At 70.2% G+C, this 110159-nt stretch carries 116 protein-coding genes and 2 tRNA genes (1 of these 118 only partly in view); 74 read left to right on the top strand and 44 right to left on the bottom strand.

The features are described 5' to 3' along the window. Window positions 1-902, bottom strand: partial view of an acyltransferase family protein gene (locus Psi01_RS22910; RefSeq protein WP_204066119.1) — the 5' portion only. 136 nt of this gene lie to the left of the window's left edge; 902 of the gene's 1038 nt are visible here — the first part of the coding sequence; its start codon is at window positions 900-902; its stop codon lies beyond the left edge, outside the window. Window positions 903-1151: 249 nt separating this feature from the next. Between Psi01_RS22910 and Psi01_RS22905 the strand changes: the two genes are divergently transcribed. The 4 genes from Psi01_RS22905 to Psi01_RS22890 all read left to right on the top strand — a co-directional run bounded on the left by Psi01_RS22905 (window position 1152) and on the right by Psi01_RS22890 (window position 5034). Continuing rightward, window positions 1152-3659, top strand: a complete 2508-nt coding sequence (locus tag Psi01_RS22905; RefSeq protein ID WP_204066118.1) for a nitrate- and nitrite sensing domain-containing protein — start codon at window positions 1152-1154, stop codon at window positions 3657-3659. Window positions 3660-3720: 61 nt separating this feature from the next. After that, the gene (locus Psi01_RS22900) at window positions 3721-4128 is read left to right on the top strand and encodes a roadblock/LC7 domain-containing protein (protein WP_204066117.1); all 408 of its coding nucleotides are present in this window, start codon (window positions 3721-3723) and stop codon (window positions 4126-4128) included. A gap of 8 nt (window positions 4129-4136) precedes the next feature. Continuing rightward, on the top strand, window positions 4137-4472 hold the full coding sequence (locus Psi01_RS22895) for a DUF742 domain-containing protein (RefSeq protein ID WP_373872509.1): 336 nt from the start codon (window positions 4137-4139) through the stop codon (window positions 4470-4472). Next, a complete protein-coding gene (locus Psi01_RS22890) occupies window positions 4453-5034 on the top strand; it encodes a GTP-binding protein (protein ID WP_204066116.1) in 582 nt (193 codons plus the stop codon). Before Psi01_RS22895 ends, Psi01_RS22890 begins: the two co-directional genes overlap by 20 nt. A gap of 63 nt (window positions 5035-5097) precedes the next feature. Here the strand turns inward: Psi01_RS22890 and Psi01_RS22885 are convergent, their stop codons facing one another. The 6 genes from Psi01_RS22885 to xylA form a co-directional block, all read right to left on the bottom strand. Continuing rightward, on the bottom strand, window positions 5098-5469 hold the full coding sequence (locus Psi01_RS22885) for a DUF742 domain-containing protein (protein WP_204066115.1): 372 nt from the start codon (window positions 5467-5469) through the stop codon (window positions 5098-5100). Continuing rightward, window positions 5466-5876, bottom strand: coding sequence for a roadblock/LC7 domain-containing protein (locus tag Psi01_RS22880; protein WP_373872508.1), 411 nt, complete (start codon window positions 5874-5876; stop codon window positions 5466-5468). Before Psi01_RS22880 ends, Psi01_RS22885 begins: the two co-directional genes overlap by 4 nt. After that, entirely contained in the window at window positions 5860-8118 is a 2259-nt protein-coding gene (locus Psi01_RS22875) for a sensor histidine kinase (protein ID WP_204066114.1), read from the bottom strand. Before Psi01_RS22875 ends, Psi01_RS22880 begins: the two co-directional genes overlap by 17 nt. 145 nt (window positions 8119-8263) lie before the next feature. After that, a complete protein-coding gene (locus Psi01_RS22870; protein ID WP_204066113.1) occupies window positions 8264-8911 on the bottom strand; it encodes a DUF998 domain-containing protein in 648 nt (215 codons plus the stop codon). Window positions 8912-9084: 173 nt separating this feature from the next. Continuing rightward, window positions 9085-10473 (bottom strand): xylulokinase, encoded by a 1389-nt coding sequence (xylB, locus tag Psi01_RS22865; RefSeq protein WP_204066112.1) that lies wholly within the window; start codon window positions 10471-10473, stop codon window positions 9085-9087. After that, window positions 10470-11621: a xylose isomerase gene (gene xylA / locus Psi01_RS22860; RefSeq protein ID WP_204066161.1), complete on the bottom strand. Its 1152-nt coding sequence runs from the start codon at window positions 11619-11621 to the stop codon at window positions 10470-10472. Before xylA ends, xylB begins: the two co-directional genes overlap by 4 nt. A gap of 78 nt (window positions 11622-11699) precedes the next feature. On the opposite strand from xylA, the gene Psi01_RS22855 reads away from it, so the two are divergent. Next, window positions 11700-13058 carry an ROK family transcriptional regulator gene (locus Psi01_RS22855; protein WP_204066111.1) on the top strand — a complete coding sequence of 453 codons (1359 nt, stop codon included), beginning with the start codon at window positions 11700-11702 and terminating at the stop codon, window positions 13056-13058. 42 nt (window positions 13059-13100) lie between these two features. Here Psi01_RS22855 and Psi01_RS22850 read toward each other — a convergent pair whose 3' ends face one another. Continuing rightward, window positions 13101-13580: a MarR family winged helix-turn-helix transcriptional regulator gene (locus Psi01_RS22850; protein ID WP_204066110.1), complete on the bottom strand. Its 480-nt coding sequence runs from the start codon at window positions 13578-13580 to the stop codon at window positions 13101-13103. A gap of 78 nt (window positions 13581-13658) precedes the next feature. Here Psi01_RS22850 and Psi01_RS22845 point away from each other — a divergent pair, with 78 nt between their 5' ends. Beyond that, window positions 13659-14168, top strand: coding sequence for a VOC family protein (locus tag Psi01_RS22845; RefSeq protein ID WP_204066109.1), 510 nt, complete (start codon window positions 13659-13661; stop codon window positions 14166-14168). Between the two features lie 45 nt (window positions 14169-14213). Here the strand turns inward: Psi01_RS22845 and Psi01_RS22840 are convergent, their stop codons facing one another. Both Psi01_RS22840 and Psi01_RS44155 read right to left on the bottom strand, forming a co-directional pair. Beyond that, the gene (locus Psi01_RS22840; RefSeq protein ID WP_204066108.1) at window positions 14214-14864 is read right to left on the bottom strand and encodes a response regulator transcription factor; all 651 of its coding nucleotides are present in this window, start codon (window positions 14862-14864) and stop codon (window positions 14214-14216) included. 1 nt (window position 14865) lies between these two features. Beyond that, window positions 14866-16164 carry a sensor histidine kinase gene (locus tag Psi01_RS44155; RefSeq protein ID WP_204066107.1) on the bottom strand — a complete coding sequence of 433 codons (1299 nt, stop codon included), beginning with the start codon at window positions 16162-16164 and terminating at the stop codon, window positions 14866-14868. Between the two features lie 103 nt (window positions 16165-16267). On the opposite strand from Psi01_RS44155, the gene Psi01_RS22830 reads away from it, so the two are divergent. From Psi01_RS22830 to Psi01_RS22820, 3 genes are all read left to right on the top strand, one after another. After that, window positions 16268-17245: an ABC transporter ATP-binding protein gene (locus Psi01_RS22830; protein WP_204066106.1), complete on the top strand. Its 978-nt coding sequence runs from the start codon at window positions 16268-16270 to the stop codon at window positions 17243-17245. Then, on the top strand, window positions 17245-18045 hold the full coding sequence (locus tag Psi01_RS22825) for an ABC transporter permease (protein ID WP_204066105.1): 801 nt from the start codon (window positions 17245-17247) through the stop codon (window positions 18043-18045). Before Psi01_RS22830 ends, Psi01_RS22825 begins: the two co-directional genes overlap by 1 nt. Window positions 18046-18148: 103 nt before the next feature. Next, entirely contained in the window at window positions 18149-18448 is a 300-nt protein-coding gene (locus Psi01_RS22820) for a hypothetical protein (protein ID WP_204066104.1), read from the top strand. Here the strand turns inward: Psi01_RS22820 and Psi01_RS22815 are convergent. Next, a complete protein-coding gene (locus tag Psi01_RS22815) occupies window positions 18433-19539 on the bottom strand; it encodes an NADH:flavin oxidoreductase/NADH oxidase (protein WP_204066103.1) in 1107 nt (368 codons plus the stop codon). The genes Psi01_RS22820 and Psi01_RS22815 overlap by 16 nt on opposite strands. A gap of 151 nt (window positions 19540-19690) precedes the next feature. Here Psi01_RS22815 and Psi01_RS22810 point away from each other — a divergent pair, with 151 nt between their 5' ends. Further along, a complete protein-coding gene (locus Psi01_RS22810; RefSeq protein WP_239127931.1) occupies window positions 19691-20038 on the top strand; it encodes an ArsR/SmtB family transcription factor in 348 nt (115 codons plus the stop codon). Between the two features lie 64 nt (window positions 20039-20102). Here Psi01_RS22810 and Psi01_RS22805 read toward each other — a convergent pair whose 3' ends face one another. Next, on the bottom strand, window positions 20103-20717 hold the full coding sequence (locus Psi01_RS22805; protein ID WP_204066101.1) for a TetR/AcrR family transcriptional regulator: 615 nt from the start codon (window positions 20715-20717) through the stop codon (window positions 20103-20105). A 159-nt stretch (window positions 20718-20876) separates the two neighbouring features. Here Psi01_RS22805 and Psi01_RS22800 point away from each other — a divergent pair, with 159 nt between their 5' ends. After that, window positions 20877-21905 carry a saccharopine dehydrogenase NADP-binding domain-containing protein gene (locus Psi01_RS22800; RefSeq protein ID WP_204066100.1) on the top strand — a complete coding sequence of 343 codons (1029 nt, stop codon included), beginning with the start codon at window positions 20877-20879 and terminating at the stop codon, window positions 21903-21905. Here the strand turns inward: Psi01_RS22800 and Psi01_RS22795 are convergent. Beyond that, window positions 21895-22362, bottom strand: coding sequence for a MarR family winged helix-turn-helix transcriptional regulator (locus Psi01_RS22795; RefSeq protein ID WP_204066099.1), 468 nt, complete (start codon window positions 22360-22362; stop codon window positions 21895-21897). The two genes, Psi01_RS22800 and Psi01_RS22795, sit on opposite strands and share 11 nt — an antisense overlap. Window positions 22363-22407: 45 nt before the next feature. Between Psi01_RS22795 and Psi01_RS22790 the strand changes: the two genes are divergently transcribed. The 3 genes from Psi01_RS22790 to Psi01_RS22780 all read left to right on the top strand — a co-directional run bounded on the left by Psi01_RS22790 (window position 22408) and on the right by Psi01_RS22780 (window position 25454). After that, window positions 22408-23403: an NADP-dependent oxidoreductase gene (locus Psi01_RS22790; protein ID WP_204066098.1), complete on the top strand. Its 996-nt coding sequence runs from the start codon at window positions 22408-22410 to the stop codon at window positions 23401-23403. Between the two features lie 117 nt (window positions 23404-23520). Further along, window positions 23521-24540 carry an alpha/beta hydrolase gene (locus Psi01_RS22785; RefSeq protein WP_204066097.1) on the top strand — a complete coding sequence of 340 codons (1020 nt, stop codon included), beginning with the start codon at window positions 23521-23523 and terminating at the stop codon, window positions 24538-24540. Window positions 24541-24584: 44 nt separating this feature from the next. Continuing rightward, complete coding sequence (locus Psi01_RS22780; protein ID WP_204066096.1) at window positions 24585-25454, top strand: alpha/beta hydrolase; 870 nt, start codon at window positions 24585-24587, stop codon at window positions 25452-25454. Window positions 25455-25539: 85 nt separating this feature from the next. On the opposite strand, the gene Psi01_RS22775 is transcribed toward Psi01_RS22780, so the two are convergent. Continuing rightward, complete coding sequence (locus Psi01_RS22775; RefSeq protein WP_204066095.1) at window positions 25540-26013, bottom strand: MarR family winged helix-turn-helix transcriptional regulator; 474 nt, start codon at window positions 26011-26013, stop codon at window positions 25540-25542. A 97-nt stretch (window positions 26014-26110) separates the two neighbouring features. Between Psi01_RS22775 and Psi01_RS22770 the strand changes: the two genes are divergently transcribed. Next, window positions 26111-27025 carry a nitroreductase/quinone reductase family protein gene (locus Psi01_RS22770; RefSeq protein WP_239127930.1) on the top strand — a complete coding sequence of 305 codons (915 nt, stop codon included), beginning with the start codon at window positions 26111-26113 and terminating at the stop codon, window positions 27023-27025. A 122-nt stretch (window positions 27026-27147) separates the two neighbouring features. Further along, window positions 27148-28461 (top strand): preprotein translocase subunit SecY, encoded by a 1314-nt coding sequence (gene secY, locus Psi01_RS22765; RefSeq protein ID WP_204066094.1) that lies wholly within the window; start codon window positions 27148-27150, stop codon window positions 28459-28461. On the opposite strand, the gene Psi01_RS22760 is transcribed toward secY, so the two are convergent. The 3 genes from Psi01_RS22760 to Psi01_RS22750 all read right to left on the bottom strand — a co-directional run bounded on the left by Psi01_RS22760 (window position 28436) and on the right by Psi01_RS22750 (window position 31617). Next, window positions 28436-29101: a response regulator gene (locus tag Psi01_RS22760; RefSeq protein WP_275424589.1), complete on the bottom strand. Its 666-nt coding sequence runs from the start codon at window positions 29099-29101 to the stop codon at window positions 28436-28438. The two genes, secY and Psi01_RS22760, sit on opposite strands and share 26 nt — an antisense overlap. 88 nt (window positions 29102-29189) lie before the next feature. Then, window positions 29190-30302 carry a sensor histidine kinase gene (locus tag Psi01_RS22755; protein ID WP_204066093.1) on the bottom strand — a complete coding sequence of 371 codons (1113 nt, stop codon included), beginning with the start codon at window positions 30300-30302 and terminating at the stop codon, window positions 29190-29192. Between the two features lie 70 nt (window positions 30303-30372). After that, the gene (locus Psi01_RS22750; RefSeq protein WP_204066092.1) at window positions 30373-31617 is read right to left on the bottom strand and encodes an acyltransferase family protein; all 1245 of its coding nucleotides are present in this window, start codon (window positions 31615-31617) and stop codon (window positions 30373-30375) included. 240 nt (window positions 31618-31857) lie between these two features. Here Psi01_RS22750 and Psi01_RS22745 point away from each other — a divergent pair, with 240 nt between their 5' ends. Beyond that, window positions 31858-32847 (top strand): LLM class flavin-dependent oxidoreductase, encoded by a 990-nt coding sequence (locus Psi01_RS22745; RefSeq protein ID WP_204066091.1) that lies wholly within the window; start codon window positions 31858-31860, stop codon window positions 32845-32847. Window positions 32848-32902: 55 nt separating this feature from the next. Here Psi01_RS22745 and Psi01_RS22740 read toward each other — a convergent pair whose 3' ends face one another. Both Psi01_RS22740 and Psi01_RS22735 read right to left on the bottom strand, forming a co-directional pair. Further along, a complete protein-coding gene (locus Psi01_RS22740; protein WP_239127929.1) occupies window positions 32903-33436 on the bottom strand; it encodes a DUF8820 family protein in 534 nt (177 codons plus the stop codon). A 10-nt stretch (window positions 33437-33446) separates the two neighbouring features. Further along, window positions 33447-34529: a DUF6745 domain-containing protein gene (locus Psi01_RS22735; RefSeq protein WP_204066090.1), complete on the bottom strand. Its 1083-nt coding sequence runs from the start codon at window positions 34527-34529 to the stop codon at window positions 33447-33449. Between the two features lie 151 nt (window positions 34530-34680). On the opposite strand from Psi01_RS22735, the gene Psi01_RS22730 reads away from it, so the two are divergent. Together Psi01_RS22730 and Psi01_RS22725 are read left to right on the top strand one after the other, a co-directional pair. Continuing rightward, on the top strand, window positions 34681-35169 hold the full coding sequence (locus Psi01_RS22730; RefSeq protein ID WP_204066089.1) for a MarR family winged helix-turn-helix transcriptional regulator: 489 nt from the start codon (window positions 34681-34683) through the stop codon (window positions 35167-35169). Window positions 35170-35242: 73 nt separating this feature from the next. Further along, window positions 35243-36673: an MFS transporter gene (locus tag Psi01_RS22725; protein WP_239127928.1), complete on the top strand. Its 1431-nt coding sequence runs from the start codon at window positions 35243-35245 to the stop codon at window positions 36671-36673. 32 nt (window positions 36674-36705) lie between these two features. Here Psi01_RS22725 and Psi01_RS22720 read toward each other — a convergent pair whose 3' ends face one another. Then, window positions 36706-37620 (bottom strand): LysR family transcriptional regulator, encoded by a 915-nt coding sequence (locus Psi01_RS22720; RefSeq protein ID WP_204066088.1) that lies wholly within the window; start codon window positions 37618-37620, stop codon window positions 36706-36708. Between the two features lie 249 nt (window positions 37621-37869). On the opposite strand from Psi01_RS22720, the gene Psi01_RS22715 reads away from it, so the two are divergent. Both Psi01_RS22715 and Psi01_RS22710 read left to right on the top strand, forming a co-directional pair. Continuing rightward, window positions 37870-38790: a zinc-binding dehydrogenase gene (locus Psi01_RS22715; RefSeq protein WP_204066087.1), complete on the top strand. Its 921-nt coding sequence runs from the start codon at window positions 37870-37872 to the stop codon at window positions 38788-38790. A 271-nt stretch (window positions 38791-39061) separates the two neighbouring features. Next, entirely contained in the window at window positions 39062-39547 is a 486-nt protein-coding gene (locus Psi01_RS22710; protein ID WP_204066086.1) for a hypothetical protein, read from the top strand. Here Psi01_RS22710 and Psi01_RS22705 read toward each other — a convergent pair. Then, a complete protein-coding gene (locus Psi01_RS22705) occupies window positions 39522-40094 on the bottom strand; it encodes a dihydrofolate reductase family protein (protein WP_204066085.1) in 573 nt (190 codons plus the stop codon). The two genes, Psi01_RS22710 and Psi01_RS22705, sit on opposite strands and share 26 nt — an antisense overlap. Before the next feature lie 163 nt (window positions 40095-40257). Between Psi01_RS22705 and Psi01_RS22700 the strand changes: the two genes are divergently transcribed. The 3 genes from Psi01_RS22700 to Psi01_RS22690 all read left to right on the top strand — a co-directional run bounded on the left by Psi01_RS22700 (window position 40258) and on the right by Psi01_RS22690 (window position 44494). Further along, window positions 40258-41220 carry an NAD(P)-dependent alcohol dehydrogenase gene (locus Psi01_RS22700; RefSeq protein WP_204066084.1) on the top strand — a complete coding sequence of 321 codons (963 nt, stop codon included), beginning with the start codon at window positions 40258-40260 and terminating at the stop codon, window positions 41218-41220. Between the two features lie 159 nt (window positions 41221-41379). Continuing rightward, on the top strand, window positions 41380-42288 hold the full coding sequence (locus Psi01_RS22695) for a C2 domain-containing protein (protein WP_204066083.1): 909 nt from the start codon (window positions 41380-41382) through the stop codon (window positions 42286-42288). Between the two features lie 157 nt (window positions 42289-42445). After that, entirely contained in the window at window positions 42446-44494 is a 2049-nt protein-coding gene (locus Psi01_RS22690; protein ID WP_204066082.1) for a cellulose binding domain-containing protein, read from the top strand. Between the two features lie 175 nt (window positions 44495-44669). On the opposite strand, the gene Psi01_RS22685 is transcribed toward Psi01_RS22690, so the two are convergent. Then, a complete protein-coding gene (locus Psi01_RS22685) occupies window positions 44670-47477 on the bottom strand; it encodes an AfsR/SARP family transcriptional regulator (protein WP_204066081.1) in 2808 nt (935 codons plus the stop codon). A 161-nt stretch (window positions 47478-47638) separates the two neighbouring features. Here Psi01_RS22685 and Psi01_RS22680 point away from each other — a divergent pair, with 161 nt between their 5' ends. The 3 genes from Psi01_RS22680 to Psi01_RS22670 all read left to right on the top strand — a co-directional run bounded on the left by Psi01_RS22680 (window position 47639) and on the right by Psi01_RS22670 (window position 49290). After that, entirely contained in the window at window positions 47639-48091 is a 453-nt protein-coding gene (locus Psi01_RS22680; protein ID WP_204066080.1) for a carboxymuconolactone decarboxylase family protein, read from the top strand. A gap of 16 nt (window positions 48092-48107) precedes the next feature. Then, entirely contained in the window at window positions 48108-48398 is a 291-nt protein-coding gene (locus tag Psi01_RS22675) for a hypothetical protein (RefSeq protein ID WP_204066079.1), read from the top strand. A gap of 238 nt (window positions 48399-48636) precedes the next feature. Beyond that, the gene (locus Psi01_RS22670) at window positions 48637-49290 is read left to right on the top strand and encodes a maltokinase N-terminal cap-like domain-containing protein (protein ID WP_204066078.1); all 654 of its coding nucleotides are present in this window, start codon (window positions 48637-48639) and stop codon (window positions 49288-49290) included. A gap of 48 nt (window positions 49291-49338) precedes the next feature. On the opposite strand, the gene Psi01_RS22665 is transcribed toward Psi01_RS22670, so the two are convergent. Next, window positions 49339-49713, bottom strand: coding sequence for a peptidase inhibitor family I36 protein (locus Psi01_RS22665; RefSeq protein ID WP_204066077.1), 375 nt, complete (start codon window positions 49711-49713; stop codon window positions 49339-49341). Window positions 49714-49978: 265 nt separating this feature from the next. Beyond that, window positions 49979-50200 (bottom strand): hypothetical protein, encoded by a 222-nt coding sequence (locus tag Psi01_RS22660; protein ID WP_204066076.1) that lies wholly within the window; start codon window positions 50198-50200, stop codon window positions 49979-49981. 353 nt (window positions 50201-50553) lie between these two features. On the opposite strand from Psi01_RS22660, the gene Psi01_RS22655 reads away from it, so the two are divergent. The 9 genes from Psi01_RS22655 (at window position 50554) to Psi01_RS22615 (ending at window position 60671) form a co-directional block, all read left to right on the top strand. Next, on the top strand, window positions 50554-51183 hold the full coding sequence (locus tag Psi01_RS22655) for a CDP-alcohol phosphatidyltransferase family protein (protein WP_307819255.1): 630 nt from the start codon (window positions 50554-50556) through the stop codon (window positions 51181-51183). Then, the gene (locus Psi01_RS22650; RefSeq protein WP_204066074.1) at window positions 51176-51784 is read left to right on the top strand and encodes a lysophospholipid acyltransferase family protein; all 609 of its coding nucleotides are present in this window, start codon (window positions 51176-51178) and stop codon (window positions 51782-51784) included. The genes Psi01_RS22655 and Psi01_RS22650 overlap by 8 nt, the downstream gene beginning before the upstream one ends. Before the next feature lies 1 nt (window position 51785). Then, window positions 51786-52718, top strand: coding sequence for a phosphatidate cytidylyltransferase (locus tag Psi01_RS22645; protein ID WP_204066073.1), 933 nt, complete (start codon window positions 51786-51788; stop codon window positions 52716-52718). Between the two features lie 347 nt (window positions 52719-53065). Further along, window positions 53066-54298, top strand: coding sequence for a hypothetical protein (locus tag Psi01_RS22640; protein ID WP_204066072.1), 1233 nt, complete (start codon window positions 53066-53068; stop codon window positions 54296-54298). 125 nt (window positions 54299-54423) lie between these two features. Beyond that, window positions 54424-54831, top strand: coding sequence for a DUF4189 domain-containing protein (locus Psi01_RS22635; RefSeq protein ID WP_204066071.1), 408 nt, complete (start codon window positions 54424-54426; stop codon window positions 54829-54831). An 821-nt stretch (window positions 54832-55652) separates the two neighbouring features. Beyond that, window positions 55653-56609, top strand: a complete 957-nt coding sequence (locus Psi01_RS22630; protein ID WP_204066070.1) for an SRA domain-containing endonuclease — start codon at window positions 55653-55655, stop codon at window positions 56607-56609. A gap of 185 nt (window positions 56610-56794) precedes the next feature. After that, window positions 56795-58096, top strand: a complete 1302-nt coding sequence (locus Psi01_RS22625) for a hypothetical protein (RefSeq protein ID WP_204066069.1) — start codon at window positions 56795-56797, stop codon at window positions 58094-58096. Window positions 58097-58492: 396 nt separating this feature from the next. Beyond that, entirely contained in the window at window positions 58493-59542 is a 1050-nt protein-coding gene (locus tag Psi01_RS22620; RefSeq protein WP_204066068.1) for a hypothetical protein, read from the top strand. A gap of 385 nt (window positions 59543-59927) precedes the next feature. Next, entirely contained in the window at window positions 59928-60671 is a 744-nt protein-coding gene (locus tag Psi01_RS22615; RefSeq protein WP_204066067.1) for a hypothetical protein, read from the top strand. A 54-nt stretch (window positions 60672-60725) separates the two neighbouring features. On the opposite strand, the gene Psi01_RS22610 is transcribed toward Psi01_RS22615, so the two are convergent. Then, the gene (locus Psi01_RS22610) at window positions 60726-61391 is read right to left on the bottom strand and encodes a GntR family transcriptional regulator (RefSeq protein ID WP_204066066.1); all 666 of its coding nucleotides are present in this window, start codon (window positions 61389-61391) and stop codon (window positions 60726-60728) included. Between the two features lie 226 nt (window positions 61392-61617). Between Psi01_RS22610 and Psi01_RS22605 the strand changes: the two genes are divergently transcribed. From Psi01_RS22605 to Psi01_RS22520, 18 genes are all read left to right on the top strand, one after another. After that, window positions 61618-61791, top strand: a complete 174-nt coding sequence (locus Psi01_RS22605; RefSeq protein ID WP_204066065.1) for a hypothetical protein — start codon at window positions 61618-61620, stop codon at window positions 61789-61791. Between the two features lie 29 nt (window positions 61792-61820). Further along, window positions 61821-62177 carry a WhiB family transcriptional regulator gene (locus Psi01_RS22600; protein ID WP_204066064.1) on the top strand — a complete coding sequence of 119 codons (357 nt, stop codon included), beginning with the start codon at window positions 61821-61823 and terminating at the stop codon, window positions 62175-62177. 184 nt (window positions 62178-62361) lie between these two features. After that, window positions 62362-62820: a DUF3307 domain-containing protein gene (locus tag Psi01_RS22595; RefSeq protein WP_239127927.1), complete on the top strand. Its 459-nt coding sequence runs from the start codon at window positions 62362-62364 to the stop codon at window positions 62818-62820. A 23-nt stretch (window positions 62821-62843) separates the two neighbouring features. Continuing rightward, entirely contained in the window at window positions 62844-63911 is a 1068-nt protein-coding gene (locus Psi01_RS22590) for a RapZ C-terminal domain-containing protein (RefSeq protein ID WP_204066063.1), read from the top strand. Beyond that, a complete protein-coding gene (locus Psi01_RS22585; protein WP_204066062.1) occupies window positions 63908-64414 on the top strand; it encodes a hypothetical protein in 507 nt (168 codons plus the stop codon). The genes Psi01_RS22590 and Psi01_RS22585 overlap by 4 nt, the downstream gene beginning before the upstream one ends. Beyond that, window positions 64411-64608 (top strand): hypothetical protein, encoded by a 198-nt coding sequence (locus Psi01_RS22580; protein WP_204066061.1) that lies wholly within the window; start codon window positions 64411-64413, stop codon window positions 64606-64608. Before Psi01_RS22585 ends, Psi01_RS22580 begins: the two co-directional genes overlap by 4 nt. Further along, complete coding sequence (locus Psi01_RS22575; RefSeq protein WP_204066060.1) at window positions 64605-65222, top strand: M48 family metalloprotease; 618 nt, start codon at window positions 64605-64607, stop codon at window positions 65220-65222. The genes Psi01_RS22580 and Psi01_RS22575 overlap by 4 nt, the downstream gene beginning before the upstream one ends. After that, on the top strand, window positions 65219-66151 hold the full coding sequence (locus Psi01_RS22570) for a hypothetical protein (RefSeq protein WP_204066059.1): 933 nt from the start codon (window positions 65219-65221) through the stop codon (window positions 66149-66151). Before Psi01_RS22575 ends, Psi01_RS22570 begins: the two co-directional genes overlap by 4 nt. Beyond that, on the top strand, window positions 66148-66495 hold the full coding sequence (locus tag Psi01_RS22565) for a hypothetical protein (protein ID WP_204066058.1): 348 nt from the start codon (window positions 66148-66150) through the stop codon (window positions 66493-66495). Before Psi01_RS22570 ends, Psi01_RS22565 begins: the two co-directional genes overlap by 4 nt. Continuing rightward, on the top strand, window positions 66492-68780 hold the full coding sequence (locus Psi01_RS22560) for an ATP-binding protein (protein WP_204066057.1): 2289 nt from the start codon (window positions 66492-66494) through the stop codon (window positions 68778-68780). The genes Psi01_RS22565 and Psi01_RS22560 overlap by 4 nt, the downstream gene beginning before the upstream one ends. Window positions 68781-68920: 140 nt before the next feature. Then, window positions 68921-69139 (top strand): hypothetical protein, encoded by a 219-nt coding sequence (locus Psi01_RS22555; protein WP_204066056.1) that lies wholly within the window; start codon window positions 68921-68923, stop codon window positions 69137-69139. Window positions 69140-69165: 26 nt separating this feature from the next. Next, a complete protein-coding gene (locus Psi01_RS22550; protein WP_204066055.1) occupies window positions 69166-69843 on the top strand; it encodes a hypothetical protein in 678 nt (225 codons plus the stop codon). 21 nt (window positions 69844-69864) lie between these two features. Next, window positions 69865-70713, top strand: coding sequence for a phosphoadenosine phosphosulfate reductase (locus Psi01_RS22545; protein ID WP_204066054.1), 849 nt, complete (start codon window positions 69865-69867; stop codon window positions 70711-70713). After that, the gene (locus Psi01_RS22540; protein WP_204066053.1) at window positions 70710-70997 is read left to right on the top strand and encodes a hypothetical protein; all 288 of its coding nucleotides are present in this window, start codon (window positions 70710-70712) and stop codon (window positions 70995-70997) included. The genes Psi01_RS22545 and Psi01_RS22540 overlap by 4 nt, the downstream gene beginning before the upstream one ends. An 11-nt stretch (window positions 70998-71008) precedes the next feature. Then, window positions 71009-71905 (top strand): bifunctional DNA primase/polymerase, encoded by an 897-nt coding sequence (locus tag Psi01_RS22535; protein ID WP_204066052.1) that lies wholly within the window; start codon window positions 71009-71011, stop codon window positions 71903-71905. Beyond that, the gene (locus tag Psi01_RS22530; protein ID WP_204066051.1) at window positions 71902-73464 is read left to right on the top strand and encodes a hypothetical protein; all 1563 of its coding nucleotides are present in this window, start codon (window positions 71902-71904) and stop codon (window positions 73462-73464) included. Before Psi01_RS22535 ends, Psi01_RS22530 begins: the two co-directional genes overlap by 4 nt. A gap of 316 nt (window positions 73465-73780) precedes the next feature. Further along, window positions 73781-73975: a helix-turn-helix transcriptional regulator gene (locus Psi01_RS22525; protein ID WP_204066050.1), complete on the top strand. Its 195-nt coding sequence runs from the start codon at window positions 73781-73783 to the stop codon at window positions 73973-73975. Further along, window positions 73975-75399 carry a tyrosine-type recombinase/integrase gene (locus Psi01_RS22520; protein ID WP_204066049.1) on the top strand — a complete coding sequence of 475 codons (1425 nt, stop codon included), beginning with the start codon at window positions 73975-73977 and terminating at the stop codon, window positions 75397-75399. The genes Psi01_RS22525 and Psi01_RS22520 overlap by 1 nt, the downstream gene beginning before the upstream one ends. A 730-nt stretch (window positions 75400-76129) precedes the next feature. On the opposite strand, the gene Psi01_RS22515 is transcribed toward Psi01_RS22520, so the two are convergent. The 3 genes from Psi01_RS22515 to Psi01_RS22505 all read right to left on the bottom strand — a co-directional run bounded on the left by Psi01_RS22515 (window position 76130) and on the right by Psi01_RS22505 (window position 77939). Next, window positions 76130-76462 carry a hypothetical protein gene (locus Psi01_RS22515; protein WP_204066048.1) on the bottom strand — a complete coding sequence of 111 codons (333 nt, stop codon included), beginning with the start codon at window positions 76460-76462 and terminating at the stop codon, window positions 76130-76132. Window positions 76463-77126: 664 nt separating this feature from the next. After that, a tRNA-Arg gene (locus Psi01_RS22510) sits at window positions 77127-77202 on the bottom strand. Between the two features lie 137 nt (window positions 77203-77339). Next, entirely contained in the window at window positions 77340-77939 is a 600-nt protein-coding gene (locus Psi01_RS22505) for a hypothetical protein (protein ID WP_204066047.1), read from the bottom strand. A 131-nt stretch (window positions 77940-78070) separates the two neighbouring features. Here Psi01_RS22505 and Psi01_RS22500 point away from each other — a divergent pair, with 131 nt between their 5' ends. Beyond that, window positions 78071-79447 carry a sensor histidine kinase gene (locus Psi01_RS22500; protein WP_204066046.1) on the top strand — a complete coding sequence of 459 codons (1377 nt, stop codon included), beginning with the start codon at window positions 78071-78073 and terminating at the stop codon, window positions 79445-79447. A gap of 16 nt (window positions 79448-79463) precedes the next feature. Next, window positions 79464-80099 carry a response regulator gene (locus Psi01_RS22495; RefSeq protein ID WP_204066045.1) on the top strand — a complete coding sequence of 212 codons (636 nt, stop codon included), beginning with the start codon at window positions 79464-79466 and terminating at the stop codon, window positions 80097-80099. On the opposite strand, the gene Psi01_RS22490 is transcribed toward Psi01_RS22495, so the two are convergent. From Psi01_RS22490 to Psi01_RS22480, 3 genes are all read right to left on the bottom strand, one after another. Then, window positions 80075-80539, bottom strand: coding sequence for a MaoC family dehydratase (locus Psi01_RS22490; RefSeq protein WP_204066044.1), 465 nt, complete (start codon window positions 80537-80539; stop codon window positions 80075-80077). The genes Psi01_RS22495 and Psi01_RS22490 overlap by 25 nt on opposite strands. 10 nt (window positions 80540-80549) lie before the next feature. Then, window positions 80550-82070, bottom strand: a complete 1521-nt coding sequence (locus Psi01_RS22485; protein ID WP_204066043.1) for a TolB-like translocation protein — start codon at window positions 82068-82070, stop codon at window positions 80550-80552. An 86-nt stretch (window positions 82071-82156) separates the two neighbouring features. Further along, a complete protein-coding gene (locus Psi01_RS22480) occupies window positions 82157-82636 on the bottom strand; it encodes a SigE family RNA polymerase sigma factor (RefSeq protein ID WP_239127926.1) in 480 nt (159 codons plus the stop codon). A 112-nt stretch (window positions 82637-82748) separates the two neighbouring features. Between Psi01_RS22480 and Psi01_RS22475 the strand changes: the two genes are divergently transcribed. From Psi01_RS22475 to Psi01_RS22435, 9 genes are all read left to right on the top strand, one after another. Continuing rightward, complete coding sequence (locus tag Psi01_RS22475; RefSeq protein ID WP_204066041.1) at window positions 82749-83987, top strand: esterase-like activity of phytase family protein; 1239 nt, start codon at window positions 82749-82751, stop codon at window positions 83985-83987. Window positions 83988-84162: 175 nt separating this feature from the next. Continuing rightward, on the top strand, window positions 84163-85080 hold the full coding sequence (locus Psi01_RS22470) for a hypothetical protein (protein ID WP_204066040.1): 918 nt from the start codon (window positions 84163-84165) through the stop codon (window positions 85078-85080). Window positions 85081-85124: 44 nt separating this feature from the next. Further along, on the top strand, window positions 85125-85532 hold the full coding sequence (locus Psi01_RS22465; RefSeq protein ID WP_204066039.1) for a MarR family winged helix-turn-helix transcriptional regulator: 408 nt from the start codon (window positions 85125-85127) through the stop codon (window positions 85530-85532). Window positions 85533-85595: 63 nt separating this feature from the next. Then, window positions 85596-86342, top strand: a complete 747-nt coding sequence (locus Psi01_RS22460; protein ID WP_204066038.1) for an SDR family NAD(P)-dependent oxidoreductase — start codon at window positions 85596-85598, stop codon at window positions 86340-86342. 73 nt (window positions 86343-86415) lie between these two features. Further along, complete coding sequence (locus tag Psi01_RS22455) at window positions 86416-86766, top strand: sigma-70 family RNA polymerase sigma factor (RefSeq protein WP_204066037.1); 351 nt, start codon at window positions 86416-86418, stop codon at window positions 86764-86766. A gap of 147 nt (window positions 86767-86913) precedes the next feature. Next, window positions 86914-87120 (top strand): hypothetical protein, encoded by a 207-nt coding sequence (locus Psi01_RS22450; RefSeq protein ID WP_204066036.1) that lies wholly within the window; start codon window positions 86914-86916, stop codon window positions 87118-87120. A 36-nt stretch (window positions 87121-87156) separates the two neighbouring features. Then, window positions 87157-87993 carry a protein phosphatase 2C domain-containing protein gene (locus tag Psi01_RS22445; protein ID WP_204066035.1) on the top strand — a complete coding sequence of 279 codons (837 nt, stop codon included), beginning with the start codon at window positions 87157-87159 and terminating at the stop codon, window positions 87991-87993. Window positions 87994-88073: 80 nt separating this feature from the next. Next, the gene (locus Psi01_RS22440) at window positions 88074-88907 is read left to right on the top strand and encodes an alpha/beta fold hydrolase (protein WP_204066034.1); all 834 of its coding nucleotides are present in this window, start codon (window positions 88074-88076) and stop codon (window positions 88905-88907) included. A gap of 30 nt (window positions 88908-88937) precedes the next feature. Further along, the gene (locus Psi01_RS22435) at window positions 88938-89507 is read left to right on the top strand and encodes a TetR/AcrR family transcriptional regulator (protein ID WP_204066033.1); all 570 of its coding nucleotides are present in this window, start codon (window positions 88938-88940) and stop codon (window positions 89505-89507) included. Window positions 89508-89691: 184 nt separating this feature from the next. Here Psi01_RS22435 and Psi01_RS22430 read toward each other — a convergent pair. From Psi01_RS22430 to Psi01_RS22420, 3 genes are all read right to left on the bottom strand, one after another. Continuing rightward, window positions 89692-89781 (bottom strand) — tRNA-Ser (locus Psi01_RS22430). A gap of 133 nt (window positions 89782-89914) precedes the next feature. Then, window positions 89915-90247, bottom strand: a complete 333-nt coding sequence (locus Psi01_RS22425; protein ID WP_204066032.1) for a hypothetical protein — start codon at window positions 90245-90247, stop codon at window positions 89915-89917. A 581-nt stretch (window positions 90248-90828) separates the two neighbouring features. Next, on the bottom strand, window positions 90829-91389 hold the full coding sequence (locus Psi01_RS22420) for a YceI family protein (protein WP_204066031.1): 561 nt from the start codon (window positions 91387-91389) through the stop codon (window positions 90829-90831). Window positions 91390-91487: 98 nt separating this feature from the next. Between Psi01_RS22420 and Psi01_RS22415 the strand changes: the two genes are divergently transcribed. Next, window positions 91488-92003, top strand: coding sequence for a MarR family winged helix-turn-helix transcriptional regulator (locus Psi01_RS22415; protein WP_204066030.1), 516 nt, complete (start codon window positions 91488-91490; stop codon window positions 92001-92003). Here the strand turns inward: Psi01_RS22415 and Psi01_RS22410 are convergent. Continuing rightward, window positions 91994-92590 (bottom strand): SigE family RNA polymerase sigma factor, encoded by a 597-nt coding sequence (locus Psi01_RS22410; protein WP_373872510.1) that lies wholly within the window; start codon window positions 92588-92590, stop codon window positions 91994-91996. The genes Psi01_RS22415 and Psi01_RS22410 overlap by 10 nt on opposite strands. A gap of 300 nt (window positions 92591-92890) precedes the next feature. Here Psi01_RS22410 and Psi01_RS22405 point away from each other — a divergent pair, with 300 nt between their 5' ends. Both Psi01_RS22405 and Psi01_RS22400 read left to right on the top strand, forming a co-directional pair. Next, entirely contained in the window at window positions 92891-93841 is a 951-nt protein-coding gene (locus Psi01_RS22405) for a hypothetical protein (RefSeq protein WP_204066028.1), read from the top strand. 14 nt (window positions 93842-93855) lie between these two features. Next, window positions 93856-94818: a MauE/DoxX family redox-associated membrane protein gene (locus Psi01_RS22400; RefSeq protein ID WP_204066027.1), complete on the top strand. Its 963-nt coding sequence runs from the start codon at window positions 93856-93858 to the stop codon at window positions 94816-94818. Window positions 94819-94848: 30 nt separating this feature from the next. Here Psi01_RS22400 and Psi01_RS22395 read toward each other — a convergent pair whose 3' ends face one another. The 4 genes from Psi01_RS22395 to Psi01_RS22380 all read right to left on the bottom strand — a co-directional run bounded on the left by Psi01_RS22395 (window position 94849) and on the right by Psi01_RS22380 (window position 99242). Further along, window positions 94849-96030: an ATP-binding protein gene (locus Psi01_RS22395; protein WP_204066026.1), complete on the bottom strand. Its 1182-nt coding sequence runs from the start codon at window positions 96028-96030 to the stop codon at window positions 94849-94851. 268 nt (window positions 96031-96298) lie between these two features. Further along, window positions 96299-97957: a radical SAM protein gene (locus Psi01_RS22390; RefSeq protein WP_204066155.1), complete on the bottom strand. Its 1659-nt coding sequence runs from the start codon at window positions 97955-97957 to the stop codon at window positions 96299-96301. A 5-nt stretch (window positions 97958-97962) separates the two neighbouring features. Continuing rightward, window positions 97963-98457 (bottom strand): hypothetical protein, encoded by a 495-nt coding sequence (locus tag Psi01_RS22385; RefSeq protein ID WP_204066025.1) that lies wholly within the window; start codon window positions 98455-98457, stop codon window positions 97963-97965. Then, entirely contained in the window at window positions 98454-99242 is a 789-nt protein-coding gene (locus Psi01_RS22380; protein WP_204066024.1) for a prolipoprotein diacylglyceryl transferase, read from the bottom strand. The genes Psi01_RS22385 and Psi01_RS22380 overlap by 4 nt, the downstream gene beginning before the upstream one ends. A gap of 251 nt (window positions 99243-99493) precedes the next feature. Here Psi01_RS22380 and Psi01_RS22375 point away from each other — a divergent pair, with 251 nt between their 5' ends. Then, complete coding sequence (locus tag Psi01_RS22375) at window positions 99494-100348, top strand: M15 family metallopeptidase (protein ID WP_239127925.1); 855 nt, start codon at window positions 99494-99496, stop codon at window positions 100346-100348. Between the two features lie 21 nt (window positions 100349-100369). Here Psi01_RS22375 and Psi01_RS22370 read toward each other — a convergent pair whose 3' ends face one another. Continuing rightward, window positions 100370-101056 carry a hypothetical protein gene (locus Psi01_RS22370; protein WP_204066023.1) on the bottom strand — a complete coding sequence of 229 codons (687 nt, stop codon included), beginning with the start codon at window positions 101054-101056 and terminating at the stop codon, window positions 100370-100372. A gap of 567 nt (window positions 101057-101623) precedes the next feature. Here Psi01_RS22370 and Psi01_RS22365 point away from each other — a divergent pair. From Psi01_RS22365 to Psi01_RS22355, 3 genes are all read left to right on the top strand, one after another. After that, window positions 101624-102655 carry a TerC/Alx family metal homeostasis membrane protein gene (locus Psi01_RS22365; RefSeq protein ID WP_204066022.1) on the top strand — a complete coding sequence of 344 codons (1032 nt, stop codon included), beginning with the start codon at window positions 101624-101626 and terminating at the stop codon, window positions 102653-102655. Window positions 102656-102722: 67 nt separating this feature from the next. Then, entirely contained in the window at window positions 102723-103586 is an 864-nt protein-coding gene (locus Psi01_RS22360) for an NUDIX hydrolase (protein WP_204066021.1), read from the top strand. A 144-nt stretch (window positions 103587-103730) separates the two neighbouring features. Beyond that, window positions 103731-104462 carry a nuclear transport factor 2-like protein gene (locus Psi01_RS22355; RefSeq protein WP_204066020.1) on the top strand — a complete coding sequence of 244 codons (732 nt, stop codon included), beginning with the start codon at window positions 103731-103733 and terminating at the stop codon, window positions 104460-104462. 74 nt (window positions 104463-104536) lie between these two features. Here the strand turns inward: Psi01_RS22355 and Psi01_RS22350 are convergent, their stop codons facing one another. From Psi01_RS22350 to Psi01_RS22340, 3 genes are all read right to left on the bottom strand, one after another. Then, the gene (locus tag Psi01_RS22350; RefSeq protein WP_204066019.1) at window positions 104537-105148 is read right to left on the bottom strand and encodes a cadmium resistance transporter; all 612 of its coding nucleotides are present in this window, start codon (window positions 105146-105148) and stop codon (window positions 104537-104539) included. 191 nt (window positions 105149-105339) lie between these two features. After that, window positions 105340-105714: an STAS domain-containing protein gene (locus Psi01_RS22345; RefSeq protein ID WP_204066018.1), complete on the bottom strand. Its 375-nt coding sequence runs from the start codon at window positions 105712-105714 to the stop codon at window positions 105340-105342. After that, a complete protein-coding gene (locus tag Psi01_RS22340) occupies window positions 105714-107270 on the bottom strand; it encodes a PP2C family protein-serine/threonine phosphatase (protein WP_204066017.1) in 1557 nt (518 codons plus the stop codon). The genes Psi01_RS22345 and Psi01_RS22340 overlap by 1 nt, the downstream gene beginning before the upstream one ends. A gap of 269 nt (window positions 107271-107539) precedes the next feature. Between Psi01_RS22340 and Psi01_RS22335 the strand changes: the two genes are divergently transcribed. Further along, window positions 107540-108409 (top strand): 3-methyladenine DNA glycosylase, encoded by an 870-nt coding sequence (locus Psi01_RS22335; RefSeq protein WP_204066016.1) that lies wholly within the window; start codon window positions 107540-107542, stop codon window positions 108407-108409. A 44-nt stretch (window positions 108410-108453) separates the two neighbouring features. Here Psi01_RS22335 and Psi01_RS22330 read toward each other — a convergent pair whose 3' ends face one another. Beyond that, window positions 108454-109281, bottom strand: coding sequence for a helix-turn-helix transcriptional regulator (locus Psi01_RS22330; RefSeq protein WP_204066153.1), 828 nt, complete (start codon window positions 109279-109281; stop codon window positions 108454-108456). A 111-nt stretch (window positions 109282-109392) separates the two neighbouring features. Here Psi01_RS22330 and Psi01_RS22325 point away from each other — a divergent pair, with 111 nt between their 5' ends. After that, window positions 109393-110106: an SDR family oxidoreductase gene (locus tag Psi01_RS22325; protein ID WP_204066015.1), complete on the top strand. Its 714-nt coding sequence runs from the start codon at window positions 109393-109395 to the stop codon at window positions 110104-110106. The last annotated feature ends 53 nt before the right edge of the window (window positions 110107-110159 follow it).

Genomic DNA, 110159 nt, shown 5'->3' with positions numbered 1-110159 from the left:
GCCACTCCCCATGGGGTCTCCGCCCAGTCGCCGCGGAAGCGTTCGGCGACCTTCACCACGAAGCCGTGCAGCAGGTAGGCGTACATGGTCGCCGCGCCCAGTTCGGAGTACCACGTCCGGCGGGACGGGACGGCCGCGAGGAACGCGGCGACCAGGAGCGCGCCCGCGGCCAGCATCGCCAGCCGGATCAGGCTCCCGGTGAGGTCGTCCACCCCGATCGCCTGGTTGGCGTGCCGCCAGCGGATCCACTCGGTCGGCACCTCGGTGTGCACGGCCAGGGCGAGCACCGCCCCGGCCGCCAGCGTGACCGCCCCCGCGATCCGCACCGCCCGCTGCCTGAGCCGGGTGAAGTGCTCGGGCCGAAGCATCAGGCCGAGCACGTAGAAGGGGAGCAGCCCGAGTGTGCGGTTCATCGACAGCTCGTCCGGCAGGGCGCTCGTCCCCGACAGCAGCGACAGTCCCACCGCGACCGCCAGGGGCCACCTGAGCTGCTGCCAGACCGGGGTGGACAGCCGCCACAGGAACAGCGACATCAGGAACCAGGTCAGGTAGTACGGGTCCAGGAGGCTGATGTCGAGCTTGCCGTACATGATCAGCCGGGGGAGGGAGTAGGCCAGCTCGAAGATGACGTACGGCACGGCCAGCGTGCTGATCAGCTTGCGCGCCTTGCCCGAGGAGAAGGTGAAGTTCCGTGACAGATAGCCGCTGAGCACGATGAACAGCGGCATGTGGAACACGTAGACGTAGAAGTACGCGGCATGGGCGACCGCCACGTCCCGGAGGTCCTCGATCAGGTGGCCGGAGACCACCAGTGTGATCGCCAGGAACTTGGCGTTGTCGAAGAACGGGTCGCGGGCGGTCTCCCCGGGGGAGGGCGGCCGGACGGGGCTGGCGACGCTCACAGCCCCCGGACCCTAACGATGACGGCACTACCCTCCGGCCAACACGGGATGAAAGCCCGGAAAACTCATCAACACATGATGTGTCAGGAAAAACGGTGAGTCGTCTGTTCAATTACGGAACGGAGGAGATGTGAGGGCTTCACTGCGCCGGAAGCCCATCAATGCTAGTCTCTGTCCGATCTTCCGGAGGCATATTCCATCCCCTAACACCGCAAGCCTCCACACACTCAGAGGTTGGGACGAGTGGGCATGGGCTCTGGAAACCGCTCGATTCGGTTCAAGATCTTCTTGCTGCTGCTCCTGCCCCTGCTCACCCTGAGCGCCCTGTGGGGTTTCGTCCTCAACCTCACCGTCGGCGAGGGCGCGGCCCTGCTTCGGTCCGACCGGCTCTACGCCACGATCGGCGTCGCCTCCACCGAGCTGGGGACGCAGCTGCAGGCCGAGCGCGCCCAGTCGTCGGTGGTGATCACCTCGCGGGTCCGCACCAGCGGCTTCGGCGAGCAGCGCGAGCGCACCGACCAGGCGGTCGAGCGCTTCCGCGACGCCGTCGCCGGATACGAGCCGGCGACCCGGGAGCTCGACGCCTCCCTGAAGTGGACGCTCAGCCGGCTCGACGCCCTCAGCGAGGTCAGGGCCGGGATCGACGACGGGCAGAGCACCCGGCTGGCCGTGCTGACGCGCTACAACCAGATCCTGGACGCGGTCTTCCTCCTGTACGACCAGCTCGTCGCCATCCCCGACCTGACGATCTTCCAGCAGGCCACGGCGATGCAGTCGATGGGCCACGCCCGGGAGATGATGGCCAGGGAGAACGCGCTGATCAGCGGCGCGCTGCTCGACCTGCGCCTGACCGCCGAGGAGCGCGCCGCCTTCGCCGAGTACGCCGCCGCCCGCGACTTCCTGCACACGCGCGGCCTGTCCACGCTGGACGTCACGCTCGGCAAGCCCTACCGCGAGACCCTCGGCTCCACCGCCTTCGACAGGTTCACCGCCCTGGAGCGGGCCGTCATCGCGGGCGAGGGCGACCGCCTGCCCCCAGAGGCCGAGCGCTGGAAGGAGGTCGCGACCCCGCTGATGACCCGCCTCGACCAGCTCGGCGCCTCCTCCGGGACCGCCCTGGCCGAGCAGTCCGGGTCCCTGTCCACCGGGGTCGTGATCCGGATCGCCGTGGCCGGGGGCATCGGCCTGATCGCGGTGGCCGCGTCCATCGTGATCTCGGTCCGCTTCGGCCGCCGCCTGGCCGACGAGCTGGCCGGCCTGCGCTCCACCGCGCTCGAACTGGCCGACGTACGGCTGCCGCGCCTGGTGACGCGGCTGCGGCGCGGTGAAGAGGTGGATGTCAGCACCGACGCCCCGCTCATCGAGGTGAAGGGCTCGGCCGAGGTCCGCGACGTGGCCCAGGCGTTCGGCTCGGTGCAGCGCACCGCGGTCGAGGCGGCCGTCGGCCAGGCCGACCTGCGCCGCGGCGTCAGCCAGGTCTTCGTCAACCTGGCCCGCCGCAAGCAGAACCTGCTCCACCGCCAGCTCACGCTGCTGGACAGCATGCAGCGCCGGGCCACCGACCCCGACAGCCTCGACGACCTGTTCCAGCTCGACCACCTGACCACGCGCATGCGCCGCCACGCGGAAGGACTCATCATCCTGTCCGGCGCCGCGCCCGGCCGCGCCTGGAGCAGGCCCGTGCCGGTGGTCGACGTCGTGCGGGCCGCGATCGCCGAGGTCGAGGACTACAAGCGGGTCAACGTGGCGCCGCTGTCGGACGTCCTGCTCGACGGAGGGGCCGTCGCCGACATCACGCACCTGATCGCCGAGCTCATCGAGAACGCCACGATCTACTCGCCCCCGCAGACCATGGTGATGGTGCGCGGTGACGTGGTGGCCAACGGGTTCGCCGTCGAGATCGAGGACCGGGGCCTGGGCCTGGGCGCCGTGGACTACGCGGAGATCAACGCGCGGCTGGCGGAACCGCCCGAGTTCGACCTGGCCGACAGCGACCGGCTGGGCCTGTTCGTGGTGGGCCAGCTCGCCGCCCGGCACGGGATCAAGGTGGTCCTGCGCTCCTCGCCGTTCGGCGGCACCACGGCCATCGTGCTCATCCCGCGCAGCGTGATCACCGAGACCCCCTCGCCGCTGTCCATCATCGCCGAGCGTCTCGAGGAGCGGCCCGCGGAGCTCCGGCTGGAGCCGGCCCCGGTCGCCGCGCTCGCACCGGCCCCCTCCGCCGCCCCGGCCGGCGCCCACGCCCAGGGCTCCGCGGGCAACGGTTCTGCGGGCAACGGTTCTGCGGCCTCGCCGGGAGCCGGCCTGCCGCGCCGTACGAGGAAGGTCCCCCGCCCGGGAGGCGCATCCGGGAACGACGCCCCGGAGAACCAGGCCGCGCCGGCTCTCACCGTGGTGCCCGAGGTGACGGCTCAGAACGGGACCCCGGACGCGCAGGGCGAGCCCCCGGCCGGTGAGAGCATCGGCCCCCGTGCCCTGCCCCGCCGCGTACGGCAGGCGAACCTGGCCCCCCAGCTGCGCCAGGACCCCGCGGCTGAGCCGGAGAAGACCGCCGGACCGGAGGAGCAGACCGCCGGGCCGGAGCGGGGGCCGGAGGAGACCTCCGGACCGGAACGGGAGCCAAGGGCGGCGGCCGACCACCGTCCCGAGCAGGCCCGCGCGCTGTTCTCCGCTTTCCAGGAGGGCACACGCCGCGGACGCGCGGAGCACCCGAACGACTTCGCATCCCATCAGACAGGCGAAAAGGAGGACATGTGACCGGGCGCAGCGAGGGCGTCGAAAACGGCATCATGGTCATGAGTCCTACAGAGGAGGTCACATGGCCGGAAAAGTGAGCAACACCGGCGAACTCAACTGGCTCCTCGACGACCTGACCAGCCGGGTGGGCGCGGTACGGCAGGCGGTGATCCTGTCCACCGACGGGCTCGCCATGGGATTCTCCAAAGGCCTCAGCCGCGAGGACGCCGAGCACCTGTCCGCCGTCGCCGCGGGCTTCCAGAGCCTGGCGCGCGGCGCGGGACGCCACTTCGGCGGCGGCGACGTCCGCCAGACCATCGTGGAGATGGAATCGGCCTTCCTGTTCGTCACGGCCGCCGGGCAGGGAACCTGCCTGGCCGTGCTGAGCAGTTCCGACGCCGACGTCGGCCACATCGCCTACGAGATGGCGATGCTGGTCAAGCGGGTCGGGCAGCACCTCTCGACCAATCCACGCCAAGGCTCGTCATGACCCGCTGGATGGATGAGGAGGCCGGACCGGTCGTCCGGCCTTACGCGCTCATCGGAGGCCGGACCCGGTCCTCCGGCGACGCACTGGACCTGGTAGCCCTGGTCACCGCGACCGGGGCCGCGCCGTCCGGCGGCTTCGTCCCCGGACCGGAGCAGGAACGGATCCTCACCCTGGTCACCGGCGCGACCTCGGTCGCCGACGTCGCCTCGGAGCTGGACCTGCCGCTGGGCGTGGTCCGCGTCCTCCTCGGCGACCTGCAGGACCACGGCCTCATCTCCATCGGACGCGCCTCGGCGAGTGAGCGCATTCTCAAGGAAGTGATCAATGGACTTCGAGCCCTCTGACGAGCCCGTCGCGCTCAAGATTCTCATCGCGGGCGGCTTCGGTGTGGGCAAGACCACGCTCGTCGGTGCGATCAGCGAGATCCGCCCCCTGCGCACCGAGGAGGTGCTGTCCGACCGCGGCATCGGCATCGACGACGTCGAGGGCGTGGAGGGCAAGACCACGACCACGGTGGCGATGGACTTCGGCCGCATCACCATCCGTGAGGGCCTGGTCGTCTACCTGTTCGGCACGCCCGGCCAGGAGCGGTTCTGGTTCATGTGGGACGAGTTGTCGTACGGCGCGCTGGGCGCGGTCGTGCTGGCCGACACCCGGCGGCTGACCGACTGCTTCCCCTCGATCGACTATTTCGAGCAGCGCGGCACGCCGTTCATCGTGGCGGTCAACTGCTTCGACGGCGCCGACCGTTACGACACCGAGGACGTGCGCTCGGCTCTCGACCTCGACCCGGACGTACCGGTGCTGATGTGCGACGTACGGCGCCGCGCCTCGGCCAAGACCGTGCTGATCACGCTCGTCGAGCACTCGCTCAAGGTGCTGACGGCGAGCCAGTCCTCCTCCTGACGGACACCTGACGGAGCGGGCGGCGGCTTCCGATCCCCCCGGACGGGAGCCGCCCGCCGCGCCCTACAGGGCGCGCAGGCCGTTGATGACTTCCTGCAGGAGGCTCTGCGCGGGCGAGGAGGCGGCCGTCACCGGCTGCCTGACCAGGATCAGGCCCTGGTCCAGCAGGTCGCCCAGCAGCACTCTGATCACGCCGACCGGCAGCTCGACCTCGGAGGCGATCTCCACGATCGGGCGGGCCCGCCCGACCACACTGAGCAGCCGGCGGTGCTGCGAGCCCAGGTTCGCCCGGGGCGAGATGGTGGCGCCGGTGGCCACCACCATCGACAGCAGGTCGAAGGCCGCCGAGGACGGCCTGGTCCGGCCGCCGGTCATGGCGTAGGGGCGGACCACCGGGCCCGCCTCCTCGTCTATCCACTCGATTTCGTCGCTCATTGTCCCGCCGTCCGCGGTCCGGTGGCCAGGTGTTGCCCGACCCGGCTGACCAGGCGGGCCATCTCATATGCGATCAGGCCGACGTCGGCGGCCCCGCTCGTCATGACGCAGAGGCAGCTACCCTGACCGGCCGAGGTGACGAACAGGAAGGCGGAGTCCATCTCCACCATCGTCTGCCGTACGTTGCCGCCGCCGAACTGCAGGCTCGTGCCCTTGGCCAGGCTCTGGAAGCCCGAGGCCACGGCCGACAGATGGTCGGCGTCCTCCTTGCTGAGCCCGCGCGACGACGCCATCATCAGCCCGTCGTTGGACAGGATCAGCGCGTGCGAGACGTCCGCCACGCTCGTGACGAAGTCATCCAAAAGCCAATACAGCTCACCCGGCACGTGGTCAAGCCCCTTCCCCACCAGTGTCTTCGCTTTCCGACCGCCCACGCCGCCATCCCGACTGCAGCGAGCTCAGCAGCGCCCTCGCCTCTTCCGGCGACCTCTCCGCCTTCTGCGGGGTTGTTTCCGTGGTCTCGTCGGCCGGGACCCGCCCGGGCTCCTGGCGCAGGCTCGGCGCCAGGTTCGCCTGGCGCACCCGGCGGGGCAGCCCGCCGTTGCGCCGCTGCGGCGTCCTGCGCCCGTCCAGCTCGGAGTGCGCCCGGGCCGCCGGGATCTGCGCGGCCAGCCCGGACAGCCCGGACAGGTCGTCGGGGGCGACGCTCCGGACGGGCTCGGCGGCCGCACCCGATCCGAAGTGCCCGGCGTGGGGCTCGCCCGCTCCGGTCAGCACCGGCTCCGGCACTCCCAGCAGGGGCTCGGGGACCAGGATGACCACCCCGGTCCCGCCGTACGGCGAGGGGCGCAGCATGACCTTGACGCCGTGCCTGGCGGCCAGCAGGCCGACCACCGAGAAGCCCAGCCGGTCGGTCTCCGCCGGGTCGAACTCCGGCGGGCTGGCCAGCCGCGCGTTGATCGCGTCGCGCTTGTCCTGCGGCAGGCCCAGGCCCCGGTCCTCGATCTCGACCGCGAAGCCCCGGCCCACGCGCTCGCCGCGGACCGACACCTCGGCGCCGGGCGGGGAGAAGACCGTCGCGTTCTCGATGATCTCGGCGAACAGGTGCATCATGTCGGCCACCGCGCCGCCGACCAGCGTGCCGTCGGGCATCGGGTAGATCCGCACCCGGGCGTAGTCCTCGACCTGAGCGGCCGCGCCGCGCAGCACGTCCTCCATCGGGACCGCCGAACGCCACCGGCGGCCGACCGCGCCGCCGGACAGGATCACCAGGCCCTCGGCGTGGCGGCGCATGCGGGTCGTGAGGTGGTCGAGGACGAACAGGTTCTCCAGCGCCTGCGGGTCCTCGGTCTGCTTCTGCATGCCGTCCAGCAGCTTGAGCTGGCGTTGCAGCAGGCTCTGCTTGCGCCGGGCGAGGTTGCGGAAGGCGTGGGCGACGCCCTCGCGGAGCCGGGCCTGCTCCACGGCCGCGTCCACCGCGCGGCGTCCGACGCTGTCGAAGGCGGCGGCCACGGCGTGCACCTCGGAGGTGCTGCCCAGCCGCTCGATGCCGGGCACCTCCGCCTCCACGTCCACGTCCTGGCCGCGCCGCAGCCGCTCCATGATCCGGGGCAGGCGCGTCTCGGCCATCTCCACGGCCGCCTGCCGCACCCCGGCCAGCTCGCGGGTGAGCCCGCGGCCCACCCGGTAGGAGACGGCCAGCGACACGATCACCGCCACCAGTCCCAGGGCTCCGGCGGCCCCGGCCCTGACGAAGATGGTGACGGCCGGGGGCACCGCCCGGTCGGTCAGGATCACGGTCGCCTGGCTGATGTTCACCTGGATGGCGGCCTCCAGGTCGTCGGCGACGCTCCGCCAGGCCGCGTGCCGTACGGCCTCGCCCGCCAGCAGGCGCTCCTCCATGGCGATGAAACGGCTGTACACCGGCGAGCCCACCACCTCGGTGAAGGGGTCGCCCAGTTCCGCCTGCATGTCGGCCATGGCCTGGGTCAGCAGGAAGTTGCGGGTGGTGGAGAACTCCCTGAACAGCTGCAGCTCACGGGGCGACAGCGGCCGCTCCTGGGCCGTGGCCCCGGCGGCGATCGCGCGCTGGCGGGTCAGGAAGTCCTTGGCGTAGCCGACCTTGATCACGGCCTGCGTCTCGGGATCGTTGTCGATCGCCATGATGGAGACGAGACGCTGGAACACGTCGGGCATCGGCGCGAACTCCCGGGGGAGGTCGGCGATCTCGATGCGGCCTTCGTCGATCTTGGCCCGGGTCGCGTCGAGCTGACCGACGCGGGTCATCAGCGCGTCGAAGAGGACCTTCATCTCCGGGGTCAGGGCCGACTGCGTGGACTCGTCCGCCGAGTCCTCGCGGAGCCTCTCCATGGCCTGGTCGGTCGTCGTGCGCTGGCTGACGAGCGTGGAGCGGTCCGCGTCCGAGCGGCTGGCCAGATACTCGGCCGACATGAGGTGCTCGCGCTGCAGGGCGATGAGGAGCGCGTCACCGGGTTTGATGACGCCGTCGTGGAGCGCGCTGACGTTGAGCATGCCTACTGCGTCGCCCACGGTCGTGGTGGCCGCGAAGCCCCACAGCGCCACCAGGGAGGTGAGGGGGACGACCAGGAGCGCCGAGACCTTGAACCGGATGGACCTGCTCGATGCCATGTCACCTCGACGGCTCGGTCTGGGAGCGCCAGAGGAGAGGACCCCTCCGGGCGATCGCTAGATCGCCGACGAGAATAGCACTGACCTGCCCTGTTACTTTGTCCTATTTGTGATATGTCAGGAAATAGTCATGTACGGTGACAAGTCATCCCAGAGTGACCTGCGCGGCGCGTGTGCTGCGGACCCAGGTCAGCTGGAGGAGCCGTACGGCCAGCAGACCGACGAGCGCGACCTCGGCGCCCAGCAGCACCCGCTCGACCAGACCGATCAGCACCCGGTCCCCGGGCAGCGCCACATAGGTGATCGCCAGCACCCCGAACCCGCCGGCCAGCGACAGCCACTCCACCGGCCGCGCCACCGCCCGCCACCGCTCGTCCCCGGCGAAGCGCCCCACCATCAGCGCCCCCGCCACCGGCATCGCGACGAACGCCAGGACCGACACGTAACGGTGCACCTGCGCGCCCATGTCCAGCGCCAGCCCCGGCGCGGTGGTCGGCACGACCGCGATGAGCACCAGCGCCCCGCTCCACACCAGCATCAGCCGCTCCGCCGCCGTCCCCACCGGCGCCTTCGCCGTGCGCAACCCGGCGACCAGCGCGAAGGACGCGACGCCCAGCGAGAGCATGGCGAACTCGGTCGCGCCGCCGCGGTCCAGCACGGCGTACTCGCTGATCGTCAGGTTCAGCGGGTCGAGATAGGGGTCGGGGTCGATCTGCCCCACCACCGCCGCGACGGCCGCCATCAGGATGCCGACGCAGGCGATCAGGGGGTAGAACATCTTCAACCGGAGCATGTCCCCACACTGTCCCCGGAGCACCCCCGCGAACATCGGGAACGGCCCCTGGCCCGACCCTGACCCACCCCTGAGATCCCACCCCGAGACCCCGGCCCGAGGGGGAACGGCCGGACCCCGCACTCCCCCTCACACCGGTACGGCGGGTGCGGGATCCGGCACGGCCTCCGGGATCAGTCCAGGCCGCGGACCTCGGCGTAGCGGGCCCTCACCGAGGGGTCGGGGTCGGCCTCGTAGACCTCGGTCCCGCTCACCTGCCAGGCGGGCGGCTCCTCGCTCCCGGCCAGCAGCCAGGCGGCCTGGCGCGCGGCCCCGTCGGCGACGTACTCCCCGGGCGTGGGCACGACCACCGGCCGGCCGAAGACCGCCGGGGCGATCCGCCGTACGGCCCGCGACCTGGCCCCGCCGCCGATCAGCAGCACCCTGGCCGGGTCGAGCCCCAGCGCGTCGAAGGCGTCCGCCAGATGGCAGAGCATGCCCTCGACCGCCGCCCTGGCCAGATGGGCGGGAGTCGAGGTGCCCAGGGTCAGGCCGTGCAGCGACCCGGTGGCATCCGGCAGGTTGGGGGTCCGCTCCCCCTCCAGGTACGGCACGCAGACCAGGCCGCCCGCCCCCGGCGGCGCGGACAGGGCCAGCTCGTCCAGCTTGTCGAGGCCGACGCCGAGCATCCGCGCGGCGGCGTCGAGCACCCGGGCCGCGTTGAGCGTGCACACCAGCGGCAGGAACCGCCCGGTCGCGTCGGCGAACCCGGCCACGATCCCGGTGGGGTCCGCGCTCGGCGCCTGCGCGACCGCGAACGCCGTACCGGAGGTGCCGATCGAGACCACAACGTCCCCGGGCAGCGCCCCCACCCCGAGGGCCGCGGCCATGTTGTCCCCGGTGCCGGGCGCGAGCCGGGCGCCCGGACCGGGGCCGCGGGCGAGGCGGACCTCGCCCGCGCCGTCCCGGGGGCCCAGCACCCTGGGGAGCTGCGGGACGGAACCGAAGGCGGCCTGGAGCAGGTCGGTCCGGTACTCCCCGGTCGCGGGGGACCAGTAGCCGGTTCCGGACGCGTCACCGCGGTCGGTGACGAGCTCCCCGGCCGCGCCGCCCATCCGCCACGTCAGCCAGTCGTGCGGCAGGCACACCGAGGCGGTGCGGCGGGCGCTGTCCGGCTCGTGCTCGGCCAGCCAGCGCAGCTTGCTCACCGTGAACGACGCGACCGGCACGCTGCCGACCGCCTCGGCCCACTTCACCGGCCCGCCCAGCTCCTCCACCAGGTCCACGGCGGCGCGCGCGGACCGGGTGTCGTTCCAGAGCAGCGCCTTTCTCACGACATTTCCGGACTCGTCGAGGCAGACCATGCCGTGCTGCTGCGCCGCCACGCTCATCGCCGCGACGTCGTCCAGCCCGCCGGCCTGCTCGACCGCCTCCGTCAGCGCCGTCCACCAGGCCCCCGGATCGACCTCGGTGCCGTCCGGATGGGCCGCCCGGCCCTGGCGGACCAGGGCGCCGGTGCCGGCGTCCCTGATCACCACCTTGCAGCTCTGGGTGGAGGAGTCCACCCCGGCCACGAGTGTCATCCGCGCACTCCGAGCAGGTGCTCGAGGGCGAGCTGGTTCAGGCGCGTGAAGTGGAAGCCGCGCTCGGCGGCGGCGTCGAGGTCGAAGTCGTCGCGGGCCAGGTCCTCGACGGTCTCGCCGGGGGCCAGCGTGGGCTGGGCCAGCTCGTCGACCCGGCTGGCGGCCAGCGCCTGCTGCACCTCGGGGTCGGCGCGGAAGGCCTTCGACTTCTCCTTCAGGATCAGGTAGGTGCGCATGTTGGCGGCGGCCGACTCCCACACGTCGGCGGCGTCGTCGGTGCGCAGCGGCTTGTAGTCGAAGTGCCGGGGACCGTCGTAGCCCCCGTTCTCCAGCAGGTCGACCAGGAAGAAGGCGCTCTTGACGTCGCCGTGGCCGAAGATGAGGTCCTGGTCGTACTTGGGACCGTGCTGGCCGTTGAGGTCGATGTGGAAGAGCTTGCCGTGCCACAGGGCCTGGGCGATGCCGTGCACGAAGTTGAGCCCGGCCATCTGCTCGTGGCCCACCTCGGGGTTGAGGCCGACCCGCTCGGGGTGCTCCAGCTCGTTGATGAAGGCGAGCGCGTGGCCGACGGTCGGCAGCAGGATGTCGCCGCGCGGCTCGTTCGGCTTGGGCTCCAGGGCGAACCGGATGTCGTAGCCCTTGTCGATCACGTAGGAGGTCAGCAGGTCGAGCCCCTCCTTGTAGCGGTCGAGCGCGGCCTTGACGTCCTTGGCGGCGTCGGACTCGGCGCCCTCGCGCCCGCCCCAGCAGACGTAGGTGGTCGCGCCCAGCTCGGCGGCCAGGTCGATGTTGCGGATGACCTTGCGCAGCGCGTAGCGCCGGACGTCGCGGTCGTTGCTGGTGAACGCGCCGTCCTTGAAGACCGGGTGGGTGAACAGGTTGGTGGTGGCCATCGGGACCTTGAGCCCGGTCTCGGCCAGCGCCCCCTTGAACCGTTCGATCGCCTTGTCCCGGTCGTGCTCGACGGCCAGCAGGTCGTCGTCGTGGAAGGTCACGCCGTACGCGCCGAGCTCGGCGAGCCTGTGGACCGATTCCACCGGGTCGAGAGCGGCGCGGGTGGCGTCGCCGAACGGGTCGCGGGCCTGCCATCCGACCGTCCACAGGCCGAAGGTGAAGCGGTCCTGCGGGGTGGGCGTGTAGGCGTTCATGAGGCGGTCCTCCATTTAATCCACGTTATGGACTTAATATGAGTCCGGAGAGTGGGATCGTCAAGGGGTGGGTGTTCCATGACACAGGCCGTGCGCCACGACTCGATGCGCGCCCGCAATCTGGGCCTGGTCCTCAGCGAGGTCCGCAGGAGCGGCCCGGTCACCCGCGCCGCGCTGGCGGAGATCACCGGCCTGACCAAGACGACCGTCTCCAAGATGGTCGGCGACCTGATCGAGGCCGGGATGGTCACCGAGACGGGCACGCTCCGCGACGGCGAGCGCGGCCGGCCCGGCACGGCGGTCAGCCTGAGCGGTGAGCGGGTGGCGGCGCTCGGCCTGGAGATCAACGTCGACTACCTCTCCGCGTGCGTCGTGGACCTCACCCTCACCGTACGGCTGCGCTATACACAGGCTGTGGACAACAGGGTCGCGTCTCCTGTGGAAACCCTTGCCCGCCTGCAAAAACTTATCCACAGGGCTGTGGACGAAGCCCGGTCGGCCGGGCTCGTCATCGCCGGTTCCACCCTCGCGGTCCCCGGTCCCGTCAACGGCGGCCTGCTGCACAGCGCCCCCAACCTCGGCTGGCACGACGTCCGCGTCGGCGACCTGCTGGTCCCCGACGGCGGGCTGCCGGGCGTGGAGGTGGAGAACGAGGCCAACCTCGCCGCGCTGGGCGAGCTCTGGTTCGGCACCGGCCACGGCGACTTCCTGCACGTGTCCGGGGAGATCGGCATCGGCGCCGGCCTGGTGGTCGGCGGCGCCCTCTTCCGCGGCGCCCGCGGCCTGGCGGGCGAGCTGGGGCACGTGGTCGTCTCCCCCGACGGGCCCGCCTGCCGCTGCGGCAGCCGGGGATGCCTGGAGCAGTACGCCGGGCAGGAGGCCCTGCTGCGCGCCGCCGGCCTGCCGGCCCCGGCCCCGAGGACCGCCCCGGACGCGACCGCCCCAGACCTAACCGCCTCGGGCTTAACTGTCTCGGACGGTGCCACCCCGGACGGCGCCACCCCGGACGGCGCCGCCCCGGACGGCGCCGCCGCGATCTCGGGCGCCCCTGTGGCCCCGGGCGCTCCCGTGGCCCCGGGCGGCGTAGCGGAGCTGGTCGCCCGCCTGCGGGACGGCGACGGTCCCGCGCTGGAGGCCTGCGCCCGCGCCGGGCGGGCCCTGGGCATCGCGCTCACCTCGGCGACCCACCTGCTCGACCCCGGCACCATCGTGCTGGGCGGCGTCTTCGCGCCGCTGTTCCCCTGGATCTCCGGCCCGGTCCGCGACGCGATGACCGAGCGGCTGACCGCGATGCGCCACGCCGTACCCGAGATCACCGTCTCCCGGCTCGGCGCCGACGCGGCCACCCTCGGGGCGGCCGGGCAGGTCATCCACCGGGTCATCGCCGACCCGGGCCTCCACCTGGCCGCGGCCCGCACGGCACCCGCCCCGCGGTGAGGCCTGCGCCCGGGAGAACGGACGCCACGGTGGAGCGGGCCCTCAGGAAGCCGGGTCCCGCAGCACCGGGTCCTGCACCTCCACGCCCTTCAGGATCGCCATGCAGATCTCGGAGAGCTGCTCGACCTGTTCCGGGCCGAGCCGGTCGAACAGGGTCCGCCGTACCGCCTCGACATGACCGGGCGCGGCCGAGACCAGGATCGCGAGCCCTTCGTCGGTGAGCACCGCCCAGCTCACCCGCCTGTCGCTCTCGCACGGCTCGCGCCGTACCCAGCCGCGTTCCTCCAGCCGCGCCACCGCGTGCGAGAGCCTGCTCGGCGAGGAGCCGACGCTTCCCGCCAGTTCACTCATGCGCATCTTGCGCTTTTCCGCCTCGGACAGCCGCACCAGGATCGCGTAGTAGGTGTGCGGCATCCCGGAGTCCCGTTGCAGCTGGCGGTCCAGCTCCTCCTGAATGCGCTGTGAGGCGGCCAGGAACGCCCTCCAGGTGCGTTGCTCGCCGTCGTCCAGCCATCTCGTCATGGGTAAAGCCTAGTTGAGGCCTCAATCGTCGAAATGTACAATACTTGAGAGCTCAACTTTCCTATCGGGGAGGGACCCATGCCGGTCCAACGTCTCAACCACGCGGTCCTGTTCGTACGCGACGTCGAGCGCAGCGTCGCCTTCTATCGCGAGGCCCTCGGCTTCGAGGTCGTCATGGGGATGCCTGGCGCGGCGTTCCTGCAGGCCTCGGGCTCGACCAACGACCACGACCTCGGCCTGTTCGAGATCGGCGCGCAGGCGGGCCCCTCCGGCGCGGGACGCTCCACCGTCGGGCTCTATCACCTGGCCTGGGAGGTGGACACCCTGGAGGAGCTTGAGCGGATCGCCGTCAAGCTCTCGGAACTCGATGCCCTGGTCGGCGCCTCCGACCACTCCACCACCAAGGCGCTGTACGCCAAGGACCCCGACGGGCTGGAGTTCGAGGTCTCCTGGCTCGTCCCCGCCGACCTCATCACCCCGGAGGTCCTGGAGGGGCGCAAGGGCATCAAGCCCCTGGACATCGCCCGCGAGAAGGAGAGGTACGGCGCGCAGACCCGCGGCGGCCTGGGGATCTCCATCCCCGTCTGACGGTCGTGTCCACCGCCGTCGGCCGCGTCAGCCGTGTCAGCCGTGTCAGCCGCGGGAACCGGCGTCCCGGACGAGCAGGGCGGCCTGCACGCGGTTCGAGCAGCCGAGCTTGGCCAGGATCCGGCTCACGTACGTCTTGATGGTCGTCTCGCTCATGTTCAGCCGGCGGCCGATCTCGGCGTTGGACAGCCCTTCGGCCAGCAGACCCACCACCTCCGACTCCCGGGGGGCCAGCGCCGCCAGCCGGTCGGCCGCCTCCCTGCGGCGGCAGGCCTCGCCCGGCGGGACCATGTCCAGAACCGTCCGGGCCACTGCGGGGGACAGGTAGGCGTCCCCGCGGTGCGCCGCCCGCACCGCGCCGATCAGCTCGCCGGGCGTGCAGTTCTTGAGCACGAAACCGGCCACGCCGTTCTGCACGGCGCGCTGCACGTTCGGCTCCGTGCCGAAGGCCGTGAGCACCACGGTCCGCAGCCCCGGCATCCGGCGGCGCAGTTCCTCCGCCGCGCCCAGGCCGTCCAGCACCGGCATGTTGATGTCGACCAGCGCCACGTCGGCCCGGTGTCTGATCGCCCCCTCGACGGCCGCCCTGCCGTCCGCCGCCTCGGCGACCACCTCGATGTCGCCCGCCGACTCCAGAACGGTACGGATGCCGGCCGTGATCAGCGGCTCGTCGTCGGCGACCAGGACCCTGATCACCTCATCTCACCCCCACCGCGACGCCCGCGGACAGGATGCCGATCATCGCGATCGCCGTGACCAGTCCGAGCGCGATCGTCCGGGCGCGTTCCGCGCCGGAAGGCCCGCCGCCGGCGGCCCCTGCGGGGACCTCCCCCTCGGCCGGCTCCGACCCGGTGGCCGGCACCATCGCGAAGAGCCGGAACTCCCCGGCCGACCGGCGGTGGTCCAGGAACCCGCCGGCGAGCCGTACCCGCTCGCCCAGCCCGGCCAGGCCGTGCCCGGAACCGTCGGGGATCGCGGGAGCCGGGCGGTCCGGTGCGGGGCCGGAGACGTTGACCGGCGAGGCGGGGCGGTCCGGTGCGGGGTTGGACACGGTGACCAGCAGCGCGTCCGGCTCCCACTCGGCGCTCACCGTGACCGGCAGGCCCGGGGCGTGCTTGACCGCGTTGGTCAGTCCCTCCTCGACCACCCGGTACACCGCCTGCCCCGCCTCCGGGGACAGCGCCCGGGGTTCCCCCCGCCACCGCAGCTCCACCGCGACGCCGGCCGCCCGGAACTCCTCCAGCAGCGTCGCGAGGGCCTGCGCGCCGAACGACCGTACCGGCGGCGGCTCGTCCTGCGCCCGGAGCGCCCCGACCAGCTCGTACAGCTCGTCCATCGCGGCGCGCGCCGCTCCCGCCAGCTGCCGGACCGCCTGCCGCTCCCGGGCGGGCAGCGGCGACACCTCCAGCGCAGCCGCCTGGACCGACACGAGGCTGAGCCGGTGTCCGAGGGAGTCGTGCATGTCCCGGGCGATGCGCAACCGTTCGCGCAACCGCTCCCGCTCGGCGAGGAGCTCCCGCTCCTGCCGGAGCCGCCGGTTGTGCCGGTCGAGCGCCCCGACCAGCCGCTCGTGCTGGGCGAGGTAGCGGCCGACCAGCAGCGGCAGCGCGGCGAACACGAGATAGGCGTACACGAAGGAGGGCGCCTCCGCCACGGACGGGGGCAGGAGCACGAGCTGCACGGCGAGGCCGCCGGACGCCGCGCCGACGGCCACGGCCAGGCCCCGCCGCGAGGTGATCCCGCGCCCGGCGTGGTAGGCGGTCCACAGCAGCAGGAAATACGTGCCGCCGGTCAGCGAGGCGAGGGTCAGCGCGGCCGCGAACGCCCCCGCCGGGGACCGGCCGCACAGCCCGATCACCAGTCCCGCGGCCAGCGCGTATCCCGCCGTGCCCCACGAGAGCGGGGCGCCCTGTCCCGCGGCGACCACGAGCGCCGTGTCGGCCAGGACCACGAGGGCGGCGAGGAGGTGTCGGCCCGTGCTGCGGTGTCGGCCCATACTGCGCAGACTACGTCCCGGCCGCCGTGTCGACTTTCGTGGACGGCAATCGGGCACTTTCGGGGACTGCGCGGGACCGGCCCCGGTTCCTAGCGTGATCCGCGTGATCGACATACAGAACCTCAGCAAGAGGTACGGGGACACGGTCGCGGTCGACGGGCTCTCCTTCACCGTGCGACCGGGCCGGGTGACCGGGTTCCTCGGCCCGAACGGGGCCGGAAAATCCACCACGATGCGGATGGCGCTGGGTCTGGACCACCCCACCGGGGGCCGGGTCCTCATCGACGGCCGGTTCTACCGGGAGCTGTCCTGCCCCCTGCGGCGGGTCGGGGCCATGCTGGAGGCCCGGGACGTCCATCCCGGCCGCAGCGCGTACGGCCACCTGCTCTGGCTGGCACGGAGCAACCGGATCCCCGCCGCCCGCGTCCGGGAGGTGCTGGAGCTGGTCGGGCTGGAGAAGGCCGCCCGCCGGCGGGTCCGGGGCTTCTCGCTCGGAATGACCCAGCGCCTCGGCATCGCCGCGGCGCTGCTGGGAGACCCGCCGGTGCTCCTGCTCGACGAGCCGGTCAACGGGCTGGACCCCGAGGGGGTCCGGTGGATCCGGAACCTCATGAGGGGGCTGGCCGCCGAGGGCCGGACGGTGTTCGTCTCCAGCCACCTGATGGGCGAGATGGCGCTCACCGCGGACCACCTCGTCGTGATCGGCCGCGGCCGGCTCCTCGCCGACACCTCCACGCGGGAGTTCGTCGAGGCCAACTCCCGTTCGCACGTCCGGATCCGCACGCCAGAGCCCGAGCGGATGCGCCGGGCGCTGGCCGCGGCCGGTGTCCGGGTACGGCAGGCGGCGGACGGGACGCTGGAGGCGCACGGGACGGAGGCCGCGAGGGTCGGCGAGCTGGCCGCGGCGGGCGGCCTGACGGTGCACGAGATCGGCACGGAGACGGCGTCGCTGGAGGAGGCGTTCATGCGGCTCACCGGGGAGAGCGCGGAGCACCGGGCGGCGGCGCCGGACACCGGGGACGGCACGGACCGTCGGGCGGCGCGGCCGCGTTCCGGGGAGCGCCGGGCCGGGAGGCGGTGATGGACGCGGTGATGGACGCTGTCTCCGTGCGCGCGGCCCTCGCCGCCGAATGGGTCAAGATCAGGACCCTGCGGTCGACGGCCGTGGCCCTGCTGCTGGGCGTCGTCCTCAGCGCCGGTCTCGCCTATCTGCTGGGGCTGAGCTTCAGCGCCAACCTCTCCAGCATGGCCCGGGAGCAGACCGAGCCCGCCGACCTGCTCTTCGCCACCTTCTACAGCCTCACCCTCGGCCAGCTCCCCCTGGTGGTGTTCGCGGTCCTGGCCGTGGGCGGCGAGTACGCCTCCGGGACGATCCACGCCTCGCTGACGGCGATGCCCCGGCGCGGCGCGTTCTACGGCGGCAAGATGCTCGCCGTGGCGCTGACGGTGCTGGGCGTCGCGGTGGTCACGGTCCCGGCCGTCTTCTTCGCGGCGCAGGCGGGCCTCGGCCGGTACGGCATGTCCCCGGACGCGGACGGGGTGCCGCAGGCCCTCATCGGCTCCTGCCTCTATCTGACCCTCATCTGCGTCTTCGCCGCCGGAGTGACGGCGATGCTGCGCGGTCCGGCGCTCTCGCTCGGCATCCTGCTCCCGGTGTTCTTCCTCGGCTCGCAGGGGCTCGGCAACGTTCCGCAGGTGAAGGCCGTCGCGCAGTACCTGCCGGACCAGGCGGGCATGGTGATCATGCATCTCACCGGCCCGCCCGGGGATCCGCACTTCGGCCGTCCGTACGGTCCGTGGGCCGGGATGGGCATTCTCGCCCTGTGGGCCGCCGCCGCCCTCATCGGCGGTTATCTTACGCTGCGCCGCCGTGACGCCTGAGGCGTGACGTCCGGGGTGGGGGCGAAGGGCGGCGAGGGGCCCAATTCTCGCTTTGTGACTCCAGGTAATGGAGAATTAGCTCTGAGTGAGAGATAGTGGAGGGATGGCAGAGGCCGAATCCCTGGAAAGGCTCCGCGCCCACCTTGCAGAGCGCGGAGTCCCCGCCGATCTGCGCGGGGAAGCCCTGGTCGTCCACCTCCGGACATCGCCCATGCCCGTCTGGGTGTTCGTCGGCTACGACGGCCGGTTCTTCTCCTGGCAGTGCGCCGAGAAGCGCCACCCCGTGACCGACGTCGCCGGCGCGGCCGACGCGCTGGCCTCCTACGTCTCCTCGCCCCCCTCCCTGTTCAGGGAGGGGACGAGGTTCAGGGACGGGATGAGGCGCGGTCAGACCGCGCGGTGATACTGGTCGGGCCAGCGCGCCGCGGCCCCGAGCTCCGCGAGTTCGCGCGCGGCCAGGTTCGGCCAGTACGGGTTGCGCAGCAGCTCCCGGCCGAGCAGCACCGCGTCCGCCTGCCCTGAGGCGACGATCTCCTCCGCCTGGCGGGCCTCGGTGATCAGGCCGACGGCGGCCACCGGCATGTCCGTCTCGGCCTTCACCCGGGCGGCGAACGGGACCTGATAACCGGGACCGGCGGGGATGCGGGCCTTCGGCGCGTTGCCGCCGGTGGAGGTGTCCAGCAGGTCGACGCCGTGGGCGAGCAGGTCCTTGGCGAAGCGCACCGTGTCGTCCGCGGTCCAGCCCTCCCGCCCGTCCTCCGGATTCTCCGTCAGCCAGTCGGTGGCCGAGATCCGGAAGAAGACCGGCAGTTCGTCCGGCCAGACCGCGCGGACGGCGTCCACCACCTCGATCGCGAACCTGGTGCGGTTCTCGTAGGAACCGCCGTAGGCGTCGGTGCGCCGGTTGGTGTGCGGGGACAGGAACTCGTTGATGAGATAGCCGTGCGCGCCGTGCACCTCGGCCACCTGGAAACCGGCGGCCAGCGCCCGCCGCGCCGCGGCGGCGAACCCTTCGACGATCCGCCGGATCTCCTCCACGCTCAGCTCGGCCGGCACGGGATAGCCGTCGGCGAAGGCGAGCGGGCTCGGGCCGACCGGCTGCCAGCCGTGCTGGTCGGGGCCGAGCGGGGCGCCGCCGCGCCAGGTGCGGTCGGTGGAGGCCTTGCGGCCGGCGTGCGCGAGCTGGATGCCGGGCACGGCGCCCTGCTCCCGCAGGAACGCGGTGATGCGGGCGAAGCCCTCCTGCTGGCGGTCGTTCCACAGGCCGAGGTCGGCCGGGCTGATCCGGCCCTCGGGGGAGACCGCGGTCGCCTCGGTGATGATCAGACCGGCCCCGCCCACCGCCCTGGCGCCCAGGTGGGTCAGGTGCCAGTCGGTCGGCACTCCCTGCTCCGGCCCCTCGACGGCCGCGCAGTACTGGCACATCGGGGCCATCCAGACCCGGTTGGGGATGGTCAGGTCCCGCACCGTCAACGGCTCGAACAACGCACTCACGACATGCTCCTTGGTCGGGGGTCACCGGACTCGGTCGGGGATCGCCCACCGCGGGCTCCCGCCGTACGTTGATACGATAGGCATCGTACTACGACGAATGTCAAATTACGATAGTCGTCGTACAATGAACGCTCCGACGGGAGGAGCCACCGTGTCGACCCCAACCGCCAGGGCCCTGGAGCACCCCCCGCTCGAGGAGATCCGCCTGGAGGCCGTGCTGCACGCCCTGTCCGACCCGATGCGTCTGCAGGTGGTGCGCTTCCTCGCCGACCTCGGCCAGGGGCAGGAGGCGGCGTGCTCGGCGATCGAGCTGGCGGTCAGCAAGTCGACCACCACCCACCACTTCCGGGTGCTGCGCGAGGCCGGCGTGATCAACCAGGTCTACCGGGGCACGGCGAAGATGAACGCGCTGCGCCGCCACGACCTCGACGCCCTGTTCCCCGGCCTGCTCGACACCGTCCTGGAGGCCGAGGCGGCCCAGCGGCGGCGCACCGGCTGACCTCGCCGACCGCCCCACCGCCGAACCCCTCACCCGCGGCGGCCCCCGGCCCCCGCCGGGCCCGTCACCCGCGGACGAGCGCGCCCAGGAGTCGTTCGGCCTCCCCGGCCACCGCGGGGAACACGCCCTCCGGATCGGGGGACCTGGCCAGCATCATGCCCGCCTCGCAGAGCGCGCCGAAGACCAGCTGCGAGCGGACGTCGAGGTCCCCGCCGGCGATCCACCCCTCCGCCGCGGCCGCGCGCATGCCGTCCCGCAGAACCCGCAGCAGGTGCTCGTACTCGATCTCGCGGACCGCGTCCCAGCCGAGCACGGCCGGCCCGTCCAGCAGCACGATCTGCCGGAACCCCGGGTCCGTGCAGCACTCCAGGAAGGTACGGCACCCCTCGCGCAGGGCGGACCAGGGATCGGGGGCGTGCACGGCCACGCGCTCCAGCGCGGCGGCGGCCCACCGCAGCCTGCGCACGAACACCTCGCGGAACAGCCCCGCCTTGCCGGGGAAGTGGTGGTAGGCCGCGCCCTTGGTCATCCCGGCCGCCGCGGCGACGGCGGCTAGCGAGGTGGCGGCGTAGCCGTCCCGGCCGAACATCTCCTCCGCGGTCGCGAGCAACCGGGAGGAGGTCGCGCTCGAACGCTCGGCCTGGGTCCGCCGGGCCACGGCGCCGTCCTTGGCGGGCATCGGTCCGCACTCCCTTCTCCGCAGGCCGGCCTGCGGAACGTTTCCTTCCCCGGCTCCCTCCCGGCGGAACGGTGAGGCGGCGGTCCTTGACGGGACACGTCGTGGAACATACGTTCGATTCGAACAGTTACATACCCTGGGTATGAAAGCGAGCCGGTCATGAACGCACCGCCCATCGCAATCTACGGCGCCAACGGGCACACGGGCCGTCTGGTCGCCGCCGAGCTGCTCTCCCGGGAGCAGGACATCGTGCTGTCCGGCCGTGACGCCGGGGCGTTGCGGTCCCTCGCCGAGGAGCTGGACCGTCCGCAGCGCGTGCGGGTCCACCTCGCGCCCCTGGACGATCGGGCCGCCCTGCGCGAGCTCGCCGAGAACGCCTCCGCCCTGATCCACTGCGCCGGCCCCTACGCCCGGACCGGTGAGCCGGTCGCCGCCGCCGCGGCGGCGGCCGGCTGCCACTACGTCGACCACGCCATCGAGCCGCGCCACGTCAAGCACCTGTTCGAGAACCTGCAGGCGCAGGCCCAGCGCACCGGCGCCGTGATGATCCCCCAGATGAGCTTCTACGGCGCGCTCGCCGACCTGCTGGCCGCGGTCGCGACCGAGGGCATGTCCGAGGTCGACCGGATCACGGTGGGCTACCGGGTCACCGGCTGGCGCATGACGAAGGCGGCGGTCAAGACGGCGGAGCTGCTGATCGGCGAGATCGACAGGGTGACCTACACCGACGGGGTCCTGCGCACGGGACCGGTCGAGATCCGCAACACCGTCTTCCCCTTCCCCCCGCCCATCGGCCCCCGAACGATGATCGCGCCCTTCCCCTCCGGGGAGATGGTCACCATCCCCAGGCACGTCCCCGTGCGCACCGTGGAGTCGCAGCTGACCTCCAGCACCTTCGAGGAGGAGCAGGTCTTCACCAGCGTGGACGCCGACGCGGCCGAACGGGCGCGCACGGAGTTCATGGTCGCCCTCCAGGCCGTCGCGGCCGGGGGCGGCGGCCGCAACGCGCACATCAGGGGCAGCGACATCTGGTGGGTCGGCGCGGTGGCCTCGGTCGAGGCGGCCCTGCTGCTGGCCGAGGGCAGGGAGACGGCCAAGGCCGGCGTCCTCAGCGCCGCCGAGGCCTTCCACGCCCTGCCCTTCCTGCGCCGGATGGAGGAGCTCGGCGCGTTCACGCTCACCGTGTGAGCGGTCCGGCCCCCTCCACGGCTTCCCCGGTGGCGTCATCCGCGGTCTCGTCGGCGGCCAGCACCTTCTTCAGGAGGTCCCGGAGCTGGATCCGCTCCGACTCCTCCAGCGCGCTCAGCGGCGCGGCCGCGAAGCCGAGGGAGCGGCGCAGTTCGGCGACGGCCCGCCGGCCGTCGGGGGTGAGCGTGATGTTCTTCACCCTCCGGTCGGCGGGATCGGGCTCGCGCCGCAGGAGCCCGCGGCCCTCCAGACGGTCCACGATGCCGGTGACGTTGGACGGGTCGCAGTTGAACAGGCGGGCGATACGCCGCATGGGCAGGGACTCGGCGGCGACCAGCACGAGCATCTTGGCCTGCAGGGCGGTCAGCCGGTGCCGCGCGGCGGCCTCCTCGTATCTCCTGTTGTAGCGGGCCGCCACCTCTCCCATCAGAGCCACCACTTCACCGGTCACGTTCATGGAGGTGATTATATTTGACGTACCTCAACCTTTGACGGAGCTCATATGTCTCGGCAGATCAATCTCGCCTCGCGCCCCTCCGGCTGGCCGACCGCGGATAACTTCGACCTCGTGGAGGTGGAGCTGCCCGCCCCGCAGGAGGGCCAGGTGCTGGTCCGCAACCTGTTCATGTCGGTCGACCCGTACATGCGGGGCCGCATGAACGACGCCAAGTCCTACGTACCCCCGTTCAAGCTCGGCGAGCCCCTCGAGGGCGGGACGGTCGGCGAGGTCGTCGAGTCGCGGGCGCCCGGCCTGGCCGAGGGCGACCTCGTCCTGCACGGCTACGGGTGGCGCGAGCAGGTGGTCGTCGAGGCCGCCCGGGTGCGCAGGGTCGACCCGATCGAGGGAGTCTCCCCCACCGCCTACCTGGGCGTGCTGGGCATGCCCGGCCTCACCGCCTATGTCGGCCTCCTCGACGTGGCCTCCTTCAAGGAGGGCGAGGCGGTCTTCGTCTCGGGCGCCGCCGGGGCGGTGGGCAGCATCGCCGGCCAGATCGCCAAGCTGAAGGGGGCCTCGCGCGTCATCGGCAGCGCGGGCTCCGACGAGAAGGTCTCCCACCTGTACGACCTCGGCTTCGACGCGGCCTTCAACTACCGCAACGGCCCGGTCACCGAGCAGCTGCGCAAGGCGGCCCCCGACGGCATCGACGTCTACTTCGACAACGTCGGCGCCGACCACCTGGAGGCGGCGATCGACTCGCTCAACACCGGCGGCCGGGTCGCCATGTGCGGCGCGATCGCGGTCTACAACGCCACCGAGCCCTCTCCCGCGCCGCGCAACCTCTTCCTCGCCGTCGGCAAGCGGCTCACCCTGCGCGGCTTCATCGTCGGCGACCACTCCTCCCGGATGCGCGACATGATCGCGGAGGTCGGCGGCTGGCTGCGCGAGGGCCGCATCTCCGCGCAGGAGACCGTGGTCGACGGCCTGGAGAACGCCCCGGCCGCGTTCATCGGCCTGATGCGGGGCGAGAACACCGGAAAGATGATCGTCCGTCTCTGACCCCCGTCTCCGATCCGTGGGGCGCCCCGGGGCAGCGTCGCCGGCCGACATGCGGCGGCGGAAAGTATGTCGCCGAGCCACACTGCCGACCGGGGTCCCCCTTGGCAGGATTCGTGCATGGAACTCACCGCTCGTGGTCTGCGGCACAACCTCATGGTCCGCGGACCCATCGATGGCCCGCCCGTGCTGCTGGTCCACGGCAACTGCTCCTCCGGGGCGTTCTGGGAGCCGCTGGTACGGCTGCTGCCCGAGCACTGGCGGATCGTCGCGCCCGACCTGCGCGGCTACGGCCGCACCGAGGCCGCGCCGGTCGACGCCACCCGCGGGCTGCGTGACTTCTCCGACGACCTGGCCGCCCTGCTGGAGGCGGAGGAGGTCTTCCCGGCCGGCGCCCGCCCGGTCGTGGTGGGCCACTCCATGGGCGGCGGCGTGGCGATGCAGCTGCTGATCGACGTCCCCGAGCGGGTCGCCGCGCTGGTCCTCGAGGCTCCGCTGTCGCCGTACGGCTTCGGCCTGGGCGGGGCGGGCGCGGCCAATCCCGACTTCGTGGCCCGCCTGGCGGCCGGCGACCGCACCGGCGAGTCGCCCGCCAGCCCCCGGATGATCCTGCGCACCTACTACGTGGCCGATCCGGCGAGCCTGGGCGCGGACGAGGAACTGCTGCTCGACACGGTCCTGTCCACCGCGACCGGCGAGGGCAACTACCCGGGCGACGCGGCTCCCTGCGACGAGTGGCCGGGCATGGGCGCCGGCCGGCGCGGCGTGCTCAACTCCATGGCGCCGCAGTGGTTCGGCATCGCCGACGACCTGGTCGCGGTCCCCGGCAAGCCGCCGGTGACCTGGGTGCGGGGCGACGTCGACCAGATCGTCTCGGACACCTCCCTGTTCGACCTGGCCTACCTCGGCAAGCTCGGCGCGGTGCCCGGCTGGCCGGGCGAGGAGCTCTGCCCTCCCCAGCCGATGGTCACCGAGACCAGGGCGGTCCTCGAACGGTACGCCGAGGCCGGGGGCTCCTACGAGGAGATCGTCTACGAAGGGGTGGGGCACAGCCCGCACATCGAGCGCGCCGCCGACTTCGCCGCGGTCATGGCCCGCGTCGTGAAGGAGGCCACGGCGGCCGACGCAGCGGGCCGGTGAGCGGGCCGGTGAGCGAGCCGGCGAGCGGGTTGACGGATGAGCCGGTGAGCGGGCCGATCCACCGCCGGGAGCGGGTGCCCGTCCGGGGCGGCACGCTGCGGGTGGGGGTGTGGGGCGAGCGCGGCCCGCTGGTCGTCGCCGCCCACGGCATCACCTCCTCCCACCTGGCGTGGGCGCTCATCGGCCCGGACCTGGGGCGCGACCACCGCTTTGTCGCGGTGGACCTGCGCGGCCGGGGCGGCAGCCGGGACCTGCCCGGGCCGTACGGCATGGCCGCGCACGCCGACGACCTCGCCGCCGTGATCGACCACTACGGCGGCGGGCCGGCCGTGCTGGCCGGGCACTCGATGGGCGGCTTCGTCGTGGCCGAGACCGCCCGCCGCCACCGGAACCTGGTGGAGCGGCTCGTCCTGGTGGACGGCGGAGCGCCGCTCCCCCCGCCCGAGGGCGCGGGCACCGTACGGGAGGCGATCGAGCGCACGGTGGGGCCGATCGTGGCGCGGCTGGGGCGGACGTTCGCGACCCGTCAGGAGGGCCGGGACCTGTGGCGCGCGCACCCGGCCTTCGCCGAGTGGACCGGGGCGTGCGCCGCCTACGCCGACTACGACCTGGTGGACCTGGGCGACCGGTTCGAGGCCGCCTGCCGGCTGGAGGCCGCGCTCGCCGACGCGCCCGAGGTCTACGCGCTGCCCGGCATGGCCCCCGCGGCGCTCCCGGTGCCCGCCGTGTTCCTGCGGGCGGCCCGCGGCATGCTGGACGAACCCGACCTGCCGCTGTACGCGCCCGGCCGGGCCGCCGAGTGGCTGCCCGGCGTGGCGGAGTCCACCGTGGACGGCGTCAACCACTACACGATCACCCTGTCCCCCCGGGGCGGCGCGGCGGTGGCCGCCGCCGTACGGAGCCCCGCGCCCTGATCCCGGGGCTCCGCCGGTGCGGGTACGCGGATCGCGTCCGGTGCGGGTACGCGGATCGCGTACGGCGGAGCCTCCGGTCCGGGCCTCAGCCCTCGGCCTCCTCCCCCTCCTCGGCGAGGACCTCGCGCTCGTAGGCCTGCAGCGTCTCGACGAACAGCAGCCGCTCGGCGGGCGTCAGCGGCTCCAGCGCCTTGCGCCAGGCGCGCGCCCCCCTGGCCAGCCACCTGTCGACCGCCTCACGGCTCTCCTCGGCGATGGCCACGATCGTGCGGCGGCGGTCGGCGTCGTCCTCGCGCCGCTCGACCACGCCCCTGCGGCTCAGGTCGCCGACCATCAGGCTCACCGTCGCCGGGGCGACCTCGAGCCGGGCGGCCAGCTCGTTGACGCCGAGCGGCCCGTCGAAGAGCAGGTACGCCAGCAGCGACAGGTGCCGGGGGGCGAGGTTGAGCGACTGCAACTGCTCCGGGACCTTGACGCGCTTGATCCGTCCGACCATGCGAGGCATCAGGAGCAGCAGCGTCCGGACTCCGGCGTCGACGCTCAGGCCGTCGGTTGACATAGCTTGATCTCCAAAATAGCTTTGCTTACAAAGCAAAAATTCTCCGTTGCCCGGAGGCTATCCAGCCCTGCCTCCGTACGACCAGGAAGGTCGCCGCGTGGCCGACGATTCCCATCAGCAGGTCATCTCCCGTCAGCAGGCCGTCGACTTCGACCGGCAGATCATCGAGGAGTTCCGCAGGAACGGCGGCAGAGTCGGCGGCAGGTTCGAGGGCGCGTCCCTGGTGCTGCTGACGACGACCGGCGCGAAGACCGGCAGGCCGCGGACGACCCCGGCCGCCTATCTGCGCGAGGGCGGGCGCATCTTCGTCTTCGCCACCAACGCCGGGTCCGACCGTCACCCGGCCTGGTACCACAACCTGCTGGCCCATCCCCGGATCACCTTCGAGATCGGCGGCGGCCGCGGGGTCGAGACCCGCGCCGCGACGGCGGTCGTGCTCCACGGCGAGGAGCGGGACAGGGTCTACGCCCGCCAGGCCGCGATCGTGCCCGCCTTCGCCGCCTACCAGGAAGGGACCTCGCGGGTCATCCCCGTGGTCGCCCTGGACCCGGTGGACCACGAACGGGCCCGCAGGATCGGCGACGACCTGGCGCAGATCCACGCCGGGCTCCGCCGGGACCTGGCGGCCGCGCGCGGGGAGCTGGAGGAGTTCCTCACCGGCCGGCGGGACGCCCCGCCCCACGCGCGCCTGGGCACGGACCTGCGCGATCACTGCCTGGCGTTCTGCGAGGCGCTCCACAAGCACCACAGCCGCGAGGACGAGACCGGCTTCCCCATCCTCGAACGGCAGTACCCCGAGCTCCGCCCGGCGCTGGAGCGGCTGCGGCGCGAACACGTGGCGGTGGCCGACGCCGTCCACCGCCTGCGGACGCTCCTGGCCGATCCAGGCGCGTCGGCTCCGGAGCGGGTCCGGGCGGAGTTCGACCGGCTCTCGGACGAGCTGGAGTCCCACTTCGCCTACGAGGAGGAGCAGCTCACCGACGCGCTCAACGCCCTCGTCCTGGAGGGCTGAACCCGCGCCGGTCGGCGCCGCGACCGCCGTGCGCGCCACCGGTGCGGGTACGCGGATCTGCGTACGGCGGAGCCTCCGGTGAGCGGATTACCGCCGGGGCCCGCGCGGCCAGACTCGGCCGCATGCTCACCCTCCTCGTCCGCGCCTTCCGCGTCCCCGATCTCCGCGGGAAGCTGCTCTTCACCCTGGCCATGATCGTGTTGTTCCGGTTCGGGCAGGTCCTGCCCGCGCCGGGCGTGAACGTGGTCGCGGTGCGGGAGTGCCTGCGCGGTTCCGACAGCGGACTCGTCGACATGGTGCAGCTCTTCAGCGGCGGGGCGATGCTGAAGCTGTCGGTGTTCGCCCTGGGGGTCATGCCGTACGTCACCGCGGGCATCGTGATCCAGTTGCTCGCCGTGACGGTCCCGCGTCTGGAGGCGCTCAGGAAGGAGGGACGGCAGGGGCAGGCGAAGATCACGCAGTACACGCGCTATCTGACGGCGGCGCTGGCCGTGATCAACGCCGCCACCGTCGTGTCGCTGGCCCGCGCGGGCCGGATCTTCCCCAACTGCGATCAGCAGCTGCTGCACGACCAGAGCCCGATGACGGTGGCGGTGATCGTGTCCACCCTGGTGGCGGGGACGTGCGTGATCATGTGGCTGGGCGAGCTGATCACCGAGCGCGGGATCGGGAACGGCATGTCGATCCTGATCTTCGCCCAGGTGGTCGCCGTGTTCCCGTCCTACCTGTCGAAGATCTTCGTGCTCAACCCGGTCGCGCTGGTGACGATGCTGGTCGCGGGCGTCTTCCTGGTGGCGGCGGTGGTGTTCATCGAGCAGGCGCAGCGGCGGATCCCGGTGCAGTACGCCAAGCGGGTGGTCGGGCGCAGGGTGTACGGCGGGACCTCGACCTACCTGCCGCTGAAGGTCAACCAGGCCGGTATCGTCCCCGTCATCCTGGCCTCGTCCCTGCTGGTCGTGCCGCAGATGGCCGCGCAGCTGACGGGCGGGACGGGACCGGTCGGCGAATGGGTCACCCGCTATCTCGTCTCGGGCGACCATCCGGTCTACATGCTGGGCTACTACGCGCTGATCGTGGCGTTCACCTACCTCTACGCCTCGCTCACCTTCGACCCGGCGGAGGTGGCCGACGGCATGATGCGCTACGGCGGGTTCGTCCCCGGCGTCCGGCCGGGCCGGCCCACCGCCGCCTACCTGCGGTTCGTGCTCTCGCGGCTGACCGCGCCGGGGGCCGCCTACCTCGGCGCGCTGTCCCTGGTCCCGATCATCGTGTTCGCGGTCCTGGACGACCCGTCGAGCCAGACGGACTTCCCCTTCGGCGGTACGACCGTCCTCATCATGGTCGGCGTGGGGCTGGAGACGGTGAAGCAGATCGAGGCGCATCTGGAGCAGCGCGCCTACCGGGGCTTCCTCAGGGGATCGTCAGACCGGACCTGACGGCGAAGACGACCAGCTGGGCCCGGTCGCGGGCGTGCAGCTTGACCATGGCGCGGCTGACGTGGGTGCGGACCGTGTCGGGGCTGATGACCAGCTCCTTGGCGATCTCGTCGTTCGAGCGGCCGGTGGCGACCCAGGCGACCATCTCCCGCTCCCGGGGCGTGAGGGTGTCGAGGCCCTCGACCGGGGTGACGTCGTGGCGGCCGAACAGGCCGATGACCTTCCTGGTGACGGAGGGGGACAACAGCGCCTCGCCCGCGGCGACGACCCTGATCGCGTGGACGAGCTCCTCGGGGGCGCTGTCCTTGAGGACGAACCCGCTGGCCCCGGCCCGCAGGGCGGCGAAGACGTAGCTGTCGACCTCGAAGGTGGTGACGACGATCACCCGGGTGGCGCTGGTCTCCGGGTCGGCGGCGATGGCCCGCAGGGTCTCGATGCCGTCCATGCCGGGCATGCGGACGTCCAGGAGGAGGACGTCAGGACGGGTCTCGCCCAGCAGTCGCAGCGCCGCGGCCCCGTCGGCGGCCTCACCGGCGAACTCCAGGCCGGGCTCGCGGTCGATGAGCGCCCGGAGCCCCATGCGCACGACGGCCTGGTCGTCGGCGAGCGCCACCCGGATCGGCCCCGTCTGCGAGGTCACCCGATGTCCCCGCCCGAAGGAGACCCGGACCGTACGGCCTGCGCCGCCATGCGGGCTCCGAAGGAACCGGGCCGTACGGCCTGCGCGATCACACGGGCTCCAGGGGGAACCGGGCCACGACGTGGAAGCCGCCGCCCTCCCGGGGGCCCGCGCTGAACGTCCCGCCGGACTCCGTCACCCGGGCCCGCATCCCGGCCGTCCCCCGGCCCTCGGCCGTGCCCGAGGGGCCGCCGCCCCGGTCGGCCACCTCCAGGACGAGCTCGCTCGGGCCGCCGGTGACGCGTACCAGCGCCCTGGTCGGTCCGGCGTGCCGCATGACGTTGGTCAGGGACTCGCGCACGACCCGGTAGACCACGTCCTCCAGGTGGGCGGGGACCTCCGGCTCGGCGGGCTCGACGTCGACGGGCAGCCCCGCCGCCCGGACCCCGTCGATCAGCCGGGGCAGGTCGTGGCCCGCGCTCCCCGGGTCGAGGACATCGAGCGCGAAGCGGAGGCGGCCGAGCGCCTGCATGCTGGTCGAGCGGATGGCCTCCAGCGACTCGCGGGCCTGGGCGGGGTTCTCGTCGAAGACGAGCAGGGCGACCCCCGCCTGCATGGCGATGGTCGCCAGGCCGTGCCCGGCGGCGTCGTGCACCTCCCCGGCGATGCGCGCCCGCTCCGCGGCGATCAGCTCCTGGACGTCTGCCGCCTCCTGGACGTCCGCCGGCGACTCGGCGCTTCTCACCGGCGCCGCCGGACCGGCCGGCGCCGCGGCGGGGGCGCGCTTCACGAGCGGTACCGGGTGGGCCGGGGCCGCGGCGGGAGCCGTCCAGACGGCCGTGCTCACCGGCCGGTCGGCCGTACCGCGGGCCTGACCGGAATCGGCGGAAGCCTTACCGGAATCACCGGAGACCCGGCCGGAACCACCGGGGACGTGACTCGGACCGCCGGAAGCCTGGTTGGGACCGCCGGGGATCCGGCTGGAGCCACCAGGGGTCTGACTGGAACCACCAGGGGTCTGACTGGAACCGCCAGGAGTCTGACTGGAACCGCCGGGGGCCTGGCCGGGAGCGCTGGACGGCCACGGGATGGCGAGCCAGCCCGCCCATGCCAGCATCAGGATGACCGGCAGGTCGCGCAGCCGTCCGAGGCGGGACAGCCCCGAGGCGGCCACCGCGAGGGAGTTGCGCGGGCGGCCGTCCGGACGCGTGTGCTCGGTCACCGCTCTCCAGGGACAGACTCGGGTGAGCTCGACGGGCTCGTACGAGCCGATCCTAGCCAGTGCCGAACGATCATGCTCGGGGCCGCGTACCGCCGTCCGCCGAGGGATCCAGGGGGTCGGCCGGGCTCTCCGGGGCGGGTCGCGACGGCCTGGCGGGCCACGGCAGTCCATCGGATTTCGACAACCGGGCGAGGTTCGACAGCCGGGCGGGGTTCGACAGCCGCCGGCCGAGGCGCCGGCCGGGCTCCTCCACCAGGCGGTGGGTCAGATGCGCGAGCGGCACCAGCAGCAGGAGGAACAGCACGAGGTTCGGGCTCACCCGCAGCAGGAGCGGGTGGAGCAGATAGAGGGAGAAGCTGATCACTCCGAGGTGGGCGAGCCACCCGGGGAACCTCCGGTGCCGCATCGCGAACGCGGCCGTGAAGAAGGCGGCGGCCAGCAGGATCGCCGGCGCCCAGCCGGGGTCGTCCTTGGCCGGGACCCCGCAGGCCAGGACCGTCAGTACGGCGGCGACGGCGGTGCGCCACCGGATCGTCCCCTGCTCGGCGCGGTACACGGCCGTGCCGGCGAACATCGCGGCCAGGACGGTCAGCCCCTGCCACGGGCCGATCCGGCTGCCCAGGACCACCAGCGCCAGGCCGAGGAGGCCGCCCGCCAACGCGGCGGCCGTACCCGCCCCGCCGCGGGCCCGCGCCGCCACGACGACGACCGCGACGACCGCGAGCCCGAGGGTCGTGGCGAGCACGTCGGCACGACCGCTGATCACGGGACGGGTCAGCACGAGTCCGAGGGGTACGGCCGACAGGGCCAGGACGATCGCGACCGCGGCCGACGCGTGCGCCCGCCGTACGGCGAACAGCCCGACGGTCAGCAGATAGAACGCCATCTCGTAGGAGAGCGTCCACATCACGTCGATGGCGGCGGGCACGCCGAGCAGTTCCTGCAGCATGGTCAGGTTCCCCAGGACCACCAGGGGCAGGGGCCGCGCGCTCAGACCCGGGTGGAGGACGAACATCCCGGCGCAGGCGAGCAGGAGCGCCAGGGCGAGCGCGGCGAGCAGCAGGGGCAGCAGCCGGAAGGCCCGGCCGATCCAGAAGGCCCGGACGTCGCCGCGCCGCTCCAGGGAGGCGGGGATGATATAGCCGCTGACCAGGAAGAACACGAAGACGCCCCAGGTCCCGACGTCGATCCTGCTGTCCACCTCCGCCCAGAGGCCCGGGATGAAGGTCCAGCCGGAGTGGTGCATCACGACGGCCAGCGCGGCGGGGCCCCGCACGGCGTCCAGCCAGGTCAGTCGGGGAGGCGTCGGGACCATTTGCCCGACTTTAGGGCATCTTCCCCCTATAGCCGGTTCGGGTGCGGGAGTGGCCGCCGGGGCTGCGGGGAGTGTGACGAACACGGCACGCGGCCAGAAATATCCGCACGATCACGGCTGTTGCACCGCGTATACCGAGGCCGCGGCCCGTGGCCGGGACGCGGGCCCCTTCTTCCCGGCTGGAGTTCTCCCGGCTGAGGCTTTCTCGACGAAGGCCCTCTCGGCGAAAGGCGCGTTCCCATGGCTCTTCCCCTCTCCATCCTCGACCTGGCCCACATCGGCGAGGGAGAGACGGTGCGAGACAGCCTGAACGCCAGCGTGACGCTGGCCCAGCGGGCCGAGGAGTGGGGTTACCGGCGGATCTGGTACGCCGAGCACCACAACATGCCGACCATCGCCTCCTCGGCGACCAGCGTGCTCATCGCGCACGTGGCCGCGCACACGAGCACGATCCGCCTGGGCGCCGGGGGCATCATGCTCCCCAACCACTCGCCGCTGACCATCGCCGAGCAGTTCGGGACCCTGGAGTCGCTGCACCCGGGACGCATCGACCTCGGTCTCGGCCGGGCGCCGGGCAGCGACCAGAAGACCATGCGCGCCCTGCGCCGCACCCCGTCCTCCGCCGACGGCTTCCCCCAGGACGTCCTTGAGCTGCAGGGATATCTGACGGGGCAGTCCCGCATCCCGGGCGTCGACGCGACGCCGGGCAAGGGCACCGACGTGCCGCTGTACATCCTGGGCTCCTCGCTGTTCGGCGCCCAGCTCGCCGCCGCGCTCGGGCTCCCGTACGCCTTCGCCTCGCACTTCGCCCCGAACGCGCTGGAGGAGGCCGTCACCCTCTACCGGCGCGAGTTCAAGCCGTCCGCGCAGCTGGACCGGCCGTACGTCATCGCCGGCGTCAACGTCATCGCGGCGGACACCACGCAGGAGGCGCAGGAGCAGTTCCTGTCCGCCAAGCGCAAGCGGGTGGCGCTGTTCCTCGGCCGGGACCGGACGTTCACCCCGGAGGAGGCGGACATGATCCTGGAGTCCCCCGCCGGGCAGCAGATCGTGCACATGACCAAGTACTCCGCCGTCGGCACCGCGGCCGAGGTCGAGGACTACCTCGACCGGTTCGCCGCGCACGCCCAGGCCGACGAGCTGATCGTCGTCTCCGCGGCCCCGGACAGGAAGGCGTGGCTGCGGTCCCTCGAACTGCTGGCCGAGGTCCACGGTCCGGTCCCCGCGTAGGGCCCCGCCCGGCACCCCCGCGGGGAGTGCCGGGCGCGGGACCGGAAGACCCGGATCAGTCGGCGACGAGGCGGGTCCGCCGCCACCGGTCCTCGCTGTACTCCCGCTGCCGCCGGACGACGTAGGCGCCCGGCGCGCATCCCGTGGCGCCGTGCTCGGGGTGCAGCAGGTAGGCCACGGCCGAGGTGTCGAACAGGCCGATCGCCAGCCCCTCGGCGTCCATCACGTCGGCCGTCCAGCGGCACGTGCCCGGTTCGGCGACGAGCGTGTGCGGGTTGCCCCCGGCCTCGCCGCGCAGGAGTTCGATCCCCCGGGGAGGCACGTCCGTCCAGCGCGCCCGGGGCGCGGGCCGCACGGAGGACGCGACGACGGAGAGCGGGATGACGATGAGGTCGCCCTGGGCCTGGAGCCCGTCGACGACGGGGATGCGCACCGACTGTTCGAGGTGGTCGAGTACGGCGAGGCCGGTCTGGCGGGAGAGCGAGGCGAGCGTCACGGCCGGAGCGGCCTGAGCTGTCGGAAAGGTCCGGGCGGTCGGGCAGGCCTGGGCGGTCGGGCAGGCCTGGGCGGAAGTCGTCGTCACAGTCATGGTGGTCACCTCAGGTTCGGCGGACGAGAAGGGAGTACTGCTCGGCGGACAGCCCGTAGGTCCAGCCGGCGGCGGCGATCGGGTCGTCGAGGAAGTCCGGCACGATCAGCCCGTACCGGCGGCGGCGCCCGTCGCGTTCGAGGGAGCCGTTGACCGCCAGGAGGACCCGGCTTCCCCTCCGCACGGTGAACAGCCGTAGTTCGGAACCGGGGTTGCCGGGGTCGGGGGCGGAGGCGACCGGGCGCAGCCCGGCCCCCTCGATGTAGGCCTCCCAGCCGATGTGCTCGATCGCGCACCGCCTGACCTCGACGTTGGCCTCCTGCTCGATCCGCCGGATGCTCGGATCCGTGATCACCCAGGCGGGCACCGGGGTCCCGTGCCAGGCGTGCACGTCCCACCCGTCCGCGTACCGCACGGCCGGGCCGTCCGCGCAGTGCAGCCGCACCTCGCCGTCCTCGCCTCTCGGCTCCGTGCGCACCTCGGCGGGCCGCTCGGACACGACGCACACGTCCTCGCGGGGCCACCACCAGCCGCATGAGCGGGCCACCGCCGCCCACGCCTCGAACCGCCGGGTCTGCTCCGGGGTGAAGACCACGCCGGCCGCCCGGCGCAGGGCGTCGTAGTGGGCGATCCACGAGACGCACTGCATGCCGTACCAGGTGTTCGCGGGGTAGTCCTGCGGGTGGTGCGCCGACCGCAGCGCCATGCGGAGCGACCGGTCGGCGGACCGGGAGAGCGGGCCGCGGACCTGCCGGCGGATCATCTGGTCCATCGGCTGCTGGACCCATCTGACCCGGGCGTCGAGTTCGCGGCACAGCTCTCTCATCAGAGAGGTGAGGATCGGAGGCAGGGGCCATCCGGACAGGTTCTCGACGGCGTCCGACGGCCGTGGCCGCGTCCCCGGCGGGGCGGTCACCAGGGCCGCCGCGGGTGAGGAGACCCAGTGGAAACGGGGTGGAACCTGCCCGATCAGGCGGTACAGCTCCGAGATGGCGGCCTGTGCGGCCGGACGGTCGGCGGGCAGCGTCGACAGCGCCAGGCCCAGCCATTCTTCGCGGATTGCGGCAGCTTCCCGCTGCACCGGAGCGCTCACCGGATGAGGGTGGCGTCGTCCTTTCCAACGATCATGTTCACCATCGTGACAGACGCCCGCGACGGATGTCCATCACATATGTCCTCCTCTGCCCGATGCAACCTCTTGCGGATAATCCGGAACGGGACCGTCTGCTACGTACGCTAGAGGGATGACCGCCATGGCACCCACCCGCACCGAGACGGACCTGTCGTTCCTGCTGGACCACACCGGCCACGTCCTGAGAACCCGGATGGCCGCGGCGCTCGCCGAGATCGGGCTGACGCCGCGCATGCACTGCGTGCTGGTCCACGCCCTGGAGGAGGAGCGCACGCAGATCCAGCTCGCCGAGCTCGGCGACATGGACAAGACCACGATGGTGGTCACCGTCGACGCCCTGGAGGAGGCCGGTCTCGCCGAGCGCCGCCCGTCGAGCACGGACCGGCGGGCCCGGATCATCGCGGTCACCGGCAAGGGCGCGGAGGTCGCGAAGCGGAGCCAGGAGATCGTCGACGGCGTGCACAGGGACGCCCTGTGCTCGCTGCCCGACGATGAGCGCGAGGTGCTCGTGCGCGCTCTGAATCGCCTGGTGACGGGGCATCTGGCGACCCCGGCCGAGGTTCCGCAGCCGGTACGGCGGGCGCGGCAGCGCACAAAATAGGACTGAAACATATCGTCTCTAACAAAACTATCTGCTACGGTCACTTCTGTTCCCTTCCGAACAGGAGGCCGTCGTGCCGCGTACCACCACCTCTCCCCAGCAGACCCCCGCCAGGCCCCGATCGCGGTGGCCGGCGCTCATCGTGCTGTCGACCTCGATGCTGATGACGATCCTGGACGGCAGCATCGTGACCGTGGCGATGCCCGCCATCCAGCAGGATCTGGGCTTCTCGCCCGCCGGGCTCAGCTGGACCGTCAACGCCTACCTGATCGCCTTCGGCGGGTTGCTGCTGCTGGCCGGTCGCCTGGGTGACCTCATCGGCCGCAAGGTGATGTTCCTGGCGGGCAACGCGGTCTTCACCGCCGCGTCGCTGCTGGCCGGACTGGCCGACGGGCCCGGCCTGCTGATCGCCGCCCGGTTCGGCCAGGGCGTCGGCAGCGCCATGGCCTCCGCCGTGGTCCTGGGCATCCTGGTGACGCTGTTCACCGAGCCCGCGGAGCGCGCGAAGGCGATCGGCGTCTTCAGCTTCACCGGCGCCGCCGGAGCCTCGATCGGCCAGGTCCTGGGCGGGGTCCTCACCGACGCGTTCAGCTGGAACTGGATCTTCTTCATCAACCTGCCCATCGGGCTGGCCACCGTCGTGCTGGCGGTCCGGGCGCTGCCGGACGACCGCGGGATCGGGTTCGCCGCCGGAGCCGACGTCATCGGCGCCGTACTGGTCACCGGCGGGCTGATGCTGGGCATCTACACCGTGGTCAAGATCGAGGAGTACGGCTGGCTCGCCGCGCACACCCTCGGCCTCGGCGCCGTCTCGCTCACCCTGCTGGCCGCGTTCTTCGTCCGTCAGGCGAGCGCCGCGACCCCGCTGATGCCCCTGCGGATCCTCCGTTCGCGCAACGTCGCAGGCGCCAACCTGGTCCAGATGCTGACGCTGTCGGCCATGTTCGCCTTCCAGATCATCGTCGCGCTCTACATGCAGAAGGTCCTCGGCTACGGCGCGCTCGCGACCGGGCTGGCGATGCTCCCCGCGGCGGTGTCCATCGGCGGGGTGTCCCTGTTCGTCTCGGCCCGGCTCAGCACCCGGTTCGGCGAGCGGGCCGTCCTGACGACCGGCCTGGTGCTCCTGCTCGGGGCGATGGGCTGGCTCGTCCGCGTCCCGGCGGACGCGCACTACGTCCCCGACCTGCTCCCGGTGATGCTGCTCATCGCGGGCGGCGGTCTGGTGCTCCCGTCGCTGACCTCGCTGGGCATGTCCGGCGCCCGGGCCGACGACGCGGGCCTGGCCTCCGGGCTGTTCAACACCACCCAGCAGATCGGCATGGCCGTCGGCGTCGCGGTGCTGTCCACGCTCGCCGCCTCGCGCACCCGGGAGCTGCTGGCGGCCGGAGAGGGCGAGGCCGCCGCGCTGACCGGCGGCTACCACCTGGCCTTCGGCACCTCCGCCGCCCTGCTCGCCGCCGCCCTCGTCGTCACACTGACCGTCCTGCGCCGGCCCCGGCCGTGAGGGCAGAGCGATGACGGTCAGCGCGACGATGATCAGGGCAGCCAGTCGCGACGGGGGTCGTACTCCATCCACCGGTTCCGCCGGCCCTCGTCGACGACGGCGGCCAGCAGGGGATCGAGGAGACGGCGGGACTCGTCCCGCCGCCACAGGAGCGACCATGCGTACAGGGGCGTGGGCTCCATCAGGGGGATCGAGCGGATCCCCGGGATCTCGGGAAGAGCGCTGTCGGCGGGGAACAGGGAGAAACAGGTGGGATCCGCCACGATCCGGGCCGCGAAGTGGTCCAGCCCCAGGTTCGGGCCGCCGGCGTGCCCGGCGATGCCGAAGCGGTCGGCGAAGCGGCGCAGGAAGTCGAGGCGGTCCAGCGGCCCTGGGGTCCACAACACGCTGCCGCGCAGCTGGTCCGGCCTCAGGTACGGCTCCGCCGCCAGCGGATGGCCGGCGCTGACCACCGCGTCGACCGGCTCCAGCCGTACCAGGCGGTGGGTGAGACCGTCGTCCAGGGGCGGATGGACCCGGCCGAACCCGGCGTCGATCTCGTGGTGCAGGAGCGCGGCCGACACCGACGGCAGGTCGCGCCCGTGCCCCAGCTCCAGTTCGAGCCGCTCGTCGCGGGCCGCCACCTGGGCGAGCGTGCGCATCGGCGCGTAGAGGTGTCCCCAGACGTCCACCCGCAGGGGCCGCCGTGCCTCGGTGACCGCCGCGGCGGCCAGCTCACCCGCGGCCAGCGCCCGCCGGGCGGGATCGAGGAAGCGCCCGCCGGGCCCGGTGAGGCGCACCCCCTGACCGCCGCGGTCGAACAGGCGGGCGCCGAGCCGGGTCTCCAGCGCGGCGATCCGCTTGGACAGGGCCTGCTGGGAGATCGACAGCCGCTCGGCCGCCCTGCCGAAGTGCAGTTCCTCCGCCGCGAGCACGAACGCACGCACCTGCCCGAGGTCGAGATCCACGGCCTCACCTTACGGGGTGGCCTGTGAATCTTCTTGCCTACTGCGGTCGCCCGGACGGCGCCCCACTTCGTTGTCGTCGTCGGCCGTAGGCTCCGCTACGGCCTCCTCCTCCGCCTTTCGGGGCATCCGCCCGGCCGATCCTCGCCACGGCAAAGATTCACAGGCCACCCCTTGAGGACAACCATCGGTTGTCGGTCACTCGCACCGGTTGTTGGCCGCCGTGCGGGCCGGGCGGCTTTCATGGTCGCCATGAAGAGATTGATCGCCACGGGCGACCCCTCCCACCCCGTCGAGCTCGCCGAAGACGCGCAGCCCGTTCCCGCCGCCGACGAGGCCCTGATCAGGGTCGAGGCGTTCTCGGTCAACAGGGGCGAGACGTTCCTGCTGGAGAACCCCGACCCCGGGCTGCGCCCCGGCAAGGACGTCGCCGGCCTCGTCGTGCAGGCCGCCGCCGACGGCACGGGTCCCACCGTCGGCACGCGCGTCGTCGGCCACCCGCCCGCCGGAGGCTGGGCCGAGTACGCCGCCGTGCCGACCCGCTCGCTGGCCGTCCTGCCGGACTCGGTCGACGCCGTCGAGGCCGCCGCGCTCCCGCTCGCCGGCATCACGGCACTGCGCCTGCTGCGTACGGCGGGCGCGGTCACCGGCGCCCGCCTGCTGCTCACCGGCGCCTCCGGCGGAGTCGGCCACTACCTCACCGAACTCGCCGCCAACGCCGGGGCGGAGGTCACCGCGGTGACGGCCTCGCCGGAACGCGGGCGGCGGCTGACCGAGCTGGGCGCCGCGCACGTCGTGCACGACCTCGCCGACGCGCAGGGGACCTTCGACCTGGTGCTGGAGTCCACCGGCGGCCCCGTCCTGCCGGCCGCGCTCGCCCGGCTGCGCCCCGGCGGCACCCTCATCTGGTACGGCCAGGCCAGCCGTACCCCGGTCACCTTGAACTTCTTCGACATGTTCGACGGTCCCGAGGGCGCGAGCATCAGGCACTTCCACTACGCCGGAGACCCCTACGGCCCGGATCTGGAGACCCTGGTCCGGCTCGTGGACACCGGACGGCTCCGGCCCGAGGTGGGCCGGGTCGCCGACTGGGCCGACAGCGCGTCGGTGCTGGTCGACCTGCGGGACCGGCGCATCAGGGGAAAGGCGGTGCTCACGATCGGAGGGTCGTGACGAGCGGCGCCGCGCGGGGTGACCGGGCCCACCGGCGGAGCCGTGTCCGCGGTGGACGCCGCAGCGGACGCCACGGTGATCGCCGGTGCGATGATGGGCTCCCCCTGTCGCCCCGCGATGAAAGCCGAGAACCTCGATGTCCTCCGTCCAGGTGTCCCCCGCTCCGGTCGCCCCGGCGACCGGTGAACGGCGCCTGCCGAAGGTGAACGGCGGCCGGTGACCGGGCCGCCCCGGATCGCGGAGGTCCCTCGATGAGGGTGGAGGTTTCCCGATGACGGCGGCGAACGCGCAGCCGCCCGCCGCGCCACGGGCCGTCCGCCCGTGGCGGCCGCAGTCGCAAGGGTATGTCCTGCTTCTCGGCGGGTTCATCGCCGTCACCGTCATCGCGCTGGTGAACGCCTCCCGTCTCGGCGTGCCGCGCCGGGGCAGGCTGCTCATCGCCGCCGCCGGAGTCCTCGGGCTGTTCCTCGACGCGGTCATGTTCCTGGGACTCAAGGACTATCCGGTCCTGCCGCTGCTGTCCCTGGACGCGGACCTGAGCCCGTCGCCCCGGGTGACCCTCACGGGCTCGCTCGTGTCGATGCTGCTCTGCCTGACCGTGCACATCGTCCAGCTGGGCGCGCAGCGGCCGTACGACCACAAGGGCCTGCTGCTCTCGCGGGGCGCGGACCACGCACCGATGTGGCTCGCCGGTGCGGTCGCCGTCGTGATCGGGGCTCCGGCCGAATATCTCACGCTGGCCGTACTGGAGGGCTGACCTCCGCCGGCCGGTACTCCAGCAGGACGAGACGCGAGTCGAGCACCTCCGTCCCGGCCAGCTCCAGGCCGGTCCGGGGAAAGCCCGCGAAGGCGGGTTCCCGCCCGTCACCGCCCAGTGTGAGCGGGAAGACCATCAGCCGGAGCCGGTCGACCAGCCCGAGCTCCAGCAGGCCCCGCACCAGCATGAGGCTGCCGATCGAGCGCAGCGGTACCTCCGACTCCCGCTTGAGCGCCCGGATCCCCTCGGCGAGGTCGCCGTGGACGAGCCGTGCGTTCTTCCAGGAGAGCGGCTCCCGCAGGGTGTTGGAGAAGACGGCCTTCGGGAGGTCGTTCATCTGGGTGCTCGCCTCGTCGACGGCCGCGGACGAGATCTCCGCCAGCGTCTCGTAGGTGACGCGCCCCATGAGCAGGATCTGGGGCGTCTGGCTCTCCCGGCGCACCCACGCGTCGAGATCCGCGCCCGGGCAGTCGAAGAAGGCGCCGGTGCCCACCCCGGCGGCGAAGCCGTCGAGCGTCACGAACAGGTCCGCGGTCAGATCCGCCATGATCCACCCCATCCGGTTGCGGAAGCGGTCTCAGTCTCTCTCAGCTTCTCCACAGCTCGCGTAGCCGATTCTGGTCGTGTCGGTCCGTTCCCGCACAGCCCTGACCCGTACAGCCATGATCCGCACAGCCATGATCCATACAGTCATGACAGGAAGTGGGCACATGAGAGCAGCCGTCTACACCCGGTTCGGCCCTCCGGAGGTCCTCACCCTGCGTCAGGTGCCCAAGCCGGAGCCCCGCAAGGACGAGGTGCTCATCCGCGTGCGGGCGATGACGGTCACCTCGGCGGAGTGCGCCATGCGCCGCGGCGAGCCGTTGTGGGGCAGGGTCGTCCTCGGCTTCTTCCGCCCGCGGGCCGGGATGCGCAGGCTGGGCACCGAGCTGGCCGGGGAGGTCGAGAAGGTGGGGGCCGGGGTCACCCGGTTCCGGCCCGGTGACGAGGTCTTCGGGTTCACCGGGTTCCGGCTCGGCGCCAACGCCGAGTACGTGTGCCTGCCGCAGCGGGCCTCGCTGGCGCCCAAGCCGGTGAACGCCTCCTTCGAGGAGGCCGCCGCCGCGGTGGACGGCGCCTCGACGGCGCTGTACTTCCTGCGCAAGGCCGGGGCCCGCGGCGGCCGGAGGATCCTGGTGTACGGCGCCTCCGGCAGCATCGGCACCTACGCCGTGCAACTGGCCAAGCACTTCGGAGCGCACGTCACGGCGGTGTGCGGCCCCCGCAACACCGCCCTCGTCACCGAGCTGGGCGCCGACGAGGTGATCGACTACACCAAGGAGGACTACAGCAGGAGCGGCGCCGTCTACGACATCGTCTTCGACACCCTGGGCAAGACCTCGTTCTCCCGGGCCAGAGCCGTACTGACGCCCGCGGGCCGGTACGTGGCCACGACCGGGCTGCACAACACCTTCCTGTCGCTGGGGATGTCGCTGTCGCGCGGCAGGAGGGTGGTGACGGGGATGTCGGTGGAGAAGAACGAGGCCCTGATCTTCGTCAAGGAGCTCGTCGAGACGGGCAGGCTGCGGATCGTCATCGACCGGCGCTATCCCTTCGAACAGCTGGCCGAGGCGCACCGCTATGTCGAGACCGGCCACAAGAGCGGGAACGTGGTGATCACCGTCGACCACTGACCGGCGGACGGCGTACCGCTGACGCGCGAACGGTCATCCATCCGGTGGCGCCGGGCGTCTCACTTGAGGAGCCTTCCGGCGTACGCTGCACAGGAATTCCCGCTGAGCAGCTGAACGGCTGAACGGCTGAACGGCACGTGAGAACAAGGACGGATCCTCATGAGGCGATGGGTTGCCCCGGCGGTCGCCGTACTGCTCGCGTCCGCACCGGTCGTCGCGAGCCCCGCCGCCGCGAGCACCGCCGCCGCGAGCACCGCCGTGCAGGCGGGCGCCCCCGATCCGGCGCGGGCGGTCAAGCGGCAGCTGCGGGACGAGCGCGGTGTACGGATCTCCGAGACCAGCCGCTTCTTCTTCGGCGAGAAGTCGACGGTCTCCGGGAGCGGGACCCGGATCAGCGGCTATCTCCAGCTGTCCCCTTCGGGTCCGGTGGCGGCGAAGTTCACCTGGTGGAGCCTGTCCCGGCCGAAGGGCGAGGGGCTCCCGTCCGGGAAGTCGGACCCCTACCGGGTGGTCCGCGTCGGCAAGAAGGTGTACGACTCCAGGAACACCTATCCGGGACCGGTTCCCGAGGGCAAGGAGTGGATCCGGTTCCCGAACGATCACCGAGGGGCCGCGGCACGGGACATGGCGCAGGACGCCAGCCTGCAGCCGATCGACGTCTACGACCAGGCCACGATGAAGGCCGTGCTGAAGTGCTCGACGAGCACGCGCGTCTCCGGCGGTTACCTCTACCGGGGCACCATCAGCTACCGCGAGCTGAGCAAGGTGTCCAAGGGCGCCTTCGTCAGCTGGACCTCGGGGCGGCCCGTCACCGCCGAGGGCAAGGGGAAGGTCTCCTGGCGGCTCTGGACCGACCGCGGCGGCCTGCCCACCCGACTGGTCACCACCGACACCGCGGGAACGGGCAAGGACCCGCTGGTCAAGCGGAGCGACACGCGCTACACCCGCTGGGGGTTCCGCCTCGTCGTCACCGCCCCGCCCGCCGACGAGGTCATCGGCGAGGCCGAGCTGCGGGAGTACACCCGCGAGCAGAACGAGCCCATCCCGGAGGACTCCGGGAACACCTGAGGCTCCGGGCATACTCGCGGCTTCGAGAACACCCGCCGCGCCCCCGGCGTGAAAGTTTCATCGCCGGTTGACCGGACGCGGGGCGGACGCTCATGATCATGGTGCCTCGGTCAGGGGGGCGTCGAGTGAATACCGCTACCCGTTGCGAGGTACGCCGATGCCGAGATCTCTGTTACGGGCCGCGTCCGCCGTTCTGCTGACGCTGGCCGCCCTGACCGTCCCCGCCGCGCACGCCGACAACGCTGCTGAGGCCGCCCCGGTCTCCGTGACCGTCAACGCCCGCGCCGCGCTCGCCCTCGTCCCCGAGACCGGCATCGGCACCAACCATGCGATCTGGGACAGCAACCTGGGCACCGACGCGACCGCCGACCTGCTCAAGGACGCGGGCATGAAGCTGCTGCGCTATCCCGGCGGCTCCTACTCCGACATCTACCACTGGGCCGACCACACCGCGCCCGGCGGCTACGTGGCGCCCAACACCGACTTCGACACGTTCATGCGCGGCGTACGGCGCACCGGGGCGCAGCCGATGGTGACCGCCAACTACGGCACCGGCACCGCGGAGGAGGCGGCGGCCTGGGTACGGCACGCCAACGTCACCAAGGGCTACGGCGTCAAGTACTGGGAGATCGGCAACGAGAACTACGGCAACGGCCACTACGGCACCGCCTGGGAGGCCGACGACCACGCCGACAAGAGCCCGGCCGAGTACGCGCGCCACATCGTGGCCTACTCCGACGCGATGAAGGCCGTCGACCCGACCATCAAGATCGGCGCGGTGCTGACCACCCCGGCCAACTGGCCCGACGCGCTGGTCGGCGAGGGCGACGCCGGGAGCTGGAACGAGGTCGTCCTGTCCACCGCCGGGCAGAAGATCGACTTCGTGATCCTGCACTGGTACCCCGGCTCCCTGGACAAGACCTCGCAGATCCCCGACATGATCCACCTCGTCCGGCAGCAGATCGCGAAGCACGCGGGGGCCGGTTCCGAGCGGATCGGCATCGCGATGACCGAGTTCAACACCGGCAGCAGCAGCAACGGCACCAACACCCAGCCCGGTGCGCTGGCCGCCGCCGACGCCTACGCGACGCTGCTGGCCAACGGGGTGTTCACCGTCGACTGGTGGAACGTCCGCAACGGCATCGGCAACGTCACCCAGGTCGAGGGGTACACCGACTACGGCGACTTCGGCCTGCTGTCGAGCGGGACGTGCACCTCCGACGGTAGCGTCTGCGAGCCGGCGTTGAACACGCCCTTCGCGCCGTACTACGCGCTCCAGATGGTGAGCAGGTTCGCCCGCCCCGGCGACCGGTTCATCCGGGCCGCGACCGACCGGGCGAAGGTCGCCGCGCACGCCGTACGCCGCGCCGACGGCGGGCTGGCCGTCCTGCTGATCAACACCTCGTCCGACACCTCCTACCCCGTCGAGATCGACTACTCCGGCTTCAGCCCGGCGTCCGGGGCCCCCACGGTGCTGACCCACACCAACGGCGCCACGGGCATCACCAGTGCGACCGCGGGAAGCGCGACCGGCCAGACGCTGCCGCCCCTGTCGCTGACCACGGTGATCCTGCGTCCCGCCTCCGCCCAGCCGGGCCTGCCGGGCGCGCCGGGACAGCCGGCGGCCTCGGACGTGACGGACGGGACCGCCGAGATCTCCTGGCCCGCCGCCTCCGCCGGGTCGCGCCCGATCGTGAAGTACGAGGTCTACCGCCAGAACGGAGCCGTCAGCGAGCAGATCGGCGAGACCACCGGCACCTCGCTCACCGCGGGCAACCTGAGGCCGGGCACGCGCTACACGGTCAACGTGATCGCGCGGGACAGCGGCGGCGGCGTCTCCCCGCCCTCCGCTCCGCTGACGTTCACGACCGGCACGCCCGCCTCCAGCTCCTGCTCGGTACGGCTGACCAAGCAGACCGACTGGGCCAGCGGCTACGTCGGCGCCGTCGACATCACCAACCACGGCGCGCCGGTCAACGGCTGGACCCTGACCTTCGACTGGCCCAGGAGCTGGCAGAGCCTGGGCAGCGGGTGGAGCGCAGTCTGGACGCAGAACGGGCGGGAGGTCAAGGTCGTCAACGAGCCCGGCAACGGCTCACTGCCCACCGGCGCGACGGCCACGATCGGCTTCGTCGGCAACTACAGCGGCCCGAACGTGCTGCCGTCCCTCTTCACCCTCAACGGAACCGTCTGCACCACCCGGTGACGGTGATCCGGTGAGGGTGGCTCCGATGGCAGCTACCCGGTGACAGCGGCCCGGGGCCGGACGGACCGGCTCCGGGCCGACAGGGGCTCAGGGGCTCAGGGGCTCAAGAACTCTCGGACTCAGGGGCTCAAGAACTCTCGGACTCAGGTGCTCTTGAGCTCAGGTGCTCTTGAGCTCAGGTGCTTTCGAGGAGGGCGCGCACCTCGTCGGTCTCGGGGACGCCGAGCTCCTCGTAGAGCCGCAGGGCCGAACGTCCGTGCTCACGGGCCCGGTCGTCGTGCCCGAGACTCAGGTGGGCCCTGGCCAGACCGTCGTGCGCGCGGGCCTGCTCGGGCCGGTTGCGCGCCGTACCGGCCAGGGCGAGCGCCGCGGTGTGCTCGTCGATCGCCCGCGCCGGATCGCCCAGCGCCAGGACCGCCTCGCCCAGCCCGTTGAAGGCCGCGGCCTCGTCGCTGCCGTTGCCCATGGCCCGGTAGAGCCTCCCGGCCTCGCGATGGCGGGCCATCGCCTCCTCGGCCCTGCCCTGGTGCCGCAGGGCCACGCCGATGTGGTCGAGGACGCGCGCCTCACCCAGCGCGTTGCCCTCCTTGCGGTGCAGGGCCAGGGCCAGGTCCAGATGGCGCCGGGCCTCCTCGTGGCGGCCCGTCTGGACCAGGATCATGCCGAGGTCGGCGAGGACGAACCCCTCCCGGGACCAGTCACCCGCGATCCGGGTGAGGTCGAGCGCCTGCCTGAGGTACTGCTCGGCCCTGGCGCTCTCGCGGCGGCGCCAGGCCACGTTGCCGAGGGCGTTGAGCGCGAGCGACCTCTCGTCGTCGTCCTCGCAGACCTCCAGCGCCTGGTGGGCGAAGGACTCCGACTGCTCGTAGTCGCCGCGCCGCCAGTGCGTCCAGGAGAGGTCGGAGAGCGCCCGCCCCGGCGGCATGGCGTGCTCCCCGAGCGCGCGGCTCCGCTGCAGCGCGATGCTGTGCAGGGTCAGGGCGTCGTCGTGGTGGGCCTGACGGTCGAGGTACGGGCTCAGCGCCACGGCGAGGTGACTGATGCACACGTTGGGCCCGTGGACCACGGTCGCGATGATGTTGGAACGCTCGGCGTCGAGCCAGCCGATGGCCTCCGCCGCGCCGGCGATGGGCTCCACGGGCGTGATCTGGGGCGGCATGTTCGGCCGGTCGGGGACCCGGTGGGGGAACAGCTGCTTGACCGCCGAGCGGGACCGGTGCAGATAGTGCAGCAGCAGGCGCATGAGCGCGAGGTCGTCTTCGGCGAGGGAGCGGGCGTGCTCGCGCAGCAGGTCGTGCAGGGTGTAGCGGCCCGGCTCGCGCTGCAGGAGCATGTGCGCGTCCAGGAGGTTCTCCAGCAGCTCCTCGGCCTCGAACACCGGGACGTCGGCGAGGGCCGCTGCGGCGTGCGGCTCGATGTCCTGGCCGGGGGCCAGCCCGAGCAGCCGGAACATCCGCTGCTCCGCCGTACTGAGCTGCTCGTACGAGACCGTGAACGCCGCCGCGACGCTCCGCTCGGAGGTCGCCAGCTCGGCGAGCCGCCGCCGCTCGTCGTGCAGGCGGCCGGCCAGGTAGGACACCGTCCACCGGGGCCGGTGCTGCAGGCGCGCCGCGGAGATCCGGATGGCGAGCGGAAGGTATCCGCACAGCTCCAGCACCTGGCGCACGGCCTCCGGCTCGCCGGCGGCCCGCTCGCCCACGATGCTCCCGAAGAGCGCGACGGCGTCCTCGGACGGCAGCACCTCCACCGACAGCGCGTGCGCGCCGTCCAGGCCGACCAGCCGCCGCCGGCTGGTGATCAGCAGGAGGCTGTCGGAGACGCCGGGGAGCAGGGGGCGCACGTGCTCGTCGTCGGCTGCGTTGTCCAGGACGACGACGACGCGGCGCTGCGCCAGCTCCGCGCGCCACAGGGCGCTCCGCTCGGCCTCCGCGGTCGGGATGTCGGTCAGGCCGAGCTGCCGCAGCAGTGCCTCGAGCGCGGCGGAGGCCGGGAGCGGATCCTGACCCGTGGTGTGCGCCCGCATGTCGATGAAGAGCTGGCCGTCCGGGAAACGGCCGGCCAGACGGTGGGCGGCGCGGACGGCGAGCGTGGTCTTGCCGATGCCGGCCATGCCGTCGATCGTCACGATCGTGTGCCGGTGCTCCGCGACGAGCCGGTCCAGCTCGGTGGTACGGCCGGCGAAGTCGGGGATGTCGTAGGGCAGGAAGTTCGACCGGGCCTTCTCCCTGACCTCGGTCCCCGCCTCGGTCTCGGTCCCGGCCTTGACCTTGACCTGGAGCTCGGGGGCGTCGGCCAGGACCGCCCGCTCCAGCTCGGCGAAGGCGTGGCCGGGGTCGAGGCCCTGCTCCTCGGCGAGAGCCGTACGGTATGACCGGGCCGCGGCCAGGGCGTCGGCCTGCCGCCCGGAGCGGTGCAGGGCCAGGACGAGGTGGCCGACGAGCCGCTCCCGCAGCGGGTTGGCCGCCACGTGACCGGCCAGCTCGTCGAGCACCCGGGCGTGGTGACCCGCGTCGAGCTCGGCCTCCATGAGACGCTCGATCGCGGTCAGCCGCCGGTCGTCCAGCAGCGCGCGGGCGCCCTGCGCGTAACCGGCCTGCACGTCGGCCAGGGCGTCGCCGTTCCACAGTCCCAGCGCGTCCCGGAACCGGCCCGCCGCGACCAGGTCGGCGAAGTCCTGCACGTCGAGCTGACCGGGCTCGGGGGTCGCGACGTAGCCGCCCGGCCGGGTCTGGAGGATGTGGTCGGCGCCGACGCCGCGGAGCGCCCGGCGCAGGGCGGTGATCGCGGCGTGGATCTGCGACCGGGCGGTGTCGGGCTGGTCGTATCCCCAGATGGCGTCGATCAGCTTCTCCATGCTGATCACCCGTCCGGCGTTGAGCAGCAGGTAGGCGAGCACCGCACGATGCCGCGGGGCGATGCCCTGCACCGCACCGCCGTCGGCGGTCACCTGCACCGGGCCCAACAGCGTGAAGCGTGTCTGCACGTATCGCCTTCCATCGTCGACGCATCGCGAATGTATCAATCCGTGCGGACATTCTCGTTCTCACCGGCACGACGGCACCACTGAGCAGGCAAGACGACCAGTTGAGACCAGCACGACGACACCGCCGAAGCCCGCACGACGACCCGCTGAGGAGCGAGAACATGCAAGCACGGATGAAGAACCCCGCCATGATCATTCCGGCCGCGATGCAGCCGATCCAGGGCCTGATGCAGGCCGTCCAGTCGCAGAGCGTCCCCGAGGAGCTCCTGGACCTGGTGCACCTGCGGGTCAGCCAGATCAACGGCTGCAGCTTCTGCGTGGACAGCGGGCTGAAGAAGCTCAGGAAGACGGGCGTGAGCGACGAGCGGATCGGCCTGGTGTCCGCCTGGCGCGAGGCGCCGTACTACACCGACGCCGAGCGCGCCGCCCTGCAGCTGGCCGAGACCGTCACCCGGCTGGCCGACCGCGCCGACGCGGTGCCCGACGAGATCTGGGACGCGGCCACCGACCACTTCGACGAGCAGGAGCTGGCCACGATCCTCCTGATGATCGCCGTGACCAACCTGTTCAACCGTCTCAACGCCCCCATCCGGCAGATCGCCGGCACCTGGTGAAGGAAGTCGATCTCCCATGTCTGTCATCCGAACCCACACCTACTCGGTCGACCCCGCCGACCTGGAGGAGTTCCTGGCCCGCCGGGCCTCGCTGATCGGCACCGTCCGCGAGACGCACCCGGGGCTGACGACGACCCGGCTGGTCAAACTCGACGACGGCACCTACAGCGACACCTGGCACTGGGAGAGCGACGCGCAGATGGGCGCCGCGCTCGCCGCCATCGCCACCTTCCCGGAGGCCCCGCTGGCCATGGCGCTCACGAAGGACGCGACGGTGCAGAACGGCCAGGTCGTCGACGAGCGCTGAAGCCGTACATCGCCCGCGTCGAGTTGTGGCTTCACCGGCTCTGAACCACAGAAAGGGGCTCCCCGTCCGGGGAGCCCCTTCACAGCCGTTTCCGCGAAGGGCCGGGCGGTGAACGACTCGGAACCACGGGAGAACGGGCCGGCCGGACCGACGCCGGACTGACACGCATGGAGGCGTACGGCCGGTGGATGGGAGGATGCGAAGATCGGAACCCGCTCGACGGAAGAGAACCCCAGGCATGGCCGTCATCCACCACACCGCCCTGAAGCCGACCAAGCTGGAACTGCTCACCGCCTGGCTCCCCTCCCGGCCGTGGTACTCCGGCGGCACGGGCGAACCGGAACTGACCAAGGCCGGCGGCTTCCGCCTGGACGACCCGGAGGGCGAGGTCGGCATCGAGTTCATGGTGGTCACCGACACCTCCGGCACCCAGCCGGTCGCCTACCTGGTGCCGCTCACCTACCGCGGCGCCCCGCTCGACGAAGCCGAGCACGCCCTCGTCGGCACCATGGAGCACGGAGTGCTGGGCCGGCGCTGGGCCTACGACGGCTGCCACGACCCGGTGCTGGTCGCCCAGTTGCTGGCCCTGATCGAGGGCCGGGCCCAAGCCCAGGACCAGAACACCAGCGACACCCCCGACCGCGAGGTCACCCGCTCCTACACCGGTGACACCCTCGTCCCCACGGACTTCACCGCCACCGACGACCAGGCGGGCACCGAACTGCGCGCACCGTACGGCACCACCCTGCGTCTGCACCGGGCCCTGCGTCCCGCCCCGGACACCACGCCCGTCCTCCCCCCGGAAACGACCGGCCACGTCACCGGCTCCTGGCACCTGCCGGACGGCACCCGCACCCGAGGCCTGTTCGCCGTCCTCCACCCCGGCCGATAGGCCCGCCCGCGGAGCGCGTCCGGGGCGTCGTCGCCGGTCAGTCCTCGATCACCAGGACTCGAACCGGATCGAGGTGATCCTGTCGTTGATGCTCAGGTTCGGGTAGAACCTCTGCGGACCGATCTCACCGATCATGGTCGTGCAGTTGGCACCGTCATAGAGGGTGATGCCGCGAGCCCTCCGGTTGTACGTCGAGCTGGCCTTGTTGTTGATGGACGGCGGCAGGTTCCAGCAGGTGCCGTAGTCCCAGTCGCCCCCGATGGACCACGGTCTTCCCGGATAGTTGGCGTCCACCCACAGGCAGAAGGCGTTGCTGGGGCAGTCCGACCTCGCCGCGTGCGCCGGAGGAGCGCTGAGGAGCGCCCCGGTCACGGACGCCAGCGCGAGGGCAACGAGGAACCGTCGACGCAGAAACCTTCTCATGCAGTGCCTTCCAGGTCCGATGAGCTACGGTCGCGCAGGTACACCGACTATCCCCGACGGCGTTGTGAAGATCAAGATGACCTCCGCCGCAGGTCCCTCACCACGACGGAGCCGGCCGGGGATTGCCCTGCGCACCACTCGCCATGCAGGTCCAAACCCTCAAACGGGGCAGCGATCGCCGCCCCCCGGGCCACGTACGAGGGGTCGAGCTCGTATGTCGCCGACGTCCCGTCGGTCACAGGCGCGCCGGTCTCCCGTGGAGGGGTCAGAGGTCGCGTGCCGGCCAGCTCTTGACGACAGCCGCGGCCTTTCGACCACACTCACCATCGTGGCGATGGAGTGCGTCCATGATCAGAGCAGCCAGGATCCTGGTGGGGAGATCGGGATGCCGGCGATCGACTCCGAAGTACATGGCGAGACGTTTGCGTACAGCCTCGTCCCAACTGAGCACCGTGATATCCGCGGCGGAATAGCGCTGTCGTTCCATGGTGCCGGCCTCCGCTGGCGTCGTCCCATATGGGCAGACCATAGCCAACCGATCCGAGGCCTGCCTCGCACCAGGAAAGAGCTTCGGATATACAGCTCTTTAGGGCTGAAACCTCCAAAAAGAGGATATGCCTTAGCTCCCCTGCTTCTTTGGTGATTCCCCTCTGGGAACACGCGGTCAATCAGGATGCAAGCAGCCGTCAAGCGCCGAGAACTACCAATGATCACCGCGTTCGCGGGTTCTGTTCATCGGAGCGATTGACCGCTCTCCTTTAACGCATCGGATACGGCTGATCCAGTGACGGCAGAGATATTCGGCGGTGCGTCCGCCGCTTCCGGAAGAGTCGGCGGAGGATGGACATGACGTCGGCCCGCCGGCCCATCAGGTCCCGGTCGAACCGCGTCGTCCGCGGTATCGCATCATGGATTTCCGGTACCCCGGTCACTCCGAACCAGATCTCCTGCGCCAGCGTGGTGTTCGCGGGTGCGGCGGGATGGGCGCTGTACGGGGCACCGGGATGGGCCGGATGCCTCGCCGCGGCGGTGCTCATCCAGTTGAGGCTGCTGTGCAACGTGCTGGACGGCCTCGTCGCGGTCGAAGGCGGGAAGAGGTCCCCGACCGGCGCGCTGTACAACGAGTTCCCGGATCGTGTCGCCGACTCGCTCATCATCGTCGGGGCGGGGTACGGCGCGGGGCTGCCCGAGATCGGGTGGCTCGCCGCGCTTCTCGCCGTGACCACCGCGTATGTCCGGGTGTTCGGGGGTGCGCTCGGCTTCGAGCAGGAGTTCCCCGGCCCGATGGCGAAGCAGCACCGGATGGCCGTCCTGTCGACCGGTTGCCTCGCCGGCGCGGTCGAGTCCCTCCTGACCGCGACGCAGTACTCGCTCAAGGCGGCGACAGCGGTCGTGGCCGTCGGCTCGGCCGTCACGTGCTGGACCCGAAGCCGCGCCATCGCCAGGAGACTGCGGGCAGCCGATGTCTAGTCTCCTCAGGACGGCGCTGGTCTGGCTGGTGCGAATCGTCGTCGGCGCCCACCCCCGATACATGTCCGCCCTGGCGACCGGCCGCCAGAGGATCTACTTCTCGAACCACACCAGCCACGTCGACACGATGGCGATCCTCGCCGCCCTCCCCGCGCGGCTCCGCAGGGGCGTACGGCCGGTGGCGGCGCGCGACTACTGGGACTCCTCATCGCTCAGGAGCTTCGTCGCGCGGCGCGTGCTCGACGTCGTCTTCGTCGACCGGCAGGGACAGGGCACGGGTGACCCGCTCGACCCGCTGCGGGAGGCGCTGCGCGAGGGGGCCTCCCTGGTGATCTTCCCTGAGGGGACCCGGGGCGCGGGACCGGAGCCGGGGTCGTTCCGGAGTGGGATCTTCCGGCTCTCAGGGGAATTCCCCGACGTCGAACTCGTCCCTGTGAATCTGTCGAACCTCAATCGCGTCATGCCCAAGGGGAAGGTGATCCCCGTTCCCCTCCTGTGCCGGGTGGGATTCGGGACTCCGCTGGAGCGGGTGCCCGGCGAGGAGAAGGACGCTTTCCTGCAACGCGCTCGGGACGCCGTCATCACGATGGGAAACAGCTGACATGCCGTACGTCTTCTGGGTGACGATCGCCGGGATGGTGGCGGTGCTCGCCACGGCGACAACGGTGGGAGCGGTCCTGGCGCGCCGCGTCGGCCCGGAGAACCCGACGGTGCTGAACCTCAACCAGCGGATCAACGCCTGGTGGGTCATGATCGCGGTCGCGGGCACCGCGATCGTCGCGGGGAGCCACGCGACGATCGTGTTGTTCGCGCTGTGCTCGTTCTTCGCGCTCCGCGAGTTCATCACGCTGACCCCGACCGAGGAGGGCGACTACTCGTCGCTGCTGCTGGCGTTCTACGTCGCGCTCCCGGTGCAGTTCGCGCTGCTCGCGTTCCGCTGGTACGGGCTTTTCGCGATCTTCATTCCGGTCTACGTGTTCTTCGTCGTCTCGGCCGCCGCCGCACTGTCGCAGGACACCACCGGCTTCCTCGAACGGAACGCCAAGATCCAGTGGGCGCTGATGGTGTGCGTGTACGGCCTGAGCCACGCCCCCGCGCTGCTGATGCTGGAGATCCCCGGTTACTACTCCGACACGGGCCCGCTTCTGCTGTTCTTCCTGCTGGTCGTGCAGTCGAGCGATGTCTTCCAGTACGTGTGCGGCAAGCTCTGGGGCCGCACACCGCTGTCACCGAAGGTGAGCCCCTCCAAGACCGTCGAAGGGCTCGCCGGGGGCGGCCTGGCCGCGGTACTGCTCGGCGTGCTGCTGCACGGGCTGACGCCGTTCACCCCCTGGCAGGCCGCACTGATGTCGCTCGCGATCGTGGCGGCCGGCGTGATCGGCGGCCTCGTACTGTCGGCGGTGAAGCGCTCGCTCGGCGCCAAGGACTGGGGCGAGATGCTGGCCGGGCACGGCGGGATGCTGGACCGGGTGGACTCCCTGTGCTTCGCCGCACCCCTGTTCTTCCACCTGACCCGCTACTTCTTCGCCACCTGAACCCCGCAGGCTCCCGGACCGTTGTGTAATCCTCAATGAATTGAGGGTCGTAGAGCTGAGGGCGTCCCGCATGTACGCGGGTGCGATATTCGCCGTATGCCGCTCACTGAAGAGGCTCGGCACGTAGCTTCCCAGCAATACGCATAATTCAGAGTTTCAACGTAGAAGCGACCCCGTACTTGTCCGAACCACGCCGTTCCCGGATGATCCAGATATTGAGCGGGACGCGCCGAAGGGCAACGATGAAGGCATTATTGGTTCTACTGAGCGTCGCCACGGCGGGGGCACTGGTCGCGGTTCTCCTGATATTGCGGAATTCGGCGGACAGCGGTACGGGTGAGGAGCACATGGCCTCGGATTCCTCCGTCGCGGCCTCCGCTTCCCCCACGGCCCGGAAGAGCGTGCTGCTGGACGTCGAGGGTGCCGTCATCGAGGAGTTCTCCGGCGACTGCGCGGGCAGCGGGTACCCCTACCTCTGCCGGCATGTCAGAGAGCGGCTTGTCGCCGAGGACCCGCGGCTTCTCACCCACGGCGGCCTGACGATCCGGACGACGATCGACCAGCGGCTCCAGCGGGCGGCGCAACAGGCCATCGACGCCCACGTCCACCGCGACGACCCGCAGATCGCCACCCAGGTCATGATCGTTCCAGGCGAAGGCGCCGTCAGGGCCATGGCCACCAACCGCGGGGCCGCCGACGGGCCGGCCTTCCGGCAGGGCACAACGGCGATGGCCTACACGCTGACCGCCGCACTCGCGGCCGGCCTACGGCACGACGACGGCTTTCTCGTCTCCGACCAGTACCGCCCCCAGGACTACGCGACGTTCAAGGACTGCGCCGGCCGGGCTGTCGGCGAACCGGCCCACGTCATCTTGAACCTGGAGAAGAACGGGGACCGGTTCGTCACCCTGCGATCAGGCACCCGGGACGTGGTGAACACCTTCTACATGCGCCTGGAGGAGAAGGTGGGTCTGTGCGAGACCGTCAGAATGGCCGAGCGGCTAGGGCTCAGGCGCGCCGACGGAGGACCGCTCCGGGAGCTGGAGGCGTTCACGCTGGGCATCGACGAGGTCGACCCCGTTTCGGTGGCCAACTCCTACGCGAGCCTCGCCGCCCGCGGCCGTTTCTGTGAGCCGACGGTGATCACGGAGATCCGCGACGGCTCGGGTGCCTCGCGCTCCTTCCCGCCGCGCTGCCGGCAGGTCCTGGACCCGGCGGTCGCCGACGCGGTCACCGGATTGTTGTCGGACGCCTTGGCCGGGAGCGCCCTCAAGGGCATCGATCGCGAGGCTGCGGGCATGCCCGGCACGGTCGACGCCTACGTCGCCGCCTGGTACGCCGGTTACACCCCTGAGCTGGCCTCGGCCGTCAGCCTCGGCGACCCGCGCGGCGCCTTCGAGCACGACCTGGTCGACGTCACCATCGGCGGCCGCCACTACCCCCGGGTGGACGGCACGTCGGTTCCCGGCCTGATCTGGAAGGAGGCGATGACCGAGGCGGTGCGGGGAACGCCCGAGACCGGCTTCACCCGCCCGGACACCGCGCGCTTCGGCGCCTGCCGCGACGCCTGCCCGAACTGACCGGCGCAGACCCGGGCTTCCCGTGATCATTCATCGGTTTAAGTGATCTGCAAGCGGCACACCCCAGACTCTCCTCGCCAGCACAACGTTGCCGTCCACCTGGACGACACGAAGGGGAAAACACCATGCAGTTAGGCAAGAAGCTCACTGCCATCGCCGCTTGCGCCCTCATGGCGAGCGGGGCGCTCGCAGCGTCCCCCGCAGCAGCTACTGCCGCCACGACGGGGGAAAGTGCAGCACGTTATTACTACTACGGCGCCATCGCCGTATCGCGGGACGGCGATATCGGCAGGTCCTGGGACTACAAAACAGAGCGCAGCGCCAAGCGGCGGGCACTGAGGGAGTGCGGCCACTCCAGCTGCAAGGTCCTCACCACCTTCGTCAACGGTTGTGGCGCCGTCGCCTACAACTCCAGGAGAAACGTCTACTGGGGCGGCCGGGGGAGCACTCCCGCCAAGGCGAAGAGGAACGCCGTCGCCAACGCCGGCGGCGGCCGCTGGATCGTCTACCAGTGCACCAAGCGCTACCGCTGACGCGATGCGTGAACGCCTGACGGGGTGAGCACGCCGGCCGGAACGCGACCACAGTCGCCGAGCATCTCACCAGGTTCCATCGGGAGCCGCCGACCGGCGGCGCCCCCTCCTCCAGCACGGTCAAGCACGCTCACACGATGTTCCGGAAGGCTCTCGCGGACGCGGTTCACCGCCCGCGAGAGCCTTCCGAACAATCCGGCGGCGCGGACGGAGCGTCCCCCGGCGTGACGTGTCCGCCAAGGCGATGGGCGAGTGACGGGGGGCCGCCCGGAAGCCACCCTGTTAGCAAGGGTGTCGGCAAAGAGACCGAACGATCGAGAAAGCAGAAAGGCCCTTGACGGCGTGATGCCTGTTCAAGGGCCTTCTTCGTGTGGCGCGGCCGAGAGGACTCGAACCCCTAACCTTCTGATCCGTAGTGGAAGCCTCACACAGTCGCCGTATGCCCTTTGACCAGCAGAAACGCCTCACCCGGCACGCCTGAGGCCCGGATCTCGGCACGCATTCGGCACGATCAAGTCCTAGACGTCTCCTACACGGGCATCCACGGCCCTGCCCGCACTGGCCTCGCTTCCTCGCAAGCACCTGAACCGACTTGCCGGATGCCACCACCACAGGGCTGACAGGAAGGCCGGCGAACACTGCCAGACCTGGAAGGTGCCATGTAGGCAGCCCGCTCCCTACTCCACCCACCTCCCAAGGCAGCTCAATCGGATCCCGAAAATCGGCATCCGATTCTTAGCTAAGTCCATGACATCCGATGTTGACCTCTATCATGGATGTCGGATGCGATACGTGAACGATCACGAGCTAGTGGAGGAAACATGACCACGCCGGCTTCCCCGGTCTCTCCTGCGTGGACTCTCAAGCCCGGCCAGACCATCGAGCGCAAGAAGCTCCATGAGGACTTTGGGGGCCGCACCCAGGGCGGCATCGGCCCGTCCAGCCGCACCCCGAACGTCTTCGTCTTCACCGACCCCATCGCCGGCGAGAAGCACGGTTACTTCGACGGGTGGATGCCTGATGGGCTGTTCCACTACAGCGGCGAAGGCCAGTACGGCGACCAGCGGATGCTCTCCGGCAACGCCAGCATCCTCAACCACAAGCAGGAAGGGCGCGCCCTGCGTGTCTTCCAGGGTGCCCGCGGCACCATCACCTACCTCGGCGAGTTCGAGGTGTACGACAAGAACCCCTGGTACGAGGCGGATGCCCCGGAGACTGGCGGCGGCCCCCTGCGCAAGGTCATCGTCTTCCGTCTGAAGCCTCTGGACACCGACCCCCAGCCTCCGCAGACCAAGCTGGCCCGCCTGCTCGACGCCGCCAGCCGCACCGACACCGAGGAGCGCGTGCAGGAGCTCCCGCTGGAGCAGCAGCTCACCGAGCGCAGTTTCGTCAACCCCGCTCAGGAGCCCTACGAAGCTGAGCGCAAGGAGGCCAGCCTCGTGCAGGCGCTGGCCGACTACCTCCGCGGCAAGGGGCACACCATCAGCCGGCACCAGATGCTGCCCGAGGGGGAGACCCGCCCCCTGTTCACCGACCTGTACGACAAGGACCTGAACCTCCTAGTGGAGGCCAAGGGCAGCGTCACCCGGGAGAACGTGCGGATGGCGATCGGGCAGCTCGCCGACTACGGCCGGTTCCTTCCGGGCGCGACCCGGGCGATCCTGCTGCCTAGCAAGCCCCGCGCGGACCTGCTTGCGCTCGCCCACAGCCAGGACATCGTAATCATGTGGCCGGCCAAAGGCGGCTACGCCATCAGCAAGGCCGACCTCGCCCTGTAGGAGCTAGGTCGCGAATGGGGCCGCCGTCCATGTGCCGGCGGCCCTTGAGTGCTCTGTAGTCATTGCCAGGGTTCAACCAATGCGCGCTTGGTAACAACCTTCTTACCTGCTGGCCTCAAGCTTCGAGTGAGCGTTACGCTACGTACTTCACGGCGAGCTGATAAGTGCATATATGGAGCACCCACATGACAACCCTTACCGCCAATGATTACTGGCTATATAAATGGATTGATGAATACGAAATACATGACCCGGAAAGAGTTGCCAACCTGTTCCAGTACCCTGGCCCAGTGGCAAGACTCGTAGAAATTGCAAAAGAGGCACCAACTCATCCATCAGACCGCCAGATGCCCGAAGCTGCGATCATGGCTGGTCGGGGAATTGACCTGTCCGGCACCATGGGGTGCTTGGATTTCACCTGCAAGCAGGAGGACATCGAATTCAACTATCCAAAAATTTTAACATATTTCAATCACATAGTTGTGGAGGGCTATAAGGCCGACAGCTTCCTCAATCGCATAAATAAAATAAAAAAGAAGGATAGGGGTGGGCTTATTCACACCCTATCTGACCAGGTTCGCTTATTGCTATATATGCGAGACATTGGTCTTGATCGGCATATTGTATTCGATCGTAAAAGTATACGAGCCCATATCTGCGCCAACTGCAGAGCGAAACACGAAGGAAATACTCTAGATTTCATCATCGAGAAGGTCTACGACAGAGAGACGATCGATTACATAAAGGCACGATTGCGAGATGAGGCTAGCATCACATCATACTGGATTCCTCATAAGTGGTGGTTCACGGTCACACACAGCTTCTTCTCCGAACCGACAAGAGTCATGATCGCTGGCCCAAAAAGCCGAAGGCCACGTCGTGAAGACGTGATTAATCGGGTCTTCGAGGAGTGCTCCTATGGACTCCTGTCAGACTACGACTCGTCAGAACACTTCAAGATTCCTCTTGCTAAATCGCTTACTGCGTCCTGGCTGGATAAAAAACAAGAGGTAGCGGATGAAGTAGCGGTGGCTCTTGACCTATCGCTTCCTTCCATTGAAGGAATACCGCTGAGTGATCTGATAAAGCTCAGGGAGGACGAGGAGCCATACTTCGAGAATTTCCGTCGTGCTCTCAGGGAGGCCATTCGATCCCAAATAGATAAACGCGGTTCTGCTGCCCCGAAGGATATAGCTCGCGCAGTGGAAAGCGAGTATATTATTCCCGCACTTGCTGACATCGAAAGGCGTCTACGAGTCAGCCGGCGAGCGCTCGCCACAAAGACGGGCGCAAGTGTTGCCCTGGGATCAACTATTACCTCAGTTGGCCTAATAGGGTCAATTCCATTGATTATCGCAACAGGTGTCGCTGCTGCAGCCACATCACTAACACACATCTATAAATATTATGATGATCTCGGCCCTGTTCAGTTGTCTGACATGTATTTTTTATGGAATGTGAAGAGAAGGACGAGTAAGCATCTCTAAGAAGGTGCTTGCCGTCCTGCATACGGGTATAACCGCAGGCGTGACACGATGCCCTTTCTACCTCCTGATCTCACCGATTACAATGGGCGCTGGTCGAACCACTGCGGCCCGCTCAACACTGGGACGGCCATAAGGAGAAGCATCCCCGCCGGCACCGGTCTTTGCGGGGCCGTAACCGTTGAAAGAATCGACAGGTCTGAGGGTCTTCACAGGTCAGAGCCATCGCTTAAGTATCAACGGTCACAATCCTCTTCAAAATATGGCCTCACCTGCGCAAACACCCCACGCTGTCGACGTTGTCAACGGGTAAGCTACTACGCTGGAGCGTTCGGCATCCAGCCACGACATGGTGTTCTGACAACAGGCAGGAACAAACCAATCTAAGCTCAATCCAAGATGCTGATTGACTGTACGGAGGACCTTATGTCGCTACGGGCATGGTTTTCACACGGCAGACGTTGGAGGGCTGGCGTCGTCGCCTGTATATTCGGTGGACTATGCGTCTTTGCTTCTTGGATTATCCAGGGCGAAGATTGGTTCTCTGGGTTTCTCACAGAAGTCGGAGCGGCGTTCCTGGTTTTCGGCCCTCTGCTTCTTGTTCAAAAGCGTATTGAGCGTCGCATTGGCGAAGTACAGGAGTCTCAACGGGGCATTGAAGAGCGCCAGGATAGAGTGGCATCCGAAATGATAAACCTCTCCGAAGAGATAGCAGAAGCAAAGGATGAGTTGCGTGTCACGCGCGAACAGTTGACGGCGAACGTAATAGCCCGAATTTCTGCAACCAGGGAAGAAGACAGCAGAAGGTTTAGTGCGGTGGAGGAAGAGCCCTCGCACACTTCCCTGATGGCTGCGCTTGCCCGAGCGGATCGGCTGGGACTTATATCTGAAGACGGGTGTCGTGTCGAGCTATTTGATACCGATCTATACGTGCGTTTCGTCCTGTTAAAGAAACGATCAGGCGACGACATACTTCTCAAGCTAGAGAAACAAGACGGGTCAGAACTCAATCGTATTAGGTTTACAAGCGACAAGACCGCCGAAGATGTGCTTATAGAAATAGCCGAACTAACTCAAGCGGGCGGATTCTACCCTGGGGATGCGGCATTCGATCCAGGACGGATATTTTCTGATCTCAGAAAACTCCTTGAGATTGCACACTCGAAGGAAACAGGCGCAAATGGAGTCAGAGAACCATTGGGAAGAGTGGTACAACTCTATCTCCCTCAGTGGGCTATTACCGATAATGCGATCGTTGCCATCAGAGATACACCCTACCGGATCTTGCTAAGTCGACTCAGGGAAATAGATTGGCTTAATCACGTAAACGGGAAGTCCTGGGTAGATGCTTGGTCGTTTAGCCAGGCGCTTGCCACTGCCGAAATGATGTTTGAAGCAGGGAATTTAGCAACAAAACCTCCCGAGTGGAGAGGGCCGCAAGTATTTTAAGGTGGCCATCTTATTTAGGTTTGATTAATTCTGGAATTACGGCGGACGGAGAGTTCTAGACGCGCTCCCTGGCGTAGGCAGCATCATCAGCCCATTCCGTAGGCTTAAGTATGAGCACCGTCATGCTGCAAGCGGCGGCCACATGTTCGTTGCTCAGGCGAGGTCGATATAATCGATATCATGGCCGACTTGGCGGCGAAGGATGCCTCTACACCCTGGTTGGTAACTCGAAAGTCTACTGCGGATACGTCAGAAAGCTTGGCGTAGGCGGCGTTAGTGCGAGAAACTCGTCTGCATGGCTCGGTTGACTATGACATCAGCCCGATGGGACGAACTCACTGCGCTGCTGAACGATGAGCAGCGACTTCAGACCGAGTATCCCAAGGTGGCTGAGTACCTGGATATGGTGACAAAGCTGCCAGGGACTGGCGACGCCAATGCTGACGCGGCGTTCGACTTGCGGATCGTACACTTCATGACCGGCGGAAGCGATGCGAGTCCCAACCCCTACTGGGACATCGTTGAACCGTTCGTGTTCGAGCACGAGGGCCGCCGCGTGGTGAACGGTGGTCGAGCGGAAGGAAGCGCGCGACTCGCCTTTGCGCAGATGGTCTTGCAGGCGGCATACGCCTACGCGATACCTTCTCCGCAGACCATCGAGTGGATGTCCCGTTTCTGTGCTGATCTCCCGATCGTGGAGCTGGGGGCAGGTCGGGGCTACTGGGCAGCGCAGTTGTCGCGCTCGGGGCTGGTCGTTGAGGCGTATGACGTGGAGCCGCCAGACAAGACGAAGAACGTCTCCTTCCCTGGAGCGGCTGGGCAGGCGGATGTATGGCATCCCGTCAATGACCTTCACGGCTTCGCGAATCGTGTCCAAGTGGCCGATCACGTGCTGTTTCTTTGCTGGCCGCCCGGATGGGGGGACACGATGTCGTCTGAGGCGCTGGCGTCGTTCGAGGAATCCGGGGGGAAGCGACTCCTGTACATCGGAGAGCCAAAGGGGGGCAAGACCGGCAACGATGCCTTCTTTGACGCCCTGTCAGCCCGCTGGAGGTTGGACTCCGTAGATGCGAACTTCGTTTCGTGGTGGAGAGAGGCAGACGTCGCACAGGGCTGGGTCCGGAGGTAAGGACACAGCAGAAGGGGGCGCCGACTTGGTCGGCGCCCCCTTTTTCTTTCTTCTCTACTTGAGGGCCATACGAAACACGAAGGCGTCGTAGCGATCTCTCGGGTACGAGACATTCGAGATCATGATGATCCGATCATCGGTGGAGAGAAACCGCTGCTGGACCGTCTTGACGAGATCGCCGGGGGTTGTACGCAACCACTCGGCATGCAGTGATGTCGGTAGCTGGTCCGAGACAGTCTCTTCCAGGAAGTCGGCCCCCGATACATCGGCAACATCCACCGGGTGGTAGGTGTCCGAGATCGAGATCGGCCGGCCATCCTCGCTGGCCCGAGTGATGACGTGGGTGATGAGCTCACCCTCCGCGAGGCCCAGAGCCTCCGCAAGTTCGCTGGTAGCGGGGATCTGCTCAGTCTCGCGTTCTACCCGAATGTCTCGATCGGTTTCGTTCTGGAACGTGCGCTCGGCGGATTCCATCTGGCGCTCGGGAGAAACCCGAACGAGGTTGGGCCGGTCGGCGACGAAGATTCCCCTCCTCCGCACGGATCGGACGAGCCCCTGACTCTGGAGCAGTTCGATCGCCTTCCGAACCACGATGTCCGACACGCCGTTCTGTTGGGCGATCTCGGCGTAGCTCGGTAGTTGCACGCCGGGCGGGAGCTCTCCCGCACGGATGCGCCGGGCGTACTCGCCCGCGATACGGACGTAGGCCGGTTCTGGCACTTGGTGATCAATCCCTTCATTGCTCTTCAGTGATGCCTTGAGCGTATACGCAGCATCGTATACCCAAGGCTTGTGCGTATACGAAGTTACGTATACGCTAATTCTGTGACCCACTCCACATGGACAAGTCACCCCAAGCACTCAGAAGGCGATCCGCCCAGGTCAGAAGCCTGTGCACTGATCTGCCGCCGGAGTGCGACAACGACTTCCTGAAGGGACCTGTTCGATGCTTCCCACCCCGACGAAGACCGGCCGCTTCCTCCCAACTCTGCTCCTGGTCCTGGCGTTGATCTTCATCGTCCGCCAGCCCGAGAAGGCCGCGAACTTCGCCACCAGCGCCCTGAACGGCCTGATCGCTCTGGCCGACGCCATCGGCACCTTCGCCAGCAACTTCGGCTGACCCCGACCACAGACAAGGAGCCCACCACTATGAGAACCGTCCCGCTTCTCCCCACCGCCGGTGGGGACAAGATTCGTCCCGAGTGCTACCACCTGGCCCGGCTCGGCGCCGACGACATCGCCGATCTGCGTAACGCGCTGATCGAGGCCGGCCCGGCCTGCGACACCACCGACGCGGAGCTGTTCACCGGCCCCGATGAGGTTGAGCCCGACTCGGTGCGCGAGGCCCGCGAGGCCGTGGCCAAGGAGATCTGCGCGATCTGCCCGGCGCGTACCGAGTGCCTGGCCTACGCCCTGGCCATCCGCCCCGCGGTCGGGGTGTGGGCCGGTCACACGGCCGACGAGATCCGCACCATGGCCACCCCCAACGCCCGCGAGGTGGCGTGATGGTCCGCTTCTCCTGCCTGGACTGTGGCGCCCGCTCCCACCACGCCACCAGCTGCCACCGCTGTGGCACCACCGCCCGCCAGATCCAGCGCTGCCCCATCCACGGGGGCCGCTGTATCGGTGCCTGCCGGATGTGCCGCCGTCTGGCCCGCTCCCGTTCTTTCTGACTTACGAGGTGATCCCCATGACAATGACCACCGACCTGGCCGCCTTCGCCGCGACTTTCGCCGCCCTGTTTGCCGCCCATAGCGTGGGCGACCACTGGGTGCAGACCCACCACCAGGCATGCGCCAAGGCCGCGCCCACCACCGCCGGGCGCATCGCCTGCCTGAAGCACGTAGCCACCCTCGCCCTGACCAAGGCCGCGGCGCTGGCCGCGCTTGCGCTGTTCACCGGCCTGAGGGTGCACCCGCTGGCCCTGCTGGGCGGACTGGCGGTGGACGCCGTCTCCCACTACTGGGCCGACCGGCGCGTCACCCTCGCCGCCTTGGCTACCGCGATCGGCAAGCGCGGCTTCTACGAGCTGGGCGCCCCGCGCCCCGGCCGCGATGACACATCCCACCTGGGCACCGGCGCCTACGCCCTCGATCAGTCCTGGCACATCGGGTGGCTGTTCATCGCCGCCCTGATCATCACCATCTGACCGTCCAAGGAGACCTGCCAACTATGAGCACCACCACCCGCACCTACACCCACCCCGACGTCCTGACCATCGGCATCCGCGACGGTTGGGCCGACCCGGAGACCGACCCGAGCCGGATCGGCTGGGCTCCTCGACAGGCCGCCGCCGCGATCCCGTTCGCCGTGGTGGACGGTCGTCCCGTCAACCCGTACGCACCCACCGGCATCCGCTACGGCCGCAACGAGTTGGGCCACTGGGGAGAGCAGCTCTGCGCCGACGCTATCGTGACCGCCACCGACGAACATGGCCGCCGCTGGCTGGTCATGGTCGAGCGCGAAGATGGTCACGGCTGGGCCCTGCCCGGCGGATGCGTGGATCCCGGCGAGGACCCGGCTGAGGCCGCGGTGCGCGAGCTGGCCGAAGAGACCGGCCTGCACCTGGAAGAGGGCGCGCACTGGCAGCCGCTCCCGGCTCGATATGTGCCCGACCCCCGCGCCTCCGATGAGGCCTGGATGGTCACCGTTCCCACCCGCTGCCACCTGGGGACCGTAGACCGCGCCGAGCTGCCTGCCGTGGTCGCGGCCGACGACGCCGCCCGCGCCGCGTGGGTGCGCGCCGACGACTACGCCGCCTTGGCCGCCGGTCTGAAGGTGGTCTACGGCGGGACCATCTTCGCCGCGCACACCGCCCTGTTGCGTGACGTCCTCGACCAGCCGAAACCGGAGGTCATCGTCATCTCCTTCGGCTACGGCCACGCCATCCCGCCAAAGGCGGACCTCACCCTGGATGTACGCGCCTCGCTGCGCAACCCGCATCACGACCCGGCCATGCGGCATCGCACCGGCCTGGATGAGGTGGTGCGCGAGCACGTGATGACCACCCCCGGCGCCACCGACACCGTGCGCTTCCTGACCCTCGTCACGCTCGGCCTGCTGCCCCAGATCTCCACCGGCCGGCCGGTGCGCATCGCCATCGGCTGCGTGGGCGGGCGGCACCGCTCGGTCACCCTGGCTGAAGCCCTGGCCAGTGCGCTGGGTGACCTCGCCATCAGCGCCGCCACCGAGCACCGCGACATCGCCAAGCCCGTTTTGCCGAAGGGAGTCCACCGATGAGTCTCACCCTGCTCCCCGCCCCCGACGTCAGCCCTACGCCGCGGGTGCTGCTGACCGATCCGGCCGGACTGTTCACCACCCTGGCCGCCCTGCACCTGCCGCGCGGCTGCTATGTGATCTGCGGATCGGCCGCCCTCTACATTCGTGGCCTGCGTGCCCGCCTGGGGGATCTGGACGTGCTGGCCACCGGCCCGGCCTGGGACATCGTCACCACGCTTGGTGCCCCGTGCCCGGCCCTGTCCGGGCACGGCCTGGTCATCCACCACCCGCACGCGGCTATCGAGTTCGTGGACCGCTGGACCCCCGGCTGGCCCACCGAGCGCCTGATCGCCACCGCCGATCTCATCGACGGCCTGCCGTTCATGCGGCTCGGGGATGTGCTGGCTTGGAAGCAGGCCGCCCGCCGTCCCAAGGACCTGCCCGACATCGCCGCCGTTGATCGGCTGCGCCGGACCTGGACCGGCCCCCACCCCGCCACTCTGGGACGGAGGTGGGCGGCATGACCACCCTGGCCCTGTCCTTGCGGGTACACCTGGACGACCTGCTGATCTGGGCTCGCGCCCGACACCTGATCACTCGCGCGGCCATGCACGGCCAGCACACCGACGCTGTGGCCCGTTCCTGGTCGGCCTGCCCGGCCAACTGGTGCGACCGGCCCTACTGCCCGGCCTGCTGGAAGCGGGGGTGGACGGCATGAGCGCCCCTTCTCCCGCCGCAGTGGCGGAGCTGGCCGGCACCCTGCGCACCGCCGCCGCCCTGCCCGGCCTGCTGGTCTACCTGGCCCCGGAGCTGGGCGACAACGCCTGTGCCGAGATCCGGCGCTGCACTCCGGTGCCGCTGGTCGGCATCGGCACGGACCTGCTGGCCAACACTGGATCGGCCGCGCTGCACGGCACCATCGCCCACGAGATCGCCCATCACGCCCTCGGCCACCCCACCGCCCCGGCCGTACCGGTGCTGGAGCGGCTAAGCGCCTGGTCGGCCCTTGGTGCCGCGCTGGTCTGGGCCGCACGCCTGCCCGGCGCCCTGGTCCTGACGTTGGCCATCGTCGCCATCACCGCCTACCTGGCTTCGACCTGGTGCCAGCGTCGCGCCGAGTACGCCGCCGATGCCTACGCCGCCGTGCTGCTGGATCGCATCGGCCAGCCCGGAACCGCCATCGTCGCCGCCACGCTCACCACGCACCTGGCCGACGAACCGCACTGGTATGCGCGCATCGGCTGGCTGATCGGCAGCCATCCGGCCACCCGCGCCCGACTGCACCGCATCACCCACCCCCGCACGACCGCCGCAAGGAGAACCCCCGCATGAGCGTCACCACCCCAACCCCGGAGCCCACGCCCGAGGACGTCTCGCGCGGCCTGGCCGCGCTGGAACACCTCCTCGCCGAAGAAGCTGCCCGCCGGGCGTCGCGCCCGCCGGTCATCCCCGGCGAGACCCGACGCGTGCGGCAGCTTCGCGCCGAAGTCGCCGAAGCGCACGCCCTGGCCGACCTTCAGGACGACGACACACCGTTGCTGCTGGATACGCCCAAGGTCCGCAAGCGCCGTAAAGCTGCCCACGAGGCCGCCCGACTGCACGCGCTGGCTCAGGACCCGACCATGCGGGCCTGGCAGGCCGCCCGGATGCGGCGCTTGCTGGTCACCGCCGCTCTGGTCTCGCTGACTCTCGCGTTGGCCTGGTCTACTGCGGGTGTACAGGCGTTCGCCGCCGACGACGCCCCGGCCTGGTCTCCGGCCTGGGTGTTCGCTTGGCTGGTCGAGCCGTTCCTGTCGCTGGCCCTGCTGGTCATCGTCGGCGCCCGCGCCTACACCGCCACCCGCGGCCAGCCCATTACTGTCCCCGCCCTGATCCGCATCGAGTGGCTGTTCCTGGCCCTGACGGTCGGTATGAACGCCTGGCCGTACCTGCCCCTCATGGCAGAGCACTTCAGCTTCTCCCGGCTGGTGCTGCACATCCTGGGACCGATCGTCGCGGTAGCCATCGTCACCGCCCTGCCCATCATCCTGGCCGCCTTCACCGGCCTGGACCACGGCGCCCTTACCGACCCTGCGTACAGGGCCAACACCGGCCCCGGCAGGACCGACATCACCACCCTGACCGCACACGCGCAACGGCTGATCGACGACGGCGCACTGCCCGCCGCTCCCAGCGCCAACCGCATTCAGCGGACCCTGCGATGCGGCATGGACAGCGCCCGCGCGGTGCGCGACGCCCTGGCTGAAGGAGAGACCCGATGACAACGCCCACCCCACCCACCGAGCCCACCGCGGCTGACCTGCCGGTCGTGTTCACGGTCGATGAAGGTCAGATGATCCTGTCCGGCTCCGACCAGGTCAATGACTGGCTGATCGGCGCACGGCCCGGCCAGGGCAAGAGCGCCGCCGTACATCAGGTGCTCGCCGCCCTGCAAACCGTCTACCGCGCGATGGAGCAGCGCGCCCAGGCCATCAAGCAGATGGCAGGCGAGCGCACCCCGTCCCCGATCCGTCCCGTACGGGACGCGGCCCCCACTCCGCCAAGAACAGTGGCCGCGCCCCGCAACCCCGCCCGCAGCAACGGCAACGAGGTGACCCCATCATGACCGACCACCCGACCACCAACGGCCACCACCCCACCCCGCCCATCGAGCTGACCGCCCTACCCGAGCACTCGCCGGTTGCACCGGCCACCGGCCCAGATGACGCCTCCGGCGCTGAGGTGGTCTCCTTGGAGGCCGCTCGCGAGCGCCGCCACCCCTACCCGCCCACCACCCCTGAGCAGGACGCCCCGGCCGATGGCCCGGTGCTGGAGGGCGAGATCGTTCGGGTGGATCAGCCCGGAGAGGCGGAGCGCGACTGGCGATCTGAGCTGGCCGACAAGAACCGCACCCGCCGGCCGATCGTGCCGCTGTGGCTGCGCTCGCGCACCGAGGCCATCGAGACCCTGAAGTGGGCGGGTGAGTATGCCGCCTACGTGACCGGCTACCAGCTCGCCCGCACCCCGCTGTATGCCACCCGGCTGACCCTGCGCGCCCCGCGCGGACTGGCCCGCCTGGTCTACGGCATGACGCGCTGGACCCTCGACCTGGAAGGCGAGCCGGTGCGGATGGCCACCGTGATCAAGGCCGACCCCGAGTCCTACCTGAAGCTGTCCCGCCAGCGCGATTCGCGGGTACGGCTACGGGTCTGGGTAACCGGGGCTGCACTGGTCACGCTGCTGATCGCCTCGCTCATGGTCGCCTCCGCGCCCACCGCGGCCCAATGGACGGCGCTCGCTGCCGCGATAGCGGTCCTGGGTATCGTCGGCCGCCCGGCCGACCGGCCGCTCATTGACCGCGCGGTTCTGCCGACCCGGGTAGAGAAGCTGACCAGCGACATCGTCATCCGCGCCCTGTCGGCGCTGAGCATCGCCGGAATCACCCAGGCCCTAGCCAAGAACCCCGGTGATGCCATCCGGTTTGTGGCCCCGATCACCCGCGATGGCCCCGGCTGGCGTGCGGACATCGACCTGCCCTACGGGGTGACCGTGGGCGACGTCATGGACAAGCGCAAGCAGTTGTCGGGTGCGTTGCGCCGTCCGCTGGGTTGCATCTGGCCCGAAGGCGACTCCTCCGTGCACGAGGGACGGCTGATCCTGTGGGTCGGGGATCGGGACCTGTCCAAGACCATCGTCACCTCGCCCCTGCTCAAGGCCGCCAGCCACGATGTGTTCAAGGGCATCCCGTTCGGCAACGACCCGCGGGGACGGTTGATCACCGTACCGTTCATCGAAAACAACATGCTGATCGGCTCCCAGCCCGGCCAGGGCAAGACCGCCTCCGTGCGCGAGCTGGGCGCGGGCATCGTGCTCGACCCGACCACCGAGCCGTGGTTCCACGAGCTGAAGGGCTCCGGCGACCTGGACCCGTATGAGAAGGTCTGCCACCGCTACGTCTCCGGCATCGACGATGAGTCCATCGGCTATGCCGCCGCCTCGCTGGCCCTGCTGAAGAAGGAGGTCATGCGCCGCGCCGGGGTGCTCAAGACGCTGCCGCCGGACCTGTGCCCGGATCGCAAGGTGACCCGGGCCATCGCCGACAAGCGCTCACTCGGTCTGCACCCGCTGGCCTGCATCATCGACGAGTGCCAGAACCTGTTCGCCCATCCCGTCTACGGCAAGCAGGCCGGTGAGGACGCCGAGTTCGTCATCAAGCTGGGTCGCGCGCTGGGCGTGGTGCTGATCCTGGCCACCCAGCGCCCGGACAAAAACAGCCTGCCCACCGGCGTGAGCGCGAATGTGTCCATCCGGTTCTGCCTGCGGGTGGCCGGTCAGGTCGAAAACGACATGATCCTGGGCACGTCGGCCTACCAGAACGGCATCCGGGCCACGCTGTTCGTACCCGGCCCGCCGAAGATTGGTGGCGACGCCGGAACCGGCTACCTGGTCGGTGCCACCCCGATGCCCAAGGTGGTCAAGGCCGCCTATCTCGACACCACCGCCACGCAGCTCATCGCCGATCGGGCGCATGCCCTGCGTAAGGCCGCCGGGAGACTGACCGGCCACGCCGCCGGAGACCAGCCCGAGGCCAGCGCGCCCGCCTATGACCTGCTGGCCGACGTCGCCGCGGTGCGCGTCGGGAGCGAGGCCAAGGTGTGGAACGAGATCGTGGTGGACCGGCTGGCCGAACTGCGCCCCGAGGTCTACGGCCCGTGGGCGGAGCAGGAAGGTCCGGCCAAGACCGCGCAACTCACCAACGCTCTGAAGCCGTATGGCGTCAAGACGGGACAGGTCTGGGGCACTGCGCCCGGTGGCGGTAAGGGCGCCAACCGGATCGGCATCGCCTGGGACGACGTCCTGAACGCCATCACGGAACGTGACGGAAAGAAGGGTTCCGGCGCCGGTTCCTGAGCCTGGATTCGCCTCTAAGTCTAGAGGCTTCCCCCTCTAGACCTAGAGGCCCGCCTAGAGCCCCATTTCCTGATCTACCAGCGACCTAGCACCTAGAGCGCGACCTGCGAAAACCCCGAAAACCGGCCCTGGAGGCCCTCATGGCAAGCGCCATCGTCCTGCTAGTCCTCTGCCTGCCCATCGTCACTTTCTGTTACATCGGCTTCTGTCTCGCCTCGCCCTGGGGACGCTGCGCCCGCTGCGCACCGGGCGGTAAGAACCGCACCTGCCGTGCCTGCTCCGGCACCGGGATGCGCCCGCGCATCGGCTGGCAGCTCTATGCGCACTTCCGCCGCATCCACCGCAACGGCACCCGATAACCCCCACATCCAAGGAGCTCACCACCATGACCACCACCCGCCACCCCGAGGCCACCACCGAGATGACCGGCCGTGAACTGCGTCAGTTCCTTGGCGCGGTCCTGCCGCACGCGGGCATCGATGACACCCTGCCCGTGCTGACTGTGGTGATCCTCGACGCATCCGGGGGCATGCTGCACGCGCTGGCCAGCGACCGCTACACCCTGGCCCTCGCCCGCCACCCCTTGCCCGAAACGGCATCCAGTCCACTCACCGGGGCCGTGGCCGCCGCCGCCCTTCAGGCAATCGTCCGCCAGATCAAAGCCCGGGCCCGCGTGCGACTCACCCTCACCACTGAAGGGCTGAGCATCGACCAGCTCAGCGACCCGCAGATCAGCTACCACCTGCCCAACCGTCCGGCCTTCGCCCCCCTGCTGCACTGGCGGCCCTGGCTGGCCGAACAACTGCAACAGAAACCCGAGCTAGTGGTGACCGCTGCCCGCGCAGTCGCGCTCAACCCCGCCTTCCTGGCCCGCTTCCGCACCGCCTCACGCGATGGCCTGCCCCTGAAGATGCGCCCGATGGGCCGCTGCATGGTCATCACCTGCGGCAACCACTTCCTCGGTCTGGCCATGCCTATGGGCCGCAGCACAGACCACGCCGCCAGCCCGGACCCGCTCACCGACTGGCTGACCACCCCGCCGCCCGCACAGCGAGTGGCCTAACGCCGGAAGGAGGACCTTGTCATGACCATCACCACCGCGGCCCCCGCCATCCCAGCGCCAGAGCCCGTCCCCGGCCTGGAGACCTTCAGCTACGGCGGCGGCTGGCAATCCACCGCCGCCCTGGTCCTGGCCGCCCGCGGCGAACTGGCCTTTCGCACCTTCCTGTTCGCCAACGTCGGTGACGACTCCGAACACCCCGCCACCTTGCGCTACCTCGCCGAATACGCCGCGCCGTTCGCCGCTGCCCACGGCATCACCCTCCACCAGTTGGCTCGCACCCGCCGCGACGGCACCACCGAAACCCTCTACGGCCGGCTGACCAAGCCTGAATCCCGATCCCTGCCGATCCCGGTACGCATGTCCAACGGCGCCCCCGGCACCCGGAGCTGTACAGCCGACTTCAAGATTCGGGTGATCGGCCGCTGGCTCAAGGCCCACGGCGCCACCGCCGATAACCCCGCCACCATCGGCATCGGTATCAGCCTGGACGAGATCGAACGCGCCAACAATCGCCGCTGCGAGCCACACGAGCGCATCGTCTACCCGCTGCTGGATCTGCGCATCCGCCGCGCCGACTGCCCGCGCATCATCCGCTCCGCCGGCCTGCCCGTCCCCCCGAAGTCCTCGTGTTGGTTCTGTCCGCTGCACCGGCTGAGCGCCTGGACCGACATGCGCCGCACCGAACCAGAGCTGTTCGCCCGCGCATGCGCACTGGAAGCCCACCTCAACACCCGCCGCACCGAACTCGGCAAGGACCCGGTCTGGCTGACCCGGCGCGGCGCCCCGCTCGCCAAAGTAGTCCCCGTTGGTGACGTGTTGCCACTGGACTTCGGCGACGGCGCCTGTGACTCCGGCTGGTGCTTCACATGATTAGCCAAGTCATCGCCCGCGCAGCAGGCACCTGCCAATGCCGCGCCGACTCCTCCACAGCCTGTGGACGGCCCCACAAGGCCGGTGGCGGCGCCTGCCTGACCATGCACACCGAACAGACGCCACTGCGCGCCGTGCCGCGCGCCGACATCCGCGCCGAACTGGCCGCCGAGTTGCCGGTGGAGGAGTTCATGGCCATCTGCGACGGCTGCCATGCCGCCTTGCTGGCCCTGCGCCGCAAGAGCCGCACCCACGCTGTCCCCGTCCCGGACGCCCTGTTTTGAAGGAGACTCCTGTGAGCACCCCACAGCTGCGCTACGCGCTGGCCGCCGCCGCTCGCGGCTGGCGTGTCTTCCCGCTCGTCCCCGGCGACAAGGTGCCGCTCAAAGACTGGCCATGGAAGCAGCGCCACACCACCGACCCGCAGACCATCCGCCGCTTCTGGACCCGCACGCCCTGCAACGTCGGCATCGCCTGCGGCCCCTCTCACCTGGTCGTGATCGACCTGGATGTGCCCAAGCCCGACGAACACCCGCCCGCCCGCTGGGACCTTCCCGGCGTCAGCGACGGCGCCGACGTCTTCGCCCTGATCTGTGAGCAGGCTGGCCAACCGGTGCCGTGGGAGACATTCACGGTCCGGACCAGAAGCGGGGGAACACACCTGTACTTCACCGCCCCGGACGGCATCCATCTCGGCAACACCTCCGGCGAACGCGGCACCGGCCTGGGCTGGAAGATAGACACCCGCGCCGAGGGCGGCTACGTCGTCGGCCCCGGCAGCATCGTGGACCTACCGGACGGCGCCGGCACCTATGCGGTGCTACACGCCACATCCCCGGCGCCGCTCCCGGCCTGGCTGGCCGAACGGCTGCGCCCCGTCCCGTTACCGCCACCACGACCCGTCGTGCTGCCGGTGCTTTTCGGGCGCCGCGGCGCCTACCTGGATACCGCGATCCGCGCGAGCCTGGAAAAGATCAATGCTGCCTGCGAGGGCAACCGCAACGTCACCTTGTACGGGGCCGCCGCCTCCCTGGGACAGCTCGTGGCCGGTGGCGCGCTGGATGCGGCCAGCGTGGAAACCCTCCTGCTGGAGGCCGCCGCACGCATCGGCTACCCGGAAGGCCCGGCCCGCAAGACCATCCGCTCCGGGTTCCGCCGCGGCGCTCTTCGGCCCCGAAGCGTGCCCGCATGAACGGCTCCACGCGAGTGCAAGTCGGCTCCGGACCCGAAACCATCCGCGTCCTCAAGGCCGAACTGACCGGCAAGCTGTTGCCCGATACCTACGTCTGCGGCGGCGCTCTGGTGCACATGGAGACCGTCTCCGGCGGTCAGGTCAACCCGGCCGCCGATGAGGACTCCCCCCTTCCCGTCACTGCCAGCCCGATCACCCCGGCCACGCTGGCCGGTCTGCTGGCCGAACACGCCTACGTCTACCAACTGCGCTCGCGCAAGAGCGACGGCGGCATGGAGATGTATGAACAAGAGGTCACCCCGCCCCGGGAGATCCTCTCCTCAGTGCTGGCCGGCAAGACCTGGCCCGGGGTGCCGCCGCTACGCGGAGTGATCGGCGCACCGGTACTGCGCCGCGACGGCACCTTGTTGCAGCACCCCGGTTATGACCCGGCCACGGGGCTGTATCTGGCCGCCAAGGTGGCGCTGCCGCCGGTGCCGGACCATCCCACCGAAGAGCAGGTGCACACCGCCCGCGACTTCTTGCTCAATCGCTTCTTGCGGGATTTTCCGTGGGCGAGCCCGGCTGATCGGGCCAACTACATCGCCTTGTTGGTCACACCGATCCTGCGGCACTTCACCCGCTCACTGACCCCGTTCGCGCTGATCGATGCCACCATGCCCGCCTCCGGCAAATCCATCCTGACCGGCGGCCCCGGCATGCTCTACGGCCAGCGCGTCATGCCGTGGGCCTACACCGAAGAAGAACTCCGCAAGAGCATCACCGCCGTATTGGCTGAACAGGTCGGCGTGGTGGTCTGGGACAACCTGGCCGAAGGCACCGTCATCGACTCACCCACCCTGGCCCTGCTGGTCACCGCCGGAGTCTGGTCGGATCGGCAACTCGGCGCCTCGCGCAACGTGGCCACCGTCAACGACCGGCTATGGATGGCCACCGGCAACAACCTCCAAGTCGGCGGCGACATGGCCTCGCGCACCGTGCGGGTGCACCTGGATCCGAACATGCCCCGGCCCGAACAGCGTGACCAGTCCCGGTTCGGCATCCCGCATCTGGACCAATGGATCACGGTGCCGGCCAACCAGCACACCGTGCTGTGGCACCTGCTCATCCTCGTTCTTGACTGGACCAACCAGGGCGCCCCGCGGGCCTCCGGACTGTCGATGCGCCAATTCACCCCCTGGGCGCACGCCCTGGGCGGTTTCCTCGCGCACCACCACATCGACGGCTTCCTGACCAACGCCGCCGACGTGCGCGACATCGACGAAGACGAAACCCGCTGGCGGGCCTTCCTGGCCTGCTGGCACGCCCTGCACGGCCCCCAACCCATGACCGCCGCGGAGCTGCGTCGCTCCGGTGAGCCCGACCGCGTCGGCTTTGAGGAGCACGATCGCTGGGACGGCCAGTTCATCACCACCCATAGCGGTCGCCTGCCCAACGCCCTGGCTCTGGGCCGGTTGCTGACCGGCCAGGTCGGCCGGTGGCGCGGAGACTACGTGATCCGCTCGGCCAAGAACGACCGCGGCGACCGAAACACGTTTTGGGTCGAGTGCCATGCCTGAGCCGGCCGGAGAAGCGCTGAAACATCTCCGCATCTCCGCATCTCCGCAGACCGGCCCTCTACCAGCGGAAACAGTTGCGGAGATAGAAGCAGTTACCGATCTGTTATCTCCGCATCTCCGCAGATTTTGCGGAGATGACCCCCGGTTTGCGGAGATGGAGTCACTCCAGAATTTTCTATCTCCGCAAGCATCACCCCAGCTCAACGGCACTTCTGCGGAGATGCGGAGATGCGGAGATGTTTCAGCCCTCCGCAGTAGAAGCGCACCCGCCCGTCATTCCGGCCCTGCCCATACCACCGCGCAAGGAGACCCACCTATGGCCGCGGCCAAGCCACGAGGGACGCTCACCCTCGCCGAACTTTGCGACGAACTCCAGATCTCCCGATCCACCTTCTATGACTGGCGAGCCAAGGGACGCGCCCCGCGCTGCCTGAAGCTCCCCAACGGAGACCTGCGCATCCGCCGTACCGACCTCGACCGCTGGCTCACCGCTCTGGAGGACGCTGCCTGATGCAGAACATCACCTACGACGTTCGCGTCTACAAGACCGAGGTCTACAAGGGTGCGAAGGTCACCACCTACTACGTCCGCTGGAAGACCGGCAACAAGCCCTGGAAGAAGGCGTTTCGCAACAGCGCGCAAGCCGAGTCCTTCCGGTCGGACCTGGTGTCCGCCGCCCGCAAGGGTGAGGCGTTCAGTCTGGACGCCGGCGAGCCCGTCTCACGGGGCCGCCATACGAGTCAGGCGGAAATGAACTGGTACGACTTCGCCTGTGCGTACGTGGACATGAAGTGGAAAGACGCGTCCGCCAAGCACCGCGCCGGCATCGCCTATGCGCTGGCGCTGGCCACACCCGCCATGCTGAACGGCACGCCATGCCCCTACAGCGCCAAAGAAATCCGGACCGCGCTCCGTCGCTGGGGGTTCAACACCAAGGAGCGCGAGAACTGCCCGGAGCGAACCGCCGACATCTTGGCGTGGGTGGCACGCAATAGCTTGTCGGTTTCCTCGCTCATGACGCCCTCCACCGCGAGGGCACTGCTCAACGCCGCCACGTCCCGACTTGATGGCAAACGCGCTGCTGCAAGCACCTCGCGCAAGCACCGAACCATCCTGTCCAACGCCATGGCCTATGCCGTAGAGCTGAAGCTCCTGAGCAGGAACCCCCTCTCCGACCTGAAATGGAAGACAAGCAAGAGCACTTCACAGGTGGACCGGCAATCCGTCGTCAACCCTGACCAAGCTCGTGCTCTGCTGCAAGCTGTACAGGCACAGAAACCGAGCGGCCCCCTGCTCATGCCGTTCTTTGCCGTCATCTACTTCGCCGGTCTGCGCCCTGAGGAGGCCGTTAGCCTCCGCAAGAAGAATCTGACCCTGCCAGAGCCCCCGAATGTCTGGGGAGAGCTGTACTTCAGCAGGGCGACCCCAGATGCGGGCAGGGCATGGACCGATACTGGCGAGCAGCGCGACGACCGCGGCCTGAAGCACCGTCCTGACGGGGAGAGCCGCCCTGTTCCGTGTGCCCCCGAACTCGTCACCATCCTCCGCGAGCACCTCAAGACTTTCGGCGCCGGTCCGAATGGGCTGGTCTTCTACGGTGCTCATGGTGGTGTTCTGGCCACCAGCACCATCCAACGCATCTGGGATAAGGCTCGCCGAGCTGCCCTTACCCCGGAGGAGTACGGCTCGCCACTGGCGAAGCGCGTCTACGACCTTCGGCATGCGTGCTTATCCACCTGGCTCAACGCGGGTGTCTCGCCGAAGCAGGTGGCCGAATGGGCAGGCAACAGCGTGGAAGTGCTCTTGCGCACCTACGCCAAGTGCCTCGTAGGCCAGGATCAGGCGTCCATGCGCCGGATCAGCGAAGTTTTGGGGCGACAACCTTCGGCGCAGACGCGGCACGATCAACCGGAGTCCTCGGACAACGGCAACTAATCCAGCACAGGGAAAAGTCCAGATCATCGGCTGATGACCTTGGCTTCTGTGTAGCGCGTCCAAGGAGCAAAAGATCAAGCACTAACGGGAAACTCATGATCAGAAAATCAGCGCACTCGGCCAAAGGGAAGTTCATCGTTTTAACCACATCTCAGAGGTATTCGCTATATCTTGGGCTTGGTCATCGCATAGCAATGCAGCTTGAGCCCCAGCCGCCACCTCCGACGTGGCTACTCGTAATGGCACTGCGAGGGAAAGCCGGGGATGCTTTGCTGAGCGACCCCCGTAAAGGGCGCTGTAGGGTCCCACCCGCGTGATGTCGGAGATCACTCGGAGAGTGGGCTTCCTGCGGCGCTTTTTTGCGTAGGAAGGAGGGATGTGGGAGCGTCGGAAGAGATCGGACGGACGGCCCGGTTCGCTGCAACGAACTGGGGCCGTACCGTCCGGATGTGTCTGCTGCTGATGGCCGTCGCCACAGCGGTAGGCACCTTCATCGCGGTTAGAAACCTGCCCTTGATCGCCTGGTAAGGGTTCACGCCGCGTCGTTGCATGCATGCATGGGTTCCATGCATGCATGCAACACACGTACTAGAAGGTATATGAAATTCCTAGGCATTACTCGGAACTACTAGGAACTACTAGGAACTAGTTGGCACTTCTCTGAGGCGCGTGACTCTTGGGCTACATGGCAACCAAGGCTCAGGAGAAGCCGCTCAGCACCGCCCCGTTTTCAGGAGTCATTCTTCTCTGCCTTCGGCGCGTACTTCCGATGCGCTGCCTGTGGGCTTACACCTAGCGCGTCACCCACCTCCTTCCATGTGAGGGATCGCTCTCTAGGGTTCTCGGGGTTAAGCACCTCGTCGAGTAGGGCTTCAGCTGGATGATCAGTCTCCGCGACTATCAGGAGACGCAGATGACGCTCAAGCTGGTGGATCAACCGGGCAGTCATGTTGATCTGAGCCAAGAGAGTCACCTCATTGCCCTCAGCGATGACAAGGCGCGTCACGAGTAGCCGAGTGATCCTCGCGAGGTAGCTAGGGAAGTCCTCCGTGATCTCATCCATCAACAGATGTTGATAGCGAACCGCACGCCCGTCTAGAGCATTTACAAAAGGCCAGCTCAGAGCACATGGACAGACCATGACCTAAACATGCCTCAGCCGGTAGCTTGCGGGTGCAGGTGGACAGCTAGGGCCGTTCGGAAACGAACGGCCCTCCGGTGACGCGGAGGGCCGTCCACACCGTTACCCCGTCGAGCGAACGAGAAGGGTGCATTGATGACACTGCCACGTGGAGCGTGGTGGAGGCGAGCGGGCTGGACGTTCGCGATCCTCGTTCTGATTGCTGTCGCCTACTTCTGGCCGAACTTTGGTCAAGCTGTTGGTGCAGTGGCCGGCGTCACGGCCGTTGCCATGACCTGGCGCGCCAGCCGGAGGAAGAGCGTGACCGATTCAGAGAGGCGTGACAGCATGCCTTAACTGCAGGGCTGCACTCGGGCTTTGCACGGCCCGAGTGCAGCCTTTAGGTCCCACGGCGATCAAGGCTGCGATGTTGAGTCGTACAGCAACGCGAAGCGCCGCGGCCTTAAGTGAGGTCGCGCCCACTTCGGCACGTATTTGGCACGATCAGCCGGAGTCAACGGACGACAGCCGGACACCACCGGACACCGGCAACTGATCCAGAACACGAAAAAGCCCAGGTCATCGGTTGATGATCTGGGCTTTCGTGTGGCGCGGCCGAGAGGACTCGAACCCCTAACCTTCTGATCCGTAGTCAGATGCTCTATCCATTGAGCTACGGCCGCTTGCCTTGTTGCCGGGCACCGGGGGTGATCGGCGACAGAGAGAACTCTACCAGACCGTACATGGGTGCTTGAGCCATCAGAGGGCCGCTGCTGGGCGGATGGGACGTGGGTCACGTGGCGGGGGCGGGCCGGGTGGGTCAGGTGGGGCGGCCGGGGGTCCGCTCCCGAGGTCCGGCGGTCTCCGGGGAGGGGAAGGCCTGGGGCTTGGGAGTCTTCTTGGGGAACAGGGTGTAGCTCACCGGCCAGATGGCGGCGATGACCGGGACCCTGCCCAGATCCCTCATGATCTGGACCAGCGCCTCCGTCTTGGACGGGTCGTCGACCAGCCAGATCAGTCCGGACAGCAGGCCGCAGGCGATGCCGTACGCGAGGAGGATCTTGAGCCACACGACCCACTCGTAGCGCGCCCTGGCCATGCCTCCCGACGGCGGCTTCCAGGGTTCGGGGCCGCCGGCGAAGCGGTGGGCGAACTTCGCGTCGGCCCATTTGATCGTCCGGTGGCCGAAGACGATGGAGTAGGCGAGATAGGCGGCGGCCAGGCCGTGGTGCCAGCCGGCCACGGCGCCACCGCGCATGTCGATCACCGCCGCGGCCAGGAGGACCAGGTCCAGCAGCGGCACCGAGATGAGCAGTACTGTGCTGAGCCGCTTCCTTCGCCACAGATAGCGGGAGGCGAGCCCGAGCCCCAGCAGGACCCAGAACCCGATCTCGCAGGCGATGATTATCCCCAAAATCATATGTCCATGGTCATCGGGCGTCCGGGCCGGAACAACGACCGCACTGATGAACCCACATACATCCTTGTATGTACGACAGACCACACCTCGGCTGGACAAAAGGGGTGCTCGGCGGTGATGGGATGGATGGCATGAAACGGGCCTCGTGGATCGGGCACCCGGGCTCGCTGGAGACGCTGGTAGAACGGGTGAGACGCAACGACGTGCTGTGGGCGGCGGTGTCCTTCGCCGTCGGCCTCAGCCTGATCGCCGCGGACGCCTACATCCCCCGGTCGACGCCCTCCTACCTGCTCATCGGCCCGCTTCTGATCACCTGTCTGGGGGTCGCGGTACGACGGAGCCGGCCGGTTCTCGCCCTGGCGCTCGGCGCCGCCGCGCTCATCGGCGACTTCGTGCTGGGGCCGTCCCTGGGCACCATTCTGATCATCACCGACAACCTCTACGCGGCCGTCAGGTACGGCCCGCGCCCGCTGGGCCGGTGGATGCTCATCATCACCTCGGTCATCGCGGTGGTCGGCGGCGCGGTGGCCGGTTTCTTCTCCCGGAATCTGGCGACCTTCGCCGTCGCGCTGGTGCAGGCCGGCCTCGTCGGCGTCACCCCCGTCCTCACCGCGCTGTTCATGCGGCAGCTGGAGGACCAGGCGGCGGCCGAGCGGGCCCGGGCCGAGCAGGTGGCGCGCCTGGCGGAGCTGGACCGCAAGGCGGCGGTGCAGGCCGAGCGGGCCCGGATGGCCCGGGAACTGCACGACATGATCGCCAACCACTTCAGCGCGATCGCCATCCAGTCCACGGCCGTGCTGTCACGCAAGGACCTGGACGCGGCCGCCGTACGACGGGTGCTGGAGTCCGTCCGGGAGAACAGCGTCCAGGGGATGGCGGAGATGCGCTCGATGATCGGGCTGCTCCGGCAGGACGGCGAGGAGGCCGAGGCGGTCCGGCTGCGGCTGTCGGAGGCGGAGGGGCTGGCGCAGCGGGCGCGCGAGGCGGGGATGGAGGTACGGTTCCGCGTGGACGGCGAGGTCAGGGAGCTGCCCGCCCCGGTCGACCTCGCCGGGTACCGGATCCTCCAGGAGGCCCTGACCAACGCGCTCAAGCACGGTGACAGGGAGGCGGACATGGTGGTCGGCTACCGGCCGGACGAGGTCGTGCTCACCGTGGACAATCCCGTCGCCGGGGACCGGTCCGGGCTTCCCGGGTCAGGTGTGGGCATCGTCGGCATGCGGGAACGCGCCGCGCTCGTCGGCGGCCTCGTCGAGAGCGGGCCGTACGGCGCGGGCTGGCGCGTGCGCGCCGTACTCCCCGGCAGCGCGCTTCCCGGCGCCGCACTCCCGAGCGCTGCGCCTTCTCCCGGCGCCGCACTCCCCAGCACCGGACCTCCCGCCGCGCCCTCCAGCACCGGACTTCCCACCGTGCCCTCCAGCACCGGACCTCCCGCCGCGCCCTCCAGCGCCCCGCCTCCCGACACCGCACCTCCCCGCCCTGCTCCTCGCGCCGGCGAAGCGCTGTGAACCTCCAGGAGACCACGTGAGCATCCGTGTTCTGGTCGCCGACGACCACGCGGCCGTCCGCGCCGGGATCGTTCTCATCCTGGGCGGTCACGACGACATCGAGGTCGTCGGCGAGGCCGCGGACGGGGAGGAGGCCGTCGCCATGGCCACGCGCGAGCGGCCCGACGTGGTGCTGATGGACATCCGGATGCCGAAGCTGGACGGGATCTCGGCGACGCGCGAGCTGAGCGGGATCGCCGACGTGCTGATCCTGACCACTTTCGACATCGACGAGTACGTGTTCGGGGCGCTGCGCGCCGGGGCCGCCGGGTTCCTGCTCAAGAACACCGACGCCGACGCGCTGGTGGACGCCGTCCGGGTGGTCGCCCGGGGTGACGGCCTCATCGCGCCGTCGGTCACCCGGCGGCTGATCTCCGCCTTCGGCTCCGCCGTACCGACGAGCATGCCGCGTCAGGTCGAGAACCTGACCCCGCGGGAGCGGGAGGTGCTGGAGTGCATCGGCCGCGGGCTGTCGAACGCGGAGATCGCCCGGGAGCTGGACATGGCGGAGGCGACCACGAAGACCCACGTCAGCCGGTTGCTGAACAAGCTGGGTCTACGCAGCCGCGTCCAGGCCGCCATCCTCGCTCAGGAGCTCTCCGCCGGGACGTAGAGGGAGAGCGTCTCGGCGACGCAGGCGGGCTTGTCCCTGCCCTCGACCTCGACGGTCATCCGCAGCTTCGACAGGTACCCCGAGGGAGTGCCCTTCAGGTCCACGAGCTCGCCCCGGGCCCGGACCCGCGCGCCGACCGGGACCGGCGTGGGGAAGCGGACCTTGTCGAGCCCGTAGTTGATGCCCATGGCCAGGCCGTCCACCCGGACCAGCTCCATCATGAACGAGGGCAGCAGCGACAGGCTCAGATAACCGTGGGCGATGGTCCCGCCGAACGGGCCCTTGGCCGCGGCCTCGACGTCGACGTGGATCCACTGGTGGTCGCCGGTGGCGTCGGCGAACAGGTTGACCTGTTCCTGGGTCACGGTCCGCCACTCGGTCGGGCCGAACTGCTCGCCGACGGCGGCCTTGAGCTCCTGGACGTTCGCGAAGATCCTCATGTCTGGAACTTTATTCCGTTCTGGGGATCGCGAGAAGGTTCACGACGGTGAATTCCTTCCCGCCGCCCTCCTCGGCCGTCTCGCAGCTTCTGGTCTTCCCGGTGGGGACGGGGGCGTCCGAGGGCCGGGGAAGATCCGCGGCGTCGACCGTCTCGCACCTCCGCACGGTCCTGCGCTCCTCGTCCCAGTAGATGATCGAGGTGGGCGAGGAAGAGGTGCCGTGACCGTACCCTCCTCCGCCCTTGCCGTCGGACTTGCCGATCCCGGCCAGCTTGCCGGTGGCCGGGTCGTACAGCGCGGCCACCGGAACGGAGTGATCCTCGATCTCCTCGCCCCGCTCGTCCCGTCCCACCACGCCGGAGACGTGGAACAGCCCGAAGTCCCGGGCGAGCAGGTCGCGCCCGCCCATGGCGTACAGGCCGGGCAGGGTTCTGCGCTGCGAGCCGTCCATCCGCTCGGCGACGACCCGGTTGTCCTCGCTGTCCCCCGACCCGAAGCACCATTCCAGACCGCAGCGGAACGCCGTCATCCCGTCGGAGGCCCTCACCTCGAAGGTCTGCATCGTCTCCAGATTGACCAGTTCGGTCTGGCTCTTCTGGAAGTCGCGCTCGCCGACGTCGGTGGCCCACGGCCAGGACAGCAGGTGCAGCCCGTCGGTGCCCCCGATCCGCTCCGGGGCCCCGCCGCTCAACGGCATGCGGTAGATCCCGCCCTTGTCCACCGACCAGACGACGGAGTCCGCGGAGACCCCGACCGCCTGCACCTCGGCCTGTTCCCCGGTGACCTCACCGATCTGCCGCGCCGTACCGCCCGACCGGGGCACGACCCAGAAGTCGGCCCACTTGTCGCCGTTGTTGGGGGTCGTGCCGTACCACACGACGTGCTCGGCCCCCACGTCGGCGCTCTGCATGAAATATCCCTTCACCCCTTCGGGGCCGGGTGTCTCGGCCAGCACGGTACGGCTCCGGCTCGCGGTGTCGTAGACCTCCAGCCGGCCCGCCTTCTCGAAGGACGACTCGGCGGCCAGCAGCAGTTCCGTGGCGCTCAGCGCGGTGATCGGACGGTACTTCCAGCCGTCCGCCGACTTCGCCGGGATCTTCGACACCGCCGCCGGCCAGACCTCGGCCGCCGGGCGGATGGCGGCGCCCGGCGCCCTCGTGCCCGACCGCGACGGCTTCGGCGTGGGCTTCGGCCCGGACGACGTGGGCGTCTCGGCCGCCGCCGTCGCGGTGGCGTCGGCGAGGATCGGGCCTTCCCCGCCCCTGTGGGGGAAGACCCCCCTCGCCACCGCCGTGCCGCCGCCGATCACCGCGATCACCGCGGCGACCGCGAGGATCGACTGCGCCCGCCTGCGCGTGCGCCGTACACGGCGTCGTTCGATCGCGCCGAGCAGGTCCCTGACCGGCTCCGGCGCGCTGTCCGCCGCCTTCGCGAGCGTGCGGACGAGATCCGCCTCGCTCCTGCCGTCCACCGGCCCGGCCCCATCCCAGGAGCCGTCCACCGGTCCCGTCCCGTCACGCCGACCGTTCATCGGTCCTGTCCCGTCACGCCGACCGTTCACCGGTCCCGTCCCGTCACGTCGGCCGTTCATCGGCTCCGCCCCGTCCCCGGACTGGTTCATCGCACCCGCCCCGTCTCCAGCTCCGCCACCCGCACCCTGAGCTTGTCCAGCGCCCGCGCCGCCTGGCTGCGCACCGTCCCGCGCGAGACGCCGAGCAGCTCGGCGATCTCCTGGTCCGGCAACCCCTCGTAGTACCGCAGGACCAGCACCGCCCGCTGTTTGGGCGGCAGGCCCTTCAGCTCGTGCCACAGCTCCGCGTCGCCGTCGAAGCCGTCCTCCGTGTACGGCTTCTCCGGCACCTCGGCCACCAGGCGCTCCCGGCGCAGCCGCCGCCAGGTGCTGATGTGCAGGCGCGCCATGGTGGTGCGGACGTACCCCTCGGGGTCGTCCCGCCGTTGCACCCGCGGCCACGCGTCGCCCAGGCGCAGCAGCGCCTCCTGCACGAGGTCGGCCGCGTCCTCGGGGTGACCGGTGAGGACGTAGCCGTACCGGTACAGCGCACCCGCCCGCGCGGCCACGAAGTCTGCGAACTCCACGAACACAGGGACGCAGGTGACCCGTGTTCTGTTGCATGACATTCGGGTACGGCTTACGAACGGACATCCGGCGTTGTTCATCGCTTCATCCACGACTCCTACCGTTCGCGCCATGAAACTCCGCACCACCACCGCAATCGGTGCAGCCGTACTCGCCCTCGGCCTGGCCACGCCGGCCGCCGCCGACCCCGCTCCGGACACGGACACCACGCCGGCCACGGCCCGGGGACACGACGGGCACGGCAGGCACGGGACCTTCGGCCGGGCCACGCTGACCGGCTTCGCCGCCCTGCCCGCGCTGACCTTCGTGCCGGACAGCGAGCCCTCGGGCACGAGGCTCGGCGGCACCCCGAGCAACGGCGTGACCCCGCCGTTCACCGGGCAGCCGGTCCAGGGCTTCAGCGGCATCGTGCGGCGCCACGGCGGCACCTTCGACGTGCTGTCCGACAACGGCTACGGCGCGAAGGACAACAGCGCCGACTTCCTGCTGCGCGTGCACCGGATCAAGCCCGACTTCCGCACGGGCGCCGTCTCGGTGCTGGGCGGGTTCAACCTCCGCGACACCGAGGGCTACGTGACCTGGCCGCTCACCCGCGCCGACCGCACGCTCACCGGCGCCGACTTCGACGTGGAGTCGATCGTGCGGGTCGCGGACGGGACCTACTGGATCGGCGACGAGTTCGGCCCGTTCCTGCTGCACTTCTCCTCCTCCGGCACGCTGCTGGAGGCCCCCGTCCCGCTGCCCGGCGTCATGGCCCCGGAGAACCCGCATCTCAACGGCGGCCGGCCCAACCTCGGCCGGAGCAAGGGCTTCGAGGGCATGGCCCGCTCGGTCGACGGGCGCACGCTCCACCCGCTGCTGGAGGGCACCGTGGAGGGCGACCCGGCGGGCACCCTGCGGATGATGGAGTTCGACCTGCGCAAGCGGGCCTACACCGGCAAGCGCTGGACCTACCGGCTGGACGACCCGAGCCACGCGATCGGCGACATGACGGCGGTGGACCGGCACCGGTTCCTGGTCATCGAGCGGGACAACCTCCAGGGTGACGCCGCGAAGGTCAAGAAGGTCTATCTCGTGGACACCCGCGGCGCGACCCTGCGCAAGACCCTCGTCGCCGACCTGCTCGACCTGGCCAACCCCCGCGGCATCGGCGGCTTCGGGGAGACCTTCCGCTTCCCCTTCCAGACGATCGAGGACGTCGTGATCCTCGACGACCGGACCCTGGGAATCCTCGACGACAACAACTTCCCGTTCTCCTCGGGCCGCACGGCCGGCAAGCCCGACGACAACGAGTTCATCACCGTACGGCTGTCGCGCCCGCTCCAGGCCGACCCGCGCGTTCACCGCTGAGCCGTCCAGCGCTGGCGGAACCGGTTCCACCCCCGCCGGATTTCTTTTCGGCGGGGGCACGTCGGAAAATGGTGAAGTCCGAGGACGGTTGTACCGCTAACGAGACCGTCCTGATGCCGGGAGCACATATCCTCAAGGAACGCTCCAGAGACCGACAAAGGGAACGGTTACGTTCATGTGGCCTCCATCATCTCCGCAGGAACCTCAAGGCCAACAGCCCCCTGGTGGGCCTGGACAGCCGTCCGCCGGTTCCTGGCAGCAACCGAATCAGCCCTACGGCCAGCAGCAGCCGCCGTACGGCCAGCAGCTTCCCCCCTACGGCCAGCAGCAGCCGCAGCAGCCGTCGTACGGCCAGCAGCCGCACGACCCGACCCGGCAGTTCCCCCCCGGGCAGCAGGGTCCCGGCGGCCCCTGGTACCCCCAGGCCGGTCCGCCCAAGCGCAAGCCGGTCTGGCCGTGGGTCGTGGGTGTGGCCACGGCGGTCGTCGTCGCGCTGGTCGTGGTCTTCATCGTCGTGACGGGTGACGACGACAAGACCACTCCCACCGCCGGGTCGAGCTCGGCCCCGGCCTCGACGCCCCCGTCGGACGCTCCGACCTCGGAGGCTCCGAACTCCTCGCCTCCGGCGACCGAGGACCCGACTGTCACGGACGGCAAGACGGTCACGGCCAGCGACGGCAAGAGCCGGCTCACCGTCCCCGGTGACTGGACGGAGCTCTCCCTGCTCAACGAGGCCAAGGTCCAGCAGGGCAACACCGCCAAAGAGCAGTACCTGATGGTGATCACCGAGGCGCAGGCCAGCTTCGACCTGCAGCTGGACGGCTACGCCAAGCTGGTCATCGAGCAGATGCAGAAGCGGCTGACCAACAGCAACGTCACCGGCCCCCAGCAGCTGACGATCAACGGCGACCCGGCCCTGCAGTACGAGCTGCACGGCACGGCGCAGGGCGTGCGCATCACCTACTGGGTGACCCTGGTCGAGGGCGCCGAGGACTTCCACCAGATCCTCACCTGGACCCTCGAGACCCGGGGCGAGGAGCACGGCCCGCTGCTCCGCCAGGTCACCACGACCTTCGAGGATCTGGGCGCGTAAGCGTCTTGGCTGAAGACTCTTTAAGTGGTTAACTAATCGAGGACATGGACGACGGCTACTCGCTGCTGGACAGCACGATGTACGCGCTGATCACGCGACTCGGCTCCCACAAGCGCCAGATCGCCGCAGGCCTGGAGAGACTGGGCCTGCGGCTGGGCCAGGAGGTCTACCTGGCCCAGCTCTGGCGTCAGGACGGGCTGTGCCAGGGCGAGCTGGCCGGATGCGCCAAGGTGTCCGCCGCCAACGTCACCCAGGTGTTGCGCGGTCTGGAGAAGCAAGGCCTGGTGGTCCGGCGCCGCGACGACGCGGACGCCCGGGTCCAGCGGGTCTGGCTCACCGAGGCGGGCAGGGCGCTGGAGAAGCCGGTGACCGAAGTCTGGCACGACGCCGAGGTCGCCTGGCTGGCCGGTCTGACGCCGTCCCAACGCAAGGCCATCATCAGTCTGGTCTGAGCATCCGCACCCTCTTTCCGAGGGAGCGGTCCGCCCAATTAGTTAACCACTTAAGGAGTTCTGATGGATCTGGGTCTGAAGGGCCGCACGGTGATCGTGACCGGCGCCTCCGGCGGCATCGGCCGGGAGATCGTCCGGGGTTACGCGGCCGAGGGGGCCGAGGTGGTCCTCACCTACCACAGCGCCTCCGAGGAGGCCGAGAAGCTGGCCGGGGACATCGGCGGCGCGGCGCTTCCGTACGCGATGGACGACCCGAACTCGGCCGCCGCCCTGGTGGCCGCGGTCCTGGAGCGGACCGGCAGGATCGACGTGCTGGTCAACAACGCGGTCCGCTGGGGCCGGATGGCGGGGCCGGAGACCTCCTTCGAGGACGTGGCCGACGACGAGTGGCTGGCGATGCTGCGGGAGAACGCCGAGGGCGCCCTGCGGCTCAGCCGCCTGGTCACCCCCGTCATGCGCGAGCGGGGCTTCGGCCGGCTCGTCCACATCTCCTCCAGCATCGCCACCGACGGCATGGCCGGCGGCGAGTACTACGGAGCGGCCAAGGGGGCCCTGCACGGGTTCAGCCGCTCGGTCGCCTTCAGCCTCGGCCGTGACGGCGACATCCTGTCCAACGTCGTCATGCCGGGCCTGACCAGGACCGCCCGCAACGGCGCGATCGTCGAGGCGGCGGGTCACATCTACAGCGAGAGGGCGCCGATCGGCCGTCTGCTGGAGGCCTCCGAGGTCGCGAACGCGGTGGTCTACCTGGGCTCGGCGGCCAACACCGGCATCACCGGCCAGGTCATCGCCGTGACCGGCGGCGCGTGACGGCCGGCCGTACCGGCATAGATCCGAGGCCCGCCCGCGTCCTTGCTTGGTGACATCGCGACGAGGAGGACGGGTGGATCCAGGATTTTCGGCGGCGTTCCGGGAGTTCGTCACCGATCGGTCGGCGGCGCTGTTCCGCACGGCGTACCTGCTGACCGGTGACCGGCACGCCGCCGAGGATCTGGTGCAGTCGGCGCTGGCGAAGACCGCCGCCAGGTGGCTGGTGATGCGCGCGGCGCTCGCCCGGCTCACGCCCCGGCAGCGGGCCGTCCTCGTGCTGCGTTACTTCGAGGACCTGTCCGAGACCGAGATCGCGCGGGTGCTCGGGATCGGGGCGGGGTCGGTCCGCAGCCAGATCCACCGCTCGCTGGACCGGCTGAAGAAGGCCGCACCCGAACTGGGCGCCGTGAGGGAGCTCCGATGAGCATCGAGGATCTGCTGCGCGAGACTCTCTCCGACATTGCGCACGAGGAGCGGCCGCCCTCACCGGACCGGTTCCTGCGCGGCTCAGGGGAACGGCCCCGCCGGGACCCCCGCGGCGACGGGGCCGACCTCAGGAGAGACCGTCCCCGTGACCGTGCGGGAGGGAGAGCGGCTGTCGGACATCCTGAAGCGGCTGTCGAAGGCGACCGGCAAGCCGGTGCGGGAGTTCGAGCAGGCCGTCGAGAAGGGTGAGGTCCACGGCCTTCCGGAACCGCGAGGCCGGGTGACCCGGCCGTCGGTCCTCGGGCGGGACGCGGTGCGGTGCGGGGTGGGGGCGTCCGCCTGCCAGGCATGATGTAGACGTCTGCCCGCCACGAGGAGGACCGGGACCGTGCTCGTCACGTTCGCCAGCGAACCCGCCCATCCCGACCGGCCGAACGAGGACTTCGTCGGCGCGACCCCGGACGCGGTCGTCCTCCTCGACGGAGCGGGGGACCCGGCCGGGCTGGAGTCGGGCTGCTCGCACAGCGTGTCGTGGTACTCACGCACGCTCGGCTCCACCCTCCTGACCGAGCTGACCCGGCATCCCGGCTCCCTGGCCGAGATCTTCGCCTCCGGCATCAGGCAGGTCGCCTCCCTGCACGAGCACACCTGCGACCTGCTGCACGCCGGGTCCCCCTCGGCCACGGCCGTGATGCTGCGCCGTACCGGCGACACCCTGGAATGGCTGGTGCTGGCCGACTCGGTACTCGTCCTGGATCTCGGTACGGCGGAGCCGACGGTGGTCTGCGACGACCGGCTGGACGCGGTGGCGGCGCCCCACCACGCCCTGCTCGCCGGTCTGCGGTACGGCAGCCCCGAGCACGCTCAGGCCCGGCGCGAGTTCATCGAGACCCTGCGCACCTACCGCAACCGCGACGGCGGTTTCTGGGTCGCCGCCGTCGACCCCCTCGCGGGCGAGCACGCCCTCACCGGATCGGCCCCGATCGACGCCGTCCGCGCGGTGGCCCTGCTGAGCGACGGCGCCTCCCGCCTGGCCGACCGCTTCGCCCTCGCCACCTGGCGGCAGATCCTCGACCTCCTCGCCCATGACGGCCCGGCCGGGCTGATCCGCCGGGTCCGCGAGGCCGAACGCTCCGACCCGTACGGTGAACGCTGGCCCCGAGGCAAGATCTTCGACGACGCCACGGCCTGCTACCTGGCACTTCCACGGGCCCACGCCGGGTAGGCGCCCCAGCCCGCCGTTCACGACGCGATCGATCACGGCTCACACTTACATTCATTCCGAATGTATGAAACATTGGAACCATGAAGACCGTGACCCTGCCGCAGGGAACCATCGCCTACCGGGAGGAGGGCGCCGGACCGCCCGTCGTGTTCGTGCACGGCCTCCTCACCAACGCCGAGCTCTGGCGGCACGAGGTGCCGCCGCTGGCCGCGGCGGGGCTGCGCTGCATCGTCCCGACCTGGCCGCTGGGCGCGCACGACCTGCCGATGCGCCCGGAGGCCGCCCTCGACCCACAGGGCGCCGCCTCCCTCATCGACGCCTTCCTCAACGCCCTCGACCTCCACGACGTCACGCTCGTGGCCAGCGACACCGGAGGCGCCTTCACCCAGATCCTCATGGCCCGCATGCCCGCCCGCGTCGGCCGGGTCGTGCTCGTCTCCTGCGACGCGCTGGAGGTGTTCTTCCCCCAGCCGTTCAAGTTCCTCCCCAAACTGGCGTGGCTGCCCGGTGCGATCTGGCTGATCGCCCAGGCCACCCGGCTCCGCGCGCTGCACCGGCTGCCGATCGTCTTCGGCTTCGTCACCAAGCGGCCCATCCCGGCCGCGATCGCCGATTCCTACCTGACGCCGATGCGGCGCAGCCGGGCGATCCGGCGGGACCTGGGCAAGGTCCTGCGGGGCATCCACCGCCGGCACACCCTGGCCGCGTTCGACAGGCTCAAGGACTTCGACCGGCCCGTCCTGCTCATCTGGGCCCGGGAGGAACGCCTGTTCCCCCTCTCCCTGGCCCACCGGCTGGCCGAGCGGCTCCCCGACGCGCGGCTGGAGACGGTCACCGACTCCTACACCCTCATCACCGAGGACCGGCCCGGCGTGGTGGCCGATCTCGTCGGGAAGTTCGTCCTGCCGGACTGACCACGTGATTCGTCCTGCCAGACTGACCGCGTGAGACGCACTCAGGAGGACCGCACCAGGGCGACCCGGGCCGCCCTGCTCACCGCCGCCCGCTCCCTGTTCGCCGAGAAGGGCTACGCGGCGGTGCCCGCCGAGGAGATCGTCACCGCGGCCGGGGTGACGCGCGGCGCCCTGCAGCACCAGTTCGGCGACAAACGCGCCCTCTTCCAGGCCGTCTTCGAGGAACTGGAGACCGAGCTGACCGCCCGGATCGCGACGGTCACCGCCACCGGCACCTGGCCGGCCCTGGAAGAGGGCATCACGATCTTCCTCGACGCCTGCGAACTGCCCGGCGTCCGGCGCATCGCCCTCCTGGACGCCCCCGCCGTACTCGGCTGGGAGACCTGGCGGCAGATCGAGGCCCGCCACGGCCTCGGCCTGATCGAGGCCGCCCTCACCCAGGCCATGGCCGAAGGCCTGATCCGCCCGCAGCCCGCCGGCGTCCTGGCCCGCATCCTGCTGGGCGCCGCCATCGAGACAGCCCTCCTCATCGGCGCGGGCCACCCCCGCCCCGAAGCCGAACAGGCCCTGCTCACCCTCCTGCGCGGCCTGCACACCTGACCCCGAAGCGGAGAGCCGTACGGCAGCGCGTGCCGGGCGGGTGAGCCTGCCCCAGCGGCGCAAGGCAGCCGAGACTTCATAATCGCTTGGAGGCTGGTCCGGCAATGGTCCGGCAACCCCCAGCCAAGCTTTCCGGAGATCGGAAAAGGCCCCTTCCGATCTCTCGGAAGGGGCCTCTGTTCTGCGGAGGCTCGGGGATTTGAACCCCGGATGGGCGGTAAACCCAAACCGCATTAGCAGTGCGGCGCCATAGACCTGACTAGGCGAAGCCTCCTGGTAGCCATGTGGCTCAGCACAGAGTACCGGCCATCGGGCGAGGCGGCAAAGTGATTGCCGTGCGCGTCGCCTGGGTGGTGCTGGCGGGGGCTTGCGGGGGTGCCGGCTCCGCGGCCGGCGGCCGGGCCGGATCAGGCGAGGGCGAGGGTCGCCAGGGTGACGATCGAGGCGCCGAAGACCACGACGTGGCGCACGTTCTGGAGAGTCCACGTCCAGGCGGGGAAACCGGCCTCGGCGGCCTTGAGCAGGACGGGGACGTCGATGCGGGCCAGCTCCGGGTCACCCTTGCGGGCGAAGGCGGCCTGCACGGACGAGACGGCGGTGAGCTGGCTGTAGAGGATGACGCAGTTGCCGGCCAGGACGAGCGACTGCAGGATCCAGGTCGCGGTGTCGGCCCAGGAGACGGCGGCCAGGTTGAGACCGGCCAGCACGGTCATGATGGCGGCGATGCCCCCGGGGCCCACGTCTCGTGGCCGCCGGCGTCGAAGCGCATGCCGTTCTCGGTCAGCACGGTGGTCCGCACGCCCTGGCGGCTCAGCTCCGCCTCGGCCCGGGCCATCGCGCGGGCCCCCCGTAGCGGTGACGGACCAGCGGGATGCTCACGAACGCGGCGGCGACGAGCAGCTGCATCACGGCGATCAGGGTGTTGCCCATGGGGTTCTCCTCGTTAGGTCCCTGGGCTCCGGCCTGTCGCCGGAGCCTTGAACTAAGTTCAATAGGACCGTACGGCACCACTTGAACTAAGTGCAAGCTCATTCTTGAACTTTGTTCAGCCGCTTCGGCCGCCCCGGTCCGCCCGAGCCGTATCGCCGGAGGGTCGAGCGCCCCCGGGAGGCATCCCGAGAAGTTGTCCACCGCTGTGGATAACTTCCTCCACATCTGTGGACAGACTCGCGTCTCTACTGGTAAGAGCAGCGAGAACCTGTGGATTCTCGATGAGCGAGACGCGACATCTCACTTAACGAACACAGCGAGGCTCCCCTCCCGGACGGGAGGGGAGCCTCGCTGTGGATGATCGGCCGTGGCCCGGTCGCGGACCTCGAGATCAGGCGCGGTTGGCCTCGCCCTCGATCTCGATCTTGACCTTCTTGCCGACGAGGACGCCGCCGGTCTCCAGGGCCTGGTTCCAGGTGAGGCCGAACTCCTCGCGGTCGATCTCGGTCGTGATGGAGAAGCCCCAGACCTCCTGGCCCCAGGGGTTGACGCCGGCGCCGCCGTACTCGACGGTGAGCTCGACCTCCTTGGTGACGTCACGGATGGTGAGGTCGCCGACGAGGGTGAACTCGTCACCGGAGTGACCGACGACGCGGGTGCTGCGGAAGGTCAGCTCGGGGAACTTCTCGGCGGCGAGGAAGTCCTCGCTGCGGAGGTGGCCGTCACGGTCGGCGGAGCCCGTGTTGATGCTCTCGGCCTTGATCGCGAGCTCGGCGGAGGACTCCAGCGGGTTCTCGGCGATCGTGACCGAGCCGGAGAAGTCGCCGAAGTTGCCGCGGACCTTGCTCACCATCATGTGCTTGACGACGAAGCCGATGCGGGTGTGAGCGACGTCGAGGGTGAAGGTGCCGGGGGTGGGGATCTGGAGGTTCTCCCAGGTACGAGTGCTCATGAGGGGCTCCCTAGTAGAGATGCTTGCGGTGCGGATGTTTGCGTCAACACATTTCTATCCGAGGAATATTCCTCACGTCAACTATCGTCCCATAGAGTGTGAACGTGATTCCTTTCGACGACCCTCGGTTGACGGCGATGGGCCTCCTGGCGGAGGTCTCCACCGGCCTGTCGGCGAAGACGCTCCCTTCCCTGGCCGCCGCGGGTCTCTCGGAGATCGACTTCGAGACCCTGATCCGCCTGGCGCGCTCACCCGGTCAGCGGTTGCGCATGAGCGACCTGGCCGCGCAGACCAACCTCTCCACCAGCGGGGTCACCCGCGTCGTGGACCGGCTGGAGCGCGAAGGCCTCGTCGTACGGCAGGCGTGCGCCACCGACCGCCGGGCCTCCTACTCCGCGATCACCGAGGCGGGCACCAGCCGGCTCGCCGAGGTGCTCCCGCAGCACCTGGTCGACATCGAGGCCTGGTTCACCGGCCTGCTCGCCCCCGACCAGCTCGCGACCTTCCTGGACACGCTGCGGATCATCCGCGACGCCGTACGGCCGTGCGCCACGGCCGGTTCCGAGCACACACCGGCGCAGGAGACGGCGGCCGCCGGGCAGGCTCAGCCCTGAGGTTCGAGGTGCCGCCGCTCCGCAGCCATGCCCTCAGGCTCCGCGCACACCCGCTCCGCAACCATGTCCACAGGTTCCGCGCACACCCGCTCCGAAGCCGGGTCCCCCAGGGTGCCGCGGAGCTTCGCCATGCCCCGTGAGACGGTGCTCTTGACCGTCCCGACGCTGACGCCCAGAGCCTTGGCGATCTCCGGCTCGGACATGTCCTCGTAGTACCGCAGCACGATCGCGGCCCGCATCCGGGCGGGCAGGCGTTCGAGGGCCTGCTCCACCCGCTCCGGCAGATAACCGTGGACGATCGACTGGACCGGCTCCGGCAGTTCGTCCGACGGATACTCCTCCAGCCTGCGCCGCCGCCACCACGAGATGTTGATGTTGACCATCGTCCGGCGCACGTAGCCGTCCAGGGCCGCGCGGTCCTCGATGCGCTCCCAGGCGAGGTAGGTCTTGACCAGGGCCGCCTGCAGCAGGTCCTCGGCGTCGTTGGGATTGCCGGTGACCTGGTGGGCGGCGCGCAGGAGCGCCGGTCCGCGAGCTGCGACGTACTCGCGGAACTCGTCGTGGATCCCGCCGGTCACTGCGATCACCAGCCTGTGGGTCGTGGGCGTCTCGTCGTCAGAATCGCAGCCGCGGGCCCGGATACGGCTGAACCGGAATCCAGGTTTCATCCTGACGAGTGCAAAGATCGATTCAGCTGGGTGGCGGAGCGCGCGAGGGGCACTAGGTACGGGTTTGACCCGGCGTGGGCATCAAGGCGTTCTACCGGGGATGTGAATTTTGCTACCTGGTAGGGCCCCTGTCGGAATTATTGGTGTGCGCCGGACCCCGCCCGGCGCAAATCATGTGACGCTGGCCGGAACACCTCGCCGACAAGAGGGGAAGCGACGATGCTCTACCGGAGCGTTGACCGCCGCCACGCGCTGGCCGCGGCCGCGCTTGGCCGGAATCCGGCGACCCCGGGGCCGGTCGCCGACGAGGGCGAGCTCCTGCACGCCGTCACCGGAGAGATCCTGGACATCAGTCCGCACCTGATCATCATCGAGACGCCGGACGGCAGGCACGAGCGTCTGGTCATCGCGCCGTGGGCGACCGCCTGGCGGGGGGAGACCGTCGCTCCGGCCGATCTGCCGAGGGGCTCCCAGGTGATCGTCAGGGCGGTGCAGGGGGGCAGGGTCGCCGAGCGGATCTGGGCGGACATCACCCGCATCACCGGTGTGATCCAGAATGTCGGCAAGGGCGCGCGAGACCGCACGATGGAGCTCTACTGCGGACCCCACCGGGGACGGCGCACCGTCGTCATCCCCTACGGCGCCTCGGGACGCCTGCAGGTCCGCCATCCGAAGTTCGAACCCGGCTATCTGTTCGACGCCATCGGCGTACGCGAGGACGGCGTCTCCCACGCCCGGCTCCCCGCGACCTCGCAGCCGCCCTACCGGTGGACGTCCGTACCCGAGCAGCCCCCGTCGTACGGCGGCGCGCAGTCACGGATCTCGGGCACCGCGACCTGGTCCGACGCCTTCGACCTCGACGAGCGCGGAGCGGCCTATCCGATGCTGGAGTCCTCCGACTCGGAGTGCGACGAGGCGGGCGTGTCCTGCGCCAGGCTGCCCTATCTGGCGCTGGGCTCGATGCTGGAGATGCGCAACGTGTGCACGGGCCGCACCTCGATCGTCCCGATCGTGACATGCGGCTGTCTCGCCGGTCGTTTCTGCGACCGGTGCCTGGAGTGCGGCACGTCTCCGCGTGGCCGGATCGCGGAGCTGTCGCCGTCCTCTTTCGTGGAACTGGGTGGGGACCTGACCACGGGATGCTTCAATGCCCGGGTCGGATTGGGGTGACACAGGTGTCACAGGTGTGGATCACGATCGCCGCGGCGCAGATCCCGGTGCTGGCCGTACTGCTGGCGCTGGGCATGGCGGCGAAGATCAGGACCGTCACGAACAACTCCGAGCCCGGGGGGATGAGCGGGCTCGGACCGGCGGTGCTGGTGGCCGAGAAGTGGCGCGCGCCCGCGATGCTCGGTTGCGCGGCCGGGGAGGCCTTCCTGCTGGGCGGCCTGATGCTCACCGGGCACCCGTTCTTCCGGTGGGGAGCGGTGGCCTTCTTCGCGGTGTCCGCCTACGTGCTGTGGGAACTGCGCCGCAGGCGGCCGGACGCGGGCTGCGGCTGCTTCGGCGACGTCAGCTCGATCCCGGTGGGCGCCCGCTCGCTGGCGCGCACGGTGGTGCTGACCGCCATGGCCGCGGGCACGGTCTGGGTCGGGCCGGCCCCGGGCTGGTCGGTGCTGGCCGGGATCTCCTGGATCGAGGGCCTGGCCATGGCCGGCGGGCTGCTGCTGGTCGCCGCCCTCTCGCCGGAGATCGAGGAGGCCGCCGCCCGGATCCGCTATCGCGTGCCCTGCGAGCAGCGCCGGATGGACCCGGAGACGGCCCTGAATCGACTGCGCGCGAGCGCGGCCTGGCAGGCGCACATGAGGTTCCTGGCGAGCCCGGACCCGGTCGACTCCTGGCGGGAGCTGTGCTGGCGGTTCTTCGCCTATCCGGGGCGCGGCCCCGAGGGGAACCGGCTGGAGGTCGTCTTCGCGGTGCACCTGATCGGCAGGCGCCCGGCGGTGCGGGTGGCCCTGGTCGACGCCGAGGGACGGCCGGTCGCCGTGGAGCCGGTCACGGTGGGGCATTCCCGGCCGGAGCCGGTCTCCGCCAGGTCACAGCCCCGATCCGGCCGGATGCTGACCCGTGCCCGCCACGCGGCGCGGCACAATTCAGCTCTATACGGCTCTCTAGCTTCCCCACTAGAGAGCCGTATAGAGGGCTAGCAGCCGTTCCTCACTGTATCGAACATACGTTCAGATCGGTTGGGAACGGAGAAACTTTCCGAAGTGCGGGACGGTGAACGCGATCAGCCCGCGCTCGGCACTGTAGATCAGCCCCTTCTTGATGAGGCTGTCGCGGGCCGGGGAGAGGCTGGACGGCTTGCGGCCGAGGATCTCGGCCACCTCGGCCGTGGCCACCGGCTCGTCGCCGATCGAGGCGATGGCGTGCATGTAGTCGCGCTCGGCCGGGGTGGCCCGCTCGTAGCGGCTGCCGAAGAAGCCGACCGCGAGCTCCTCCTCCGCCTCCGGGGCGGAGACCTTGACGTCGTCGGCGGTGATCGGGCTGCGCAGCGCCAGGTCCCAGGCGACCTTGCCGTAGGCCTGGACGAAGTAGGGGTAGCCGTCGGCCGCCTGATAGAGGGCGTCGAGGGCCTCCTGGGTGAACTCGACCCCCTCGCCCTGGGCCGGGGCGATGAGCGCCAGGTCGGCCGCCTCGCGGTCGAGCCGGTCGATCCTGGCGTAGCGGAAGAGCCGCTCGGAGTAGCTCTTGCTGGCCGACAGGACGCTGGGCAGGTGCGGCAGGCCGGCGCCGACCACGATCAGCGGGCCGCCGCTCTGGGAGAGCTCGTGGCAGGCGGCGCACAGCGCCGAGACGTCCTCGACCTGGACGTCCTGCATCTCGTCGATGAACAGGGCGATCCCGACGCCCAGGTCGGTGGCGACCGCGGCGGCGTCGACGAACAGCTCGGTGAGGTCGATCTCCAGGTCGCCGGAGTCGGCCCGGCCGCGCGCGGCGGGCACGTCGATCCCGGGTGACCAGTGCGAGGTGCCCTTGGCCGCGGAGGCGTCGCGCATCGCGAAGGCCTTCAGCACGCCGAGGAACTCCTCGATGCGCTCGGGCGCGCGGTGCCGGGGGGACAGCTCGCGGATGGCCATGTGCAGGGCGGCGGCCACCGGACGGCGGATCGACCGGTCGGGCCGGGCCTCGATCTTGCCGGTGCCCCACAGCCGCTGCATGGCCATCGACTTGAAGGTGTTGAGCAGGACGGTCTTGCCGACGCCGCGCAGGCCGGTGATGACCATGCTGCGCTCGGGGCGGCCTCGGGCCACCCGCTCCAGGACGACCTCGAACTGCTGCAGCTCGCGGTCACGCCCGGCGAGCTCCGGGGGGCGCTGCCCCGCGCCGGGGGCATAGGGGTTGCGCACGGGGTCCACGCTCTCGGACTTTATGACGGGATATAGCGGCCGTCCTAGATTTCCGTAGAAAGCGTTATGGCGTGTCGCACGTCTCAGGGAGGGGCGGCGCGGGGCGGGCGCGCAAGGCGCCGGGGAGGTCGCGGGCATCGCCATGGCACACCCCTCACCTGGACGGACACCGACCGAACCCGTGTTCGATCCAATGCCTTCGACTGTAGCGCGGGATCGAACACAATGACGAGACTTTCCGAAGAAAAGCTCGGCTAAAGGTCGCCCACCCGGCCCGTCAAGAAAGATCGAGAAGCGGGAGCCGTACGCCTCCGCCGGAGAGGGCGGCTCCTTCGGCTGAGAGGGTCGACTCGGTGGAGAGGGCAGGCTCGGTGGAGAGGGCAGGCTCGGCTGAGACGGCCGATTCGGCGGAGACGGCGGAGGAGGCCACCGAGGACAGCCGCTGGCGCGACAGCGCCGGCCAGGCCTGCACCGCGCAGAACGGGGCGCACTGGTCCTGGTCCGAGCGGGTGCCCACGTGGACGCAGCACTGCACGAGCCGCTCCTCCAGCATCGTCGACATGTCCATGAACGGCTTCACCGTGATGCGGACCACCCGCTCGCCGAGCATCCGGCGGATCCGGCGCCGGCGTCCGGGCAACGCCGAGGACGCCACCGCCAGCAACGTGGAGACGCCCAGGTCGCAGTTCTGCGAGACGGTCCGCCACACGTCGCCGATCTGCGGGTGCGACAGCGACGACTGCTCCGACAGCAGCCCGAGCAGCGACTCCTGTACGGCCAGGCGCAGCTCGCGCGGGATCTCGGTGTCGGCGATCCGGTTGGAGACGAGGCCGAGGTTCTCCTTGAGCCGGTCGTGTCCCATCAGCGCGGTCAGCGACCGCCACCGGCCGGAGTCGTCGCGGATCATGTAGCCGACGGAGCAGCAGTGCGGGTGCGAGCACGGCAGCGCGGTGAGGTCGCGCCAGGTGACGAGCCCGCCGGTCTGCGGGCCCAGGCGCCTGAGCACGCCGGTGTGGGTCAGCCGGTCCATCGGGTCGATCGCCCCGGACCGCCCCGAGCCGAACTGCGGCTGCAGGGACACCCCGCCCACGTACGGCGTGTCGAGCGCGAGCCGCACGACGTCGCCGATCTCCGTGTCGTTGACGCCGAGCGCGGCCGTCATGACGAGGGTCGTGAAGATCTCCCGCTCCGACAGCCGCCGTACGGCCTGCGCCTTGAGGGCGCGCAGGTCCCCTCCCCGGTGGTGGCGCGAGGCCTCGGCGGAGGTGCCGTCGTACTGCAGGTAGACCTCGACCCGGTCGCGGTGCCCGGCCAGCAGGCTGAGCAGGGCGTCGTCGCGGGCGATCAGGAGCCCGTTGGTGTTGACCAGGATGCGGGTGATCGGCCGGGTGACCAGTTCCTCCAGCAGCGGGCCCAGGTCCGGGTGGAGGGTGGGCTCGCCGCCGCTCAGCATGAGCACGTCCAGACGGCCGTTCTCCCTGGCCAGGCGCTGGTCGACGTTCGCCAGCACGTCGGCGACCGGGACGACCCCGCGCAGGTCGGGCGAGGAGCCCGCGAAGCAGGTGGGGCAGCGCAGGTTGCAGGTCTCGGCGATGTCCTCCAGCAGGATGCAGGTGTGCTGGGTCTGCGTCTCGGGGAGGCCGCGCAGGTAGGCCTGCGGGACGGGGTCGAAGTTCCCCGGCGTGTCGGGGACGTGGGCCTTGGTGGGGGCGGTCCACTCCTCCAGGTAGGCGAGGATCTCCGGGTCCTCGTCGTACAGCGTGCGGACCAGGCCGTGGACCCGGCACCCGCGCTCCAGATGGACGCGGCCGTCGCGCTCGGCGAGATAGCCCGTCAGGCGCGGCACGTCGTGCAGCGGGCGCTCGGGGTCGGCGTCGTGGCAGCGCGGGCAGAAGGCGTTGACGTAACGCAGGATGCGGTCGCCCCGCAGGGGCATCCCCGTCACCGGTACATCTCCGGGTTGAGGCCGGTGCAGAACCCGGCCGAGATGATCGAGACCAGCGCCCAGCCGATCATCAGCCCGATGCCCAGCCCGTTCCCGGCGGGTCTGCCCGTCCTGATCAGCAGGAACCCGCCGCCGAAGGCGATCAGCGCGAGGAGCACGGCGGCCACCGCGAAGGCGGTCCCGGAGGCGATCCTGAGCGCGATCAGCCCGATCACCAGGTTGATCGCCATGAAGCCGAAGACGCCGCCGAACGCCGCCCCGACGGTCGCCCCCGCGGACCTGACCGGGTGCGACGGGGGCGGCGCCCCGTGTGGAGGCGGGCCTCCCGGCCCCTGCGGCGGACCCCCCGGACCCTGCGGCGGACCCCCCGGACCCTGCGGCGGCCAGCGGGTCCCCCAGCCGTGGTGATCGCGGGGAGCCTGCGGTTCCCTGGGATCCTGCGGCTCCTGAGGCTCCTGCGGGTTCTGCGGGCCCTGCGGCGGGGTGGTCATGCGCGGATCTCCTGTCTGCGGACGAGCGCATCATAGAAGCCCCGGCGGTAGCCGTACCGGAGTCTGATGACGACCAGCAGCAGACCGGGGAGGAGGAACCACTGCGGGCGGGTGAGGTCCAGCCAGACCGTCTCGTTGGCCCTGGTGAACTCCACCAGGAAGCGGAAGACGGCGTAGGCCGCGACGTAGAGGGTGAACAGCTCGCCCGGCCGGGTGATCCTGCCGCGCAGCCACCACCACAGCGCCGCGAAGGCCAGCAGGTGGAAGGCCACCTCGTACAGGAACGACGGGTGCATGGCCTGCCCGGCCAGGCATCCGGGGCAGCCCGGGGTGGAGGCGGGGGCGTGCACGCCCCAGGGCAGCGTGGTGGGACGTCCCGGGGCCTCGGTGAGGTGGCAGCCGATCCGGCCGACCGCCATGCCGAGGGCGACCGCCGGCGCGAACAGGTCGCCGGTCCTCTCGCGGTAGCCGATCAGCTTCTTGGCGATCAGCACGCCCGCGTAGGCCCCGGTGAGCCCGCCCAGGATGCTCCGCGAGCCGAACATCCAGGCTTCCAGCAGGCCGGGGTTGAGCGCCGGGTCGAGGTGCTCGGCCCAGCCGGACAGCCGCATGCCGATCGCCCCGCCGACGAGCGCGCCCGCGACGGCGACCAGCGACTGCTCGGCGGGGGCGCCGCGGCGGCGGGCCTCCGCGACGAAGACCACGGCCGCGGTCAGCACGCCGAGCCCGACGAACAGCCCGTGCGTCGGTACGGTCCATCCCCCGACCCCGATCACCGGCTCCATGCGCAAACACTAGGATGCGCGGCCCGTCCGGGCCACCGTCCCGCTCCTCCGGCGGGTCTCGCCCGGCGGAAGTACGGGACGTCGTCACGTGTCGTGTCCGGAGGGCTACGCTAGGAGCCGTCGTGTCATACGAGGTGTGTCCGTCCAGGTCACACCGGGCAGGCCGGATCCGCGGGGGAGGTGGGCAGGTGGGGGACGCCGGACTCGGGACGCCCGTCCGGGCGGTCACGACGCCCAGGAGATCCGCCCGCGTGGTCGGGACGCCCGTCCGGATGATCGTCGCGGCGATGGCCTGCCTGGCGCCGGCCGCCTGCGGCTCCTCCGACCCCGTCGCGGTCCCCACCGCCGAGTCCGTCCGCCCCGTCCCGCCCCCGCGCTCCTCGACGACTCCGGCCGTCTCCCCCCCGGCCTCGCCCACCGTCTCGCCCACGCCCACGCTCTCACCCACCGGCGCGCCGTCTCCGACGGCTCCCACCGCCCCGGCCACGTCCCCTCCGCCCTCGGCCGCCCCGACGCCGACGCAGTCCCCGGCCGGGCCCCCGCCCTTCTCCGCGAAGGTCTCCCGGATCGCCCGCGAGCGCCTGGAGCACTCCTGGCGCTCCGGCTGCCCGGTGCCGGTGCGCGACCTGCGGTTGATCACCATGACCTACTGGGGCTTCGACGACCGACCTCACATCGGCGAGATGGTCGTGCACGAGGACGTCGCGGACGACGTTGTCACGATCTTCCGGCGCCTGTACGGCTGGCGCTGGCCGATCTACCGGATGGAGCTCGTCGACGTCTACAAGGGCGACGACTTCGACTCGATCGAGGCCGACAACACCTCGGCCTTCAACTGCCGCCCGGCGACCGGGTCGAGCAGCTGGTCCAAGCACGCCTACGGCCGGGCCATCGACATCAACCCCCGGGAGAACCCCTACGTCTCCGCCGACGGCTCGTTCGCCCACCGCAACGCCCGCAGGTTCGTCAAGCGCCCGGTGAACGCCCCCGGCGTGATCAACCCGGGCGACCGGGTGGTCAAGGCCTTCGCCCGGCTCGGCTGGGAGTGGGGCGGCTCCTGGTCGGGCACCAAGGACTACCAGCACTTCAGCAAGGGTGGCGGCTGAGACGACACGGGCCGCCGGGGCCTATCCGGGCTCGCGGAGCAGATAGCGGGTGTGCTTCCCGGCCATCCACTCCCTGTCGAACTCCCGGCCCGTCATCCGGCCGACGAGCGTCAGGAGCGAGGAGCGGCCCTCCGCCTCCGCCGGGCTGTAGCCGGCGTGGGCGAGCCCGGCGAGGTCCCGCCACTCCTCTGGGATGGCGACGTCCTCGTATTCCTCGCCGCTTTCGACGCGGGCCTCCTCCCAGGCGAGATACTCCCGCAACCCCGGCGGCAGTTCCGGGTCGTTCTCCCAGTCGGAGTCCTGCACGTCGAGCAGCAGTCCCTCCGTGTAGGGGTCGAGCGCGTCCCCCCACCGCTCCGCGGGCCCGGAGAGAGTGAACCCGGCGGTGTCGCGTCCGTTGACGGCGTAGTGCAGCTCACCGGGATGGTTGAAGTGCCAGCTCACCGCGAACGCCCGCCCGCCGTACGACAACTCCTGCACGGCCCCGGCGCAGCCGTGGCCGCCGAGCTGGATGATCTGGATCCAGTCCCCGGTGAGCCTGCCGGCCCAGAGCACCGCCGACTCCTGGCCGGGTGCCGGCCCTTTCGGCAGAGCCTGCCAGGTGCGGTCGGCGGAGTCGTCCACGTCCGCCACCGTCACGCCCATCCGGCGGGCGGCCTCCCACACCTCCAGCCCTTGCGCCCACGCGGCCGTGAACCATTCGCCCATGCCGTACGAGCTCGCAAGATGCCAGAGCCGTTCCGACGATCGCACGCCTTCTCGTCTCTTCGGCGGCCGTCTCCCCGACAGCCGTGGATCATCAATGATGCCGGGGTTTCCCCGGCCACAGAACGGCGGCGGTGACGATCGTGGAGATCACCAGCAGGACGCCCAGCAGGATTTCGAGGAACATCGTGATCGACATCAGGCCCTCCTTCGCCCTCGTCGCGGGCACGTGACCGCGAGGACGAAGGTCTTCCCACACCCTCGTACCGAGGGCCGCCCCGCCGGGTCCGCCGGTCTGCGGGGACCGTGATGACGATCGGGGCGTCGGACGGTGGGTACTCCCCTCCGCTTCGGTTCCACTATCCGCCCAGGTCAGGTGCGGGGTCAACCACACCGGGCACGATTCGGGGGTGGGCAGCACCCGGAGACTGGCCTAACCTTGTGGTGAGGGGAGTACTTCCCAAGCGTCGCTCCGGTCAGTACGGACGTCCCAGAACGTCCCCGGACGGCCACCCGCGAAGCGCAGGGTGAAGGAGACCTCGAACGATCGACCACGTTCGAGGAGGACCCATGCCCGCCGTGGCGACCCTGTCCGCTGCCGACATACAGACGATCGGCTCACCGCAGATGTGGACCATCACGGTGGTGGCCCTCGTGGCACTACTGGCGGTGGACTTCTTCCTGACGCGGCGCCCGCACGAGGTGCGGATGCGCGAGGCGGTGGGGTGGTCGGTCTTCTATCTCATCCTGCCGATGATCTTCGGTGTCTACCTGTGGTCGGCCTTCGGGTCCGGCACGGCACTGGAGTTCTTCACCGGATACGTGGTGGAGAAGTCCCTGTCGGTGGACAACCTGTTCGTGTTCATGCTGCTGCTGGCGGCCTTCGCGGTCCCGGCCGCGCTGGCCCAGCGGGTCCTGCTGTACGGCATCATCGGGGCGTTGGTACTGCGCGCGGTCTTCATCGCGCTCGGCGCGGCCGTCCTGCAGAGCGGCACCTGGGCGTTCCTGCTGTTCGGCGGGATCCTGATCTTCACCGCAGTGAAGATCCTCAGGGACGCGATGAAGGGCACCGAGCAGGAGGTCGACATCTCCTCCATGCGGACGGTCCGGCTGCTGCGGCGCTTCATGCCGGTCACCGACGACTACCGCGGCTCGCGCCTGATCGTCCACGAGAACGGGCGCCGTGCCCTGACCCCGCTGGTGCTGGCCATCGTGGCCGTCTTCGCCACCGACATCGTGTTCGCCGTCGACTCGGTCCCGGCGGTGTACGGCGTGACCGAGGACCCCTTCCTCGTCTTCGCCACCAACGCCTTCGCCCTGCTGGGACTGCGGGCGCTCTACTTCGTGCTGCAGGGCGTCCTGACCAAGCTGCGCCACCTCAACCACGGGCTCGGCCTCATCCTCGCCTTCATCGGGGTCAAGCTGGTCCTGCACTGGGCGCACGGCATCTGGACCTGGGTGCCGGAGATCCCCACTCTGCTCTCACTGGGGGTCATCGTCGCGGTCCTGCTCACCGTCACGGCCACGAGCGTGTACGCCAACCACCGCGACGAGGAACCCGCCCTGCCTCCCGCCGAGGACGAGTCCCGCGCGACACGCTGATCCCTGTCCGGAGCCCGGGACTTCCGGAGCGCCGGGGCCCGGCTCCCCGTGGTGCATCATGGTGCCTATGGTGGCCGGTGACGGGGACGGCTGGGCCCAATGCGAGCGAGGGCATCGGCACTGGGGTGTGCACGGGGCGGCCGGGCTGCTCGCCGTGCACCACGACTCCGGCGGTACGGCGCACATCCTGATGCAGAAACGCTCCCTGTGGAGCCATCACGGCGGCACCTGGGGCCTGCCCGGAGGCGCCCGTGACAGTCACGAGGACTCCATCACCGGCGCGCTCCGCGAGGCCCGCGAGGAGGCCGCGCTGCACGGGGAGGGCCTGCGGGTGCAGGGCGTCTACACCGACGACCACGGCGGCTGGTCCTTCGAGACCGTGATCGCCGAGGCGGAGGAGCTGCTGCCCGCCGCCCCGGCCAACGGCGAGAGCACCGACCTGCGCTGGCTGCCCGTGTCCGAGGTCGCCTCCCGCAAGCTCCATCCCGGCTTCGCCGAGAGCTGGCCCGCCGTCAGTCTGGCGCTCCGCCCGCTGGTGATCGTCCTCGACGCCGCCAACATCGTCGGCGCCCGCGCCGAGCACGGCTGGTGGCGGGACCGCGCCGGGGCCACCGCGAAGTTGATGGCCGAGGTCGGCGCCCTGGCCTCGGCCGGTCTGTGCGGACTCCCCGGGTCCCCGCCCGCGCCGGCCCGCTGGTTCCCGATGATCGTGATGGTGGTGGAGGGCGCCGCCCGGGCGGTGGACCCGTTGCCCGGTGTCACCCTGCTGAAGGCGCCCAGCAGCGGTGACGACGCGATCGTGCGCGCCGTACGGGACACCCGCCCCTGGGAGCACGTCCTCGTCGTCACCGCCGACCGCGCCCTGCGCGAGCGCGTCACCGGTCACGGCGCTGACGTCGCCGGACCCGGCTGGCTGCTGGCACAGCTCTGAGGCCCGCGACCAGGGGTTCGCCGATGTTCCACGTGGAACATCGGCGGGACCGGTTCCGTATGGAACATCCCGGAATGGGTTCCGACTGGAACGTCCCGGGATAGTGGACAATCGTGGCCAGTCCGACAACCTGACGTTACGATCATGTTCATCCGTTCCGAGCCGCCCCGGAGACAGAACGTGGGCCACCCCCTGCAGTACGGCCGGCCCTCAAAGGGCGAGACCGGCCGGGGGGTGGCCGTGATCGTTCTGGTGGCCGCCGGCTTCCTCATCGCGGCGATCATGATCGTGGTCGCCGTGCTGAACCCGCCTGCCGCGACGCGGAACGGCGCGGCGGCCCCCTCCGCCACGGGCGCTCCGGGCACGGAGGCGTCGGAGGAGGAACTGCGGCAGACCGCCCAGACGGCGTTCGACGCCTACGCCTCCGGGGACTCCGGCGCGTTCTGGGACCTGTGGACCGCCCAGTCCCAGGCGCTGATCACGCGGGAGGAGTACGTCCGCCTGTTCCGGCTCTGCCCGCAGACCATCTCCGGTGTGTCGTTCACCATCACCGACACCATGATCACCGGTGAGACAGCCCTGGTCACGGCCACCCGCGCGGGCGACCCCACCGCCTACGACTACGACTTCGCCTACGAGAACGGCTCGTGGCGGTACGTCGTGCCGCCGCAGGAGACGGAGGCGTACCAGACCAAGAACGTCGACCAGATCGTCCAGGAGCGCCAGGCCGCCGGGGCCTGCGGCACTCCCGGGGGCACTCCGGGGGCCACCGGGCCGCCCAGCGCACCACCCAGCGCCCCGCCGACCGGTCCCGGGACCACCGCGCCCGGTGTCGAGCCCGACCCCGCGCCCAGCGCCGATCCCCCGCCCGGCTGAGTCCGGTCACAGGAGCCCGGTCACAGGAGCCCGGTCGCAGGAGGCGGGTCACAAGCCCGGTTACAGGAGGCGGATCACACGAGAGCGGCCAGACGTCCGAGGACGCCGGACTCGATGATGATCACCGCTCCGATGGCGATGAAGACGACGGGCACGAGCCAGTGCCCGGACCGCTCGACCACTGCGATGACCGCCTTGTGCGAGCCGAGCCACGACCCGGCCGCGCACCAGGCCGCGACCAGGACCGCGAAGACGGCCACGGTGACCAGGCTCGCGCCGGGACCGATGGTGCGGAACAGCGGGGTGTAGACGGAGATGTTGTCGGCGCCGTTGGCGACGGTGGTCCCCGCCACCGACAGCAGACCGGTCGCGGCCGGCGGGGCCTGTTCTCCGCCGTCGGCGGCGCGCAGGACTCCGGCCAGGTTCCACAGGCCGAGCCCGAGCGGGACCAGGCCGAGCAGCCCGATCCACTCGTCGGGGACGACGGTCAGGCCGAGCGCCGCGACGGCCGAGACCACCACGAGCAATGCGATCCCCGCGTACTGGCCGGTGACGATCTGCCAGGGGCGGGGCCGGCCGGAGGCGCGGGAGGACAGGAACAGGACGGTCAGGACGATGATGTCGTCGACATTGGTTCCGGCGAAGACGGCGACGGCCGTCGCGGCCGTTCCCAGAAGATCCTCCATCACCGGTCAGCGTAGAGGAACCCTTCTGCGGGCCGTACGGCCGACGGGGCGGTGTCGCGGCGCCTACCCGGTCGCGGTGCCTACCCGGTGTCGCGGTGCCTACCCGGTGTCGCGGTGCCTACCCGGTGTCCCGGTGTCGCGGTGCCTACCCGGTGTCGCGGTGCCTACCCGGTGTCCCGGTGTCGCGGTGCCTATTCGCCGGAGGGCGCGGCCGCCAGCGCCTCCTCGACCGTGGGGAACACCGGCAGGCGGGAGGCGACCCCGGTGATCCACAGGACCCGGGCCGTGCTCGACTCCACCGCCACCAGCGCCAGCCACCCGCCCTCGTCCGAGGCGCGCTTCCAGCAGGAGGCCAGCAGACCCGTGGCCCGGGAGTCGAGGAAGTCGGCCTCCAGCAGGTTCACGACGAGGTTCGGGCCGAACCGGGCGAACGCCTGGTCGAAGAAGTCCATGGCCAGGTCGTGCGTCGTGTAGTCGAGGGTTCCCTTGACCGTCAGCACGCCGACACCCTCGCCGTCGATGGCGGTGAACTGGGTCGTGGCGGTCAGGATATGGAGGTCGGACATCATGACACTTCCGGGCTGTCGGGTCGGAGATGGGCGACCAGCATGCAGGTGTCGTCACTGGTGTTGCTGGGCACCAGCACGCTCATCACCGCGGCCAGCCGGTCGGCGGGCGCCGCCCGCACCGCCTCGGCGATGCTCTCGCCGAGCAGGTTCAGGCCCTCGAAGAGGTCGCGGCCCGGCAGCTCGATGAGGCCGTCGGTGAACATCACGACCAGGTCGTCGGGCTGGAGCCGTACCTGCGCCGCGCTGTAGCTCACGTCGTCGAAGACCCCGAGCAGCACACCGGGCTGGAGCAGCCGGTGCACCTGGGAGCCCCGGACCAGCAGCATGGGCGGGTGACCGGCGTGGGTGAAGGTGAGCGTGCGATCCTTGGCCCGGAAGCGGGCGACGACGGCGGTGGCGAGCACGTCGGGACGGATGCGGCGCAGGAGCCGGTTCAGCGTCACGAGGATCCGGTCGGGCGCCTGGTCGGCGAAGGCCAGACCGGTGATCGCGTGGCGGAGCTTGGCCATCGCGGCGGCGGCGGCCAGGCCGCTCCCGGCGACGTCGCCCACGGCCAGCAGCGCCTCGTCGTCGCTCAGCGGGATCGCCTGGTACCAGTCGCCGCCCAGCGGAGCGGTCTCGGCCGCGTCGTAGCGCACGGCCACCCGCAGGGCGGGCAGGGAGAGGACGTCCTCCTGCGCGGGCATGATGATGTGCTGCAGCTCGGCGGCGAGCCGCGACTCCTCCTCCAGCCGCTGCCGGGCGTCGGCGAGCTGGTGGGTGGTGTGCCGCCAGTCGGTGACGTCCTGCATCAGGCCGTAGATCTCCACGGGCCGGCCCGCGGCGTCCCGGCTGACCTCGGCCACGTTGCGGATGACGCGGTACTCGTCGCCGACGAGGACCCGCAGCTCGTACTCGTAGGAGGTGCCCCCGTCGCCGAAGGCGGTCACCGCCTGGTCGACGAGCGCCAGATCCTCGGGGTGGGTGATGCCGCGGTACTGCTCCAGGTCGAGCGGACCGTCGGCCGGGTCCCGCCGGTGCATGCGGTACAGCTGGTCGGACCACTCGACCTCGCCGGTGACCAGGTTCCAGCGGCCCCAGCCCAGGTTTCCCAGGCGCTCGGTGTTGGCCAGGCGCGCCGCGATCCGCTCCTCCTCGTCGTCGTGGGTCCACGTGACGAGCAGCCCGCCGTGGACCCTGGCGACTCTGAGGGTGTACGTCGAGCGGTGGGGAACGCCCTCGGTGGTCTCCGTGTGGACGTACTGGGGGATGTCCTCGGGCTCGCCGGTCTCCAGGACCCGCAGGTAGACCTCGCGCAGAGGGCTGTCGTCCGCAGGGGAGTAGGCCCCGAAGGCGCGCATCCCGAGCAGGTCCTTGCCGGTCCGGCCGTGGATGTCCCGCGCGTCCGGGCTGACCGCCCGGATCTCGAAGTCGAGGATCTCTCCGGCCTCGTCATGGATCGGCACCGACCAGGCGGCATGCGCCGTGATGCCGTCCAGCAGGGCCTGTATCGTCGCGACGGTCTCCGGCTCGGAGCCGGGCGGGTCCGCCGGGCCTCCCGATGGGAGGATCATGAGAGTCGGCCCGGAAATGTGATCGCCTCCGCTCATGAACCGCCAGCCCCTTTCATGGGACCCGCTCCCCAAGAGTGACACATCGAGGAGATCGTTTTAACATCTCGTGACGTCATCTGCCCTGTTGAGGATAATCCTCCGGCTGAATGCACCGGACGGGACCCCGCAGACACGCGGGACCACCCCGCCGGAGAGCCCGCCGGCAGCGGACCCCGTGATGGGCGTGATCGGTTTGCCGGGCGGTACGGACCCCCGCATACCATTCACCGGTGGAGGTTCTGGAGCCGGAAGTGTGGCGGGCGCGGGCGCAGGCCCACCGGCGGCGGGTCGAGGCATGGACGGCGCCCCACCTGGCGCGCCGGGCGCGGGGCGAGACCCATCCCGTCGAGGACTTCCTGTTCACCTACTACGGGTACCGGCCCGCGCGGCTGCAACAGTGGCACCCGGGCGCCGGGGTGGTGCTGAAGGGGGCCCGCGACTTCGGCCGCGACTACGTCGACACCCCCGAAGGAGCCACGCTCGACACCGGGGCGCTGATGGACAGGCGCGGCGCCACCGTCGAGTGGGCCGCACGGCTGCTGGCCGCCACCGCGGAACGCCCGGCGTACTTCGGCTGCTTCGGCCTGCACGAGTGGGCGATGGTCTACCGGACGACGGAGATCCGGCACGAGTCCTGGCCGCTTCGGCTCAGCGGGGAGGAGATCGCCCGGGTCGTGGAAGAACGCGGCGTGCGGTGCAGCCATTTCGACGCCTTCCGCTTCTTCACCCCGCAGGCGCGCCCGCTCAACGCGTTGCAGCCCACGCGGGAGCGGCAGCACGAACTGGAGCAGCCGGGCTGCCTGCACGCCAACATGGACCTGTACAAATGGGCGTACAAGCTGTCGCCGCTGGTGGGCAGCGAGCTGGTCGCCGACTGCTTCACGCTGGCCCGTGACATCCGCGCCGTGGACATGCGGGCCGCCCCCTACGACCTGAGCGCGCTCGGCTACCGGGCGATCCGGATCGAGACACCCGAGGGACGGGCCAAGTACGCCGCCGAACAGCGGGGCTTCGCCGAACGGGCCCGGGTGCACCGGCGACGCCTGCTGGAAGCATGCGAACGCCTCCTGGCCGGCGCCGCCGTCCCCAGCCCCCGCTGACCGGGCCGGGCTCCGGCGTCTGATCCGGACCGGGCGCAGCCCTCCTACACAGCGTCCACGCTCTGGGCGGTCATCGCGAGCAGGACCAGGGCGTCGTGCTCGGCCGTACCGGGTGCGGCCTGATAGACCAGCAGCCGCTGGCCGTCACCGGCGGTGGCGAGCACCTCGTTGGCCAGGGTGAGCGAGCCGATCACCGGGTGCCGGAACGCGGTCCGGCCGCCGCGCTTGACCCACACCTCGTGCCTGCGCCACAGCGCGGCGAACTCACCACTGGCCGCCGACAGCTCGGCGACCAGCGCGGCGGCCTGCTCCGGGGCGGTCAGCTCGGCGGTGTGCAGGTGCGCGACGCTGTTCCTCGCCACCCGGTCCCAGTCGGCGAAGAGCGTCCGCGCGGCCGGGTGCAGGAAGGTGTACCGGATCACGTTGCGCCGCGCGGGCGGCCACTCGCCGAGCCCGGCCAGCAGCGCCACCCCTTCGGGGTTGGCGGCCAGCACGTCGTTGACCTCGTTGAGCACATACGCCGGACCGGGCCGGAGCGAGTCCAGCAGCAGCCGCAGACCCGGCCGGGCCGGTTGCCGGTCGGGGGGCCGGCGGCGCGGCGTCCGCCCGGCGGCCCGGTCGGCCAGGGCGAGCAGGTGGGCGTGCTCGTCGTCGGTGAGCCGCAGGGCCCGGGCCAGCGCGTCCAGCACCGCGTCACTGGGTGCGATCTCCCGGCCCTGCTCGATGCGGGTGTAGTAGTCCACGCTCACCCCGGCCAGCACGGCCAGTTCCTCGCGACGCAGTCCGGGGGTGCGCCGGGCGCCCGGCCCGGTGGGCAGCCCGACGTCGGCCGGGCCGATCCGCCCGCGCCGTACCCGAAGGAACTCCGCCATCGCGTTCACGCCCTCGAGTCTGCCACCGGACGATCGGCCTCCGGGTGGCCGTGTCGCACCCAGGAACCGGGCGGCCTTCCCGGTCCCGGCCGGGCGGCGGAGCCTTGGAGCATGACTGACGCAATGATCATCGGAGGCGGCTCCGGAATGGGCCTGGCCCTGGCCCGCACCCTGCTCGCCGAGGGCATGGACGTGACGATCGCCGGCCGGTCCGCCGACCGGCTCGCCGCGGCCCGCGCGGACCTGGAACGGGACGCGCAGGGCAGGCTCGGCACGGTGACGGCGGACATCGGCCGGGCGGAGGACGTGGCCGGGCTGTTCGACCGGGTGGGACAGGTGGAGCACGTGGTGGTCACCGCGATGGACGCGACCGGGGCGTACGGCCGCAGCGCCGACGTCACCACCGCCACCGCCCGGGCGGTCATCGACACCAAGCTGCTGGGCGCCTGGCTGGTCGGCAGGCACGCGGCCGGGCACGTGACCGGATCGATCACCTACACCTCGGGCGTCAACGCCTACCGGCCGAACGGGTCGAACACGATCGTGGCCGCGGCCAACGGCGCGCTCGCCTCGCTGGCCTGCGGGCTGGCCGTCGAGCTGGCACCCGTGCGGGTGAACGTGATCTCCCCGGGCTGGGTGGACACCCCCATCTGGGACCAGCTCGGCATGGACAGACAGGCCGCCTTCGCCCAAATGTCCGAACGCCTCCCGGCCCGGCGCATCGGCACCCCCGACGACATCGCCCAGGCGTTCCTGTCGGTGATGCGGAACGGGTTCATCACCGCGACGGTGCTGCACGTCGACGGCGGCCATCGCCTGGCCTGAGGACTTCCGATCCGACGAGCCGGGGATGTCCGGACCGGCATCACCGCATGGTC

The sequence above is a fragment of the Paraplanobispora siamensis genome (assembly GCF_016863175.1).
GTDB lineage: Bacteria > Actinomycetota > Actinomycetes > Streptosporangiales > Streptosporangiaceae > Planobispora > Planobispora siamensis.
This window is presented reverse-complemented; position numbering and strand designations above follow the sequence as displayed.

What these genes read in the sequence shown, in the direction of transcription:
- Psi01_RS22905 (WP_204066118.1), top strand. Translation starts at nt 1,152, where the DNA reads ATGGGCTCTGGAAACCGCTCGATTCGGTTCAAGATCTTCTTGCTGCTG.
- Psi01_RS22900 (WP_204066117.1), top strand. Translation starts at nt 3,721, where the DNA reads ATGGCCGGAAAAGTGAGCAACACCGGCGAACTCAACTGGCTCCTCGAC.
- Psi01_RS22895 (WP_373872509.1), top strand. Translation starts at nt 4,137, where the DNA reads ATGGATGAGGAGGCCGGACCGGTCGTCCGGCCTTACGCGCTCATCGGA.
- Psi01_RS22890 (WP_204066116.1), top strand. Translation starts at nt 4,453, where the DNA reads ATGGACTTCGAGCCCTCTGACGAGCCCGTCGCGCTCAAGATTCTCATC.
- Psi01_RS22885 (WP_204066115.1), bottom strand. Translation starts at nt 5,469, where the DNA reads ATGAGCGACGAAATCGAGTGGATAGACGAGGAGGCGGGCCCGGTGGTC.
- Psi01_RS22875 (WP_204066114.1), bottom strand. Translation starts at nt 8,118, where the DNA reads ATGGCATCGAGCAGGTCCATCCGGTTCAAGGTCTCGGCGCTCCTGGTC.
- Psi01_RS22870 (WP_204066113.1), bottom strand. Translation starts at nt 8,911, where the DNA reads ATGCTCCGGTTGAAGATGTTCTACCCCCTGATCGCCTGCGTCGGCATC.
- xylB (WP_204066112.1), bottom strand. Translation starts at nt 10,473, where the DNA reads ATGACACTCGTGGCCGGGGTGGACTCCTCCACCCAGAGCTGCAAGGTG.
- xylA (WP_204066161.1), bottom strand. Translation starts at nt 11,621, where the DNA reads ATGAACGCCTACACGCCCACCCCGCAGGACCGCTTCACCTTCGGCCTG.
- Psi01_RS22855 (WP_204066111.1), top strand. Translation starts at nt 11,700, where the DNA reads ATGACACAGGCCGTGCGCCACGACTCGATGCGCGCCCGCAATCTGGGC.
- Psi01_RS22850 (WP_204066110.1), bottom strand. Translation starts at nt 13,580, where the DNA reads ATGACGAGATGGCTGGACGACGGCGAGCAACGCACCTGGAGGGCGTTC.
- Psi01_RS22845 (WP_204066109.1), top strand. Translation starts at nt 13,659, where the DNA reads ATGCCGGTCCAACGTCTCAACCACGCGGTCCTGTTCGTACGCGACGTC.
- Psi01_RS44155 (WP_204066107.1), bottom strand. Translation starts at nt 16,164, where the DNA reads ATGGGCCGACACCGCAGCACGGGCCGACACCTCCTCGCCGCCCTCGTG.
- Psi01_RS22825 (WP_204066105.1), top strand. Translation starts at nt 17,245, where the DNA reads ATGGACGCGGTGATGGACGCTGTCTCCGTGCGCGCGGCCCTCGCCGCC.
- Psi01_RS22820 (WP_204066104.1), top strand. Translation starts at nt 18,149, where the DNA reads ATGGCAGAGGCCGAATCCCTGGAAAGGCTCCGCGCCCACCTTGCAGAG.
- Psi01_RS22805 (WP_204066101.1), bottom strand. Translation starts at nt 20,717, where the DNA reads ATGCCCGCCAAGGACGGCGCCGTGGCCCGGCGGACCCAGGCCGAGCGT.
- Psi01_RS22800 (WP_204066100.1), top strand. Translation starts at nt 20,877, where the DNA reads ATGAACGCACCGCCCATCGCAATCTACGGCGCCAACGGGCACACGGGC.
- Psi01_RS22795 (WP_204066099.1), bottom strand. Translation starts at nt 22,362, where the DNA reads ATGAACGTGACCGGTGAAGTGGTGGCTCTGATGGGAGAGGTGGCGGCC.
- Psi01_RS22790 (WP_204066098.1), top strand. Translation starts at nt 22,408, where the DNA reads ATGTCTCGGCAGATCAATCTCGCCTCGCGCCCCTCCGGCTGGCCGACC.
- Psi01_RS22785 (WP_204066097.1), top strand. Translation starts at nt 23,521, where the DNA reads ATGGAACTCACCGCTCGTGGTCTGCGGCACAACCTCATGGTCCGCGGA.
- Psi01_RS22775 (WP_204066095.1), bottom strand. Translation starts at nt 26,013, where the DNA reads ATGTCAACCGACGGCCTGAGCGTCGACGCCGGAGTCCGGACGCTGCTG.
- secY (WP_204066094.1), top strand. Translation starts at nt 27,148, where the DNA reads ATGCTCACCCTCCTCGTCCGCGCCTTCCGCGTCCCCGATCTCCGCGGG.
- Psi01_RS22750 (WP_204066092.1), bottom strand. Translation starts at nt 31,617, where the DNA reads ATGGTCCCGACGCCTCCCCGACTGACCTGGCTGGACGCCGTGCGGGGC.
- Psi01_RS22745 (WP_204066091.1), top strand. Translation starts at nt 31,858, where the DNA reads ATGGCTCTTCCCCTCTCCATCCTCGACCTGGCCCACATCGGCGAGGGA.
- Psi01_RS22740 (WP_239127929.1), bottom strand. Translation starts at nt 33,436, where the DNA reads ATGACTGTGACGACGACTTCCGCCCAGGCCTGCCCGACCGCCCAGGCC.
- Psi01_RS22730 (WP_204066089.1), top strand. Translation starts at nt 34,681, where the DNA reads ATGACCGCCATGGCACCCACCCGCACCGAGACGGACCTGTCGTTCCTG.
- Psi01_RS22715 (WP_204066087.1), top strand. Translation starts at nt 37,870, where the DNA reads ATGAAGAGATTGATCGCCACGGGCGACCCCTCCCACCCCGTCGAGCTC.
- Psi01_RS22710 (WP_204066086.1), top strand. Translation starts at nt 39,062, where the DNA reads ATGACGGCGGCGAACGCGCAGCCGCCCGCCGCGCCACGGGCCGTCCGC.
- Psi01_RS22705 (WP_204066085.1), bottom strand. Translation starts at nt 40,094, where the DNA reads ATGGCGGATCTGACCGCGGACCTGTTCGTGACGCTCGACGGCTTCGCC.
- Psi01_RS22700 (WP_204066084.1), top strand. Translation starts at nt 40,258, where the DNA reads ATGAGAGCAGCCGTCTACACCCGGTTCGGCCCTCCGGAGGTCCTCACC.
- Psi01_RS22695 (WP_204066083.1), top strand. Translation starts at nt 41,380, where the DNA reads ATGAGGCGATGGGTTGCCCCGGCGGTCGCCGTACTGCTCGCGTCCGCA.
- Psi01_RS22690 (WP_204066082.1), top strand. Translation starts at nt 42,446, where the DNA reads ATGCCGAGATCTCTGTTACGGGCCGCGTCCGCCGTTCTGCTGACGCTG.
- Psi01_RS22680 (WP_204066080.1), top strand. Translation starts at nt 47,639, where the DNA reads ATGCAAGCACGGATGAAGAACCCCGCCATGATCATTCCGGCCGCGATG.
- Psi01_RS22675 (WP_204066079.1), top strand. Translation starts at nt 48,108, where the DNA reads ATGTCTGTCATCCGAACCCACACCTACTCGGTCGACCCCGCCGACCTG.
- Psi01_RS22670 (WP_204066078.1), top strand. Translation starts at nt 48,637, where the DNA reads ATGGCCGTCATCCACCACACCGCCCTGAAGCCGACCAAGCTGGAACTG.
- Psi01_RS22665 (WP_204066077.1), bottom strand. Translation starts at nt 49,713, where the DNA reads ATGAGAAGGTTTCTGCGTCGACGGTTCCTCGTTGCCCTCGCGCTGGCG.
- Psi01_RS22660 (WP_204066076.1), bottom strand. Translation starts at nt 50,200, where the DNA reads ATGGAACGACAGCGCTATTCCGCCGCGGATATCACGGTGCTCAGTTGG.
- Psi01_RS22655 (WP_307819255.1), top strand. Translation starts at nt 50,554, where the DNA reads ATGGACATGACGTCGGCCCGCCGGCCCATCAGGTCCCGGTCGAACCGC.
- Psi01_RS22650 (WP_204066074.1), top strand. Translation starts at nt 51,176, where the DNA reads ATGTCTAGTCTCCTCAGGACGGCGCTGGTCTGGCTGGTGCGAATCGTC.
- Psi01_RS22645 (WP_204066073.1), top strand. Translation starts at nt 51,786, where the DNA reads ATGCCGTACGTCTTCTGGGTGACGATCGCCGGGATGGTGGCGGTGCTC.
- Psi01_RS22640 (WP_204066072.1), top strand. Translation starts at nt 53,066, where the DNA reads ATGGCCTCGGATTCCTCCGTCGCGGCCTCCGCTTCCCCCACGGCCCGG.
- Psi01_RS22635 (WP_204066071.1), top strand. Translation starts at nt 54,424, where the DNA reads ATGCAGTTAGGCAAGAAGCTCACTGCCATCGCCGCTTGCGCCCTCATG.
- Psi01_RS22630 (WP_204066070.1), top strand. Translation starts at nt 55,653, where the DNA reads ATGACCACGCCGGCTTCCCCGGTCTCTCCTGCGTGGACTCTCAAGCCC.
- Psi01_RS22625 (WP_204066069.1), top strand. Translation starts at nt 56,795, where the DNA reads ATGACAACCCTTACCGCCAATGATTACTGGCTATATAAATGGATTGAT.
- Psi01_RS22620 (WP_204066068.1), top strand. Translation starts at nt 58,493, where the DNA reads ATGCTGATTGACTGTACGGAGGACCTTATGTCGCTACGGGCATGGTTT.
- Psi01_RS22605 (WP_204066065.1), top strand. Translation starts at nt 61,618, where the DNA reads ATGCTTCCCACCCCGACGAAGACCGGCCGCTTCCTCCCAACTCTGCTC.
- Psi01_RS22600 (WP_204066064.1), top strand. Translation starts at nt 61,821, where the DNA reads ATGAGAACCGTCCCGCTTCTCCCCACCGCCGGTGGGGACAAGATTCGT.
- Psi01_RS22595 (WP_239127927.1), top strand. Translation starts at nt 62,362, where the DNA reads ATGACAATGACCACCGACCTGGCCGCCTTCGCCGCGACTTTCGCCGCC.
- Psi01_RS22590 (WP_204066063.1), top strand. Translation starts at nt 62,844, where the DNA reads ATGAGCACCACCACCCGCACCTACACCCACCCCGACGTCCTGACCATC.
- Psi01_RS22585 (WP_204066062.1), top strand. Translation starts at nt 63,908, where the DNA reads ATGAGTCTCACCCTGCTCCCCGCCCCCGACGTCAGCCCTACGCCGCGG.
- Psi01_RS22580 (WP_204066061.1), top strand. Translation starts at nt 64,411, where the DNA reads ATGACCACCCTGGCCCTGTCCTTGCGGGTACACCTGGACGACCTGCTG.
- Psi01_RS22575 (WP_204066060.1), top strand. Translation starts at nt 64,605, where the DNA reads ATGAGCGCCCCTTCTCCCGCCGCAGTGGCGGAGCTGGCCGGCACCCTG.
- Psi01_RS22570 (WP_204066059.1), top strand. Translation starts at nt 65,219, where the DNA reads ATGAGCGTCACCACCCCAACCCCGGAGCCCACGCCCGAGGACGTCTCG.
- Psi01_RS22565 (WP_204066058.1), top strand. Translation starts at nt 66,148, where the DNA reads ATGACAACGCCCACCCCACCCACCGAGCCCACCGCGGCTGACCTGCCG.
- Psi01_RS22560 (WP_204066057.1), top strand. Translation starts at nt 66,492, where the DNA reads ATGACCGACCACCCGACCACCAACGGCCACCACCCCACCCCGCCCATC.
- Psi01_RS22555 (WP_204066056.1), top strand. Translation starts at nt 68,921, where the DNA reads ATGGCAAGCGCCATCGTCCTGCTAGTCCTCTGCCTGCCCATCGTCACT.
- Psi01_RS22550 (WP_204066055.1), top strand. Translation starts at nt 69,166, where the DNA reads ATGACCACCACCCGCCACCCCGAGGCCACCACCGAGATGACCGGCCGT.
- Psi01_RS22545 (WP_204066054.1), top strand. Translation starts at nt 69,865, where the DNA reads ATGACCATCACCACCGCGGCCCCCGCCATCCCAGCGCCAGAGCCCGTC.
- Psi01_RS22540 (WP_204066053.1), top strand. Translation starts at nt 70,710, where the DNA reads ATGATTAGCCAAGTCATCGCCCGCGCAGCAGGCACCTGCCAATGCCGC.
- Psi01_RS22530 (WP_204066051.1), top strand. Translation starts at nt 71,902, where the DNA reads ATGAACGGCTCCACGCGAGTGCAAGTCGGCTCCGGACCCGAAACCATC.
- Psi01_RS22525 (WP_204066050.1), top strand. Translation starts at nt 73,781, where the DNA reads ATGGCCGCGGCCAAGCCACGAGGGACGCTCACCCTCGCCGAACTTTGC.
- Psi01_RS22520 (WP_204066049.1), top strand. Translation starts at nt 73,975, where the DNA reads ATGCAGAACATCACCTACGACGTTCGCGTCTACAAGACCGAGGTCTAC.
- Psi01_RS22515 (WP_204066048.1), bottom strand. Translation starts at nt 76,462, where the DNA reads ATGGATGAGATCACGGAGGACTTCCCTAGCTACCTCGCGAGGATCACT.
- Psi01_RS22505 (WP_204066047.1), bottom strand. Translation starts at nt 77,939, where the DNA reads ATGATTTTGGGGATAATCATCGCCTGCGAGATCGGGTTCTGGGTCCTG.
- Psi01_RS22500 (WP_204066046.1), top strand. Translation starts at nt 78,071, where the DNA reads ATGAAACGGGCCTCGTGGATCGGGCACCCGGGCTCGCTGGAGACGCTG.
- Psi01_RS22490 (WP_204066044.1), bottom strand. Translation starts at nt 80,539, where the DNA reads ATGAGGATCTTCGCGAACGTCCAGGAGCTCAAGGCCGCCGTCGGCGAG.
- Psi01_RS22485 (WP_204066043.1), bottom strand. Translation starts at nt 82,070, where the DNA reads ATGAACGGTCGGCGTGACGGGACGGGACCGGTGGACGGCTCCTGGGAT.
- Psi01_RS22475 (WP_204066041.1), top strand. Translation starts at nt 82,749, where the DNA reads ATGAAACTCCGCACCACCACCGCAATCGGTGCAGCCGTACTCGCCCTC.
- Psi01_RS22470 (WP_204066040.1), top strand. Translation starts at nt 84,163, where the DNA reads ATGTGGCCTCCATCATCTCCGCAGGAACCTCAAGGCCAACAGCCCCCT.
- Psi01_RS22465 (WP_204066039.1), top strand. Translation starts at nt 85,125, where the DNA reads ATGGACGACGGCTACTCGCTGCTGGACAGCACGATGTACGCGCTGATC.
- Psi01_RS22460 (WP_204066038.1), top strand. Translation starts at nt 85,596, where the DNA reads ATGGATCTGGGTCTGAAGGGCCGCACGGTGATCGTGACCGGCGCCTCC.
- Psi01_RS22440 (WP_204066034.1), top strand. Translation starts at nt 88,074, where the DNA reads ATGAAGACCGTGACCCTGCCGCAGGGAACCATCGCCTACCGGGAGGAG.
- Psi01_RS22420 (WP_204066031.1), bottom strand. Translation starts at nt 91,389, where the DNA reads ATGAGCACTCGTACCTGGGAGAACCTCCAGATCCCCACCCCCGGCACC.
- Psi01_RS22405 (WP_204066028.1), top strand. Translation starts at nt 92,891, where the DNA reads ATGCTCTACCGGAGCGTTGACCGCCGCCACGCGCTGGCCGCGGCCGCG.
- Psi01_RS22390 (WP_204066155.1), bottom strand. Translation starts at nt 97,957, where the DNA reads ATGCCCCTGCGGGGCGACCGCATCCTGCGTTACGTCAACGCCTTCTGC.
- Psi01_RS22385 (WP_204066025.1), bottom strand. Translation starts at nt 98,457, where the DNA reads ATGACCACCCCGCCGCAGGGCCCGCAGAACCCGCAGGAGCCTCAGGAG.
- Psi01_RS22380 (WP_204066024.1), bottom strand. Translation starts at nt 99,242, where the DNA reads ATGGAGCCGGTGATCGGGGTCGGGGGATGGACCGTACCGACGCACGGG.
- Psi01_RS22370 (WP_204066023.1), bottom strand. Translation starts at nt 101,056, where the DNA reads ATGGGCGAATGGTTCACGGCCGCGTGGGCGCAAGGGCTGGAGGTGTGG.
- Psi01_RS22365 (WP_204066022.1), top strand. Translation starts at nt 101,624, where the DNA reads ATGCCCGCCGTGGCGACCCTGTCCGCTGCCGACATACAGACGATCGGC.
- Psi01_RS22360 (WP_204066021.1), top strand. Translation starts at nt 102,723, where the DNA reads ATGGTGGCCGGTGACGGGGACGGCTGGGCCCAATGCGAGCGAGGGCAT.
- Psi01_RS22355 (WP_204066020.1), top strand. Translation starts at nt 103,731, where the DNA reads ATGTTCATCCGTTCCGAGCCGCCCCGGAGACAGAACGTGGGCCACCCC.
- Psi01_RS22350 (WP_204066019.1), bottom strand. Translation starts at nt 105,148, where the DNA reads ATGGAGGATCTTCTGGGAACGGCCGCGACGGCCGTCGCCGTCTTCGCC.
- Psi01_RS22345 (WP_204066018.1), bottom strand. Translation starts at nt 105,714, where the DNA reads ATGTCCGACCTCCATATCCTGACCGCCACGACCCAGTTCACCGCCATC.
- Psi01_RS22340 (WP_204066017.1), bottom strand. Translation starts at nt 107,270, where the DNA reads ATGATCCTCCCATCGGGAGGCCCGGCGGACCCGCCCGGCTCCGAGCCG.
- Psi01_RS22330 (WP_204066153.1), bottom strand. Translation starts at nt 109,281, where the DNA reads ATGGCGGAGTTCCTTCGGGTACGGCGCGGGCGGATCGGCCCGGCCGAC.
- Psi01_RS22325 (WP_204066015.1), top strand. Translation starts at nt 109,393, where the DNA reads ATGACTGACGCAATGATCATCGGAGGCGGCTCCGGAATGGGCCTGGCC.